The following is a 115,343-nucleotide window of genomic DNA, read 5'->3' as shown; positions in this document are numbered from 1 at the left end:
GGTATTCAAGCCGTTGAGGAACATCGGCACAAGTTTCTCCACAAATGCCTGCGGGTCGCGGTTCCAGGCCCGCTGAGCAACATCGACTCTGGTCATTTGCAGATCCGGGGCCAGCAGGGTCATGGGCAAGCGTTCCATCAGGTATTGCGGGCGTTCCCACATCGGCATGGTGTTGGCAATATCCACGAGGCGGGTGACGCGGCGGAGTTCTGCCCCCAGCATGATATCCATTCCCGATTCAAATGCTGCTTGTTCGATCGCCACATACTTGCGCTTTGCCTGTTCCACCTTCTGGCGGTGTTCCGGGCTTTTGGCAGCTATTTGGGCGAGCCAGCGGTTGCCCCAGCGGACGTGACCAGCTTCTTCGGGAAAAATCTTTTCGATAGTTTCGCGGATTTTGACGTTTTCTGCGGTTTGGGGAGCCTGTTTGAGCGCGTGGATGTGCGCTGAGAAGTATTCGCAGCCCCGCTTTTCCGTGACATTGATTGCGACTAAGCCTGCAATTATACTGTCATCGAGGTTGCTTTTCGGGTTGTATTGCTCTTTGTCCAGCAGGCGGTCAAATTCGTCAATGTAGGAGATTCCCGGCGGCGTTCCCACATTTTGGCCCAAGTCTACCAGCAAGTCGGTGAGCCACATAGCGTGTCGCGCTTCGTCGGAAATGTGGCGGGAGAGGTCGCGCACGAGTTCGGCCGGTTCGCCGTCGAGCCGTTCGATCACGTCCGTGAGGTCTTTGCAACTGCGCTGTTCGCTGTAGCGGTAGCGGTTGAGGGTGATCAGGTGCAGTTCGCGATCGTGCACTACTCGAGCTAAAATCTCGCGCGCTCCCATTGCGTTGCGCAGCTTGCGGGGATAGGCAACAGTCATGCTTTTATGTTGTTTTATAAAGATACTTATACAAGTGTAACGCAGTTTTTTTGACAACCAATTACCTCGCAAGGCTGAAAGTTGTTGTGTTGCAGGCAGATTGAATTTTATACATACAATTTTTTTACTCGCAGATCGATCGACTAAAATAGTTTTGATTTGTCATTTACGCAAGCGTTCCGCGAGGCTCCCAAAGCAATCTCACGCACTCAAAACTTTTCAGGTTCCGTCGAGTCTGAAGCCTCAAGGCTAGCAGGCTCTTGTTTAAATTTGTGCATCTCCTCCACTTCCAGTCTAGCCAGCGTTGTCGCCGCATCCGCTAACTGTAAAGCCAGATTCATCCGACCAACTGGGTTTTTCTCTTTCCAAAGGTCTTTTGCCAAGAAATGTACTCGATAGCGAAACATTTTAATTGACTGTGATGGAATAACTTTAGCTGTCATGATTATAGTCTCTCTTCAACTGTAGCTAGGATGCGAAGCAGTACCCGTTCGGGTTCTAGATAGACAAATGTCAGTATGATTACTTGATCTTCATTGGTGATTGTGACATCCCAGGTGGCCGATCGCGGTTCAACCCGTTCATGCCTAACTATTACAGTATATTGCCCTGCTGCCAAGTCATCAAATCCCGCATCTGCCTCCATCAAAGCCACTGTCTCCTCGGCCAGTACCCGTCCGTCTCGATTTAGTAAAGTAATGAAGGCAATGCCATCAACTGAAGTCATTGCCATGTTATTTTGATTGCGTACCATCACAAAAATATCAGACATTATCTGCTAGTTGCTAATTGCTGCAAATTGCTAATTTACCACAACAGCAACACCGCGCCAGCAAGGCGGATAGACGGTCATCCGATTTGAGCATTTGAGATGTGAGATTATGGACTTGATGGAAATAATCACAAGACTCAATTATATGCACACTCTCACTGAAGATGAATTTCTTTTAGAAGCAGAGCCTTTTCTTCGGAAAGTTTTTGTTCACGACAATCCGTTTAAGGAACCTTTTTCATCACAGGTGATAGGACGTACAATTATCTATCCTTGTGACGGTGAAAATGACCTTCTCCTGATTGACGCACTGATTAATGCAGCAGTAAAATTAGGTGATACAGGCTGCTATATCTCACTAATATCGACAGGATATCCAGAGAATGGACCCGCTCACTGTTATATCCCATTATCAGAGTTTCTTGAGGGGTACTCTGGAACAGAAGAAGATAGGCTAATTGGACCGAGGTTGGGTATAAATCCTTATACTTCAGACAGCGTTATCTATTCAGCCCAAGGTAAGTGGGGGCTGATGAAATCACATGAAGGTTTTGGATTGCTGGGTGGATCGCTAGAGTTTATCGAAGAGATTCGAGGATATGTCCCGGATTTAGACAAGCAGGTGTATGGTTTGTTTAAGCGTTTGCGAGACCTTCTGTTGGATTGTGGTGTGAATCCCCCAGATATCACTCGAAATAAATGGTTGCCAACGTTGTTAACCCATCTGTATGGTTCTCAAGTCGCTGAAAAATTTTTGTTGGAGGAGACAGAGCTACCCTAGAGCGCAGGTCTATCAAAGATTAGCTCAGAAGCTAGTGTGAGTTAACCAAATTGAAGAAGTACAGCACGGTTATGGACGCTCACAGATCAATACACGAAGGATGCCACCGGACTTGATATAAAATTTTGAGTTCGCATAAATTATTAAAAAAGGTCGCCTGCAAGGGCAACCTTTTTTTCGATTAGACATCAACGACAAACAATCAGAATTCTCAATTGTTCAGGTTGGATTATTAACTATCTAACAGTCGTAGTACAAAGCAAACTCGTAGGGGTGAGGACGCAGCCGCATCGGGTTGACTTCATTGTCGAGTTTGTAGGAAATCCATGTTTGGATGAAGTCTTCGGTAAATACCCCGGTTTCAGTTAAGAAACTGTGGTCTTTTTCTAAAGCTTCTAAAGCGCCTTCCAAGGAACCGGGAGTTGAAGGAATTTTGCTCAATTCTTCAGGGGAAAGGTCGTAGATATCCACGTCCAAAGGTTCGCCCGGATCGATTTGATTCTTAATGCCGTCTATGCCGGCGCACAGCATGGCTGCAAATGCTAAATAGGGGTTGGAAGTGGCATCGGGACAGCGGAATTCTAACCGCTTGGCTTTGGGGTTGGTTCCCGACAACGGAATCCGCACTGATGCCGATCGATTCCCTTGAGAGTAAGCTAAGTTTACAGGCGCTTCAAAGCCGGGAACTAAACGCTTGTAGGAATTGGTCGTGGGATTGGTGAGTGCCAAAAGTGCCGGTGCGTGCTTGAGAATGCCGCCGATGTAATGCAGTCCCATTTGACTGAAACCTGCATATTGATCGCCTGCAAATAGAGGTTGGCCGTCTTTCCAAATCGACTGGTGAACGTGCATCCCGGAACCGTTGTCGTTAAACAGCGGTTTGGGCATGAAGGTGATGGTTTTGCCGTATTTTTTGCCGACGTTTTTGATGACGTATTTGTAAGTCATCAGATAGTCAGCGGCTTGTACTAAAGTTGCAAAGCGGAAACCGAGTTCGCATTGACCGCCGGTGGCGACTTCGTGGTGGTGCTTTTCGATGGGTACGCCGCATTTTGCCATTGTCAGCAGCATTTCCGTTCTCATGTCTTGAGAGGTATCGGTTGGTGCTACTGGGAAATAACCTTCTTTGTAACGCGGTTTGTAGCCGAGGTTGCCGCCTGCTTCTTCTTTGCCGGAATTCCAGCGACCTTCGATCGAATCTACGTAATAGTAGCCGGAATTTTGGGTTTGGTCGAAGCGAACGTCGTCAAAAATGAAGAATTCTGCTTCCGGGCCAAAGAATGCTGTATCGCCGAGACCGGTGGAAAGCAGGTAGTCTATGGCTTTTTGGGCAATGGTGCGGGGACAGCGACTGTAAGGTTCCCCGGTGCGTGGTTCTTTGATGCTGCAGATGAAGCTGATGGTTGGTTCTGCCATGAACGGGTCAATCCAAGCGGTTGTCGGATCGATGACCATCGTCATGTCAGATTCGTTGATGGCTTTCCAGCCCCGAATGCTGGAACCGTCGAAGGGTACGCCGTCTGTGAATGCGGTTTCGTCGATTTGGTCGTGGTACAGGGAAAGGTGCTGCCAGATCCCCGGCATATCGATGAACTTTAGGTCAACGATCTGGATTTTATTTTCTTTTATGTAATTTAAGGCTTCTTGGGGCGTCTGGAACATGACTTACTCCTGATATTGGTTGTGTCTTGGCGATCGGCCGATTTCATACTGTTTGGGCGATCGTAGGCCTTCAGTACCCACTATTTTGTATCTAGGGCTACAGAATTTAGAAATAGGGGCCCAGTGCAGTCGGGCAGTTCGAGATTCTTGCCCTGTCGATTTTTCGGCTGAAGATACAAGGCAAACGGCTGAATTTTGCGGTCGTTTGCCGGGGATAGACTACCCTTCGTGAAAATCCTATCTCAAATCTTAATCAAACGCCGATTTGTAGTAGTCTACAATAGGCGGTCTGTCTCAGATAGCAAAGTATTGATAAAGATTTTTGGGAGAGAAACTTATGCGCGATGCAGTGACGAGCCTGATTGAAAATTATGATGTTGCTGGTAGGTATTTAGACCGAGATGGTATCGATCGGTTGAAATCTTATTTTGCAACAGGCACGGCACGGGTACAGGCTGCGGCGGCGATTAACAGCAATGCTGCGACAATTGTCAAGCAAGCTGGTATTCAGCTATTTGCCGAACAGCCGGAATTGATCCGTCCGGGCGGAAATGCCTACACGACTCGCCGCTACGCGGCTTGTCTGCGGGATATGGACTACTACTTGCGCTATGCTACTTACGCCCTGGTGGCCGGAAGTACCGACGTACTCGACGAGCGCGTGCTGCAAGGTTTGCGCGAAACTTACAATTCTCTCAGCGTTCCCATTGGCCCGACGGTGATGGGAATTGGCATTATGAAGGAGATGGTTAAGGCTCAGGTGGCATCTGCTGGCTTGTCTGTAGGGTCTTTTTTGGAGCAGCCTTTTGATTACTTGATTCGCGAATTGAGCGAACAAGATATTTAAGTCAATTTGCTACTTCTTTTAACAGCAAATTGCACTTGTGGCTTGCAGTTAGTAGCAGTTGGATCGATCGCTTTTTTTGGCCTCACAGCCTCCAAGCGATCTTTTTTTATGGGTTAGACAATTTGAGATTAAAAATTTGAGATTAAAGATTTGAGATTAAAAATTTGAGATTAAAGATTTGAATAATTGGGAATGACTTATGAATTAAGGGTTTGGAGCTTCCCTATAATTGCATTCTTTCTTGAAACTGGTGTTAAAAATCCCCAACACATCCCCACACGAGGCATTTGTCCAGGGGATTTTTGGTTTGACCGAGATCGACTTGTTCGGCGGTTCTTGCTTCTACTTCGCCGTTGGGGTAAAGAATGTGAATGATATCACCGCTGATGAAGGCCAGGGGATTTTCTTGACAATTGCCCGCATTTCTGATAGGAAAGTTAATTGTTTTCATGCTCGATCGCCCTGATGGTATTTGTAGCGCTTTTAGCTACATATAAATCATCCGCTAGTAGCACAAATTTTTGTGTGATTTTATGAAGGTATATCTGTGATCCAACTACACAATCAGAGCGATCTCAGTCACATAATGTGAGGTGGGGGCGATCGCCCCTCAATGAGCGCAAAACCAAAATGGTCGCCAAAAATCAGCAGTCGGGCTTGTGCGTAAGTGCTAATCTGGTACTGTTCTTAACCCTATCCGTACAGATTAAAAACCTTGGCTAAACAGCGACTAGACACTTTATTGGTCAGCCTAGATTTGTGCAGTTCCAGACAGCAAGCTCAGGCATTGATTCGGACGGGAAAAGTCTCCATCAACCAACAGGTAGTTGACAAACCGGGCACTGAGGTTGATATTGCAGCAAAAATTCAGATCAAAGAGCGATCGCGCTATGTTTCTAGAGGCGGCGACAAATTAGCCAAAGCTTTAGAAGTTTTTGCTATTCCAGTTGCAGGCAGAATTTGTCTCGACGGCGGCATTTCCACAGGCGGTTTTACCGACTGTCTCCTGCAAGCCGGCGCCGCCCTAGTCTACGGCGTAGATGTTGGCTACGGTCAAGCAGATTGGGGCTTGCGCAACGATCCGAGGGTAATTTTGAAAGAACGCACCAATTTGCGGTACATGACTGCTACTGAGCTTTACGGCGACTCTGAGCGAGCAGATTTGGCGGTAGTAGATGTGTCGTTTATTTCCCTGGATAAGATTTTACCGGCGCTGTGGGAATTGTTGGCACCACCGCGAGAAGCTGTGTTGCTGGTAAAGCCGCAGTTTGAGGTAGGGCGCGAGAGAGTCGGGAAAAAAGGCGTAGTGAGAGACTCAGCAACTCAAGCCGATGCGATTTTTCAAGTGTGGAAGGCAGCCACAGCTTTAGGATGGCAGGAACGCGGCTTAACGTGGTCGCCTTTACTTGGCCCGGCCGGTAATATCGAGTATCTTTTATGGTTGGGGATCGATCGCGAACAGGAATCAGAGCCGAGGGCGATCGAAGAGAGTGTTGTGAAGGAACGGATCGCACAAGTTACCAAAGCGGCCGCGCGCGAACTTGTCGATCGATTGTAGATTTTAGATTGATTTCAAGATGTCAAGCTAATCAATTTTAAAAATCAAATTTGGAACTCCAGATTGCTCTAAAATTTGAAATTTTTTGGTCAATCCGACTCCTGAACTTTCAGTTAGTGAATAATTCCATGCAGTCATTAAAACAAGTCGGTTCTATTTTACTCTACGTTCTAGGTGCCATCGGGTATGTGGCGATTGTAGCTACTATTGTAGGCGTTTCAATGCTGATCAAGTGGGTCGCCCTGCTACTAGCAGACAAATTATTATATACAATTCTGATAATCGGTGATTTGTTGAGGGGCATCGAAATTATTGAACTGTTAAATATATTGATATTTGCATTTATCGGTATGGGAGTGGGTGTGGCGACAAATCTTCTACACCCTAAATACGGTCGCAAAATTAGTGCAGCTTTGTTGATAGTTATAGTTCCCTTAGTGTTCATGATTACGCCAGCCATCAGATATAATTCTTGGCTGGAAAAAGTAGGAGAATCGGATAAATTATCGCCTCCAGAAACTGCAACATTAACTAACTCATTTTTGAATAGAAAAGTAGGATTGTCAGGTTTTATCGGTTATTACGTATATACTGGTCAGTTTCCGGTTATTCCGACGAAACAATCGGAGATGAAAGACCTTGACAGCTTTGAAAAAAAAGTTAATTCCAGATTTGTACAGTTCACAGGTATTGCTCCGACTATTGTTTCTTGGTCAATGCGGGTTTGTTTTTGGCTGATTAGAATATTTTACTTTTCTATAGCGGTAATTGCGACGATCGCACATTTTAGGGAAGGTGTGAGAATCGCGAGACGGTAATACGATTTTCGATTTTCGATTAAAGAATTGGGAATCATATCAAATCTGGTAGCATCGGAATTAATATTACCCACAATCAGGACACGGCATTGCCGTGTCCCTACAATTAATCGCGGTAGGGAAACGGCACTGCCGTGTCCTCCGTTTATATTATTCCGGTGCCACCGGAATTGATATCAGTTGACCAATTTTTATCAAGACTTGAAGAACCGTATAAAGTTCGTTCATTAGAGGAACAGGTGAAAATATTCTTGATAAGTCATATTTAGGCGGATTCTGAAAGTCTAGTTTGACGAATACAATTTCACTGCCATTTGTCATCGCAGCAAAACTCGGTCTATCCTTGCGGGGATTGGCGGTCATGTATGCTAGTGTTTGGGGAAGTGCAGACATTACTGAAATGGTGGTGCGCTTCGACTCTAAGAGTGTCACCCAAAACTGGTTTTGCATCACTAAAACATCAATCCGTCCCTTGAGAGTTTCTACTTCATCATCTTCGTCATCTAAAACAATTTGTACAGATTTTTCCGCCATCATTTTAAAAGGTGGATCGTAAAAACCCGCTCGTTCCAATAGAGGCGAACCCATGATTAGTGTAACGGTTCCTTCTGTAAGGCTTCCATCATTTAAATGATAAAGATATCGCCGCCGGATTAAATTGAGAGCGGCTTTATCGACTTCTGTAATTTCGGGTAAATCTGCATACCATTCTGGGAAAAATCCCTCGGATTCAGTTCGCGTAATATTGAATCGAGATTCAACATCTGCTAAAGTTTGGATGATTTCAGTAATGGCTGTTGTTTGTGTCATATTTTAAACTCTTGCTGCAAGCGATCGATAATTGTATTACGCTCGATGGTGGCGAGAATTTCTTGAATTACCGTATCTTGTCCCAGGGGGCCCCAGGTGCAGCCTTTTTCTAAATAAACTTGGGCAGCGCGACCGACAGCGTAGGTTCCGTAAGCTGCTAAACTAGCTTGAGTGACAGCTACTCCGGCAAAAGTAGAAAAGCCGATGTGCGGGGCCGCAGCCGCCGCACTTTTGCCAAATCCCAACAGAAAACTGCTACCCAATTCTCCCAAAAGTACGCCGCCAGCACTGGAGAAAATAGTCTGCCAAAGTTTCCCGGCTTCGTAACCAGTCATAGGTAAACCGTAAAGTCTGGATAAAGAGCGAATTAAGGCTAAATCTGCGACACTTGCTCCCATTACATCCAAGAATGCCACTGGGTTTAAACCGACTGCCAAAGCTTTATATTTTGCAAATTGCCAGATTAAATCTTCGGCTTCTGTTTGTCGCAATTTGAGAACGTGACGGGCTATGTTTGCTTCGGCATCTCTAGCTTCAACTAAAGCATTGAGAGCGAGGAGCGATCGACCTTCTCTGTTAAGAATTGTGAGAATTTTATGTTTGAGTTCGTCTATCTGCGCGGGCGGCGACTCCCATTCGTTAGTGACTCTTCCATCAGACCATTCCACCCGCACTTGCACCGGTGCCGGTTCGGCGGCTACCATGACTATTTCTAAAGATTTGGCAGTTTTAGCGGGTGGTTTGGCAGTAGATTTCTCGGAGGAGTTGTTTGGGCGATCGGACAAATTTTCGCTATCTGTTTCCTCTGTTACCGCAGCGGCTGCTAACTCTTCAGAATTTCCCAGCGCTTGCAAACTTTGGTAAATAGCTTTTCTGTCTAATTCGGGATAAAGGTCAATTTTATTAAAAACTAAAATCAGCGGTTTTTGAGCTGTTTGCAATTCGCACAGTGCTTGATATTCAGTGCGGGTGATATCCCCTGCAACGACAAACAGAATTAAGTCAGCTTGGCGAGTTACTTGTTTCGCCATTTCGCCGCGCACTTCGCCGCCAACTTCATCAAGTCCGGGAGTATCGATTAATTCAACTTGCACCCCTCCTTTCCCCTCATTGGCAAGGGGGGGCTGGGGGGATTCGTCGCTGTCAAGGAAGGATAAAGGCACACTCCACCGCACGGAACGCGGCCACTGAGTCACGCCGTTGAGAGGGCCTGTTTGCAGAATTTTGTGACCTAAAAGCGCGTTTAATACGGCTGACTTGCCGCGGCTGACTAGGCCGAAAGTAGCAATGCGGATTATGTTGTGGTCTAGTTTTTCTGAGGTGGAAGTTAAGATATCTAACTGATATTGCAGCGCCGCTTCTAATTCTGTATTATTCGAGTTTCTTTTCCCTTGGCGGAGGTGGGAATAGCGCGCCAGGGCTTCGCGCAAACTGGCGCGGGCAAGGGATAAGCGATTTTCTTGAAGGGAATTGTCAGCCATTGGCGATCGGCTTTTTTAAGCAGGTATAATTGATCGTCGAATTATAAATCCTATTTCTTATTTTAATACAATTTTTTATAAATTTATAATTTTTTATTGGGGAATTAGGTAGGGACACGGCACTGCCGTGTCCCTAGGGATATCCTGGGCAACCGACCGGATTTAATATCAGATATCCTGGGCGATTGAGCGGATTTAATATCAGATGCTGGACTAATTTTAATTGACCGCTGAATTAACTGTTTCTTAATGGGCTGCGGCTAGGACACGGCACTGCCGTGTCCCTACGGATATCATGGGCGATCGAGCGAATTTAACAACATCAGATGCTGGGCTACTTCTAATTGACCGCCGACTTAACGGTTTCGGGCCCAGATACCTGAGATGAAAGGCGACTCGCCACTTGGTTGACGAAAGATTGCAAGAAGGAAACTTGCTGATTTTGCGTAAATACTGCTTGCAAAGTTTTAGTCAACTGGTCAATATTTAAAATGCCTGTGGCAGCAGTTTCCAATTCTCGACTTTGGAAATATTCAATTAAACTCAGTCCAGCTATTCTGGTAAAATATGCTGCACTAATTCCCTGCACCGCGCCTCCTGCTACATAGGTGACAGCATTGCTTTTCAGCAGTCCAGTAATAGTTTGAGTAGACAGTTCTACTAATCCCAATTTGAACATTTGATTAGCCAACGTTGCTGCTACTGTCTTAGCTTGCTCTAAGGAAAACTTTTGCTGGTAAATGGCGCCGAGGTCGATTACGAGTTGGGTGCTGATGGCGGTTGTTGCTAGCAAGTCTAAAGCTGGAACCGGGTTAGTAAAAACGGCGGCGGCGGCGATGTACTGATATTGTTCGATAATGGGAAGTGCCCGATCGCGCCTGACTGCATTTAAGAAGGTTTTCGCCTCTAATTTGATACTTGCAGCTTCGCGCACTGCACTAGCCCAGACCAACTGTTGCCGTTCTTCAGTTAAGATTTTAGTCAATCTTTCCGTCAGTGGCTCAAGTTGAGAGACTTGATTTTCGATGCGTTCTTGAAATGTGCCGTCCGCTTGGTGTCGGCGCACTTTAATAGAATTGGGAGAAGCTGCGATCGCAATTATATCTTCTGTCCCCAATATGCCTTCCATTCTTTGCTGCAAAGAGTGCAAAACCTGCGACTGCTGTTCTGGCAAATATTGGTCTTGTTTGTTCCAGACTAACAGCACGCGCTGACCGGCAGAAGCTAGCTGAGATAATGTTTTAAATTCGGAATCCGTGATGTCGCCCGCTGTCACAAACAGCACTAAATCACCGTTAATTTTGGCATCGGCAGTTGTATTAGCAAACAGCGGTGCTGTTTCTTGTAAACTAAGCTTTTGCGGGTGTTGAGAGGCCCAATTAGAATTTAAAACTTGAATTAAGGCAGTTTTGCCGACAGCTTTGCCGCCAGTTACGGTAATCCGTAAATCTTGTCTGTCTAATTCGGCTCTGAGCCGATCGAGCTTTGCTGTTAGATTAGCTGGATTTGCGGAGTTTTGAGCTTCTGAGGCTAGCAAATTAATTGCTGCTTCCGAAGCCGCGATCGCTTTTTCGGCTGCTTCCCTGTTCGCTAGGGGTTGCGGGAGTGCGAGTTCGAGTTTGGGGGATTGTTGTTTCCACCACCAATACCCCGCACCGGCAGCCGCCAAGCCGATGAGTGCCGTTTCGCCCATTTCTGAACCCGAATGCTGTAGAGTTTCCAACAGCCACAGCGCTGCTGAAAGTCCTATTCCCCCAATTAAAATCGGTCGCCGCAAGTTAAGTGTCATTTTTCCCTTCCTGTGGGTATTTTCGCCAAGCTTAACCTTACCGGGCTTGGCCTCCCTTCCCTATATTCCATCGTACCTCTGCGGCATCCAAACTGGCAGGCGGGCGATGCGACTTTTGGGCGGATTACACCCTAAACCTTTTTCACAAGTGCAAAATGTTTGTAGTAAGGACTTTAGTCTTTGCTGTTGAGTTGAGAAAGAAAGGACTTTAGCCCTGACTACAAATTGTTAATCTTTGAGAAATCAGACGGGTAATTGTCTAGTCTCCCAGACAAATTCCCAAACCGCGAGCCGTTTTAACCAGAGTACCATCGAATTCTACAGGTCTGTATTTGGCGATCGCATCTTCCAGAGGAACGCTCACAACTTCCCGCTTTTGCCAAGATACCATGCAGTCGTATTTCTCTTCGGCAATTAAATCAACTGCTGCGACGCCAAAAGCAGAAGCAATTAATCTTTCTAGCGATGAAGGAGTTCCTCCGCGTTGAATATGTCCCAAAACAGTGACGCGAGTTTCTGCACCGCTGCACTCAGAGATTGTATCAGCTAAATACTGACCAATTCCGCCTAATCGACTTTGACCTAAGCGATTTGTGTGCATTACTAATTCGCCTTCTTCAGTGCGAACTGCCTCCGCTACTATAATTAAACAGTAGTTTTTTCCCCGGTCTTGGCGTTCTTGGATTTGAGCGCAGATTTGGGAAATTGTGTAAGGGATTTCGGGTATCAGAATTATATCAGCTCCCCCAGAAATTCCGGCACTGATCGCAATATGTCCGGCGTCGCGTCCCATGACTTCAACAATCATAACGCGACTGTGACTGGCCGCAGTAAAATGCAAGCGATCGAGTGCTTCAGTAGCAATATTGACAGCAGTATCAAAACCGATGGAACGCTCGGTAATTCCGACATCATTATCAATAGTTTTAGGAATAGCAACTAAATTCAAATTGCCGTGTTGAGCAATCTTCCTGAGAATGGCGAGACTACCGTCGCCACCAATACCAATTAAGGCATCCAGACCTAGTTGATGATAGCCTTCGATAATGTCGTCAGAACGATCGCGTAGACTCCCATCAGGCATCGGGAAAGCAAAAGGGTTGCCCTTATTTGTCGTGCCTAGCATCGTACCGCCAATGGTGAGCCACGAGTCTACTTTCTCAATATCCAAGGGAATTGCTTGAGGGGGACGACTCATCAATCCGTTGGTGGCTTGACGAATCCCCATCACTTTCCAATTGTAAGTTCCCGTTGCGCGGTGGACAACGGCTCGAATAACTGCGTTTAAACCTGCACAGTCACCTCCGCTGGTGAGGATACCGATACATTTTTGTTCTCCCATAATTAATGTCCGACTTTTGCTACTCAGAACATGAGTTGATATTTTTAGAGTCCGATCGTCCAATTCTTATTTTCGACGTAAATAGGTAGGCGAAAATAAACTTTACCCTGTTACAGAATGTAAAGCTATCATAACTTTTGTGATGGCTTTCATAAGATATCGCTCCTTAGGGGAGCGTTTCACTCGCTTTTGACTACTTATTTATTTTCAAGCTTAATCGACCTAATTTAGTGCCTCATCTCTGACGCACCATACAAGTTCGATCGGCAACTAAGTAGCACAGCCAATCACCGTCTCCAACAAAACATCAATTTTACTTGGGATTGAGGCGTTTAGAAACTTGGTTAATTATACCGCTGAGAATAGCACCGCCCATCAGAATTCCGAGGGCGGGATTAAATACGGGCTGCCAGAGACTGTACCACAAATCAAAACCGAGATTCACCCCGGTCGATCGACCCGCTACTGCGATCGTAAACCAGCCAAAAATGGCAAACACGAAAAATACATCAGCTACTAAAAGCAAGTTGAGAAAGTTAAGAAATTTATCTTTCATTGTCGAGGGTTCCTTTTGAGTGTATATGTGTCAAGTTTTGGCAAGCGGTTGGTAATGGAGCAGATTGATAGCTGCAACTGGCGATCGAATAAAGATAAAATATCATTCAATTGTTTTCGCGCACAGGCTGTCAAAATATGGTTCGCTATACACTTCCTCAAAGCCCCGAAATTATTTTAACTGTCAAAGGGAAAGATTCAGCCAAAGCCCGCGAAGAAGCGATGGATCGGCTGATGGATCTCATGGATGAGGGCAAGCTGCCTACACAACTCGTGGAGGGATTTGGCCCCAAGCAGTTTGTTGAAGTTAAGGATATCGAAGATGCTGCGTCTGACGGCGAGGACGCGATTACTGAAGCTGTGCAGATTTTGAGCAATTTGGCAAGTCTCAAATTGAAAGTCATGGAATCCCGCGAAGAAGCACTCAAAATCCGGGCGGCGATCGACATTTTGTTTACAGATGAGGCTGTGACTGCCGAGGAAATTGGTCGCTTGAAAGACGGTTTCAAGGTTCTCAAAAACTTCGCTCAAGCTAACGTCCGCTATCGAGAAGCTAGAAGTAAAGCCGAAGAAGCACGGGCAATTCTCGACGAAGCTTTGCAATCTGTTGAACCGGAAAACAAGGCGCAGAAGTCGGCAAAACAGTAGCAGGTTGGGTTAGCTAACATCTAGCAACAATCCCAGAAGCTTTTGGGCCTGTTCCATTAAAAATCAATTGTCTTGTGGAACAGGCCCAAAAGCCTGTTACTAAAAAAATGTAGAGAATAGTGGAATATTTGAGATTATTGAGGAACCAACCCACCATGCCACACATTGGACATTTATTATATACTTTCAAAAAATTACGAGAAAAATTGTGAACCAACAAGCAGGAACTCTCAGAAACTCGATGTCAGGCAGCTTGCTGCTGGCTAAAAACTTAGGTTTTGAACCAAAAACTGTGATTGATGTCGGTGCGGCATTGGGAACTTTTAACCTTTACGAAACTTTCCCGAATTCGCGACATTTGCTAATTGAGCCGATCGCTGAAAATGAACCTTATCTCGCCAAAATTTGCCGCAAGCTCAAAAGTGCAGAATACATTATTGCTGCTGCAACCAAAGAATCGGGAGTTTTTACCCTCAACGTCAGTCCCGATATGTTGCACTCTTCGATTTCTGAAAATCGCGTTACTGACAGCAGCAATCCTTATTTGAGAAACATACCAGCAATTACCCTGGATGGAATATGCCGGGAAAGAAACTTGTCAGGCCCGTATTTAATTAAAGTTGATGTAGACGGACAGGAATTAGATGTTTTAGCGGGAGCAACTGAAATTTTGCAGCAGACTGAATATGTAATTGTAGAAGTTACTTTGTTCGGTCAGATGTATGATGTAATGAGTTTTATGAAGTCCCAAGGATTCGCAGCTTACGATATTGTTGATTTGTCATATCGCCCGGGTGATACAGCTTTGTGGCAAGTGGACATGGCTTTTGTTAAAGAATCAGGTCAATTTAGAAGAAATAGCAGTTTCGCGACTGGACAGCAGGATATCGAAGCACTTAACTCGCATCTCAAAGCTTATCGAGAAAGTTTCATCAGACACATTGACACTCATTACAGCGACCCAGTAGAGCCGGAACCAGAGGTCAGTCAAGCTGTTGTGGGCGAAGATTATGTCATCATTTAACTCAAGTTGCTTCCATCTGATACTAAATCAGGGTCGCACTTCGCACGCTTATTTAATTAATCCTCAACATCTCAAAAACTAACTGGTTTTCTAAATGCTGCTATTGCCGTCTATAAGCTTGCAATCTGCTGTAAATTGGCTTTCATTGGATATCAGAAAGTGGGAATGCCGTAATGCGGGCCTCACCATGATAGAAACATCAATGCAGCTAAAAACATTAGAGATCGAGGTTTACGAATTTGAGACGTAGGGCATACCTCCGTAGCTTCTGGAAATAGAGTAAGACCAAGTAAAGCCACTGCTTTTACTTGGCATCAAGCTGTGAAGGAAAAATTCCCCATCAAGCTACGCTGTGACGGGGGAGTCTCAACTACCACAATTAATCCCAAGGCGCTTTTGTTGTGAATCGTTGAGTTGCTGGCGGCCTAAGCTGTCAACCATCAACCAATAGAGGCTCTCAATTCTAGTTCTTTAGCCCAAGGTATTGCTGCCAAAATATAGTAGATGTCATTTCCTTTGAAGCACTTTTCCATTGTGTACTTACGGATGACCATTCATTAATACCTTCAGCAGCAACTTTAAACCACCTAGTCAAAAGGTTAGTACCAGCTAATTTATCTACCTCATTTTGGTTATTATAGCTTTTACTAAGCTTTACAATGCTCATGTGAAAGGTTTCTGGATCAGAGTTTTTGATAAAATCTGGGCCTTTTAGATAGTCTTCAAAAGCTTTTACAACCATCTCTACATGATTATAATCAAATTTTGCTAAAGCCTGAAGTATTACTTTTGTCAAATGCTCAACTGCATCCATATATTCTGGAGAATAATGGATGGAATAAGCTATTAGATCATTGCGGATATAATAATAATTTTCCCAATTTACATTCTTGGCCGCCGCTGGTTGATGCCACACCGCCATTGATGGAAAAGCTACAATGTTATTGCCCAACTCTTTTATTCTTAAACCAAACTCTACATCATCTATTTTGATAAATAAAGGCAGCGGTAATTTAGTTTGTTCAACCAGTTCCTTAGAAAAAGAGAAAAACCAAAAGCCGCCATAGTCTACATCTTCTTCCTTGAGCAACCTGTTGAGAGAATTAGAATCTCGTAAATCGATATTATAATTTAAAGCAATTAATGCCCCAGGCCCAAATCCTCTATTTTTAGAATAGGCGTTGTAGGATGCTCCTGCTTCATACAACATATGCTTTTTTTGTAAATTTAGCAGTCCACCCGCTACAGCAAAATCAGAATTGGCGTATTCATACAAAGGAAATAATTTATAAATACATTCACTTTCTAACTCTATATCATCATCCATAAGCAAAAAATGAGAATATTTTTTTTCCTCTAAAGCTTCCACCAACCCTCTGGTAAAGCCCCCGCTTCCACCAGCATTTATATTAGGAACTAGCCTCAGTTTTGGCTTTCCGAAATCAGCTTCATCTAAAGTTCTACCATTATCAACAACGAATACTTTAAAGTCCTTGGTTTCTAGTAATTCATCTTGAAAAATTGCAGTTAATGTATTTTGTATGAAGTCCTCTTTTTTAAAGGTGCAAATGACAATCCCCAATGATACTTCTCTAGTTTTACTTTCATCAGTTGCTATCCATGCCCCTTTAAATTCGCCCTGTTCACTAGAACAAGTTATTTCAAAATATATTCTGCCCGCTTTTTTGCCTTGAAGGAGATTTATTGGTGAGATTTTTACAGGATCAGAGAATTGACATTTCTCAAAGCTCTCTTCAGAAATTATTTCTTTGTTTTTTTGTCCATCAAATTCTCGGTAAACAGAAACTTTAAAATCGCCTTCAAGTTTCAGCACATAGTAGATAGAGCTAAGAGTTGTATATTGAGTATAAAATCTCTCGTAAAACGAATTAAAGTAAGAATTTGAGGAGACAACACCACCCTGAGATAAAACAACTTTTTTGTCATCTTCCTGGTAGTTTATAGATGCAGATTCATTACACCGTATATATACATCCGAACTCTCGGCTGATTTTGGGAGCTTAATTCCAGCTAATATGTTCATGTAATATCTACCTCTTCTTGTAGTAAAATTAGTTATTTTATTTGACTGATATTAAGCAGTCTTAGCTTAAGAATAATTTGTATATAGCTTCTAGCACGTCCTCCTTGAGGCATAACTCCTATCAAGTTTTTTTAAGTTGTGGATAAAGCGCTTGATATCGCATCCAAGCCTCTTCTAGGGTGGGATTAACAGATTGCGGAGTTGCAGCAAGCGTTGGTGTGGCTGCCAGTTTGATGGTGTCATTAGCATCTGCGTATATGCCAATTCCGATACCTGCCAGTAGAGCAGCACCACGCCCGGAAGCGGCAGCAACTGTAGTTGCATAGAGGGGTATTCTCAATACATCGGTCAGTAATTGTTTCCAAGGCATTTCTGCCGTTCCACCGCCTGCTAAACGCAGTTCTGTCGCTTTAAAACCTGTTGCCTCAAGTGCCTCAAAACCTTGTCGCAAGGCAAAAGCAACTCCCTCTAAAGCTGCCCGCATCAAGTGCGCCTGTGTGTGATGAAGTCCCAGCCCCACCCATGCCCCGCGTACATAGGGGTCAAGGTGTGGAGTTCGCTCACCTGTGAGGTATGGCAAAAATGTCAACCCTTCACATCCTGGGGGAACAGAAAACGCTTTAGTATAGACTTCCTGCCAGCTCAAGCCGAGGATACCTCGCACCCATTCAAGCGCTAACCCAGCATTTTGCATTGCTGCAAGGGCGTACCACTGGTTAGGTACGGCGGCTCGATAGAGATGTGTACGACCATGAGGATCGATAATTGGTTGCGATCGAGGTGTAATGATTTGAGCGCCTGTGCCGATGGTTAGTTGAACCAAACCAGGCTCTAGTAGTCCGTTACCAAGTGCCGCCGCTGCGGTATCCGCAGCACCAGCGATAACGGGTAAGCCAACTCTTAAGCCAAGATGCTCTGAAGCAATAGTTGTTAGGTAGCCTGCGATCGCACTAGAGGGGATAATTTTTGGTAACCAATCACCACGTAGATTCAGCGCTGAGATTGCTTCCCCAGCCCAGTTATCCGACACAACATCGTAAAGCAAAGTACCGCTAGCATCAGATGGTTCGGTTGCGACTTCTCCAGTCATCCGTAACCGCAGCCAATCTTTTGGCTGGAGTGCCCAACGCGCTTCGCTGTAGACAGTAGCCTCGTGTTCTCGTAGCCACAACAAAGTGGGGCCCGCCATTCCAGCCGTAACCGGGTTGCCCAAGCGCTCTAGAATAGCGGCATCGAGCGAATGATAAGTGTTAAGCGTGGCACTAGAGCGAGTATCTGCCCAGAGGATAGCAGGACGCAGTGGCTGACCAGACTCATCTGCTAGGACAACACCGTGCATTTGCCCTGAAAGTGCGATCGCCTGTACCTCTTGAGCATGATTTCCTACAGCCTTCCTCACAGCCGAGGCAACAGCTAACCACCAATCTTCTGGTTGCGACTCAGCCCATCCGGGGTGGGGTGCACGAACAGGATAAGAGCTTGACGCTTCACCTATTGCAGTTCCGTCTGTCGCTAGGAGCAATGCCTTAGCAGAGCCTGTTCCTAAATCTATGCCAAGCAACATTAGGTTATCCTCAAATACTTAAAAGTTAAGAATTCAAAATTAGATTTGTTGCCAAATATAACCGTCGCCATAGAGATTAGGACACTCTCTGAAGAACGGCTTTCATCGCATCGCGCAAAGTATGGGAGTGGCGTAGCTGTTTGCGAATTCGACTTTTCAACTAAGCCGAGCATTGAATGCGGTTGAACTCAGGCGAATAGGGGGGCAGATAGACAATTTGGGCACCATCCGCTTCAAGCAACTGAGCAGTAGTTATTCCTGTGTGGATTACAGGATGCGTTGTCTGTGCTTCGCCAGAAAATCAAGCATGACCTTCGCTACAGTATCCGCCGACTCTACTACAAAGGCGTGACCGCCTTGCTCGATGATAGCTAGTTCAGCATTGGGAATACCTTGAGCTAGTTGCTCCGAAAATCTGACCGGAGTAAGAAGGTCTTGTTTGCCAACCATAACGAGTGTAGGGCAATGAATGTTTGCAAGCCGATCGCTGGTATCACTGCCAAGAATAGCTCGGCTTTGGTGATATAGTCCATGAGGTGTCGGCGCAAATGGTTGATTCTCAATCCAGGTGATGAGTTGTTCCATTACCCCTGGAATCGAGTAAAACGCATCGGTAAACAGCCAAGGCAAGATAACCCTCTGATAAAGCGTTCCCTCTAATTTCTGTGTCAAGTCGCCAAACAAATTGATGAGTGAATTAAATTTTTCATCTCCCTTTGCCAAAGATGAGAGAAGTATCAAACTTTGGATTTTTTCTGGATATGCCAAAGCCAGTTCTTGAGCAATCTGTCCACCCATTGAATGACCTGCCACATGGACTTGAGAAATCCTCAAGTAATCCAACAGCGCGGCTGCATCAGCCGCCATTTGTTTGATGCTGTAAGGACTGTCTGGCGCTTCACTTTGCCCAACTCCTCGGTTGTCAAAGCGAAGCACCTGATACTGCTTAACTAGCGATCGCATCATTGCAGCCCAAATTGAACTGTCACTGTCAAACCCCGCTATCAGCAGTAATGACTCGTTTTCGCTGGAACCTTGAATGTTGTAGTACAAATCAATTCCGTTGACCTGAATTACTGACACAGGCTTTTCTGCATACTATCGACTTCAATTGCTTGAATCGCTTTCTGGCGGAAGTGATAACTGTAAGGTTTTGCCATGACAGGTTGCGGAGAGACTACTACTGTATAGTCTATGTCCTAATGAAACTGCCAACAGCTATAAAGCTAAAAATCGCAGCTTAAGTTGATAATGCCATTACTGTGCCTGCGAAGATCGGACAAGCGTTCCTTTAGCACCAAACTCATGCAAACTGCGCAACTTGTCAGCAACAGTCTCGACGAAACGTGGCGACTGTACTAAATCTCCAAAAATCTCAACCAGGCTGAGCAAGGGTCTGGGATCTGTTTTACCTGAACGGGCTTGTTCAGTGAGGCTATCAGCTAAGGGGTCATCAATGGGGATAGGACGGTTCTGGTCGTCATAACCATTGAGGTATTGACACCAAGCAGCGATCGTCAAACTTAGGTAATCGATCGCACCTCCAAGTTGTAATTTATCGCGGATCGATCCCAAAACAAACTTAGGAATTTTGGCCGATCCATTCAGGCACAGGCGCGGAAGCTGATCGCGAATTTTGGGATTGGAAAACCGTTCAATTAGAGTCTTTTTATAATCGTCTAAATCAATCCCAGGAACGGGTTGAAGCGTTGGTGTCACCTCATCCATCAGGTTAGCGACTGCTTGCTGAAACAAGGGATCGGCCATGACTTCATAAACGTAGGTATAACCTGCCAGAGAGCCGAGATAGCCAATCAACATATGACTGGCATTGAGCAGCCGAATTTTCATCATCTCGTAAGGATGAACATCGTTAGTCATCTGTACGCCAACGGATTCCCAATCGGGTCTGCCTGCACAAAATGTATCTTCAATTACCCACTGAATAAAAGGCTCCGCGACGCATGGAAACGCATCATCAATACCAAACTGTTGGGCCACCATTTCGATATCTGCTGGGGTTGTCAGCGGAGTAATGCGATCGACCATGCAGTTGGGAAACGCAACCTGTTCAGCAATCCAACGTCCTAACTCTGGATCGCGCATTTCGGCAAATGTCGTTAGCATTTTCCGCACCATGTTGCCGTTGCCCTGGATATTGTCGCAGGACAAGACTGTAAAGGGTGCCAACCCCTGTTTACGCCGCTTTTCGAGTGCGGCTGTCAAAAAACCGTATGTCCCAAGTGGTTGGTGGGGATGTTGCAAATCGTGCTGCATCGTCGGGTGGTTTACATCGAAATTGCCACTTCCTTCAATGTAGTAGTAGCCGCTTTCAGTGACCGTTAGAGTAACAATTCGGCATTTGGGATCTGCTAATGCTTCAATAACTGCTTGACGATTGTCTGGTGCAAACAGGTATCGAGTGATTGAACCGATGATTCGAGCGCGATCGCCATCTTGCGATCGCTCAACTAAGGTATACAAACAATCTTGGGATTGAAGCGCATCCCGCATCCGCCTGTCATAGTCAAAGTCGAGCAATCCAACACCACAGATTCCCCAATCACTACCAGGATGCTGATGGAAATAATCGTCGAGATAAAGCGCTTGGTGCGATCGATGAAATCCACCAACCCCAATATGCACAATTCCATTAGTAATTTGATGGCGATCGTAATTGGGTACGCGCACGTTTCCAGGTAAACGAAACAGAGATGCTTCATTGAGCTTCATTGTTGAGCCGGTGCTGGTATTGCTGTTCATTTATTTACTAACGGCTAGGTGGTGACGATGAGTTTTTGAAACGGCTTCACCCTGTAAGTCAAACAGATGACAAAGATCGCCGCTAATGTGGACAGGAACAAGATCGCGCAACTGACTGGAATTATCTCCGTCTGTTTGCACGATTAGGGTGTCTCCACCTGCAATCTTGACATAGAGATAGGTTTGTCCGCCCAGTCGTTCTACAACTAACACTTCGCCGTTCACTGTTGCGCTATTGCGATCGAGTCGCAGGTGTTCGGGGCGAATTCCCAATGTTGCACTGTCTCCAACCGACAGCTTTCCAGGCTTCACTGGAACAGTCACACTTGCATCACCAGGAAGTTTGACAGTCATACCAGAATCATTGACGGCTGTCACCGTAACCGAGACAAAGTTCATCTTAGGTGAACCAATAAATCCGGCGACGAATAGATTGCGGGGATGGTGGTAGAGATCCAACGGCGAACCCACTTGTTCTACAATGCCACCCTGCAACACCACAATCTTGGTGGCAAGCGTCATTGCCTCAACCTGATCGTGTGTCACGTAAATCATGGTGGCTTGCAGGCTGTCATGCAAGCTGGCAAGTTCGATCCGCATCTGCACGCGCAAGGAGGCATCCAGGTTTGACAGTGGTTCATCAAACAAAAACACTTTGGGATTGCGAACCAGGGCACGACCAATTGCTACTCGTTGGCGCTGTCCTCCGGATAACTCTTTGGGCTTGCGGTTTAACAGCGGTTCCAGTTGGAGGACCTGAGCCACTTCACGCGCTCTTTCATAACGCTGGGCTTTTGGAACACCTGCAAGGCGGAGGCTAAACGCCATATTCTCCGCTACGGTCATGTGAGGATACAAGGCGTAGGTTTGAAATACCATTGCCAACCCGCGTTTATCTGGAGGCACATCATTCACTACCTCTCCATCAATCATCAACTTGCCGGAGGTAATTTCCTCTAGTCCGGCAATCATGCGTAACAAGGTTGATTTTCCACAACCGGATGGACCAACGAATACAACAAATTCGCGATCGCCAACATCAAGATCGACGCCTTTGATGATCTCTGTATCGGCATATGTTTTGTGAATATCTCTTAAAGCAACTGTGGACATGAAAAACTCCTATTAAATCATTAAAAATCAAATGATTATTTCACTGCACCAAATGTGAGACCGCGTACTAATTGCCGTTGGCTCAACCAACCGAAGATTAAAATGGGTGCGATCGCCAGAGTTGATGCTGCCGAAAGTTTTGCCCAAAACAATCCTTGAGGACTGGAAAAAGAGGCAATAAATGCGGTTAAAGGAGCGGCATTAGCCGTTGTTAGGTTGAGGCTCCAAAAGGCTTCATTCCAGGACAAAATGATCGAAAGCAATGCGGTGGAAGCAATTCCGGGTAATGCCAGTGGCATCAACACATGAATAAGTTCTTGCTGTGTGTTTGCCCCATCCATGCGATCGGCTTCTAGGATATCTTTGGGTACCTCTTTGAAAAAGCTGTAAATCATCCAGACAACAATCGGCAAATTGATCAGGGTGTAAATAATAATCAAACCGATGCGGGTATCCAGCAAACCTGCGTTGCGACACAAGATGTAGATCGGCACCAGCACGCCAACGGGTGGCAGCATTCTAGTAGACAGCATCCACAGCAAGGTACTCTTAGTACGTTTGGTTGGGAAGAAAGACATGGCATAAGCCGCAGGTACGGCAAGCAGCAGCGCGAGTAGGGTCGATCCGAGCGAAACCGCTACACTGTTGAGCGCATAGTTGAAATAGTTTGCCCGATCTTGGATCGCTACATAATTTTCTAATGTCGGCTGGAAAAATAACTGAGGGGGAGTTGCAACGGCCGCCACCTCTGTTTTGAAACTGGTGAGAAACATCCAGAAAATTGGGAAAAACAAGCTGCAAGCGACAAACCAGCCGAGCAAGGTAAATAGCAAACGGCGAGAAGTTTTTTGTGCCATTGTTAGGTATCCAAATTACGAGCAACACTACGCATCAGAAAAATTGCCGCGATGTTGGCAAGAATTACCGCAATTAATCCACCCGCTGAGGCACCGCCGACATCAAATTCCAGCAATGCTCTCAGGAAGATGTAATAGGCAAGGTTAGTGGTTGCCACTCCGGGTCCGCCACCTGTGGTAACAAAGATTTCTGCAAAGATAGTCAAAAAGAAAATCGTCTCGATCATGGCGACTACGGCAATAGCGCGGCTCAGATGCGGTAGCATGACGAAACGGAATAAGGCTAGAGCATTTGCTCCATCCATTCGGGCTGCTTCTAGCTGGTCACGATCTAACGACTGAATTGCTGTCAGCAAAATCAGCAGGGCAAAAGGAAGCCATTCCCAGGAAACAATGATAATGATGGCAAGCATTGGAAAATCTGCAAACCAATCGATCGCCCCCAAACCCAAACCTCTTGTGAATTGAGCAAACAGCCCATTCACTGGATGCATCAGCATATTTTTCCAGATTAGGGCGCTGACTGTGGGCATGACAAAAAACGGAGAAATCGCCAGTACCCGCGCAATCCCCTGACCGTAAAAGTCTTGGTCAAACAGAATTGCCAGAAGTGTGCCTAGACCGATCGTGATCGCCAGAACAGACACGACCAGAATTATTGTGATGCCGATCGAAGTCCATAAAGCTGGATCGCTCAAGATGAACGTGAAGTTTTCAATCCCGATGAATTTGCGTGCATCTGGATTCAGCAGGTTATACCGCTGAAAGGAAAACCATACCGTCATCACTAGGGGCACAATCATCCACAGCAGCAAGGCAATGACGGAAGGCGCAACCAGGGGTAATGTTGATGCCTGTCGCTTGCTTCGTTGCTGGGCGGGTGGCGTTTCGCGGTGATGTTTTACAGCTACTGAAGAAGACATAGCTTAATAGATTTTTTGATTTGTGATTTTAGATTGTGAAAGTTTTATGGGCGAGCATTTGCGTTTTTTCTTGCCTTCCCCGTCAAATTTAGATCCCCCTAAATCCCCCTTAAAAAGGGGGACTTTGACGCTCATTCTCCCCCCTTTTTAAGGGGGGCTGGGGGGGATCGAAAGGTTTGAAAATACGTCCGAGCCCCTCTTTTTACTCGATATATCCGGTGTGTTTCATAAACCGTTCAGTTGAATTCTGCGATTGTTGCAACGCCCGATCGACTGAAAGGCGATTAGTCAGCGCTGCTGCCATCGTTTGTCCAACCGAAGAACCAATAGCCTGAAATTCTGGAATATCGACATATTGAATGCCCTTGTAAGGGGTTGGGTTTGCGGCTGGACGGGTAATATCGGCAGATTCGATCGACCTGAGTACGATCGAAGCAAACGGTGCGGCTTTTTTATAGTTGGGATTGTTATAGGTGGAAGTCCGCGTACCTGGTGGTACAGCAACCCAGCCATTTTGATCGGCCACTAATTGGATGTATTCTTTTGAGGTTGCCCAGGCAACGAACCTTTGAGCCGCTTCGGGTGATTTTGAGGTTTTTGGAACCGCTAATGCCCAAGCCCAGATCCAATTCGAGCCGTTTGGATATTTTTCAATTGGTGCACGGGCAAAGCTAACTTTGTCATAAACTTGAGATTCTTTTGGATTGGATAACAGTCCTGCTGCAACGGTCGCATCTACCCACATCCCGCACTTACCCGTCGAGAATAGCGCTAGATTCTCATTGAAGCCATTGGAACTGGCACCCGGCGGGCCATATTTGTTGAGCAAATCGACATAGAAGGCGATCGCTTCTTTCCAGGCTGGAGTATTTATAGTGGGTTGCCACTTCATGTCAAACCACTGACCGCCAAACGTGTTGACCAATGTGGACAAAAATCCCATGTTTTCGCCCCAACCGGGTTTTCCACGCAGACAAACACCGTAGACTCCATTGGCTGGATCGTGAACCTTACTCGCCCATTCTGTGAGTTGGGAATAGGTTGGCTGTTCGGGAACCGTAATCCCTGCTTTTTGAAACAAGTCTTTTCGGTAATACAGCATGGAACTTTCGCCATAGAACGGCACAGCATAAAGTTTGCCGTTGTTGGAAAGCCCTTCTCTGATGGGTTTTATCAGGTCATTTACGTCGTAGCTGGCGGGTAGATCTAATGGTTTTAACCAATCTCGTCTCGCCCAAATCGGCGTTTCATAAGACCCGATTGTCAGGACATCAAATTGTCCGCCCTGGCTAGCAACGTCTGTGGTGGTGCGTTGGCGCAACACGTTTTCTTCTAGGACAACCCACCTCAGTTGAATGTCTGGGTTGGCTTGTTCAAACTTGCTTGAAAGCCCTTGCATGACGACCATATCGCCATTATTGACAGTAGCGATCGTCAGTCTTGTTTTCCCTGCTGCTTGCGAACCTGTCGCACAGGCATACAGCAGTTGCACAAGCACGACTCCAACGAGGAATGCAACCAGCAATTTAGCGAAGCGGGGGATACGCATCGCATAACTCCTTTGATATTAAAAAAATCCGATGATTAAATTGTTGAGTTTATGCCTAATATTGAGCGATTGCTCAATAATTGAATTATACTAAGTAACCTTAAATACTGAACACTTCAAGAGTATTTGCAACATATATTCACAAGGGGTTAAAGATATGACAGGTAGAGCAAGCTATGACTTTGCTGGTAAAACGATTCTGATTACGGGCGGTGCTGGTGATATTGGTCGGGCTACTGCACAGCGTTTTGCCGCAGATGGTGCAGGTGTAGTAATCCTAGACTTAAACGAAGCGAAGATGGCAGAGGTTGCTCGCGAATTGGAAGCCTATAAAATTCCAGTTGCTACCTTTCGCTGCAATGTCACCGATTCTGATGACGTTGCTCAAGCTTTTTCTGGTGCTGTAGAGCAATTTGGGCGGATCGATTATGTTTTCAACAATGCGGGTTATCAAGGAGTGTTTGCCAAAACCGACGAGTATCCTGAGGAGGATTTTCAAAAGGTCATTGACATCAATGTTGTCGGAGTTTTTCACGTCCTCAAGGCGGCGGCACAACACCTACGCAAATCTGGTGGAGGAGCGATCGTCAATATGGCAAGCCATGCAGGAGTAGTTGGTCCTCCAAATATGCTCGCCTACTCAGCCTCGAAGTTTGCCGTGATTGGGATAACTCAGACAGCAGCAAAAGACTTGGCTGCCTACCACATTCGGGTGAATGCGCTCTCGCCTGCGCTGATTGGTCCCGGCGTGATGTGGACGCGGCAGACACAATTGCAGGCGGGTGTACGCTCACAGTATTTTGATGCCGATCCTAAAGTAGTAGAGCAGCAAATGATTAATTCAGTACCGATGCGGCGTTTGGGGAGTCTTGAAGAAGTTGCCAACGGTGTAGCATTTCTCATGAGCGAGGAGGCAAGCTACATTACGGGGTTTAACTTAGATCTGACTGGCGGACTATAGGGAAAATGGTAAGTTGTTGTGCATCTAAGTTACATATTGAACTAATCGATTTAAGGGAAAAGGAACATGGTGAAAGGTAAAAGAGAAAACCTTTTACCCTTCGCCTTTAACCTTTTTTCTATGAGTGCATATTGCTTTCTTAAATGTGTGCCAGCTTATTACTAAGTTAGGAATGTTGTCAGCCAGGATTGGTGCTGCAATGTTTTGCTGCCTTGGAGTTTTTTAAGACCACTTTCCTTAACGTATTATGTAATAATGTATAGAAAGCGAGTTGAGCAAAAAATCCCTCTTTGAGCAGATACTCAATTATAGAGATCTACTCCTTAGGGGGATGCAACCTTCCTATAAGTGGAATATGAAAGAAGCCTTCTTAGAGCGGCGCGATGCCAGCAAAGCTGGCTTGCCCCTTCGGACTCGCAAGTTAGACCAGGCAGCTCACGCTGCTTGGCTGTACTACATTGCTGGGAACACACAGGAAGAGATTGCGGCAAAGCTGAACCTGTCCCGGCAGGCTGCACAGCGTTTGGTCGCACTAGCGGTGAGTGAAAAACTGATCAAATTTCGGCTCGATTATCCCCTGCGTGAGTGTATTGCTCTAGCTGAATCACTCAGAGACAAATTTGAACTATCGCTTTGTGAAGTGGTTCCCAGCGATGCAGGGAGTGGCGATACCTTGAACGGACTTGGTGTATGTGCTGCCAATTACTTAGAGACGTATCTTGTTGCTAAAACTCCAACAATCCTGGCATTTTCCACGGGTCGTACTTTGCGATCGATGGTGGAACAAATCCCATCCATGCAGCAACCTCAGCATAAGATTGTCTCAATTGTGGGGAATATGTCTCACTATGGGCGTGCGGGTCGTTATGAAGTGGTGATGCACTTGTCCGATCGCATTGGTTCGCAGGCGTATCCAGTTCCTACTCCCGTTGTAGCCACGAGTATTGAAGAACGAGAACTCTTGCAGACTCAGCGATCGTTTATCACCGTAAAAACCCTTGCAGAGCAAGCAAAAGCAACGTTTGTCGGGATTAGCCCAATTGACTGGAATGCACCGTTACATCAAGACGGCTTTATCAACGACGATGAAGTGACCCAATTAATGGAACTGGGGGCAGTAGGGGAGATTGCAGGTTGGGCATACGATCGTCAAGGAGTCTTGATTCAATGTGTAACTAACAGCCGAGTTGCCGGTGTACCGCTCGAACAACCTGCTCAACGGCTGATTATTGGTGTTGCAGGAGGTGTGAAAAAAGTGGAGTCAATTTTGGCGGCTCTGCGTGGGAAGTTAATTACGGGACTGATCACCGACGAAGTTGTCGCCCAAGCTATTCTTGAGAATATCTAACTTTTCAGGGGTTGCCGAGTTGTTGGTGGTTGAGTTTTTTTTGCGGTTGACGATTCTAAGGCTATTTCATCGATGGTTTCCCCGTTTAGTTAAGCCGTTTGTGTTTGATTTGGTGTTAGATACGGACTTGTCTTATTCGCAGGTGTTGAGTCTGAGCCCAGGGTGGATTCAGAAGGTGAAGCGTTCGATGGCTGAGAATTCTTGATATTCAGCAACGCGATTTTTCACCATCCTAATTAAGGGCATCAAGCGATCGCCTGATGCCCGGTGTCTTTAGACTGGGGTTGCTGATAATAGGCCGATAAGATCGTGCATCCGATCGATAACTTGCAGGGCACCAGCCGACACAAGAGCATCTGCACGGCTTTTTCGTTCATCCTCGCTGATATGAGTTCCCCCTACATAACCGATAATCTGCCCAATCCCAGCGGCAACGGCAGCCCTTACCCCACTGAGAGAATCTTCAACTACCACGCAATCGGAAACTTCGGCGTCCAGACACTTCACTGCATATAGGTAGATGTCAGGAAGCGGCTTGGGCCGGGGAACGGGGAGAGAGTCGTGAGCGCTAAATATATGCTCGCTGGGGAAATAGTCGGTCAGGGCTGCAGAAGTAAGGCAAGCACTCAGCCGCTGTAAGCTGCTGTTACTTACAAGTGCATATTCAAATCCTTCGTCGCGCAGGTAAGACAGCACTTCTGGCGTTCCTTCTGTCGCTTTTGCCTCTATAGTCAGCCGTTGAATCGCTCTCTTTTCTTCTTCAGCCACTAGCCTGTCAATATCGCGCTCATTAAGACTGGTTAATGAGTCTGGGTAGAGCTTTTTGAGTATTTCCCTGTAGGGTTTCCCGGCGAAGCTTTTAACAAAGTCCTCAAGCTCATAGTATTGAGCGCCAGGGAACTCACGAGCCACTTCATTTGTCAGCCTCCATGCACTCTCAAGTGCTATGGTTTCACTATCAACGACAGTTCCGTCATGATCGAAAAGCACCACCTTAGGATGCTGATAAAGCGGTTTCATTTAAAATGCCTCCCTCACTGTAATTTTTAAGCGTAGTCAATAGTCCGTGGGTCTGGATATCTCGCAAAGCTTGTTGGCATTCATTATCTACGACCTCTGTGTGTTCGCAATTCTCTAATCCCAGAATCCCGCTAATTACTGCGCCTTCTTGAATCGCTGTAATTGCGCTTTGGGTATCCTTGGCATGATAGGGTTGACCAGACTCGCACGCCTCTTCTCGGACTGCAAGCAGCCACGCCGCAACGGGAAGTATAATCCGCTTCATGCTGACATTTAGGCTATAAGCATCCTGAAGTATCGGAAATATATACTTGCCTATTTTCCTACAGGTTTCTGAAGAGATTCTCTCAGTAGTATCGGGAAGATCTTCGTTACTCAGCCTTAGTAACACCTGCTCCATATATTGTTCGCACATCTGGCGAGGCACTGGTGTTGCTGCCGCTATATCGTCCATGAGAAGCCGAGTAAACAACTGGAATTCCGGTAGGGCTATCGCCTCGTGCATATACTCTATACCTGCTCTTACAGCTAAACAGGCTATGAAGGAGTGTACTGCATTCAAGAATCTCGACTTCATATACAGGAAGGGAGTGATGTCGCTAGTCATAATCACCCCCGTATCCTCCCACTTGGGGCGATCGCCTGTGAATTTGTCCTCCACGACAAACTGCCAAAAGGGTTCGGTTACAATGGGTGCGCGATCGCGAACCTGCAACAGTCGGCTGGGGTAGCTATAGTCGGATTCCTGTTCTTGAGGCACAATCCTGTCTACCACTGAATTAGGGAACACCGCGCTATCCCTGATGTATTCTGCAAGCTGAGGATCGATCAGGTCAGCGTAAGCTAGCACTGCTTTTCGCAGGATATCCCCGTTTCTTGGGAGGTTGTCGCAAGAAAGAGTGGTGAACGGGGTCATTGAGCGATCGCGTCGTCGGCGTAGCGCCTCTACTATAAAGCCAATTGCAGTTGTGGGAGTGGAAGGATTTCGCAGATCGTGCGCGATGTCTTCATTGGCTGTGTCGAGGTTAAAATTCTTGTCTAGATGGTAGCCTCCTTGAGTAATTGTCAGAGTCACCAGATGCACAGAAGGAGACGCCATCTTTTCAAGCACATACTCGCACTTCTCTCTACCATTAACGATTTCCCTGATAGAACCTATAACTTCCGCTTCCTCACGATTTTGAGCGCAACTAGAGTGTTTGGTCAAAGTGTAAAGGAATCTCTGCGGTTTCAACCTAGTAATGGTCTGTTGACTCTTGAGGCTAACCCCACAAATCCCCCATCTCTGCTCTTGGGAATTTTTCTGTGCAAGATAGTTATGTATTATGCAGGCTAGGTGACCCCTAAAAAAACGACCAGGCCCGAAATGGACGATACCAGTCTTAAGCGCCCTCCTGTCGTAAGGAGACTGTTCTCTCCACAAACCGGTTACAGTACCGAAGCGAGAACTTGAAGAAACACTGGGCGGTCTGAGTAAGTTAACCATGAGATTTCTTAAATAAGTTTGATAAGGTAAAATGAAAATTGGTCAGTCTGGGTATACCCAATGACCTACAAGCAACACAAATGTCTCAAACTGCGAAAATTTCGGGTATCTTTTGTGCCATCTACAAAGAAGCGTATTACCACATGGTAATTAGGGTGTGACAGATAGAGCAGAGAAAGAAAAATCAGGTAAACCTAATTAATAATCAAAGCTCAATTGGTCATTAACCTGAAGTAAGGCACAAGAGTACGCGACCTACTGCAACTTTGTTCAACTTTGGCAAGTGCGTAAGCCGAATGTATGTGCTATAAGGCGCAAATAGAGTGCTTTTAATTCTGGCTTTAGATTCCCCAATAACTCTGTAGACTTTGATGTTATTTCCCTCGGTTGCTGCTATCCTCCGCCTTCAGGAGAATCTACAAACAATTCTTTAGAGGTACTTAAAACAACAGGGTAATTAGGGTCTGACAGCTAGAACAGAGACAGAAGAAATCAGGTAAACTTAATTAAGTATCTAAAGATCGAGTAGTCATTAACCTGAAGTAAGGCACAAGACTACGCCACATACTGCCACTTTGTTTAGCTTGGACAAGTGGGTAAGTCGAATGTCTTTCCTATAAGGCGCAGATAGACTGCTTTTAAATTATGCCTTTAGATTACCTAATAGCTCTGTATACTTTGTATGTTATTTACCTTGGTCGCTGCTATCATCTGTCTTCAGGAGAATCTACCAATAATTCTTTAGACGGAGTTATAACCACAATCAAGTGTATACTTCGCTACAAGCAGTTAATTTAGAGTTAGGCGTTTGTGTAGCAAGCGTCCAAAAAACAACGCTTTCCTTGAAAATTCCTGTCTGTAGCGGATGGCTGATACAGCATTGCAAGTCCGTTTCAGTCTGTCCATAAATTTTAAAAATTTCCTCACTCACAACAGGGATCTGCACTGCTGTTGAGCCAATCCTCCACAGACACCTGACAATCTGGAAATGCCAAAGGTGCGATTAAATCCGACTCGACCAACACAACCGCGCTAGCATAACACTCTGCCCCTGGCTCCGGAAACACATACAATCCACGGGCATTGATATCTAGAATCCAATACTCCCTGATTCCTGACTGAGCATAAGCAGGGGCTTTCAATTCCCTGTTAGTTAAGTTAGATTGCTCCGTAGATGTTGCCCGAGCGCAAGAGTTATCTTGTTTGGACGAACGGCGGGCTGACTTGAATATTTACCGCGCACAATTGAGGCGCATCAAGAGTGAAATTGCTCTACTTTCTTGAGGTAAAAGCTGACGGCAACAGCTTCTATAAAATTGGAATTACGACTCGACTAATTGAGGAACGGATAGCCGAAGTGCAGCGAGATGTGAGAGTCCATTAGTCAGAGGTTGCCATCAACTTGCTGGGATTGTAGGAACACCGAGGAAATGTGGAACTGTACTTCAAACACCGCTACAAAGCGTTTAACTATTGCGAGGCGCTCTCGCCAGGAACGCAAAGGTAGTGTTTGGTGGCCAGCGGTAGTAGGTGCTATTAACTTCGACGGTTTGATAGTGCTGGATATAGCGATCGATCTCTTTGCGAGGCGGTAGCTGGTGGGGATAAAGCACACCTTCCCAATGGTCGTAACTCCAACCTGAAATGCCGATGTGAACAATCAAATCCGGGTTCGTTATCGCTTCCATGATTCGGATCTGGAAATCGCTACTACACAAACTTTCGTCCCTGCAGAGAGGGACTAAGAATTTAATATTTGAAAACTGGATGCGATTGAATTAGTTGGCTCGATCGCTGCTACCTCGATCTGTAGCTTTTTCTGCTGCTTCCCGTGCCGGCGTAACTGCTTCGCCCACGTTATTTTTTACCGATTTTATAAATTTTTTGGTACTGGGGGCAATGGGTTGGTCGAGATTCAACTTTTCTCGGATATTGTCAAGTACACCACTGGCATCCTTCTCTGTATCGCTTGTTGGCTGGCGATCGGGACGGGCAACTTCGTAAGACGTAGCTTCAGGGGTTAAAGGTGTAGCGATCGCTTGCATATTGTTGCCCGACAATTGCAATTCGGAGCTAAAAATCAGCGCTATTCCTACAGCAAAGATTATTCCTACTCGCAGGCAAGTTGTAACTAAGCGCGATGTAAACTTTTTCATTGAAAAACTCTGTTTTTTTTGTGACGACTGTAATACAGAATAATTGCTGTTGTTGGTTTGCAAATCTATCTAAAGATAGGACTTTGGGCTAATTTATGGTGTTAGCATCCTTGCGAAATCAACCTCAACAAAACACTTTTTCGCGCTGCGGCGCCAACAGGCAACCGAGCGCAACTACGAACTCAAGAAAGGTACATTTACTACTTCCCCTGACACCGATCCGACTTGCACTTTCAGTCCTTCGCCGCCCGCTTTTGTGCGGATGTAAGCAAGACCAAAAAAGCCGGATTCAGTTTCGGCAATGCTGGTGAGTTTGCCGACTTTTTCCTCTCCGATTGTGACTGCTGTACCGGGTTCAACCGCACCGCTCAACTGCAAACCCCAAAGTTGCTGTTTGACTCCTTTGTAGGTGTTCAACCGGGCAATTGTTTCTTGACCGATGTAGCAGCCTTTGTCATAGGTAATCGTGTGTAAAAGACGGGCTTCTAGGGGGTTGTAATCCTCTGTGAGTTCAAAATCAGGGGCGGGGCGGCCTTGTTCGATTCGCAGTTGTTCCCAAACTCGATCGCCCATCGGTACGGCCCCAGCTTTGACTAATTCCTTCCACAAGTTGGCTGCATCGCTTGCTGGCGCAATTAACGTGTATCCGGGAGTTGCTAAACCGCTACCCACCGCAACTCGAACCCCCCCTTCATCCCCCCCTTGGTAAGGGGGGGAAAGAGGGGGGGTTTTTATCAATTTGTGAGTAGCGTAAGGTTGATTTTCTAGTTCGGTAACTCCGATTTTTTCTAATATTTGAGTGCTTTCCGGGCCGAGGAAACTGAAAGCAACAGTCGTATCGGTTAAATCTGTTAATTCTACGCGATCCATTGGGAAAATATAGCGATCGAGCAATTCCAGCAGTTGGCGGCGGCGGTTGGGCGAAACTAACAGCAGTACAGCATCTTCTGTCGCGTAAGCGGTGGCGAGGTCGATCGTCCGGGCGGTGGAAGTCACGAAAACGGTGTCGCAACCTTGACCGGGTTTGAGTATATTAAAGTTATTGGTACTTTGATTGTGCAAAAACCGCAGGCGATCGCTGTCTGAGATTTGAATGCGTCCCCAGTGAGTGCGATCGTACAAAGCCGCACCTTTTTTAGTTGCTGCGATCGCTTCTGCGTCGTTACCAAAACTCACTGGCACAATTTCTTTGGTTGTTAACTCTGCAAAAGTAGCACCAGCCGCTGCTTGAATGTCGTGCAATTCTTGAATCAGCATAAAATTTTGTTAACTGTTGACTGTTGACTGTTGACTGATGACTGATGACTGTTAACTACTGCTTTCCTGTCAACTGACAACTGACTATTTGCCCAAATTGGCGAATATTTCTTGTATTAATTGACTGGCTTTGGCATCAAGACGATTCCAATCTACATCCCCAGTGTCATCCTCAATCAAGCTAGTGTCAATTACGACTTCCTGGCTTTGCTGTTGAGTGTGGGCGGGCTGGTAGTTGACAAAGCAGACTCGATAGCAAAGTTCCCAAATATCGACGGATCTTTGCTCGCCTTGCTTCTCTAAAATTAGTTGATAGCCCGGAATCGGAATCTGCACTTCTTGATAAGTACCCGTCCAAACTGACTCTTCTAATTGTTTGCGGATGTTGTCGAGCACTCGGATCATCGCTGGCTGCATGAGAAGTTCAGCTTGCTGCCACGCGATCGGGCTAGTTATTTTAGGTTTCATATACACGGTTCTAAAAAAGAAAATCAATAAATTCATTTTCTAGCATTGCGTGCCAACTTTTGAGACATCCGCCACAGAATGTTAAATTTAGTCGTCACCAAATTCAACAGTCAACCGTCAACAGAAACAGTTAAAGCCGTTCTCGGCTTGACGGCTAAAAACGGCTGAAACTGTTGATATTGAGTTATCCGATGGGCGATGTAGGATTTGAACCTACGGCATCCTGCGTGTAAAGCAGGCGCTCTACCACTGAGCTAATCGCCCAATTGCACTCACAGGGATTTATCATATCACAGTAACTCAGAAAGATCAAGTAAAAAAAATCCTAAACTTTAAATGCCCTCTGGCCGCACCCACGATCGAATAACCCTGTGGAGTTTGCCCGCTGTGGCCGCCCTCACGTTTGGCCAGACTCAGAGCAGCAACCTGACTTTGCTTGTTTCCGGCAGTTTCTTATTCGGCGGGCTGATGTTTGGGCCCGACTTGGATATCTACTCCTGCCAGTATCAGCGCTGGGGATGGTTCAAACTGATTTGGCTCCCATACCAAAAAAACCTGCGCCACCGCTCTTTGCTGTCCCACGGCCCTCTAATTGGCACTGCTTTGCGAATCTTTTACCTGACTACCTGGATCGCGGTTTTTGGGATACTGGGATTGGTAATTGCCGAAAAAATTGGCCCCCCTGGGTGGACTTGGGAGGATGTGGTTTTAGGTTGTTGGCGATCGCTCTGTCAACACCCCCTCGAATTTTTAGCTGTGTACGTCGGCTTAGAATTCGGCGCCATGAGCCACTATCTCAGCGATTGGGGCGGCTCTGCTTACAAAAGATTCAAAAAGCAAGAATTGAAAGAGTTACGACCGCCAAGCTCCATTAAGAAGCGCAAACGCAAACCTCGCAGCCGCACATCTAGCAAATCTAAAAGGTAAATTCCGATGTCTAATTTCCACAGTCGATCGCTCACAGCACTCAAAGAACTTATAGAAGTTGTGGCTAAATTGCGATCGCCAGACGGCGGATGTCCTTGGGATTTAGCCCAAACTCCCCAAACTCTAATTCCTCACATCATCGAAGAAGCTTATGAAACCGCCGACGCGATTCGCAAAGGAGATAAAGATGCGATCGTCGAAGAATTGGGCGACTTACTGTTACAGGTAATTCTGCAAGCTCAAATTGCCAGCGAATCCAATCAGTTTACCTTCGCCGAAATCGCTGCGGGCATTACAGAAAAACTAATTCGGCGACATCCCCACGTCTTTGGCGATGTCGAACTCAACAGCGTCGATGAAGTCAACGAAAACTGGGAAAAAATCAAAGCAGCAGAAAAAGGCACAACTTCGGAAAAGCCGACAACTTTAGCCTCGAAAATGAGCCGTTATGCCAGCACTTTGCCGCCGATCGCCGCCGGGATGAAAATCTCTCAAAAAGCTGCGGAAGTGAGTTTTGATTGGGACAATGTAGAGGGCGTTTGGGATAAATTTCACGAAGAAATTGCAGAATTTGAACACGCTCTCAAACACGAGGATAAGGCAGCGCAACAGTCAGAATTGGGAGATATTATGTTTGTGTTGATTCAATTAGCTCGCTGGTACGATTTAGATCCGTCGGCTGCTTTGCAAGGAACAAACGATCGCTTCGTGCAGCGGTTTGCGAAGGTAGAGGCTGCGTGCGATCGACCTTTGTCAGATTATGCCCCAGAAGATTTAGAATCTCTGTGGCAGCAAGCTAAAGCTTTAATTGCTAAACAAAAGGGCGATCGGTAATAACTCACTCCCGATCGCTATTGTTAAGAACAGGCAAGATGCCTGTTCTACAACAACTCAATATTTTGCTTGTGGGGTGGGCTTCTAGCCCGCACTATTGTTAAGAACAGGCAAGATGCCTGTTCCACAACAACTCAATATTTTGCTTGTGGAGTGGGCTTCTAGCCCGCCCTGAAAAGCTGATTAACAATACTGCCAGATGTCAGCAATCAACTACTCGTAAAGCTTCGCATCGTTGTATGGGGGATGTTCGCACGCGATATATAAAGCATTTGTCGGTTCCAGGGCTTCTCCTGTCACCGGATCGATCGGCTTGAGGACAAAGCATAACAGAGAGAGCGATCGCCAATCCAAATTATCCAGCTTCCCACGTTCGTAACGGTTGACTGTTGCGGCACTGATACCCACATCTTTGGGTACGGGTTGATTTGTAGCTGTGAACAGCGCCTCTTCATATCCCTTGGTTTTGAACTCTGTTTCGCTGACAGACCAGCCTGTTGTCTGTCTTGCTGCTTTTAAAATCTTCCCCAAACGCATCCGCCCCGTTTCAGTGAAGCGAACGGGACGCAATTCCTGCTCTTTGTCTACCACAGCCTTGTTAGAGAGTCCTGACATTTTTCCCACCTACGTTAACTCTCAAACTAGCACAGCATCAATGATTGAGGGTTGCACGAGCAACATCTGAGCTTAACAAGTTTAAATTCAATCTCTTTGCACTTGTGCAATAAGAATCTGATATAGTAATATGTAATTGACTCTAAACAGAACTTGCCTCTCAAGCCCTGAGTATACAGCTATGACTGCACTGTTTCGCCGCATCCAACCATCTAAAAAGCTCCGCATCACTATCAGGTCGATCGCCCAACTGCTCAAAATCAGCCAAAATCAAATTAAGCGAGTCGAATCCTGGGCTTTCGTGGTGTTTGTGCATCGGCGGGACAGAGGCGGACAATTTCTCAGCTACCGGAAGCTGGAAGAATGGCAAAATGCGATCGCGCATCATATCCAAACCTGCCCCACCCTTAGAGAACTCTCGCAGCTCAAAACATCCATTCACTACGACAGCCGGAAATTCCAAAAACAATGTCTCCCAAAAACCCTTGACTTTTTAAATCAAATGTGTATTGAAAGACAAGACGAACTCAAAATCTGGGAAAGCTTAAACAGCATTGCTTCCTAGCAGAAATTAGGCAGATTTCCTTGCCCAAAACAGAAGCGAAACATTTGCGAGCAATTGCGAGATAAAATCACCCCAAAAATCACCCGCGAATGCTCCGCCACATTCGTGAAAGCAATCACGAAAGCAATTAAGACATTGCCTGAGCGATATAATCAAAATAAGGAGCTGCTTCCTTAGCATCATCCTGATTGAGCAAAGCCAAAGAAGCTTCCTTCAAACAGCGGATAGCTTCGACCATGCCAGGAACAGGAACGCCGAGAGAATTATACATTTCCCGAACGCCAATCAAACCGATGCTCTCGATCGGCTCCTTGTCACCCGCCAAGATACCGTAGGTAATCAGGCGCAAGTACCAGCCGTAGTCGCGCAGACACAAAGCCCGTTCGCGCTGGCCGTAAGCATTGCCCCCAGGAGAGATAAAATCAGGTCGTTTTTTCCAGAGTTTTTTACTAGCTTCTTCAACAATTTTCTTCTCACTGTCAGACAGCGCAGTAGCAATACGCACCCGCTGTTGTCCGGTTTTAAAGAAATCATTGATACTTTGGAGTTCGCCGGTACTGGGATAACGAAGTTCGTCGTCGGCTTGGAGAATTAATTGGCTAACTACGCTCATTGTTATTCAAATTTGAGGATAACATTAATAAACATTCCCATCAGTTGGCGACGGGATTCTTGGTTCGCAGACTTGCCTTGCTCCTAACATTTATCAATCCTAGAAGTAGAGGGTAAATCTCCCCAAGCGTTATGCTTGATGTTCAAGCCAGTTTCCTTGTGTTCCAGGGTACTGCGGGAAAAACTCAAAAATTGCGAGTGAGAGTTTGGATGTCGGCAGACTCTTTGACTGTTTAACGAGTTTTTGCTACATCGCCCCAACAGCCTATCGCACCGACGGGATCGAGGCAACTCGCGACAAGCTCGACTCCCCGGTTGAAGCTTGGCTTTAGCAGCAAGACGTTCAGCAGCAGGAAGACAGCCTGCAATTGAGCTTGAGTGCGATGGCTTGCGCCCCGCTTCTTCGCTACGACTTATCTCAGGAAAGAGAGAGCGATATTGCATTACCATATTAAATCCTACCACGACTACTTGTGACCAAATCTAAATTCCCCACCCCAAACTCGACGAAATTGGCAAACCCTTGCCAGCAAGGTCAACTGATTGAGATAGAGATTACTGACTTGACAGACACCGGCGACGGAGTTGGTCGTTTTGGTGAGTTAGTAGTGTTTGTGCCCGATACCGTGACGGGCGATCGAGTCCTTGTCCGCCTCGTGCAAGTCAAATCCACCTATGCTACAGGCAAGCTGGACACACTTCTCGAAACCTCCGAACACCGCATCCGAGCTAACTGCATTGTCGCTGACAAGTGCGGCGGCTGTCAGTGGCAGCACGTAGACTATCAATATCAGCTTGCAGCCAAGCAAAATCAAATCATTCAAGCCTTAGAACGGATTGGCGGATTTAGCAATCCGCAAGTTGATGAAATTTTAACGGGAAAAATCGAGGGATTTCCCCAATTTTTGGGATACCGCAACAAAGCGACTTATCCCGTGGCAATATCTGCAACAGGTCAAGTCCAAGCAGGTTACTATCAAAAAAGCACTCACAAATTAGTCAATCTCAATCAGTGTCCGGTGCAAGACCCGCGCCTCAATCCTTTGTTAAAAGAAGTCAAAGAAGACATCCACTGGCGGGATTGGCCAGTCTACGACGAAAAGAAACATACAGGAGAATTGCGTCACTTGTCCTTGCGAATCGGACGGCGCACTGGCGAGATGCTGCTAACTTTAATAGTTCGCACTGGAGAGTTGCCGGGACTCGAAGAGCAAGCATCAGAGTGGCTGAAACAATATCCTCAACTGGTAGGTGTTTGTTTGAATATAAACCCCGCTCAAACTAATGTGATTTTTGGTGCGGAAACTCGCTGCCTTGCGGGTCGTTCTTATCTGCGAGAAAGATTTGCTGGGATGAATTTTCAGCTAAGAGCCGATACTTTTTTCCAGGTTAATACAGAGGCGGCTGAAGCGTTGTTAGAGGTGATGGTAGGGGAATTGAATTTGCAGGGCAACGAGGTTTTGGTTGACGCTTACTGCGGAATTGGTACTTTTACTTTACCCCTGGCAAAACAAGTAAAAATAGCCATAGGTTTAGAAGTGCAAGCGGCGGCGATCGAACAAGCCAGATTAAATGGTGAGTTAAATGACGTGAGAAATGTCGAGTTTCAGGTGGGAACTGTAGAGAGTTTGCTGCCATCCTTGGGATTGACACCGGATATTGTGCTGCTAGATCCGCCGAGGAAAGGGTGCGATCGCGCGGTTTTGGAAGCTATCAAGGAAATCAAACCAAATCGCATTGTTTATGTTAGCTGCAAGCCTGCTACTTTGGCTCGCGACCTGAAGATTTTGTGCGAAAATGGGGATTATAAGTTAGCGCGAGTGCAGCCGGCGGATTTCTTTCCTCAGACTTCTCATGTTGAGTGTGCGGCTTTTTTGGTCAGGTAAATTAAAGGGCGATCGGGCTTATTTGATTAAGTGTCAGATAGCATTTATTGCAGGTTAAATCTTTTGATGAGGTTCCTGATGCTTTTTACCTGATTAACCCGACAGAGAATGAACATTAGGTATTTGTGGTTTGGGTTAGTGGCGATCGCCCTTCAGTTAGATTGGTTTGTTGAGGGGCGATCGCACACTATTGCTCCCCTTCATTCAATTCGCTCAAAACTTGTGCCACTGCTGATGCTTGCTCTGGATACAGCCGCGCTAAATATTCACACATTTGATAGGCAGTATCTAAGTAGTATGCACAGGGAATTAACAAGTGTTTAAAATTTACTCGATCACCTGTTTCAGCGAACAATAAGGCAAGGTCACGTAAGTGCGTGTTACGGTCGCTAAGCATCGCCGCTAATGTTCTTAGAGCCTCCTCACCTTTTCCTGCAATTGCTTGTATTTGAGCAATTATCTTGAGGGCTTCCAAGCGTTTTTGTTCATCCTCAATTTTTTCTTTAGCTGCAAGGGCGATATCAAGAGTTGTAACTTGTTCTCCTTTTTTGAACTGCTCCCAGGCGATTTTCCCAAGTGCGTTTAGTTGCTGGGCTCCTTCTCTAATCTCGTTGATAATTTTAATAGCAGTGGGAAATTCCCCTATTTCTGCATATCCTATGGCTATTATAGAGAAATCTTTATCACGTTCCCGTTGTTCTTTTGTTTTTGCAGCTTCAAGAAGATCGGCAAACGTGGCTAAGGCTGCTTCGGTTTCTCCTATAGTTGATCGTGCCACTGCTATAATAGTCAAAAGCTGAACCTTGTTTGAAAAAATTAGATAAATAGGATCGGCATTTTTATAATATTCATCAGCATCATTGAGGGCTATCTTGTATTTCTCTCTTTGCTGTGGCTTTGCCTCTATCTGCAACTGTACTATACTTCTGAGTGCATCAACATGGAAGTATGGCATACGGATTGTTTCCAAAGTTCTAAGAGCAACGTCAAACTCTCCTAACCTTGCCTGTGCTTCTGCTACGAATCCAAAAGTTTTCGAGCGTTGGTATTCTTGGTTGTCACTAATCTGTTGTGCAATTTCATAAGCGCGATCGCAGATAATTTTTGCTTCTTGTATTTTTTCTGCTTCAATGAGTATTGGTACTAATATTCCTGCTAGTATATTTGCTGTTTCCATCGGATTATTCATACTTTGTGCGATTTCGCAGGCAATACTAGCGGTAGTCACTCCTACTTCTTTTTGAGCATTTTTTACCTGTACTTCTGCTACTCTTGCTAGGGCTAATAACCTGATAAAGGAGATTGAAGCTTCAAGGGGTTTTTCAATTTTAAGGACATTAGCAAAAGTAGCTCGTGCTGCTTCAGTTTGTCCAACTTGTGCCTGTACCTCTGCTATTACTCCTAGAGTTTTCACTTGCATTGATGGAATATCTATTTCTGTAGCTATCTCGAAGGCAGTAGTGAAGTCTTCTGCTTTTGCGTATGCCTCTGCTATTGCTGATAAAACTTCCTCCTTCCACTCTTTACCGCCAACCTTGTCCTTGATTTTCAGTAGGGCGGGAAAATTTTTCACTTTGCCTTGTATCCTTACTATTCCCACCAAAGCCTCCATTTGTTCTGGGTTACTCTCAATCTGTTCAGCAATTTCAAGTGCATCATCAGTAAATGGGCTTGCCTCAGCTTTGGCTATTGCAATTTCCCTCAAAGCCTGTTCCTTAAATAATGGCTCCTCAATCCTGCTTGTAGTTACAAAAGCACCAGGAAAATTTCTTGCCTTGGCTTGCGATGTTGCAATTTCCAACCAAGCCTCCGATTGATAATGCTTAATCTCAATTTCTTCAACAGTCTCTAGTGCGGTAGTAAATTCTCTTACTTGGGCTTGCTCTATTGCTATTCTCATTAAAACGTATGCTTGTCTGTCTAAAAAGTCAATTTTTTTAGCATTTTCGCGGGCATCCTCAAACTCTCTTACTTCAGCTTGTGCTATTACAATTTTTTGTAAAACATCAGTTTGCTTCTCTTCGTCTGTAATACCATTTGCTATGTCTAAATGTCTTGTGAAAATGGGTTTAATCTTGTCTTTATTTCCTATTTTGAACCACACTTTAGTTATATTTATACTTATAAAAAGTTGGTCAACTTCTGGTTTAGATTCAATTTTTTGTAGAGTGGCGATCGCTTCTTCAACCATTCCTACCTCGGCCTGAACATTTGCTAGAGCAACAAACGCATTTACTTGATGCAATGGGTTGTCTATCTTATTATCTGCTGTTTCAAGAGCTTCAGTCAAAGTGGCTTGTGCTGATGCCCTGTCGCCCACTTCTATTTGGGCTTTTGCTATATTCCCTATCAATACCCACTTTTCCCACGATGAGTTTGAAACAAGTGTTTTTACAATGTCAATAGCGTTGGTAAAGGTAGCATAATATTCTATATCTCCTTTCTGTACCTGCGCTTTTGCTATATTTAACAGCGTCCGCACTTGCCATAATATTTGTGCGCTAACGCCCTGCAAAGTTTTTAAGGCGGCAGCAAAGTTACCACGCTCGCTGAGATTCACACATAAAATACAGCGGTAGCGATCATCTAAAAGTTTTTGCTCTAAAGAAGTACAGATCTTCTCACTCACTTCAAAAACATAGGCGAGTAGGTAAGTAGCATACTCGCTTTGCCACTCTATATCTGGATGAGTTGATAAACGAGGTAATTCCTGCTGCTGCAATTGCTTCAGTGTTTCCTCTGCTTCCTCAAATCTGCCTGTATCTTTCAACTCCCACGCCAGCAATAAATACCACAATATACGCCGCTCAATTTCATATAAATCTGTCAGTCTCCAAGCTCGTTCTAAAGAGCCTTTCCGCAAAGCATCTAGGGGTGAATCTTGCGCGGTTGTCTGCAACAGTTGCCGTGCGTGTAACAGCATAAATTCTGCCATTTCTCCTGCTTTGTCTTCCTCGGCGGCGGCTAACAAGGCAGTCTGCACCGTCTTCAAAGGCAAGTCAGGCTCATCGGGAAACTGTTTAATAGAGTGCGAGTAAAAGTCTTCGTTACGTGTGATCGCATACAACGCCTCCCACTGCTTCGCCTCGCTTAAATGTTCTGCATAATGCCGCAAAGCATAAGGAATGGAGCGTTCCTGCCACCTAGCACAGTATTCAATTAGCTTGTCCCGCGCTTGCTGTGCCTGACGCCCCAGCAAACTTTGAAACTCCTGCGCTAGTAATGGGTGAGCGAAGCTGTAGAAACCTTTTTGAACACTGAACCAGCGAGTGGCCTGCCAAGGTAAAGCTGCCAAGCCCCATTCATCTAGATTGGTTAACTCTTGAATATCATCTTCTGATAGCACACCCAATGCTACTGACAGCAAGGCGAACAATTCCTTGACTTCTGGGTGTTGCCTTATCTGTGCTACATTTGCCAGTTGTTGAAACTGCTGCTTTACATAGATAGAAAAGCCCTTGGGAGTTCGCGCTAAAATGGAGTGCAGATCAATTCCTTGTTTTACTGCATGACTCAACTCATCAATTAGATAACTCAGGTAAAGTGGAAAGCCTTGAGTAATTTCATCTAATTGGGTAACGAAATTTGTATCTTCGGCAAATACTGCTAACTCACCGTCACCAGTTTCTCGTAACCAGTCTGCGATCGCTTCTCTTGGCAAATATTCAAGGTGCAACTTTTGCGATTTTTCTGTCCAGTTTTCTAGATATTTTGGCTCTTCGTCGGATTCTGCTCTCGCTGAAACAATAACAAATACATTCTGAGGCAGAGGAGTGAGAAAGGGTAGCGAGAAGGGCATTTCGGCTGCGTCGATTTCATCTAAGGCATCTATAACAATGACTAAGGGCTTATCTTGCCTGGCGCCACGCTCTTTTAATATGTTGTATAGCCTTTTCCTTAACTCATCTAGTTCGTTTGGCAGTTGCTCATGGTAGAGTTCGTAATAGCTATAAATTTGTCGTAATAAATTCCAATAAGCACTCTTAACATAGCGGGTTTTATCATATTGTTGGCTGAAGAAATGATAGGCAATAAAACATCTGTTACCTTGCCGTTCCCGGATCCAGTTAGCCAAAAGTGATGTTTTACCCAAACCAGCACCAGCCCTCACGAGCATTACACCACTGGAGTTATCAGCTAAAAAATTGTCCAGTTTTTGGAAATTTTCTGAACCTCCTACAAACAACTCAGTGGATTCGTTGATAATTTGATCAACTTTATCAACTACTTCCCAGTCAGGTTCTTTTCTTTCTTCACCAAAGTTTGCCTCTAAAATTTTTTCAACTTCACGGGCTTTCTCAATTTGGAATTTAGCAACCTCTCCAAGGATATCCCGATAATCCCAAATATCGTTTTTGACATCAAAACTCAACTTACCCTGAATTATTTTGTTAATTTCTGTATCCGAGTAGTCTTTTTGTCTGTCTGTGATTATATAAATAATTATCCGATCGTATTTTTCGTAAAGTTTGTGTTCAACAAACTCGGTTAATGTATGTTTAACTTTTTCAATACCACGCGTGGATGTAATTTGAAAAGCCACTCTTGCAGTTTCATCACCTAAATCAACGCTGGGGTAATTACTACCTTCTGTAAAATCCAAATCCTTCAGATTTTGATAGCCATAAACTTCAGCAAGGAGAGGAATTAATATAGTTTGAGCAAGTTTATTAATGTCTGTTTTTTGCATTGCTGTTGCACTCCTAACCTGCTCAACAAACCGTGACATCAAAACTCTAATTCTTTGTTGCGATCGCTCAAGATTCATACTCTATATTCAGAAACTGATTTACTTCTGGTTATTATTGTACCTTACAGGGAATCGCCCTGATTTTCCTGCTTTGCGATCGCCCCTCTCCCCTCCTCAATCTTAAAGTGCGATCGCCCTTATTTTCCCTGCATTGCGATCGTGCCTCGGACATCTCAAATCCAAAAGTGCGATCGGCATCCCTAAGTTAAGATATAAACTGAGAAATCACCCTGATAGTAATACGACAGGAATGTGCGATCGGAAATTCTCAAAATCTTTATCAGTAGTGAAAATGGTGTAGCCTCGACGATGAGCAACGGCACATAACAGAAAATCAGTATTTGAACCCTGAACGCCATTACTGCGACAGGTATTGAAAAACTCTGCGGCTAACTCATAATCTTCAGTTGTTAGCTCTAAATCAGGAAAAGCACGAAGATACTCTCGCAATCGAGCAAACTGTTCCTTGTAGCGTACCCCAGAAAGCACCTCCTGACGAATCGCCCCCAGTAAAACAACTCGTCCATCTGCAATCAAATCACGCAGTACATTAACAATAGCGATCGCATCATTTGTTGTGTTGCGCCGCAAGGCCAACGACCAAACGGAACTATCAACAAGAACATTCATAAAGTTTGTCGCTGTTGCTTGTAGTTATAATCTTCATCGTAATCAATAGTACCAAACAATTCCATTACTTTTAGTTGTTTGCGACGTTGAATGTACTCGCGTAAAGCTGCTTCGATTAATGTAGTAGGTGTTGGATGGTTACTCAAGTCAAGGGCTTCTTGAAGGAGAGTTTTGTCAATTTCGAGCGTAGTTACCATATATTTTCCTCGTGCAAGTAGGGTATCACGCAATTGCCACCGAACAATGCTGTAATTTTAGTGTAGCACTGAAACTCTATCAATGGGCGATCGCTTTCTGCATTTAGTTCGCGGGAGAATGAAAAGCCTGTTTAGCTTGCGTAAGTCACGCAAGTCGGCATTTATGAGGACTGCTCAAAGCTCGCGATTTGGAAGCTTCGATTGCAGCGGGCATCACCTGTCATTTATTTAAAATACTGATTTCCAACGATGACATCGATTTGAAGCCTGTAACGCAATACCTCAAAGCAGTTTGATAATGCTTTGGGTGTAGCGCAATTGTCCCTTTTTCAAAGTGCGATCGTCCTTATTTTCCGAAAGTGCGATCTCCTTAAAATCATGTCAAAGATATTCAATCCTTCCGATCATTTCTTCAGGCGCATACACTTCATAAATTAAAATCAAACTACGGATAATCTCGCCCACAGAACGAGAATTAGGAGGACAATAGACAATACCCGGATAATCTGTGGTATCGCTTGCCATAATTAAAAAATCGTCATCGTGAGTTACTATCACGCGCTGCTGTTCGCGAATAAATGCCAGGTGTGACTCATCGCTTTTAGTACGCAATCCTGCATCAACTGTTGTTGTAACATCTATCCCGTAACGACGCAAACCACGCGCAATGTTAGAGTCAATATGTTCGTCTAAATGAAAACGAATTGGCTCACTCACCTCTAATTGCCCTCAATTTTTCTTGTAACGGAGATGGTGAACTATTTCGCTTTAATTCTTCCACAATAGCTCGACTTTCAGCAGTGCGACGATCGATTTCTTCTCGACGATCGTAATAATAGGTCATTGCAGCATGAACTGAGGCAAGTGGTAAGTCATACTTGCCGGCAATTTCTTCTATAGAAATTCCCATTCTCAGATACATTTCGGCGATGTGTGCTACAGCAATTCGATGGCCCGCAATGCGTGGCTTACCACCAAGTACCCCAGGCGTAATTTCGATATGTTCTGTGATGACTGATTCCTTAGACATCTTAGTTAAACCCTCTTAATCAGTAATGTTTAAGCTCTTTAATCTTAGCACAAACAGATGCAGCGCGATCGCGCTCTGGAAACATTAATTGCCGCCGACATCCCGCGTCATCTATTTAAAATACTGATTTACCGCACGTTTAAGAATTTGACCTACAACTCCGTAGCTGTCACCAACTAATCCATCGATTTCATGTTCAAATTCTGGTCTTCTCTACATTCTATTCAATCGCATAGCCTTGATTTCTCCCCCAATCTATCCAAGCTGATACATAAAAGTTGTCAACTATATCAGGGGGAATTATAGCATTTTTGTTGAGAATATTTTGAGCAGTATTAGGTGAAAGACTTTCTGGGTGTGCGAGTAAGTTTTTGATGCCTATTAAAAGTAATTATTCTATCGATACATTCAAGTCGTTAGCGAGTTTTTGTAACTTCAGGAGGCGCTCATCTGAAAGGGCGATCGCGATCGTATTCATTTGACTTACGCTCCTAGCCTGATGCCTTAATTATAGCCAATAAATCACTGAGCTTTCGTCACAGTTAAACAAAATTATAGGATGCGTTAGATATTAATTCTTTCAATTTCAATAGGTTTTAAGGATCAGACGCACCCTACGAACAGTATTTCGATCGCCCTCAGTGCCAACTAGATGCAAGCTAGATCCAGTCCGGCCTGAATCGGGGGGAGTCCTAAAGTATAGAATAGAGGTTGCCGAACCGGCACACCGCCCGATCGCTCGTCCCCAGCAATTTGTTACCCTAAAATTAGAATCTTCGCTCCCTCAACTCCCTCCCATGAACAACGCTTCTCCACTGATTCAAACCGTCACACCCGAACGCTGGGCCGGCTTTAGTATGGACTTTATAGGGGCGGGTTACACGGGTGTGTTGGTCAAAAACGGCCGCGCCGTGCGTACCCTAAAATCCGGGCGACATTTCAGCTTTGCCCTTCCCCTGCTGGAACAGTCTCAAATTGTCCTCGTAGACACCAAACTCCGCAATTTGGAGGTGCAGTCGCACGGAGATTTTTTGTCTAAGGATCGGTTTTTAATTGATGCCACTCTGACCGTTATTTATCAAGTTATAGATCCGAAACGGGTAGCTTTGGAATTGTCCGATCCTATAGGTGCTTTAGCAAGTGCAGTTAAGGATTGTATGGGATTAGCGATCGGGCAAATACCCCTACAACAGCTTATCAGTCAAGGACGGCTGTTGCTGCGCCAAAATTTGCTCGATCGCGTCCAAGATTTTTATACTCTAGGTTTTAACTTAGAAGACGTGCGAATTGGCGATGTCAGCTTTCCCGAGACTAACGGAGTTATTCGCCAAGTTGAGGGAATGAGTGCCCGACAGGAAGCAGAAAATGCCGCCGCCCTGCAAATGAGAATTGCCGAAGCCGGTCGTCCGATTGTTCCTCAATCTCCCGTACAGCAGTTAAACTTAATTTCAGGTAATTCTCCTGCGAGTCTTCCAGCTTCAGACACAGCAGCAGGGTTCGATCGAGATTTACAACAACTAACACAACAACTTGCTCAAAACAGTCTCCCTGCTGGGAGAAATCCTCCCCAACTTGCACCGACGGTACTCGCAAGCAGCGATCGCAAAACAACCGCATATTTAATCTACAAACTTTCTGGAGAAGCGATCGCCCTAACAGCCAATCCCTTTACAATTGGACGCGAACCAACCAACACTTTAGTATTGCAAGATCCGCAAAGTTCGCGCTACCACGCTCAAATCCGCCGCGCCACTGACGAACTTGGCAAACAGCGATATCAGCTTGTCGATAGCGGCAGTTCCAACGGCACTTTTGTGGGTGGGCAGAGGCTGGCTGCTAACGAGCCTTTTTGGCTGCCCAATGGCTGCGAAATTGCGATCGGCGACCAAAAATGGATCTTTCAAAATTCGTGAGTGAGAGAGATGAAGATTTGTTTAAACAGCAGATTAATACAGATAAATCCCATCGGCGTTCATCAGTGTTTATCTGCTGACATCTGCGGTTGAAAAATCCCAATCTAAGTAACTTGCTTTAATCACGATATACAATTAATAGATGCCGAATCTACCATCAACAATATGAATGTTTTTTTTACCGCACATAAACGCAGATAAATACAGATTAATTCCATCGGCTTTCATCTGTCAGGTTTCTGTAGGGGCGTTGTCAAGAGTCCTCGCCCTTCCGACACAGCTTGACAGCTTCTCCCTCCCCGATTCCCTATACTCCCAGGTAGAAGTCTCTTGCCAACCTTAGGGGGGATATCTCCACAAGCATTTCGAGCGACAATTTGTCAAGATTGAAAATATAAGTAGAGGACAACCCCATGAGCTTTTCTATACAATCTGTTTACAACTGGTATCGCGATACCCTCCGCAACCCCAAGTACCGCTGGTGGATTATTCTGGGAACGCTGGCATATCTGGTAAGCCCGATCGACATCGCCCCAGACTTTCTTCCCGTCGTCGGACAAATTGACGATGTGGCGATCGCAGTCTTGCTGATTTCCGAAGTGTCCCAAATGGCGATCGACTACTTTAAATCCCGCCAAACAGAGACAGCTTCAGCATCCGAAGCCACCGGTGCCAATTATTCTGAAGCCAAAGGCAGCACCGTTGACGTAGATGCAGTTTCTGTAAAATAATTGCCAAAAATAATCGATCGCTACAACCCCGACTTCTTCAAGAAACCGGGGTTTTTGTTTTTTAAATGGCAACTGCTCAGATCGTGCTCTAAAGCTGGTAATTTTAACTATGGTCAATCTGTGTTAACAACAAATTTTTATAGATGAAGTTTAGTGAAATAGTACAAAAACTTAATTTAGCCACCAGTAGCAGCCTCACAGCGTCGGTTGCTACCGATCCGGAAATTACTGGCGCGGCCCCAGTCGATGAAGCTCGATCGGGCACAATCAGTTACATAGAAGGTGCTAAATTTGCCTCTCATACAGCCTCGACAAATGCTTCTGCTTTAATTTTGCCCTTAGATGAAAGCCTCCAAGCTCAATGTGACGATCGCAACATCGCTTGGATTGCCGCAGCAGATCCGCGACTGCTGTTTGCTGAAACGATCGCCCTTTTCTATCAACCGTTTCGCCCAGCATCCGAAATTCATCCCTCAGCCGTCGTTCACCCCTCAGCAGAAATTGGTGAAAATGTCTATATCGGCCCCCACGTCGTTATTCAAGCAAAAGTCAAAATTGGCAGCAACGTTTGCATTCATCCAAATGTCGTAATTTACCCAGATGCGGAAATAGGCCCCGGCACAGTTTTACACGCTAATTGTGTCATTCACGAACGTACTCGCATCGGGGCAAATTGCGTGATTCACAGCGGTGCGGCGATCGGCAGCGAAGGTTTTGGGTTCGTGCCGACAGCCACAGGGTGGGTGAAAATGGAGCAGTCTGGCTGCACTGTATTGGAAGAGGGCGTTGAGGTTGGCTGCAACAGCACGATCGACAGGCCCGCTGTCGGAGAAACCCGCATCGGCCAGAATACAAAAATCGACAATTTAGTACACGTAGGTCACGGCTGTCAAGTAGGAAAAAATTGCGCCTTTGCCGCTCACGTTGGCATGGCCGGCGGGGTAAAAATTGGCAACAATGTAATTTTGGCAGGTCAAGTGGGAATTGCCAATCAAGCCAAAATCGGAGATGGGGCGATCGCCACTGCCAAAGCCGGAATTCACAGCGACGTGCCTGCAGGTGCGATCGTGACGGGCATTCCAGCAATTCCCCACAAACTATTTCTAAAAGCCACAGCAATCTACAACCGCTTGCCCGAAATGTACCAGTCTCTGAGGCAAATTCAGCGCAAGCTCGATCGGTAAGTCAGTTGGTAGTTGGTAGTTGGCAGTTGTCATCAGAAACCTCGGAGAAACCAGTGCGTTTACGTCGCCGATCAAGCTGTGATGAATGCTCGTCAGTTTTCCCTCAGTTGTAGCACTCCCTACCACTAAAGAAAAAGCTGATATATGATATGTACTGGAACTATGCGTCTAGCTCTAGATGGAAAAACAGGAATTTCTCGACCTGCTTAAGCAGGGTGTAGATAGCTGGAACTTTTGGCGACAGAAAAATCTTGATGTAGAGGTAGATATTAGCTATATTAGGTTCCGTCGAGACTTCAGCGGGATTGACTTTAGTGGGGTTAACCTCAGCGGCTCGGACTTCAGCGAGGTAGATATAAGCAGGGCTAACTTCAATGGTGCTAACCTCAGCGGAGCTAATCTTAGCGAGGCTCAACTCATTGAAGCTGACCTTACCGATGCTAACCTCAGCAAGGCTAACCTCAGCGAAGCTGACCTTACCGATGCTAACCTCAGCAAGGCTAACCTCGTAGGAGCTAACCTTAAAGAGGCTCATCTAGCTAATGCTAACTTCCGTGATGCCGATCTGAGTGGAGCTAACCTCAGTGAAGCTTACCTTCTTGGGACTGACCTTGGTGAAGCTAACCTCAGTAAGGCTAACCTTAAGTCTGCTGAGGTCATTGAGGCTAATCTTAGTGGGGCTAACCTCAGTGGAGCTTACCTTAATGGAGCTAACCTCAGCGGAACTGACTTCAGCAGGGCTAACCTCCGTAAGGCACACCTCGAATACAATGGATATGATTTCCAGGGAATTAATACTAATCTAATTGAGAGTAACCTCAGTGGGGCTAACCTCAGTGGGGCTAACCTCAGTGGGGCTAATCTTAACGGGACTGAATTCTATGGAGCTAATCTTACCAAGGCTAATCTTTCACACACTCAAGCAGTAAATGCTCAATTCGCTTTTGCCAAGTTTACTGGAGTCTGTATTGAAGGTTGGCAATGTAATAAGGCGAATTTCAATGGAGTAATTTGTGAGTTTGTTTATTTGGATTCTAACAGGCGAAAACCCTATCCCGTAGCAAGAAGATTTACTCCAGGAGAATTTACAAAAGTTTTCCAAAAAAATTTTAAAACAATTGATATAGTTATCTGCGATGCTATTGATTATGAAGCTTTTGTCTACTCATTTAAAGCTCTGCAAGCCAAACATGAAGATGTTCAGTTAGACATCCAGAGCATAGACGAGAAAGGGGAAGATATTTATGTAATTAAGGTTGGTATGTCTCCGGATGTAGATCGGAAGGAAACTCATGCGGAATTCATGCAAATCCATGAATTGATAAGCGAATCTCTGGAAGAAAAATATAGAACAGAGATTTCTGTTAAAGAAACTCAAATCGTACAGTATCAGCAGGAAACTCAAACTTTAAGAGAAAATATTAATAATCTACATAACATACTTCAACAGCAAACAGAGGTACAAAAACTCATGGCAGAAACTCCTAAATACGATCTTCGAGGTTCAAAGTTCGGTGGTGGCTTCGCTGGAGATGGAGGAACACAGATAGGTGGAATTCTAAATGACTACTCATCTAAGCAAAGTCTGGATGAAGCAGCAGCAGAAATTTCACAGCTTTTGAAGCAACTAGAAGAAACTAATCCTACTACAACTGAGACAGAAAAAATGATAATTGCAGCCAAGGCTGCTGATGAAATAAAGAATAATCCCACCTTGAAAGCACGAGTGATTGGCGCCTTCAAATCAGGAGGTACTGAAGCATTTAAAGAGGCGGTAGATAACCCGCTAGTTAATGTTTTGGTAGCAATTATTGAGGGATGGATGCAAGCAGATTAGAAGCTTGGCCCATCACAGTCCTCCACAATCAAAAGCTCGCGGCTTTCCGATCGTTAAAGAGGTAATATCTCGTCAGATAAAAGCTAGGACTCAATTAGTCATTGCAATAGAGTTGATGCGTCCAGGACTATAGCTATTAAAATGTGGAATCACCTAAACAACCTGCGACTGCTGTCGCCGTCAATACCAGCAATTGTCAAAATAATCTTGTTTTTCTCAACTTGGATTGTTGTGTGGCTTCCCGCAGCGATTGTGCTGGCGATCGCCCTCAAATGGCATCCGCCCCAACCCCTGGGAAACAAAAAACTACCTTTACTAGCTTCCCTATACGTGATTGTCCCCTTCATTTTATGGGCGACAAGTTGGATAGAAAACACATCTTTTACTAACTGGGGTTGGGAATTGCAACCCGCAGTTTTGATGTCATTACTGCGGGGATTAGGATTAGGAATAATCAGCTTAGTAATTTTATTCGGTCTGCAATTAACAGCAGGGTGGATCGAGCTAAAAAAAAGCGAAACTTCCACCACCGAAACAGTCGAAAAACAAATTAATTTTTGGACTTTAATTTTTAACCCTGCTAGTCTGCTGACTCTGTTATTAGCAGTGTGGATTAGCGCCACAGAAGAGTTAATCTTTCGCGGCTGCTTGCAAACAATCCTCCAGCAAGATTACTCAGTGCTAATCGCAGCAGCGATCGCCAGTTTCATTTTTGCGATCGCCCATCTAATTTGGGCCGCCAAAGAAACTCTACCGCAACTGCCCGGATTGTGGCTGATGGGGATGGTTTTAACATTAGCCCGCATCGCCGACAATGGCAGTTTAGGATTGGCGATCGGCATTCACGCAGCTTGGATTTGGGGTATAACTACCGTAGATACGGAAGGCGCAATTAAACCTACTTCTAGGGTACCAGAATGGATTACAGGAATTGCCGCCAAGCCTCTAGCAGGTGCAGCCGGAATTCTGTTATTGCTAGCAACAGCAGCCGTACTGTTCTTAATTAAAAATTAAAACCTAATACCCCAAACCCCTTTAAAATTACCTCTACTCTTCCTCTCTTCCTCTGCGCCCTCTGCCGTAAAAAAAGATTAGATTCAATCAAGCGAGAACTAAAACCACAAAAAACACAGATAACACAGGCATTAATCTACGTTAATCGTCGGTTAAAATTCAGACATTAATTCAAATGTCGATCGATCGTCACAATCGAAACCGGATTCAGCGCGTCAAAACGAGTTGAATTTCCCCCAGCCAGAGAACGCGACAATTGCACTTGCACGATTCGGTAACTCCAGTGCGGTTCTCGGCGCACCCGATCGCCCATCCAGCTCAACACAGTAGCAATATCCTCAAAAGCATCCAAAGCCAGCACGATCGAGCCTCCAGGAAGCAGCCGCAGGGCGCAAACGCCCAAAATTTTAGTCAACCCTCCGCCACTACCGCCAATAAAAATCCGGTGCGGAGGACGCAAGCGGTGCAAGATTTCCGGGGCAGTTCCATAAATCGAAAACACATTTTGGAGGCCAAAACGGCCGTAGTTGAACTCGATCGCAGAAGTACCAGAAACCGTTTGTTCGATCGCATAAACCTCAGACTGCGGGAATAAACGAGCAATTTCGATCGACACAGAACCGTTACCAGCACCCACATCCCAGACAACTTGTCCCGGTTGCAAAGCCAATTGTGCCAAAACCAACACCCGCACTTCACGTTCCACCGTCAAACCAGGCTTGTCGCCACAACCGATAAAAGCTGCATCCGGTATTCCCAACAAAGGCAACTTTTCCAAATCCAAAGGTTCCGTCCCCGCCGGGGACTCCCGCAGCATCACAACGACGCTCAGCGGTGCAAAAGACTCTCCCAGCAAAGCTGACAGAGAACGCAGGCCCACCCGCTCGTCAGCAGAACCCAAATTTTCGCAAACCCAAAACTCGTAGCGTGTAGGCAAATCTAGAGCTTTTACCCAAATTGCCAGGGCTGCGGGAGTATGAGTTTCGTCGGCGAGCACTGCAATTTTCTCGACACCGAGCTTGAGTTTGGCAGTCAGTTCCTCAAAATAACGTCCTTGAGAACCCACAAAATGAGCGTCTTGCCAAGGGATTTGCAAGCGATTAAAAGCCAACTGCACAGAACTGACGTGGGGGTGAAAAGTCAATTTTTCTGCTGGCAATTGGGCAATTAACAACTTTCCCCAGCCGTAGAACAGCGGGTCGCCGGCCACTAAAATTACAATGAGTTGAGACGAGGGGGTAGAGGGGGGCGAAAAAGTCCCTGGATCTGGCTCTAAATTCGCATCAGTCGCCAACCAGCGCTTAATTTCTAGAATTGCTGCCGTCAAATCTTCCAACACCCAGATCTCGCAGGAATGGTGCGGGAAATAGCTCAAATGGCGATCGCTCCCTATTAGCAGAGCGGCCATTTCTACAACCTGCCGCGCCGATTCGCTCAGCCCAGCAGCTCCATCTAAACCTATACCAACAACGTGTACTGTCACTTTTTAAGCAAAAAGTAAAAAACCAGAATTACTGATTTTTCCTGGTTTTTCATAAATTTTTTCCTTGACTTTACTGTCAAACAAAAATAATTAAAGCATTTAATAGGCAATATCCTGACTATTGTCACAGGAGAGAGGGGGCGAGAGAGTGGGAGATGGGGAGAGTGGGAGATGGGAAAAAATCTTCCTTTTTCCCTCTTTCCTCTTCCCTCTTCCTTCTTCCCTCTTCCTTCGTTAAAACTCAAAAACAGGCCAGTCCGGTTGCCGGACGTAGGTGGCCATGTCCTCAAACTTCCGCAGTTCCACTCGGTGTACGGACTGTTCTTGCGGCGTGTCCAGCCATTGCTCGTTTAACTCAGACAGCAAAGTGCACAAGCGAGCGCGGTCTAGGTTCGGCCCGGTGTCCCCAAAATAAGCCAGAGTAATGTGTGCCGTAAAATGATATTGCTGTTCGATTCCTAAAGCAATTAAATCGGGATTTTGATAGATCGATCGGCGCAACTCAAGAATTTGCTTGTAAGAGTTTTCGTCCGTCGGTGCCAAACAAACACCCACAGCTCTAGTCATCACCATCAACCCCAGCACTATCCAGCGAATGGGAGGGCCGCCCGCCAAGGGTTTGCAGGCGGCAAAACGATCGGCCATGCGCGAGCGCAGTTGCTCCTCAAATTCTGGATTTTGATCGGAGGCATCTCGAAAAGCGCTGCTCCAAATCAAATCGGCTACGGTTAAATGGAAGCTATCAGGAGGCAGTGCCACGAGCGCACCCTCCGCTATTTCCTGCAATAGCCGTTGTTGGATCGAGTGCAAATTACTATAAAGTGCAGCATTTTCTGCATCTTCCCCAGCAGGTGGCGTAATCACCGAATAACCCGGAAAAGGTACAGGATATCTGTGACCGGCTTCGTCGGGCTGAAATTTTGGAGATTCCTGAATGTGTTCCACCTGGGACTTGTAGGAGTCCAGCAGCGTCATTCGCGCCACCCGATTTACGTAAGCTTGATAAGTATCATCCAATCTTGATTTCCTCGCGGTGACAAACTCCCACACCAAATTTTATATTATGGTGCGGGCATCCAACAGTCCAATTCAGGATATGTTGGACTTGCGGAACGTGAAACTCTGATTTTTTGGGCTACTGAGCGTTTTTCATGCAAATTTACCTGTTTTGGGGGGAAGACGACTTTGCGATCGCGCAAGCTGTGACAAGTTTGCGCCAAACTGTCCTCGACCCCAACTGGGCTAGTTTTAACTATGACAAAATTATTGCCGATCGAGCCGACGCTGTGGTCGAAGGGCTCGATCGAGCCTTAACGCCCCCCTTCGGTACCGGCAGCCGTTTTGTCTGGCTGGCAAATACGACTGTAACTCAGCAGTGCTCTCCAGAACTGTTAGCGCAATTTGAACGGACGCTGCCGGTGATTCCCCCTACCACCGTGTTGCTGCTGACATCCGTCAAAAAACCCGACAGCCGGCTCAAATCTACCAAGTTACTTGTCCAGTCCGCCCAAGTGCGGGAATTTTCGCCGATTCCGCCTTGGAATGACAAAGAATTAGCCCAGCGGGTGCGCCAAGTCGCCGGCGAAATGAACGTCAAATTGACCGCCACGGCGATCGAACTTTTGGCGCAATCCATTGGCAGCGATACCCGCCAGCTATACAGCGAACTGGAAAAATTGCTGCTGTTTGCGGGCAACCGCAGCCAACCTCTGAACCCGGAGGAAGTTGCCGCACTGGTGCACTGTCACGCCCAGAATACCTTCCAGCTAGCCGATGCGATTCGCGAGGGCAATACCTCCGCCGCTTTGGATTTATTGGCAGGCTTAACTGGCCGCAGCGAGCCTGGTTTGAGGATTGTGGCTGGCTTGACTGGTAAGTTTCGGATTTGGCTGTGGGTAAAGGCGATGATCCAAGCTGGCGATCGCGATGATAAAATTGCTCAAGCTCTAGACCTAGGCAATCCGAAACGAGTATACTATTTTCGCCAAGAAGTCAAGAACGCCAGCTTAGAAAAACTGCAAAAAAGTTTGCCCTTGCTGCTAGACTTAGAAGCTTCTTTAAAACGGGGCCGGGAAGAAATCTCAACCCTGCAAACCAAAGTTATAGAACTTTCTAGCTTGTTTCGCTGATGTCCGACAGGGCACAGGATCGGCCCCTTACTGTAAATTTTTACAAAAATTTCGATAGCGGCTATGTGCTTGATACCGGCTCGCGGGCCCAAAGGTCAATAGATACTAGAAATACTCTCAGAATGCCAAAGTAGAAGTTAATGTGGTAAATAAATATTGTCCGCCGAATGCCGATCGGTTAATATTATTTGCCGGCTCTCCACCCCCCCCCAAAAAAGAGCGCTACCCATGACACAACAGAACCCGCGGGAACTGCTCAAGCAAGGCGATCCAAAAGCGATCGCATCTAGCATCAACCGTACACTCAAACCCAAAGGCATCAACGCCGATGTGACGCGGGACAACGGCTGCCTCCACATAATTCTGGAGGCAGACAAAGTACCGGATCAAATGGTATTGGTCGATTTCATCCGCACCGGCATGACGAAGCTGGGACTCGAATCAATTCACACTGTCAAGGTTTACGGGCGTCGAACAGGTGACGGATCGCCTGCGTGGGAAGATGAAATCGATCTGATGCCTGCGGAGCCAATGCCTTACGCCTTGGATAGTAGAATGCCTGACGACTCTGTAGGTTTAGATGATGTCGAGCCCGAAGGCGAAGACTATTATCAAGAAGGAGAATTCGATCGAGATGACGATGAGGAAGACGAAGACGTAGACGAAGATCAAGCCCCGCCTCCGAAAAAACAATTCCCCAAATGGGTAATACCTGTGGGTATCTTAGTACCTCTGGCGGTGATCGCAGGGCTTTTCTTTACTAAAACTTTCCCCTTCGGCGACTCGAACCCAGAACCGAACCCCCCCGAAGCTGCTTCCCCTTCCCCGAAACCCGCATCTCCCGCTTCTAAAGCCACCGCACCCTCTCCAGCCGCATCTGGGCGCGCCCCACAGGCAGCCACTCAGACCCCCGCAACCGCTCCCAATGCTGCTGCGCCCGCAAGCCCAGCTCCGACATCTCCACCACCCAAAGCTGCACCAGCATCTCCGGCACCCAAGGCAGCCTCTCCGGCGCCACAAGCCGCCGCGCCTACGCCTGACTCTTGGAGGCAAGCCGTTAACACAGCTCAGAAGGCAGCAATTTCGGCCCAGACGGCTCAGTCTCAAAATGAGTGGATCGCAGTAGCAAGCGAGTGGCAACAAGCGGTTAAGCTCATGAGAGCCGTGCCCTCAAACAGCCCGAACTATCAAAAGGCTCAGCAAAAAGCGGCAGAGTATCAGGCTAATCTGATTGTTGCCAACCGCAGGGCGGCAGCAGCGCCTTAAGAGTTTTGAGTTTTGAGTTTTGAGTTGAATACTGGATGTGCTAAAAGTCAAAAGTCAAAAGCCAAAAGTAAAAAATCTTGTTTTTACTGAAAGCTTTCTTACCTTTTGACTTTTTTCAATTTTAGTGACATATTCCTACACCAACACAAGCTGTCACCATTGGTTTAGGGTTCTAAGGAAGTGCTCAAGAGTGCATAGGACATTAGCTGTTACATCAATTCTTTCTTGGTAGTTTACTTTGATACAATCATCCTTAAACTCTAAGATCGTTGCAGCATATTTTGGGGGAACTGGTATAACTCAAAAAACACAGCAACAACCCGGTTTATCAAAGCAACCGGGTTACTAAACACAGAGCTTGGGTTAAATCTGTTCTTCCCCTTGATTAAAATGCTGAATTCCTTGATTTTCTTCGACGCGATCAAGAGCATCTTTGGGAATGTTGAGGATGCCTGTGAATGGATCTTGACTTGATTTCAAAGCTTGTTCCTTGTTTTTGCGATCGGCAATTTCGCGCTGCAACTTGTCAATTGTCCGTTGAAAACGAGCGGCTTGTCTGAGCATTTCTTGTTCCGAAAAATCCAGCAATTGAATCAAATTAGCAACTTGATATTCCAGTAATTGGTTTTCGGTAACATTGTTAATTGTAACAATGTTATTAGCATTATTTGAAGATTCAAAAATATTTTTTTCGTCAAAAACAGACAATGCTGTTTTGACACTAAGTGCCAAATTTTTAAACATTTCAGCCGTGCTTTGGGGAATTTTAACTTTCAGGAACATCACTACCGCAAACAAACTTCCTGACGGCAGAAGTCCCCCAAATCCTAAGACAGACTTGACTTGGTAGGGGATAATTAAAGAATTTTGCTCAGGAATAAAGGGGCTGTCTTTTGCCTCTGATACGTGAAAAATATTTAATACTGCGGGCTCTAATTGCAGCAACCTTTCTCGCTCAATTCCGACGAATGTAGGAATGTCTAAACCAAACTGCCGGATTATTTCCGAAATCGCCGGCATTTGAGCCACTAATTTTGTGCTAACTAACGGAATAGCTGTATTTTCTGCTGCTGTGTGCCGAGAATTCCACTGCGGTTCTGTCCCTGCTGCTGCTAGCAGAGTCCAACATTTCATGTCAGCAACTGGGGAATTGCCGTTCATTAAGCGGCGCGCGGATTGTTGCAATGAGTCTTCTAATTCCCCGTAGGGATGAGTTTTGAACAAACGCACTAAGGCACAGGTATTTTCTCCAGTTTGCGAATCGCAAAAATGTTGGTAAATATAGTTAACAATCTTCTGGCTGCTGGCTTCCATACTAGCAGTATTTCTACCTAACTGGCGCAGGACTAAGCTGCATTTCGCCATGTCTTGGGCGGTAAATAGGGTAATATCGTACATTAAAAAACGCTCTCCCAGACCTCAAACACTCTTTTTCATTTATCGTTAAGTCCGCTACTGCATCCGGAATCCTACTGAGAGTTTTGAGCAAAGTGTTAGTGAACATATGGAGAAAATTTGTCCGCAAAATGCAGCGGTTTTGTGGAAAGATACAGAAATTAAGATTAAGGCAAAAAAAATCTCTTCCTTAGGGTGGGCCACAAGGACAGAAAAGCCGAGGTATAGTTTTTGAAAGGATTTTTTACCATAACTCGCCCATAGGAATTAAAGAAACGGGGTTTTTCACCGGATATGCCTCGGGTTTTACTGGGCATTTTCGTAGATAAAAGTCGGTTTCTGGGTAAGGCATATTCACAGAAATCCTAGAAACTCAAGCTGCAATTTTTGTGGCGGGCGATCGCACGCCGATCGATCAAAAATTGGTACAATTTCCTCAGTCTTGGACGCAGAAACCGGGTTTGGTTAGAGAGAAAAAACCCGGTTTCTTGGGTATTGGTAAGTAGATGCTTTGTTCAAAACTTTTAACCATTCCAAACAACTCTATTGAGCTGGTTGAGTTTTTGCTTCCAAAGTATCTTTAGCAGACAATCCCTGATCTTGAACCCCAAAATACCACAAACTAGCAGCAGCTTCGGCGCGAGTCACGGATTTCTTCGGCTGAAACAGAGTAGTAAAACCAAAAACGCGGCGAATATTCGCTAAGTCTCCATTGTTAAAATCAGCTAAAACTGCCCGCGACGCTTGGGAATCAATCTTAGAAGCATCTTGAAAACCCCACTTTTCTTTCACTCCCTCAATGTTAGCTGTCGGCAAAACTTGACGAGTATCTAAAGGAACTTTCCAGAGAATCATTGTTTCCCGAGTTAAAGGTGCATCCGGGCGAAATTTCACATCTTTAGTTTCTCCGGAAAGCGAACTCGGAATTACACCGGCTTCTGCTAAACCTTGGATTGCTGAAAAATCGGGGTCAGTTTTGGGTACGTCAGAAAATGCTGGTTCGCTAGAGTCTACTGCTAATCTAATTTGTTTGGCTTGACGGGTAGCATAAATCTGATTGTTAGCTGCTACTAACCAGCGGGCGTAGTCACGGCGAGTGACAATTTTGTTGGGTTTGGGCAAAGTGCTGGCAGTTTCTAAATTAGCACTTTCTGTTGAGCGCACTTTCAGCACTTCTAACTGAGTTAAATCTGCCACATACTGCCGCAACTGTTGAGGAATTTGGTCGTCTTGTTGGCTAACTTTTGCTGCTTTTGGCGAAGGGGATGGCGTTGGAGTAGTTCCCTCTGAATTAGATGGAGTTGGTGAAGGTGTTGGAGATGCACTAGACTCGGAATTATTAGGTTGAGGACTGGCAGCAATTTCTGAAGCCTCTTTGCTGTAGTCGATCGCAAATTCTGTAGAACCCCCTACTTTCTCAGTAGGAGAAAGCGACACTGTTACCCGTAAATTATCTCGGGTTGCTACCAAAGAACCTTGTCCCTCGGCGGTGGGGCGGCTGACTATTTCCCAGTTGCGGCGCTCAAACTCAGTAGAGTAAAAGTTCTGAACGGAATTAACCGGATCTGTACTTTCCCAGCGCAGCCGGACATTTTTTTGCGACGGATCGGTTTGCCCACCAACTTCGATTAACTCAGCATTAGGATAGAGTGGAATCTCTGTAGGGAAATCGGGAGGAAGTTTGGCGGTAGAGTTTGTCTCAACTGCTGTCGCTGGTGGCGGGGAAGAGAAAACCACTGGATTTTGTTGTAATTTGGGATCGGCGGCTAGAGATTCTTCGAGTGCCTTGCTGTTGGGGCTGTTTGCACAAGCTGTGACAGCAGCCAGCAGACACACGGCCAGCCAAGTATTTACAGCAGCGAGTATATTGGTTTTATTGGTTTTACTGGTTTTAGCTGGCGATCGCCCTTGAGAGTTGCCTCGCCGTTGAGTAAATATAATATTCAGCATAAATCCCCCCTTTGCGGATATATTTCTAGGCTAGCGCAGATCTGGCAAATATAATTTTTCCCCAAATGAAATTGGTATATTTACTTCTAGTTACTGCTACATTATTTTTCTCCCCTGTCAAGTTTGCCCGTCCCGCAAAAGCTCAACCAGCCCCGCTGCAAGCAGAAATTCAGACGCCAGAGTGGCAGCCATTTTGCTCGGCGATGGGTCAGTTTGCGATCGATATGCCGGGAACTCCCAAAATTAATTCCGAAACTTTTTCAACTCAAGTTACGGCTCATACATACCGATCGATCTTAAAAAACAAAGAAACTTATTTACTTCAATACTTTGACCTAGATTTCCGGCAAAGCAACAATAATATTAAAATTACTTTAAATAATGCCGTTGATTTCTTTGTCGTGGGGGCGAATGCTAAATTGTTGCAAGTGCGAGATATTTCTCTAGGAGGCTATCCGGGAAAAGAGTTTGAGTTTCAGCCGCTTTCCCCCACTGAACCTGTAGGTGTAGGTCAAGTTTTTTTGGTGGAAACGCGCGTTTACGGGCTGGTAGCCACTACCTCAGAACCAGAAAATGCTCAAAAATTTCTCGACTCTTTTCGTTTGTTTTGAAGCAGGAAGTTCGGCAACGAGCAGTGTACGGGATTTAACGGATTCAACGGATGGATATTGAAGGATGAAGTCAGAGGTTCGAGGTTCTAGGGAAAAATTAGTTGGCAGTGGCGATCGAATTTATTAATAAAGCTTACCCTTTTAAACTGGGTGTATAGGAAAATATTGGCTTTGGCAACGAAAAATGGAGCCATCTACCGGGTTTCTGAGGAATAATGCGGTCAAAAGTAATTAAGTTAAATTTGACATAATACCTTATTTTGTTTTTTGTACTCTATCTAACGACATAGATAAATTTTACACCCGTGGAGCGATGTACATACTTCCTCAAGTTTATATATTTAATATAATGATTTTCAAATCGCAGCAAGCACAAACAAAGATGCTGTCTTGCTCGATCTGGCTCCCATCAGGCTCAACGAAGTCAGGGAAGTCAGGCTCATCGAAAGCTTACCCGGAGGGTATTAACATATTATGAACAAACTAACACCAATTCTCCTCAGCGGCATCCTATTATTTGGAGCTGCTGCTTGCAGCGAGGGGGCTAAAACTAGCGCTGATGCTCCTAATTCTCCCACAGAAAATACCACCAGCCCGCCCCCAGCCGAGACAGTTCAAAAAACTCAGTCCGACGCCACTAGCGATATTCGCAAAAACCAAGCAAATTCTGATATCAGGGCCAGAGAACAGCGCAACAACGTGACTGGCGGCGATGCAACAAGAGCCGATGGCGACCTCCAAAGTGAAGTTCGCTCAAAGTTAGAAGTAAACATCACGAAAGGTACACTAACTGTTGATGCAAAAGACGGGGTTGTCACTGTAGGTGGCACAGTTCCCAATCAAACTGATTTAGCTAAAATTGAGCCGCTAGCTAAAGAGATTAAGGGTGTCAAAACGGTGAATGTTACGGCTGTTGTCGCCCCCGCTGCATCCGCATCGCCTAGCAGCAGCCAATAAGTTAGAAGGAAAAAAAAACAGGGAAAGAAGGCAGAAAGAGGATGAAGAGGGAACAGGGAATAGAGAACAGGGAAAGTTGGTGCATTTTAAGATTGCTTCCGCAGCGGAGCGCAGCGCTTACGTGATTCTCTAGGGGTAGCGGGCTTTTAATTTAAAAAGTTGAAATTTAAAAAGTTACGCACTCAAAGCTCGCGCACTGCCTGCAATTTTCTATTCCCAATTTCAGCTTTCCAATTCCTGAGAATTAGTTAGAAACCAGCCAGAAGATAGAGAGCAAGGTTATTCCCAGCGACCGATGAAAAATGTTGGGAAAGCAGGACTAAATGTGATTGATGACAGCAAGCAGAGCATAAATTCTGTAGTTGTGAAAAAGTAGTATATTTTGCAGGAGAAAGAAAATGGCTTTAGGTCAACATAAGCGAGCTGTAGGCTCATTTTCTAATTACCGAGATACGGAACTAGCCCTGACGGAACTGCAAAGTAGCGGGTTTCCGATGAATAAAGTTTCGGTAGTTGGAAACAATCTTGATGGTAACGAAATTGCGGGCGCTAGCGCTGGTAAGGGTACTGACGACAAAGTGGGCGGCGGCGCAAAAGCAGGCGCGACAGCGGGAGTCGTGACGGGCGGTTTGATTGGGTTACTCGGAAGCATTGGAGCGCTAGCGATTCCGGGAGTTGGCCCGGTGATGGCTGGGGGCGCGCTCGCAACTCTGCTGGCTGATACTGTAGTCGGAGGCGCTATTGGGGCTGCTGCGGGCGGTTTGGTCGGCGGTTTGGTCGGTTTGGGAGTTCCCGAATCAAAAGCTAAAGCTTATAACGATCGCGTCTCGCGCGGAGAATATTTGGTATTCGTAGAAGGCACAGATTCGGATATTGCCACAGCCGAAGGAATTCTGAGCGTGCGGGGCATTCAGGATTGGGGCATTTACGATGTGCCGGCAGACACCGGTCACAGAGCTTCGGCCCGCCACAGGCGCGCGGTGGGCGTATTTTCAACCCGTCGCGAGACAGAACAAGCGCTGGGAGAACTTAGAGCTGCGGGTTTTGACATGGACCGGGTTTCGGTCATCGCTAAGGATTCTGACTCTAAAGGGGACATCGCAGGCATTGACGTGCAGGAAAGCGCGGACAACAAGGCGGATGAAGGGGCGACTAAGGGCGCACTCACAGGCGGCACTTTGGGCGGTTTGACAGGCTTGTTGGTAGGTCTGGGCCTAGTGGCAATTCCGGGAATCGGGCCGATTATGCTCGCAGGAGCCTCAGCTACGGCGATCGCCACTACACTCGCCGGTACGGCTTTGGGTGCGGCGGCAGGCAGCTTGATCGGAGCTTTAGTCGGTTTGGGAATTCCCGAAGAAGAAGCTAAAGTATACAACGATCGGGTAGCCAGGGGAGATTACTTGGTACTGCTTGACGGCAGCGAAGCAGAAGTCGCTAAAGCTGAAACCATTCTGAGCCGCGGAGGCATTCAGCAGTGGAACACCTACGACTATCCCAGCGTCGATAGTGCTCGGGCTGATTACGGCGCTGTTGGTACTCCGGGCGTTGATACTACGCCTAATATTTACGATCCCAATCAGGGCGTTAACCGCCACCCTCTGATTTAATACTTCAGACTTTGTTTGGGTATTGTTTCTACGAACTGCACGTTAGTCGCACTCGCCCACTCGGATTGTCGAAAGTGATGCAACCAACACGGGCGAGCTAGGGGTTTTGCACTTCGTCAGTAAAATTCTCTCAAAAGTCGGCTTTTTCTCTGAAAGTCGGCTTTTGTTTTGGGAAAAAAAAAGCGACCTGTCACAATTTGAATTTTGATTAATGAGCCAGGCCGCAAGCTGGGCTTTGTGCGGGCCGAGCGATCGGCTTCCTTAACTTTTACACCTTAAATTCGGAGTGTTTTTTTAGTCTGTAACACTCACTACTGCTCGATTGCAAACCCCGCAGTATTATCAAATTTGATGACATAAATTACAGCAGATATTGCCCGGTTAGTCCAAGAGCGACTATCTTTAATTATGGGGCGGCTAATTTCCGCAACTTATACAGGTCAAGTAGCCAGTCCCGCGCGCCCAGAAAAGCCTGCGGTGGTCGGCAACTATTAGAATAATAATATTGTCGTCGCCTTCCCGCGAGACTTAGGCTGGTCATTGGTTGGCTGTAGCAGCCCAATTGCCGTTGGCAAGACCTGCTACAGGGATACAGTTTTTCTGGGAATCCCTCAGCGAAGCATTTGAGAAGCCCAGGAACAGCTTCTATGTCCGGGAGCGCGTCTGGTGTCGGGTGTTCTGTTAATTAGAACCGCAAGCGCTCATGGATCGAGTAAACATTAACAGCAAGCACAGCAGCACGGGATCGCAATGGCTCGCGGCGCATTTTTTCTCGAAATCTCAGGCTCAGCGCAGCGTGTTGCTTCCTTCGCCCATGAGCCGCTCAGAACTCAGAGGGAAACAGCCTTCCTGTTGGTTTTCACTGGCATCGAGCACAGTGGGGGGAGGTGAAACTAGCTGAGCTGACCGGGCTCTGCTTTCATAGGCGATCGAAGATAGAAGGCACTTATTTAGAAGGCTTTCGGGGTTGAAGCTCCGATATCTGGTTTCTTGATTGCACTAATAAATTCGATCGCCTCTAGCAGCAATTTTTCGGGTCAGAATGCCGCGCGGATGCCGCCAGCAATACCCCAAATATTCGATCGACTTTGACAAGCTCGATCGACAAATTATCGGTATTTTGGTAAATGGTTAGCAGTTAATAGTTAGTGATTAGCAGTTAGTATAAATACAACTAACAATTAACAACTAACACCAACCGCCAACTAATTACTAGCGAAATAAAACTTACAGGACTTACACGCGGCGATCGACTCGGTTTCTTCATCGCTTCTGCGCTGGCAAACCTCAGATTTTACCAGAACCCGGTTTCTTTTCGTAAGTTATAACTAGGTTAGCAAGGTGATGCTAGGAATCAAGCAGTTGTGACAATTGTTACGCTCGGCAGTATTGGTTTAAAAAACTGACTGGCAAAGACGATAGTACAAATTTTCAGACAACATAGAACATCGAGAAATTAAGGAAACTCACTCAATTTTTTTATGAATTTCACTGAGATTTTAAGTGCCGATGAACTTTTAACTAGACATAGAAACGGGGAACGAGATTTTCGAGGGGCTAACCTCATTCAAGCTCATTTGAGTGAAGCTAATCTCAGTCGAACAAATTTAAGCAGCGTTAATTTGAAAGGTGCCAACTTAATTAGAAGCAAACTGATTGGAGCTAATTTAAACGGCGCCGACTTGAGCGGGGCTAATTTGTCTAAGGCGAAATTAATAGAAGCTAACCTCGGGAGTTCTAGTTTAACTGGAACTGTGGCGATCGGAGCCGATTTTAGCGGAGCAAATCTCAGCGGAGCAATATTGTCTCAGGCTGACTTGAGCAAAGCTGTGATGACGGGAGCGAGTTTAGTAGGAGCTTGTTTGCTAAGCGGCTCGAAACTAACTGAGGCTAATTTGAGCGGGGCGACGCTGAGCCGAGCAATTATGAGCGGGGTTGATTTAAGCAGAGCAAATCTGACTAGAGCGATTCTCAGCGAGGTAGATTTGAACGGGGCGAACATGAGCGGAGCAACTCTAATTCGGGCTTATCTCAATCGCGGAAATCTCAGCGGTGTCAATTTGGTTGGAGCTTCTTTGAGCGAAGCAAGTCTGCGGGAGGCTTCTATTTGCGCTGCTAATTTGAGCGGTGCTGACTTGAGCGGTGCTGACTTGCAATCCGCTAATTTAAATGGCTCAAATTTGAGCGGTGCCCACTTGCAGGGAGCTAATTTGAGTAAAGCTAATTTAAATGGTTTGATTCTGCACAATGCTGATTTGAGAGCTGCGAATTTGAACAAAGCTTCTTTGCGGGGAGCTAATTTGAGCGGTGCGAATTTGTCAGGTGCTAGCTTGCTGGAAGCGGATTTGCGGGGGGCGAATTTGAGTCACGCCAATTTGTCGGGAGCCGGTTTGCTGCTGAGTTCTCTGACAGGGGCGAATTTGACAGGAACTAATTTGTCGGAGGCTAATTTGATTGGGGCGAGCTTGAATGTTGATAATTTGAATGAAGCAGCTTTGGGCGGGGCGATTTTGCCGAATGGAGCTACTCACAGCCGGGATTGATGAGTTGATTAAGAGAAAATAGTTTTGAGTTTTAAGTTAAAGAATCTTTAATTCAAAACTCAAAACTTTTAACAATAAAGAATTCAAGATTCAAGAGTCATAATTGAATTGTGGGGGACGGGTTTTAATAGATTGTAGGCGATCGACAATCTATTACAATTCGCAGTCAGCGATTCAGTTTCCTTAGCAATGTCACGATTGCTTCGACTAACTCATTGGGTTCGACAGGTTTTGCAACATGACGTTGAAACCCAGCAGCAAGAGCTTGTTCCTGATTAAAGTCTCCAGCATAGGCAGTCAGGGCGATCGCCGGAATTTGCCCGCCCTGCTCTGGTGGTAGAGCTCTCACTTGGCGCACTAGCATATAGCCATCCATATCTGGCATTCCGATGTCGCACAGGAGGATATCGAAGGGTATGGTTGAGAGCAGTTGCAACGCCTCGCTCGCAGACCCAAGGGCAGTCACTTTGGCTCCCGCTTGTTCCGCTACAAACGCCACAAACTCCCGTGAATCGCGTTCATCATCCACAACCAACACTCGCAGATTTGCCAGGTCAAGATCGTCCGATCGAGCTTCAGCCCGGCCGGCAACTTCTTCAACCAGATTCGCGGTATGCAAGAGGGGAAGTTCAACGGTGAAGGTGGCTCCCTGTCCTTCACCCCTACTCTCAACCCAAATTTTGCCGCCGTGCAGTTCCACAATTTGACGCGCGATCGCCAGCCCCAATCCCAAACCCCCAAATTTACGAGTTATGGCTCCATCCTCTTGCCGAAAATGCTCAAACACATAAGGCAGAAACTCAGGATTGATGCCTTTTCCAGTATCGGTAACAAGAATCTGGGCATAACTTCCAGTTTGGGTTAACCTAACGCTAATTTGCCCGCCTTGAGGGGTGAATTTCACGGCATTGGATAAAAGATTCCAGACTACTTGCTGCAAACGCCCGGAATCGCCCATTACCATTCCGATGCCGGGTGAAAAGGTTGTTTGAATTTGCAGTGACTTGGCTTCGGCTGCTAGTCGAACGGTTTCCAAGGCGGCCGAGATCACCATATTCAAATCAACGGACATCGCGTTCAACCTCAGTTTGCCGCTCAGAATGCGGGAGATGTCGAGCAGGTCATCAATAAGTTGTGACTGGAGTAAGGCGTTGCGTTCGATCGAGGCAAGGGCGCTAGCCGTTTTTGCAGCGCCCAGTTTCCCCTGCTGTAACAGCTTCGACCAGCCGAGAATCGGATTGAGCGGCGATCGCAACTCGTGAGACAGCACCGCCAAAAACTCGTCTTTGATGCGGTTGGCAGTTTCGGCGGCTTCCCGTGCGGTTTGTTCTCGTTGTAGGATTTGTTCTCGTTCGGCTTCGATGCGCTGGCGATCGGTTACGTTTCTGAAGTAGACAGTGATTCCGTCTACGGCAGGATAGGCTTGGGCTTCGTACCAGCGGTTGTGGTCAGGATAGAACGAGATAAACGAAGAAGCAACCCGCTCGCTGGCGGTTTGGCGATAGGCTCGCTCGAATTCCATGCCGACGGTGCCTGGATATTCTTCCCAGATCACCTTTCCGAGCAGATCGCCTGGAGTGCGATCGAGTATGAGTTCTGCCTGCGGATTCACGTAGGTAAACCGCCAATCTCGGTCGAGCGCGAAGAATCCGTCGGTAATACTCTCCAAGATATTCCGGCTCTGCTCCTCGCTTGCCTGCAAAGCTTTCTCGGCTTGTTTGCGCTCGGCTTCGATACGCTTGCGATCGCTGATATCTTTAAACACGAGCGCAACTTTTCGCGCTTCTGGCGGCCCGGTGCGGCAAGCATAAACATCAAACCAACGGTTCATCGCTTCAGAGCCATTCTCAAAACGAACGGATTCACCTGTCACGGCGACTTGACCGTAAATCTTAATCCAGTGGTCTTCAAGATTTGGCACTAACTGACGCACCGTTTTACCAACTGCTTGTCGAAGTCCTGTTTGTTGCTCGAAGACCGGATTGATTTCTAAGAAGCGGTAGTCGATCGGCGTGTCATTGGCATCAAACAGCACTTCAATGATGCAAAAGCCTTCATCGATCGACTCAAACAGCGTTCGATAGCGTTCCTCCGATTGGCGCAGGGCTGCTTCCGCTTGAATTTGATTGGTGACATTCCTGAAATAAACGGTGATTCCCTGTGTGGCAGGGTAGGTGCGGACTTCGTACCAACGATCGTGGTCGGGATAAAACGCCGTCAGTGACCCAGCCACGCGATCGCGCATTGCGGTCCTATAGATCGGCTCCAACTCGTTGCCAATCAGTCCTGGGTATTCTTCCCATAAATTCTTGCCAATCAAATCACCCGGAATGCGATCGAGCAATGTTTCGGCAAATTGATTGAGGTAGGTGAACCGCCAGTTCTCATCCAGGGCAAAAAATGCTTCAGCAATACTCTCTAGAATATTCAGGCTCTGCTCCTCGGTTTCACGCAAGGCTGCTTCCGCCCGTTGGCGCTCGTTTTCGACGCGCACGCGATCGGTGATGTCAACGGCAGCGCCGTAAATCACTTGTTCTTCTGGGTAAGGCTGGGCATTCCAGATAAACCAGCGGTAGGAGCCGTCTTTGTGCCGGTAACGGTTTTCAAACGTAAAGGTTTCGTTACCCGAGAACAGACTGTCGGTTTCTGCCATGGAGGTGCCGAGGTCGTCCGGGTGGACAAACTCAGTCCAGGGGCGGGATGTCATTTTGTCCGATGTCCAGCCGAGGATTCGTTCAAAGGTCGGGCTGACCCACTGGAAATAGCCGTTTATGCCCGCAATCACTTGCAAATCCGAACCCACGGCAAGAAACCGTTCCCGTTCCTGCTCAATTTTTTTGCGCTCGTTGATATCCCGAAAGAAAAGAGACAGCCCCGTCGGTGAAGGATAAACGCGAACATCAACCCACAAATCAAACGGAGCATAATATTCCTCAAAGTCCACCGCGATTTGCTGGCTGAGCGATCGGCGATACTGGAATTCAAACTGATTGCCGATCGTGCCTGGGAATGCTTCCCACATCGTTTTGCCCAGCATTGCTTCTAAGGGAGTTCGCGACACTCGTTGTGCGGCTTCGTTGGCATAGGTAATGCGAAAGTCGAGATCCATTGCCATAAACGCATCGGTTACGCGCCCCAGAATGGTTCGCTCTCGCACAGTGGCTTCCTGTCGCAGCCGTGCCAGCTTCAAACTTGCTTCTACCCTTGCCAGCAGTTCACGCGCCGAGAACGGTTTAATCAGATAGTCGTCGGCTCCGGCTGCGAGTCCTTCAATACGCGCTTCTTCGCCGGCGCGGGCTGATAAGAGAATGATGGGAATGTCTTGGGTTGCGGGATTAGAACGCAGCGATCGCAACAACTCAAACCCATCCATCCCCGGCATCATCACATCTGTCAATACCAAATCGGGTGGATTCTTCTCAATGGCAGTCAATGCGGCAACGCCATCGGCGACGGTTTGAACAATATAAGAACCGCTCAGGAGTCGCCGAATATAATCGCGCATATCAGCGTTATCATCTGCCAGCAGAATTTTAGATTTTAGATTTTGGATTTTAGATTGAGCGGGTTGATTGACGAGTTCATAAGTGGATGGAGCCATGCTCCATTCTTCTAATCTCAAATCGCCTTCTGGCAACCAGCGTTGAGCTTCTTCGATATATGGCATCGCGCCTAACGCCGTTGATGCTAACGTGCAACTGACACCAATTTGCTCCGGCGGCAGATGAGCTGTTCCGGCGGGAATCGTCACCGTAAAGCAACTTCCCTGCCCAAAAGTGCTGCTGACATCGATCGCTCCCCCATGTAGTTTGACGAGTTCTTGTACTAGCGACAGCCCAATGCCGGAGCCTTCAAAACTCCGGCATTGCGAGTTTTTGATTCGATTAAATCGCTCAAATAAATGCGGTAGTTCTTGGGAGGGAATACCGATTCCTGTATCTGCAACTGATAATTCAACGCGAGAGTCTATCCACCGCAATCGAACAGTGATTGTTCCCGCTAACGTAAACTTAAAGGCATTTGATAATAAATTGAGAACGATTTTTTCCCACATTTCGCGATCGACATAAATCGCTTCGGGCAAGGTTGGACAGTCAACAATCAGCGACATTCGGGCCCGTTCAATCAGCGATCGAAAGGTACTGGCAAGTTCCGCCGTATAGGTTGCCAAATTTACAGGTTCATAAGATGCTTGGACTCGACCTGCTTCGATGCGTGAGAAATCGAGCAAGCTATTAACGAGTTTGAGCAGCCGCATTCCGTTACGCTGCACCAACTGTAATTGTTCGCGTTCTTGAGGTGGAATTGTTCCATCCAGGTTTGCGATCGTGTCTTCTAAGGGAGCCAGCATTAAGGTGAGCGGCGTGCGGAATTCGTGAGACACATTGCTAAAAAACGCGGTTTTAGCACGGTCTAACTCAGCTAATGCTTCGGCACGTTTACGCTCTTGTTCGTAAGCTTGGGCGTTGGCGATCGCTGTTGTCACCTGCCCTGCCATCAAGTCAAAAAAACCTTTGTAATCATCATCAAACGTTCTAAGCGGACTCACTCCAGCAATCAGGAACCCGAAGGTTTCTCCCGATCGAGCTAGTGGTAGAACTACCGCTTGATGAGGAGATTGGGACCACGCGCCGCCCGGTAAAAGTCCAAATTGCGCCTCCAAATTTTCAATGATTCTGCTTTCGCCCGTCTCGATGACTTGCTTCAATTGCCACTGGCACTTTTGGGCGGATGTAAGCTCGATCGCCTCACCAGAAGCAAGGGTTCCGGCTGCTAACCTTGTTGTACCCGCGAGTCGTGCGATCTCGCTTTCGCCATCGAGTAGATAAAACAGTGCAAACGGGATGTCATAGGCGTTATTGGTCAATACGGTGGCGGAAATCTCGCAAGCTGCTTCTTGCGTCTTGGCAGTGACTGTTTCTGCTGCTAATTCGCGCAGCGTTGCCAAGCGGCGATCGCTCAAAACGCGCTGAGTGTCCTCGCTACAGGCGCAGAAAACGCCCCCCACTGGGCCGTCATCATTCGCCACCGGACTGTAGGAAAAGGTAAAGTAGGTTTCCTCTGTATACCCGTTCCGCTCCATGACCAGAAGCAATTCTTGATTCCACGTAGATTGTCCCTGGTTCAAAACCGCTTCTGCTTGCGGCCCTAGCGTGTCCCAGATTTCAGCCCATACCAGTGAGGCAGGCTGACCTAGTGCTTGCGGGTGTCGCTTGCCGAGGATAGGAATGTAAGCATCGTTATAAAACTTGGTCATCTGCTGTCCCCACCAGACGAACATGGGGTAGCGAGAGCCTAAGATGATCCGAATCGCGGTTTTCAAGCTTTGCGACCAGGTTTCAACGGCACCAAGTGCGGAAAGCGACCAATCGTGCGATCGCATCAGCATCGCCATCTCGCTATTTCCTGCAAAAATCTGTTCAACGAGTTGAGACTGCTGGATCATGCGCTTGTCTTTCCATTGGGCCCACACAAACGGGCAACGATACTATCTCGGCTGACCGGGCGGGTTTAGCTAGATGACGCCAGAAACCCAGCGGGGATGGCCTGTTGCTGGTCAACTTTTACAGCATAGGCTGCCAGAGCGAGCGCTGGAATCTGCCCGCCGGGCGATCGTCTACGAGCTGGCGAATTTTACGCATGAGAGCATAGCCGTCCATCTTTGGCCTTTCGATATCATATCAATTCGGCCACAGCCAGAACGATCGAGCTTTGGTTTTTTCGCCGCCAACGAAAACAAGAGATCGCTATTAATCAAAGAAGCTTGTTTGAGAAGGACAATGCAGCGCTAAAATAACATTTCTTCCATTAGTGACCTCTGCCTGTGAGACAGCTCTGCCCCACCATACCGCCAGCGGTTGATGATGGGTACTTCTACTAATCTTCATCTTTCTTTGTGAAACATACTTGCAAAATTTTGGACATGGTGCTAATGTAAAAAGGTTTGAGACATTATGAGTTAGAGGTAAAACCCCGCAGAATGAAACAATTGGGAACCCATCTGGTCGCTGATGCTTGGCAGTCTCCTGGAGACCTGCTCAACGATCCTGAACGTATCCGCCGCGCCATACTCGATGCGATCGAAGCCGGAGGAGCTACTCTCATCGATTTGTGCGTACACCAGTTTAGTCCTCACGGAGTGACAGCTACTGCTACTTTGGCAGAGTCTCATATAGCAATCCATACTTGGCCTGAACACGGTTATTTTGCTGCAGACTTATTTTTCTGCGGGGCCGGCGACCCTCACCGAGCCATGAAGGTGCTACAGACAGCTTTGGAAGCTAAACAGGTAAAACTCACTGAGTTCACGCGCGGTTTCGAGCCAGGAGTGGGCATCGTAGGTTCTGCTTGTGAAGAGCAGTATGCGCCTCGTTCAGTAGAAACGAGTGCCGCCAGAGGATGATGGCCAATTAGCGTAACTTTGAACATTTTATGCTAGGTTTTGTTTAAAATCCCACGGATCGAACCGTGGGATTCTTGTTGGAATTTACTTTTTCATTAATAAAGGGCGGACAACTAAATAACCTGCGCCGAAAGCTGCAATGACAATCAGAAAAATTGCGATGGCCAACCACAATCCGCTTAAGTCTGAGGCTTTTTTGGATTGAGAGCGCACGCGGTAAGGAGTTTCCGGCACTTCTGCAAATAATTTTTCTGGAAGTGGCTGCGGCATTGAGGCGGCTGTTGGCTGCGCTTCCGGTAGGGGAAAAGGGAAGGCTACTGTCTGAGGTGGTTGAGGTATGGCAGAGTTAGTCTGCGAGGTGGCAGGTGCTAGGGGTGCAGGTTCAACGCTGAAATTGAATTTGACAGGGGGCATTTGAGGCATCCCTGTCTGCGTGAGGCTCTGAGCCGAGTTGACTACTTGCTGTAGCTGTTGGGATACTTGAACTACTGTTTCTACTTCTCGCCGCAGTTGTTGATTTTGTTGGACTAATTGCTGGTTGTGGGTTTTGAGGGAGTCGAGCATCGCTTGGGCGGCTTGCAGCTCTGCCGTGACTTCTCGATAAAGGGAAATTGGTACGGATGGAGAGTAACTATTTGAGTTTTCAGGGGAAGTATTGTCAGATAAGGTAGTATTTTGCATAATTGTAGATGGCGAGGGTGAACTTGTTTTAGTTTAGCCTGAGAGTATTTATAATTAGATCGATCGCAACACAATTCGTCAAGATATTTGTTACAGATATCGATCGTAAATTTAATTAAATGTTACAAGTTATTAGTCAATCGCTATGAACAACTACGCAGCCGAACAAAGTATGTCCCAAAAGTCAAGCACCGAGGAAATTAAATACGGCGAACGCCAGATTTTGGAAGGGGAGTTAATTACTTTCCCAAATCCGCGAGTCGGGCGGCGCTACTCGATCAACATTACTTTGCCGGAGTTTACTTGCAAATGTCCGTTTTCTGGGTATCCAGATTTTGCGACAATTCACGTTACTTACGTGCCCGACGAGCGGGTGGTAGAGTTAAAGGCGCTGAAACTCTACGTTAACAGTTATCGCGATCGCTACATTTCTCACGAAGAATCGATCAATCAAATTTTAGACGATTTTGTGGCCGCTTGCGCGCCGCTGGAAGCGACGATTAAGGGAGATTTTTCGCCGCGCGGGAACGTGCACACCGTGATTGAGGTGTCGCATCACAAGTAGGTGCAGTCCCTGTGAGTGTCCGCCCGCTTGAACTGCTTTAGCGGGTAGGGATCTCATCGGAGAAAGATTCTAATGACATAAATTGTTTGACATTTAATATTTCAATCAACACCAGTTCTCCGCTGCTAGAATAGTGCAGAATCATGTTCCCTTCATCTTCGGCATAAGCGATCGGGCAATCGGAAATTTCGATCAGCATCGCATCTACATCAGGGCTATATCTAATCTTTTTCATATCTTGACCTCTTACCAGGATAAGCAGTAATTACTAAAATTTTATCATCATATTCTTGGTAAACTACTCTTAGGACAAGTCCATTCAATCTCTGTTGACAAATAAACTTTCCTTCACCACTTGCTTCTAACTTACTAGGGGTTCTGATAGTTTCAGAAATCAAATCTGTTGATATTGTAACCCCGCGACTTTCTAGAATCTCTATTTTTAGTAAGGCGTGTTGACTGAACTCAATCCTTTTTATCACATTTATTTCTTGTTTAATTATCCGTTTTTCACCTGGTGTAAGGTGCGCCTAGCGCACCCTACGGTTAGTTTTGATTCGCTAGAGAAGTCCGCGCTATTTCGCTCTTTTCTTCCTCTTGTTTCGATTCGGCCAACTTGTCCAAAATCTCCACAACTTCTCTTTCAAAAGTCACCTGAGCGCGATTAGTGCGCCCGCCGACGTATAGTTTGCCGTTTTTTTCCAAAGCCCAAATCTGCGAGTGAGACATATAGCTCATTAGCACGCTGAGCATCAGCAACCCGAAGCCGGTATAAACGATCGGAATGCCCGGATCGGCTTTAATTTGCAATCCCGTACTGCCTACAACTTCGTCAATTGTCAGCATGACTCCGTTAACTTCTACCGCTGTGCCGGCGCGAACTGTAGTTAACAATTTGCCATCCGTACCGTACACTAACATTGTGCCTTGCAAGTCTTTTGCTAGCAGAGAAACTCCTGCGCTCAAATCGGGTTTTGTCGGAATCCAAGCTCCCCAGATGCGGCCTTTACCTTGAGTATCTAACTGAGCCATTGGTAATTGTAAAACCGGGCTTTTGTTGAGGCGAACTCGCACGGCGGCTATTGCCCAATCTGCTTGATAAAATGTTACTCCCCGGTATCTGAGCGGCTCGTTAACGTGAATGGTTTTGCGATCGACCTCTTGGCCTGTTTTGTCCAAAACTGACAGGTCAGAGTAAAATTGGTCGATCGCACCGCTGGGACTGTAATCTATCCAGAACCGATTAACTCGCATCGACCAATCCTTCGGTATTTGCGGCCCCGCCCAAGGCCCCGCATCCAGGATATTCTGCACCTGAAATGTTTCGCCGCTGGGAACCATTTCTTGACCGAGAAATCCCGTCATTGCGCCCCACATCGACCCAGCTAAAATAATTAGCATACTGGCGTGAACAATAATCGGGCCGACTTTGCCAATTATTCCCTTGCGAGCATAAACTTTTTCGCCTTCTCGAAATATGCGGTAGTTTTTTTGCTGCAAAAGTGGTTCTAACGAACTTAAAGCAACTGTTTCTAATTCCGCACTGAGAGCTAATTTTTCAAACTGCTTTGGTTCTTCATAAAATTTCCAGCGGCGGGCGGCTTTTAATGCGGGAAATTGTCGGGTAAATGTACAAGCTGTTAAGCTGCTGCCGAACAAAATTAGGATTGACAAAAACCACCAAGTGCGGTATACGTGGTCTAGTCCTGCAATTAGCACAACTTTCCAAGTTAGGAAGCCGAACAAAGCGGGATGTTCTGGATAGTTAGATTGGTAAAACGGTACTGATTGGCCTTGTTCGATGACAGTGCCGGAAATGCTGAAAAATGCGATCGTCAGCAGCAAGATAATTGCCAACCGCAAATCTGCTAGCACCGGCAAGATTTCTCGCTTGAAAAACCTTTGAGGGGCAGTCGCCCAGTTTGAGAGTTTTGATAGAAATACTTCTTTTGATGTCATTGGTAATTATGGAGGAAGAAGGAAGAAGGAAGAGGGAAGAGGGAAGAAGGAAGAGGGAAGAAGGAAGAGGGAAGAAGGAAGAAAGAGGTGGGAAAAACAAAAAATGAAGAAACTATTATTATTTTATCTAGCAATTATCAATCAATTTTGAATTATTTCTCTTTTATTTCTTTCTTCCTTCGTGTTCTTAGCGTCTTCGCGGTTCGTTAAAAAAAACTTAATTCACGCATTCTGTAGTGAGTGCTATATCTCTAAATAAGGACTTCAGTCCTTACTACGAAACTTACGCCGGAAGTATCCGGGAAAGCAGGGAGAAAACGCCAAATCCTACTAGCAAAACGCCGCTAACAGGCGTAATCCAACTCGACCACCGACGCAATTCTAACAACTTTTTAATACTCGCAGTAAAAGTACCTGCTATTATTAGCGGAGCTACGTACCCAGCAGCGTAAAACAGCAGCAACACACCACCTAAAACTGTATCTCCCGTTTTGGAAACCCAAGCTAAGAGTGTAGCTAAAACCGGAGTGCTGCAGGGAGACGCTACTAAACCAAAAGTTAAGCCCAATAAGTACGATCGCACGCCCGCAGGCAAATCTTTCGGCACCCACCCCACAGCGTCGAAAGACGGCATTTGCAAGGGTAAAGCTTCGAGTAAATTCAGTCCCATTAGAATAGCGATAATGCTGACAAGAATCGGCAAACCCAAGCCAATTTTGCCGTAAACTTGTCCGGCAAATGATGCTACAATACCTAAACCCGCAAGGGTTGTCGCCAATCCCAGGGAAAACCACGCAGACTGGGCTGCAGCTTGCAGGCGGCTTTTTGCTTCGTATCCGCCGATGTAGCCGATCGTAATCGGCAACATTGAAAGCATACAGGGCGTTAAGCTCGTTAGCAACCCTGCCATAAAGATGACTCCGACGCTGACTAAACTGAGGTGTGTCAGTTGAGTATTTACTAAATTATTAGCAAATTGTGCGAGTTCGTAAAGTTGGGTTTGCAGGATTTCCATCAGTCGATTTTAGATTTTAGATTTTAGATTTTAGATTGACTCCACAGTCGATTTTAGATTTTAGATTTTAGATTGACTACACAGAGGCATCTGGGAGTTTAAACTAAATATCTAATTTTTTTATCTCCACAGTCAATTTTAGATTTTAGATTGACTCTACAGAGAAATCTGGGAGCTTAAACTAAATATCTAATTTTTTAGAGCTTCACGACTTAAGTCGGGGGCTTGTATCCCTCGGCAGGCTCGGTGCTGTTCAGGCTCTATTTCAAATTGTAACAGATGCGCGCAGGTTCGGTTTAAGATTTAAAATTTTAGCGAGATTGACTTGTTGGAAGTAGAAAAGTCGATCGCACCCCGATTTAAATTGATATATTGACACTATCTTCAACAATCTGTTTTCAACGGGCGTAGCCTATTGCATCTGAGAATTCATTGATTGGGAAACAGGCTGTAAACTCTATTATTGAGAATAATTCATATAGACTTTAATTTAACTTTACTTTAAATTAAAGCCAATTTCTTCATTAATAGAGCCGTCTGGCATTATTGCCCCTGCCAGCACCGCACCTCTGAGATTTGCGCCAGTTAAAATAGCGCCTTCTAAATTAGCATTGCTCAAGTTTGTGACTTGTTTGGAACCTCGAAAAAAGAAACTGTGCAAGTCAGCACCTGTCAAATTACTGTCAGCCAAATTAGCATATTGCAAGTCAGCACCGTGCAGCGTCGCCTCGGTTAAATTAGCTTCCGTAAGATTGCTTCCCCAAAGTCGAGAATCTAACAAATTAGCCTCTTTTAAATTGGCGCGAGTCAGATTTGCCAAAGTCAGATTTGCGTCCCACAATTTCGTGCCGTTGAAATTAGCTTCAGTCAAATTTGAGCGGCTGAGATTCGTGCCTAAAATATCAGCATTGGCTAAATTAGCGCCGCTGAGATCTGCGCCAGAAAGGTCAGCATTTTTTAAATTGACACCGGACAAATTGGCGCCGGACAAATTAGCGCCACTCAAATTGGCTTCTTGGAGATTAGCTCCCCGCAAATCGACAGCGCTTAAATCGCACTGCTTCCACAGAAAGCTAACGCACCAATTATCTTTTAATAGCTGACTCAAATCGTCCGCCTTCGCGGCCATTACAGGAGGAGTTAAGTAGAGAGTGAACAGGACGATCGCCAACACGGTAGCGAAGATTTTTTTCAACTTCAGGACTCTTTTCATTGACACTAATTTGCGCAATAGATTCTTGATGTATACTCAAAGCATAGCAAACAATCGGCAACTTTTCTCACCAATCTTACTCAAAAATATTAATTAAATGTTAATCGGGCGTTGGCGCAGCCACAAAATTAACTCCGGTAGTCTTATACGGGCTTTGAGCTAAAAACCCGGTTGCTTCACAGATGCCTCGCTGCCAAACTAAGATTTTTCGCTAAAACCGGGTTTTAGATGGCCGCAAGTTCGATCGGCATTTGCCAGTGCAATATCTCTACAAAGTAATACTTGTGGCGGGCAGTTGCGATCGATGCCGCAGGGGCCTACGTCAAAACCATCTCGGTAGGAATTTCTCAATATCGCAAGGAAGAAACCGCCCATGTAGCCTGAAAACCTGATATTTAGCCGATTATAGACGCAATTTTTCTTATTTGCGATCGCCATCACTAACTAAGCCCAACTTTCATCACACAAGCGAATGCCCCAGCATCACCAAATCTCATCAAACTTATCACGTTTCTGAGAGCACGCATATCACTGTCACTAGCTGAAATATCGAGCAAAATGAAAGCATACAGTTGAACACCCATCCTGCCATGCCTACTATCCCCATTCTCCCCAGCCAATTAGTCGTTACAACTATTTTAAATTCGATTGAATCTTTGGGATTAGCTAATATTGCAGGTCAAGTATTTTCGGGCGAGCAAGCTGACTCCCGACAAGAAGTAAATTTAAAAGTTACTGCCAGAAAGTTTTATACTCAGGGTTTAAAAAATCTCAAACAACAAGACTTGCACGGTGCAATTAAAAATTTTACTGTCACAATTAACATTAATCCGCAATTCGCTTCCGCTTACAGCTATCGCGGTCTGGTTCGCTATAAATTAGGCTACAAGCAATCTGCGATCGAAGATTTAACTACAGCCATCGAACTCAATCCTTACCGAGCCAATTATTACACCAATCGCGGATTTATGCTGACTCGTTTAAAAGATTATACTGAGGCGATCGCGGATTACAACTCAGCACTGCTGCTCAACCCCAATTTAACCCAAGCTTACTTTAACCGAGGTGCTATCCGCCTACAAATGGAAAATTCCCTGGCAGCACTAGCTGACTTTGAGTCAGCAATTCGCCTCGATCGCGATTTTGCTAAAGCTTACTTCAACCGAGGAGTGACTAGATATAAATTGAGAGAGGTTCAGGGAGCATTTGAGGATTTTCAGAAGGCGGCAGGGCTTTTTAAGCAGCAGGGCAGAATGGATTCTTATCGAGATGCGGTTTCTAAAATTAGAAAGCTATGGTATTAGTTAAATTTGGGAATTGGGAACTTGTACGATCGCGTAGTTGAAGTATTGGCAATTGGGAATGGGCTATTAATAATCAGGTAAGGTGCACCGAAGAGCACCCTACACCTATAATTATGGCGTCAGTCTTGTTAAAGCTAGCCAATTCTCAAGGCGGCGTCACCGACTGGCAAGTCATCGGGACGGGAAATAGTAGAAAAGTTAATTGCAAAGGCGGCGTTTTGAACTGCTGCAGGGGCGGCATTTTGAACGACAGCCAAAGTAACTCCTCCAAATTGAATGAGTGTGTTGCTGCCAGATGGGGTGAATGAGGTGTTGGATAAATTGCTGGTTAAGCCAATGCGATCGCCCTCTCCCGGCCTAAAATCAAGAATTATATCGCTCGCCGTATCTAAAGCCAGATTTTCGCCTGTGGTCAGAACAAAAGTATCTGCACCTGCGCCGCCGGTGAGAGTATCGCTGTCAATATCGCCAAGTAAAATATCGTTACCATCGCCGCCGATTAAAACATCGTTTCCTCTGCCACCTCGCAAAAAGTCGTCACCAGCATCACCATTGAGATTATCATCGCCGAGATTTCCGTTGATAATATCGTTGTCAACACCGCCGCTAATTAAGTCGTTACCTTTGCCACCTCTGAGAAAGTCGTCGCCTTCTTCGCCCGTGAGGGTATCGTTGCCTTGGCTGCCGTTAATTCCATCACCCGTGGGTTCACCGAGGATGCGATCGTTTGCGCTACCTCCCACTACACCGCCGGGATTTTGCTCATAGTCTTGGGAAGTGACTTGATAGTTGTTCGGGGTGTTGGTCAATCTGAGGGGTCGCAAAGGCAGATTTGCCAAATTGGTAATGTTAATGGAATCGTTTAGGAACTCAACATCGGTAATGATGCTAGAAACCCGACTGGGGACGATTCCTTGAACGACTTTTGCAGTCGAAATGCGATCGCCCTGCTGCACCGCATCCACCGTTTCAAAACCTTGAATAACGTTGCCAAAAACAGCATAATTGCCATTTAAAAATGGCAAATCATCCAAAGCAAAATAAAACTGCGAAGAAGCCGAATTCAAAGCATTAGAACGAGCCATTGCCACAGCACCGCGAGTATGCTGCAACTGTGGCGTCTGGGTTACAACTTGGTTGTAAACAGGTTGCGCGGCCCCTTGCGGCTTAATTTCCAAAGGAATAAAACGCGCCTGATTGGTATCCGGGTCAATAAAACTACCCGTTCCCAATTGACTCGCTGGAATTGAAGTATCTCTGCTGCGCGGATCGCCTCCTTGCACCACAAAAGGATCTGGCTGACGCACAACTCGGTGAAACATCACCCCGTCGTAAATACCGCGTTCAACTAAGTCAACAAAATTTCCTCCAGTAAGCGGGGCATTAGTGCCGTCTACTTCGATCGTAACGGGTTGACCGTTAATTACCTGGACTACTATAACTTTGCCTGTTAACGGGAGTGCAGCGCTCATGGGTAAATTGCTATTTGAGTGAGTGATCTTTGGGTTTTAGAAGCAATCCGCGAATTGCCCCTACCCATTTAATCAGAAAACTGTAAACTTGTCTTAAGTACAGTTCTACTTCTAACATTTATGATGTCCCGTCGCAAGTTTTTTAGCACTTTATTGGCAATTTGTCTAGTTTTTCTAAGTTTCAATTTTGCCGCACCTGCATTTGCCCTAGGTGGAAAGCTTCCGGCGGTGAATGAAGCCGCACCGGATTTTAGTTTGCCGACAAACAGCGGCGACGGACAAGTCTCCCTCTCCGATTTTCGCGGTAAGTGGCTGGTAGTGTATTTTTATCCTAAAGACTTTACCTCGGGATGTACGATCGAAGCGCGGAGATTTCAGCAAGATTTGCCGAAATACTTGGCAAAGAATACTCAAATTATCGGTATTAGCGCGGATGATGTCGATTCCCATGCGGAATTTTGCGATTCCGAAGGTTTGAAGTTTCCGCTGTTAGCTGATACGGATGGTAAAGTGAGTAAAGCTTACGGTTCTTGGATGAGTTTTATCTCGGCGCGACACAGTTTTATTATTGACCCTGAAGGCGTTTTGCGGGAAACTTTTGTGAAGATTAATCCGGCGATTCATTCTAAAGAAGTGTTAGCCCGTTTGGGGGAATTGCAGGCTAACGGGTAATACCATTTTAGATTTTAGATTTTAGATTTTAGATTTTAGATTTGAATAATTGGGAATTACTGATGAACCTTGCCTTGGTAGTGAAGACTACATTCCTCTGTATTTTCAGAGTATTTTAGTTTTCACTGCAAACGTTATCAGGTTGATTTGAACTTACATCTTGCACCATTCTCAATAATCCTTTTTTGGGTGGATTATCCTGGCCAACCCCTACTCCCCACAAGAAAATCTACTCTTTGTGGAACAGGTCTCAGAGCCCGTTGTTCACAATGCTGCAACATCTCAGTTTTACGGGAAATGATAGCTGGTAACGTGACAAGCGATATAAGAGTAAATCTAAAATCTAAAATCTAAAATCTAAAATCGCCTGTCCCGCCATCCTCAATGAGAATTAAACTGGCTATTGATTGCAACAGGATCGGCAGCAGATTCCGGCTCGTAAATTTTACTATTTCTGTTAGCAAGGCGGCGTTCCGGGTCAATTCCCTCGAAGGTTGGTGGCAACCAAACTCGGACTACCAACAACACTCCCAAAACTATCAAAAAAGCCCCTGTTGATAATATTTGAACCCAGGGAGTTTCCAGCACTCCCCGCACGATGACTTCTCGCAAAACAGATACTATACAAACTTCCACAGCCACCCCTATCGAAACGCGCTGCTCTTGCAAGTAAATAATTAGCAGCCGAAATAATTCTACCAAAACTAATAAAAATAGAATGTCGGCAGTCACTTGCTTAAAATTCAAAGGAGGAAGCAGCGAGAAAAACATTTCTCGCAGTTCGAGTACCATGAAACAGAACAAACCGATACACAAAGAAATTACAATTAAATCTTGAACTGTTTCGAGAGCACTGACTATTAGTTTCAGATTCAACCATTGCGGGGGGTAATTGATCTGGTTATTTGAACGGTTTTGCATAGACGACTCCTGCAATCTGTTTGACTTGTTTACAGCTTAAGTTAAAGTTAGCTTATCTTTGAAAAAAAATAGGTTTAATTTATTTATAACTATTATAAAAATTCCCTCTGTTGACAATTTCCCATAAACTTTTCCCATAAACTTTTATTTACCGCGCAGGCGGGTTGACATTTTGCCAAAGTTTGTGATAATCGACATCTGCAATTAGTAGATTTGACTGGTGAAAAGCAGAAGTCAATCGATTTTAGATTTTAGATTTTAGATTTTAGATTGAAGAATGGGATAATTGAAGAAAGCGACCTCACGGATGAATCCGGGGGCTTGTACCCTGGCTGATGAAGGTCAAAATCCTAAAATGCTGCAACTGCTATAAAATATGAAAATTGTAAAGAATTATTGACCACAGGTTGATAAACTCAAGTTAGCGACTCTCGGCTTTAATCAAACAAAAGCCGGAAAGTCAACCGAAAAACCAAAAGTAATCCAGAGAGGATTGAACACAATGACATTTGAACTCGCACCATTACCCTTCGCCGCTGACGCCCTAGAGTCAGATCATATGTCTGCCGAGACGTTTTCGTTCCATCACGACAAGCACCACGCTGCTTACGTGACCAACCTCAACAAACTGATTGAAGGGACGGAAATGGCGAGCAAATCCCTTGAAGAAATTGTCAAGGAATCTGCTAAAGACCCATCCAAAGCCGGCATTTTCAACAATGCAGGTCAAGTTTGGAACCACAATTTCTTTTGGAATTCCCTTGCACCAGGTGGCGGCGGCACTCCGACAGGAGCTTTAGCTGACAAAATCAACGCCGACTTCGGCAGCTTCGACAAATTCAAAGAAGAATTTAAGAATGCTGCGACAACTCAGTTCGGTAGCGGCTGGGCTTGGCTGGTTTTAGATAACGGTACTTTGAAAGTTACCAAAACTGCCAACGCCGACACCCCGGTAGCACACGGTCAAACTCCGTTGCTGACTTTGGATGTGTGGGAACACGCTTATTATTTGGATTTCCAAAACCGCCGTCCCGACTACATTACTAATTTCTTGGATAATTTGGCTAACTGGGATTTCGCAGCAGCAAATTTGGCTGCGGCTTAGTAGCATCTGAGTTTGAGGACTTTAGTCCTCACTACAAACTTCAGAGGTTCGTAGTGAGGACTAAAGTCTTTCTTGAGATGAGTATTAACTTGAGTTTGACGGGCGCAGCAGTGAAAATAAACGCCGAAGCCGATCGAACTACTTCGTAGTAGTTAAAAAATTCTGAAATTGTGTTATAATGTATTCGGTAACTGTTTTACAAATTTTGTAGTTTTAGTGGCTGTTCGCGCGATGACCTCTTCACCAACCATAGCACCCGTTCGATCGAGTCAAGTTACCCGCAAACCTTATCCCAACTATCGGGTAATAGTCCTCAACGACGATTTCAATACATTTCAGCACGTTGTGGAATGTTTGACGAAATACATTCCAGGGATGACGAGCGATCGAGCTTGGAAACTCGCCAACCAAATCCACCACGAAGGCCAGGCCACTGTCTGGGTCGGCCCGCAAGAGCAAGCAGAACTTTATCATATGCAATTGAGCCGTGCTGGACTGACAATGGCTCCGCTAGAGTCTACATAAAAATTTGTAGGGTTGAAGGCTTGTTTAAGTTTCGTTAACTCAATTTGAAACCTGCCAAAAGGGTTAAATAACTCGGTTCTCCTGAGCTAGATTATATGTAAACCTGCATAATCTTTTACTCAATTAGGAGAATTTTATGGATCATCCTTTTGATTTAGATGCTGCTCAACTCGAAGCAATTAATTTTGGTTTTGAAGAGACCCTAAGTGATGCACTGATCGACACCATCGCAGGTGGAATAGGTGGAATCATTTTCACGACTCTAGCTATGGGTGAAGAAGGTGGGAGTCATCCGATACAGTGTATCTCAGCTCCCTGTCCGGGAAATGAAGGAGGAGGAGGAGTAGGATTTACTCCCCCGCCTATTTTCGACCCTCCGATGACCACTATGGCTCTGGGTGAAGAGGGTGGAAGCCCTCCGATGACCACTATGGCTCTGGGTGAAGAGGGTGGAGGTCCTCCGATGACCACTATGGCTATCGGTGAAGAGGGTGGAGGTCCTATTCCTTCGTAATCTCATTCGTGGCGACAATTGTAGAAGAGATTCTGCCTAATTCCTGAACTCTTGAAATTGTTTCTGTAATGAGACTTTCAAAGATTCAGCCTCATTCGACAGTTTTTTTTAATACATAAAAAGTTGCAACACTCTCAAAACAAGTGATGCGACTTTTCATTTATTTACTTGCTTTTTAGCAGATTTTTAATTTTCAATTTTCCCATGAACATTTTAATTCTGGGTAATGATTCAGATGCTCATGCTGCTCATATAAAAGATGCTCTCACCCAAGCCGGTGCAGAAGTAGATTATGTAGATACCTATCTGTTTCCAAGACAGTTACGTCTGTCTTGGCAACCTGATACCCTGGTAGGGTGCTTGACGCTACCCGGAGGTCGCCAGTTGAATTTTCAAGATATTCACAGTGTATTTTGGCGCAATTTCTCCGGTGTTTACGTTCCACAGTTAAAAGATGCACATCAACAGCAAGTTGCATTGAAGGATTCCATGAGTACAGTGCGATCGCTCGTGCAAGCTTGTCCGGCTCGCTGGATTAATTCTTGGCAGGCATACCAATTTCATAAAGAAAAACCCCTACAACTGAGCAAGGCAAAGCAAATAGGAGTGACAATTCCTGCAACTTTAATCAGTAACAATCCAGAGCAAGTTAGGGAATTTGTCGAAAATTATGAAAAAGCAATTTTTAAGCCTGTTTATGGTGGCGCTCATACCAAGTTAGTCACAGAGACGCATTTAGAACCTAATCGCCTGGACTTGGCTTTGAGTATTTCTCCTGTCACAATACAAGAGTATATTCCTGGGACAAACATTCGCAGTTATGTGATTGGTGAATCAGTCTATTCTGCCGAAATTCGCAGTCAAGCTTTGGATTTTCGAGAAGATTTAGAGGCAGAGCTAATTCCGATAGATTTGCCAGAATCAGTTAAAAAACAATGTTTGGCAATATTAAAGGCATTTATGCTAGAGTGGACTGCTATTGATTGGCGTGTCAAGCCAACGGGTGAGTATGTATTTTTAGAGGCAAATCCTAGTCCGATGTTTATACACTTTGAGCGTCAGACTGGTTTTCCGATTACACAAAAATTAGTCAATCTCTTAATGTATTAACTGGGACTTAAGAGGCGATCGTAATTTTCCCAATCATCCCCGCCTCTGTATGTCCGGCTACCGTACACCGCAGGTTGTAACTTCCCGATTTCATGGGAACAAACACCCATTCTGCCATAGCGCCCGGTTTAAGTTCCTGTTCGTGAATACTTCCTTTAATTTCCACATTACTAGCTTCAACTTTTTGAGTCCAACTCGCCTCAGCAAAGTTTTTAGCAGTAAAATAATGTTTCTGCAAACTGGGATTTTTCAGCACTAATTTATAGCGCTTGCCCGATTCAAACTCTAGCAGATTGGGGAAAAACTTAAGTTCCCCCACTTCGTTACCTAAACTAACAGTAATTTCGGTGACAGGTTGGCGAGACAAATCACCTGCAGCACTAGCAATTGCCGCTGGCACCAAGATTGTTCCCAAACATAAAATTAGTCCCAAAATCACCTTGAGAGCTGGTTGTAACCGCTGGCTGCGGTAAAATTTACCTAATTGCAAACCGAGTAAATGGATCGTGGCTGTTCTGACTACTGTTAACGGACTAATGACTCATGACTACTGACTTAATTCGATCGCCAAACTTCATCCCAAGGCCCGCCCCCAACTTCCAAACCCGATAAAGAACTTTGAGCCTCTAAGATAATTTTAGAACGCTGCTTACCATTTTTTTCAACATTTCCCCCCAACAATTCTCGAAGTTGCAAGCGCAATTCCCCGTGCGTCGTATCCCGGCAGCAAAAAGCCATGCCTTTTTCGGTAGGAGTTCGCACATAAGTACCAGAAGTCTTTGTAGTGCCAATTAACTCAACTTCAAACTGGCTGTTTCTAGCCTGCATTTTCCAGCTTCCCCAAGGTTCAATCTTCCAACTAACTTGCGAATTCCAAGGCACAAATTCGTAAAATTTGCCTCGGTAATGCAGACAAATCATTGCCACCGATTCCATCCACCACAGCACGCCCCGCTTGCCGCCGCCAGCAGTTAAAGCTAAATCCTTTTCGCCTTGAAAACAATTGCAATTAATCCAAAACCACTTTTGCGGAAAAGCACCGCCCCAGTTTTTTTCGCTGTAAGCGGGAGCATCTTTAAATTCGTAGCGTTGGCCGTTCCAATCGATCCAGCCCGTGGCTAAACCGTGAGCCATTAAAATTTGCCATCCCGGTTCAAATACGGGCAGAAAAGATAGCATTCCCGCCGTAGATTTCTGGAGATCATCGGAGTTTCCCCAGCCGTAAACAGGTTGAATTTCGTACTGCCAAAAACAGCGAGTGCTGCTTCCCGGATCGTGCAGATAACCTTGATTCAAAGTAGCAGTAGCTTGATAGCCTTCTTCGACGCTGCTGTCGAATACTTGCGGCTCTAAATAGTCGGGTTTAATTTGTAAATCTGTTTTGCCCCAATGTCCGAAACCCAAGCTTTCTCGGTGCGCCCAAAACTTATTTACATCGGGGAAGGTGCGGCACAAATAGCTATCTTTTGGGCCGAGAATTTGAGCTGCACCGCCACTGTAAGGTTGACCGCCTCTGGGGTCTTCTATTGAATACATGAATGCAAAAGATTGTCCGTGAATCGGTAATGTTATTCGATAGTACCAGCCTTCAAAAAAGCGCCGGGAACTGCCGTCCCAGTGGTAGCCGCTGTGGGGAGTTTCAATAGTTTTGAGTTGTGAGAGTGAATTTGACATAAAATTACCAATAGGAGCAAGAAGAGTCATTAGTCAGCAGTCATTAGTTATTAGTTATTAGCTAGCAGTCATTAGTAGCGTGCTGGTGTGCACACCTTCTCCAATTCGCAATTCCCTTTTTCCCAATTACCTTTTTTCCAATGACTAATGACTGCTGACTACTGACTAATCCCATTACCAATATGATAGGTTATTAATTATGTCTTTAGCACTTTGGCGATCGCCCTTAGCTCGCGCGCTCCACCGCAACCGCAGTCTTGCTTTTGCTCGCTACTTGCAACTAGCAACTGTTCGCGCTACCGGGCGTCCGGCCAACCGCACTGTGGTGTTTCGAGGCTTTTTAGGAGAGACTAATCAGTTGAAATTTATTACAGATATTCGCAGTGAAAAGGCTGAGGAAATTAACCTCTATCCTTGGGGGGAAATTTGCTGGTATTTCCCCAAAACTCGCGAACAATTTCGGATTGCTGGAAAGCTAGTTTTAGTAGGGGCAGATTATCCAGAGGCAGAGTTGTGCTCATCGCGCCGCACAGCTTGGCAGGAGCTTTCTGAGGCTGCTCGAGATCAGTTTGCTTGGCCGCATCCGGGGGAAGACAAAGCGGAGGCTGGTGCTTTTGATTCTGCTTCCCCAGATGCGATCGAGCCGCTGCCTAATTTTTGCTTGCTGTTGTTGGAACCGGAAACGGTGGATTTGTTGGAGTTGCGGGGGGAACCGCAGAACCGATCGCTTTATCGGCGCGACGGGGAGGGAAATTGGTCTGTGCGATCGGTTAATCCTTGAAGTCAGTTGACTGTTGACTGTTGACTGTTGACTGCTGTCAGTAGGAAAGTTTTAAGTTGAAAAATTCCCAATGAAAAACTCAACACTCAAAACTATTTTTAGATGCCGGTGCCGTCGAAAAATTCTTGAATTGCTTTATCTTTTAACTTGCAGCTAGGGGTTGTAACTAGCTCTGTTTTTTCGGCTAAGGCTACATTGCTGGATTGGTTTAAAGCTTCTGATACTGAGTGGAAATTGTGGGAATGGGGAACAGAAGTTAAGGAGACAGATGCTTGAGGAAGCAAACTTTTTACTTGCTGTTCGAGGGACTCGATGCGATCGAGCAAAGAGCGAATTACCACAGCTTCCGAATCCGGCAAACTGCCGTGTTCTAGTGGATTGACGCGAACTCCCGATCGATAGACGATGCGGCCGGGAATCCCTACCACCGTACAGTCAGATGGTACGTCCCGGAGCACGACGGAACCGGCGCCGATGCGAACGTTGTTGCCAATTAGCAGATTGCCGAGTACCTTGGCGCCGGCACCGACAACTACATTTTCGCCGACGGTAGGGTGACGTTTGCCGCTTTCCTTGCCTGTGCCCCCAAGCGTTACACCTTGGTAAATTAGGGCAAAATCGCCGATAATCGCTGTTTCGCCGATCACAACCCCCATACCGTGGTCGATGAATACGCTTTTGCCGATCGTTGCCCCTGGGTGAATTTCAATTCCGGTCAAAAAGCGAGCTATGTGGGAAATAAAGCGGGGGATGAAGGGAAGTCCCAGCACGTAAAGCCAATGTGCGAGGCGGTGCAGCACTAGGGCCTGAAGACCGGGGTAACAAAATAAAACTTCCAACCAGTTGCGAGCGGCAGGGTCGCGATCAAAAATTATACTGAAGTCAGCTCTAAGAGTCTTTAGCACTTTCGGATTTACCAATTTTGGTTAAACACGCCACTTTCAATTTTACATTTTACTGGATGGCGTAAGTGAGAGACCGATCGGGAGATTGGGGAGTGGGAGATTGGCAGATTGGCAGATTGGGGGAGATTGGGGGAGTGGGAGATTGGCAGATTGGCAGATTGGGGGAGAATTCGATCGTATTTGATTGTCTCCATCCCACAGCGCCGCGGCGTTCTATTCCTGTACTGAGATTGTATAGTTAGACTTGACTCCGGCTTCGAGAGTACCGACCCAAATCCTGTAAGAGCCTGCTTGCCACTCAGAATCAACAATGCCAGCATCTTTATTCTGGCCTGCATCGTCTCCGCAGCGCACCGCATTACCGGGGCCTTGTACGAGTAAGGTTGTGTCCTTGCCTCCGCTGTTGACTTGGATTGCGAGTTTTGAAAAGTTTTGCTGCAAGACGATGATGTGGTCGGGAGTTGGGGTGGCAAAACCCAAACATTTGTTTTTGTGCCGATCGGCGTTGGCAATGGCAGATAGAGAGTACGATCCGCCTGTGGAACCTCTCAAAACTGCTGTTGGGGCTCCAAAACCTCGCGATAAAGTTAAAGTGCCGAAATTGGCTGTTTCTGCTAAAACTGGTAGGGCGGCGATCGCGGCGATCGCCGCCAAGACTGCACTGTTTTTGAAATTGGCTCGCTGATTAAACAACATGGCAATATTCCTCGCTCACAACTTAAAATCACAACTCAGAATTTACCCATCGCAGCCCCTACAACCATAACTCTGGAGGAAAAATAACTTTTTTTAAATTTATTCAAAACCTCCTGGCTTCTCTTGTTTATGTCTATCAGAACAATCCGTGTGCGCTCGCGCTCCGAGTGCCACTCCAATTTCTGCCACAGGCGATCGACTCATATCCGAAATTGTACGGTGTCAAGATGATTATTTTGATACTCCTAGCCTTGGTGTTGGCGATCTGTTCCCTATTGACACAGGTTTTGGTATTGTTACCTATGGGTCTATCTGGCTGGCTCCACTTCCCTAATTGGCTGAGCCTGACCTTGATTTTGCTGGCTATTTCTTGGTGCTTGGGGGATTAGTCAGCATTTAGCATTCATGAGTTATTAGTTATTAGTCAAAAACTAATTATCAATGATTCCGCTTCCCCCAACGATCGAGGCCCGAGCCTCCCCGGCCTGATGATGTATACTTCACAATTGACAATCAGGAATCTAAAATCTAGGACTTGACATCTACCTATAGAATGATGCAACGACAATTTTATTCGATCTCAGGATTTCATTCTTCTGACAAAACCCTGGGGGAAACTCCTAAAAAACAGGAGCGTCCGATACACCGGGCGATCGTGTTAATGCTGGTGGCAACCGGTTTGCTTGGCCTGCACGCTAGTCGGCTGGTGGAATTGCAACTGGTACAAGGGAAGCAAAACCGCGAACGAGCCGAAAACAATCGCGTTCGCCTAGTGCCAATGCCGGCGAATCGCGGACACATTGTCGATCGCAACGGCAAGCTGCTAGCGGCGAACAATTTAGCTCGATCGGTATATTTGTGGCCGAAAGAACAAACGCCGGAAGAGTGGAAAGCGACAGCAGAAAAGTTGAGTCCGCTGGTTAAAATTCCGGCAAAAGAAATTTTACAAAAATTAAAACAGGTCGATCCTCTATCCTACAGACCGGTGCGGATCAAGCAAGCGATGCCGCCAGAGGTGTTTGTGCCGCTAGCAGAACAGGTGGGACAAATGCGGGGAGTGGAAGTGCGGCCAGAAGCGAACCGCTACTATCCCGAAGGCAGTTTGGCGGCTCACGTTCTCGGATATATTGGCGAAGCTACCGCAGCAGACTTGGAAGATCACCCGGAATATCCGATGGGGATGATTGTGGGTCAGATGGGCATAGAAGCGAGTTCTAACAAGCAGATTGCGGGAGTTTGGGGCGATCGGCTGATCGAGGTAAATGCTCAAAATCAAGAATTGCGGCTGATGGGAGAGACACCGCCCAAACCGGGCGAGGCGGTGCAGCTAACCATAGACTTGTCCATGCAAAAAGCAGCCGAAAAAGCCTTGGGGAACCGCCGGGGGGCAGTAGTTGCCCTGGACGTGAAAACCGGCGCGGTATTAGTTATGGCCAGCCACCCGACTTTTGACCCCAATCTGTTTACGCGAAAAATCACTAAGGATGACTGGGCAACTCTTCAAGACCAGGAAAATTCATTTTTGAATCGTGCCATGCAAGGCTATCCCCCCGGCAGCACTTTTAAAATTGTGACTTCCGTCGCGGGCATGGAGTCGGGCAAGTTTTCGCCGGACTCAATTTTGAGCACTTCGGCTTACATTACTGTGGGGGGAATTGATTTTAACGAACACAGCGGCGGTTACGGCTACATAGGCTTTCGGGAGGCCTTGGCTTTCAGCAGCAATACGTTTTTTTATCAAGTGGGGATGAGTACGGGGCCGGAGCAAATTTCTAAGTGGGGACACCGCTTGGGAATTGGTAAGGATACCGATTTGAAGCTTTTGGGGCTGAGTGGCGGGGATCACGGTCAAATCCCGACGCCGGAGGAGAAGGAGAAAATTTATAAAGAACCTTGGTATGCCGGTGATACAGTAACGATGTCGATCGGTCAGGGGTTGGTGTTGGTGACTCCTTTGGAGGCGGCGGTGATGGTGAGTTCGATCGCTAACGGCGGCTATCGGGTGAAGCCTCATCTTTTGACTTCTATGACCGGCAAAGCGGAGACTAAACGGGTATATACGGGGATGAAACCTTCAACAATTCAGGTGGTTAAGGAGGGACTGATCGCGGTGGTGGCCGAGGGTACTGGACAGGGGATGAATGACGGTACGATTCCGATGACGGCGGGCAAAACAGGGACTTCGGAGGTTATTGGACAGGAGGATCACTCTTTGTATGTGGCCTTCGGGCCTGCTGACAAGCCGGAAATTGCGATCGCCGTGGTTGTGGAAAATGGCGGTTATGGTTCTGTTGCCGCGGCCCCGATCGCGAAAGAGGTGTTTCAAGCTTATTTTGGGCAACCGAAAAAGGTCAAGAAGCCAGTAGTTATTAGTCCTTAGTTATTGGGAATGGGGAATTGGGAATTGGGAATTGGGAGTAGTTTCTTGTTCTTCCTTCCTTCTTCCTTCTTCCTTCTTCCTTCTTCTTTCTTCCTTCTTCTTTCTTCCTTTTTTCTTCCTGACATCCGTTACATCCGTTACAGAATCCGTTGCCGAACTTCCTTCTTCTTTCTTCCTTCTTCCTTTTTTCTTCCTGACATCCGTTACATCCGTTACAGAATCCGTTGCCGAACTTCCTTCTGACTAATGACTAATTCAGCCGCATAAATATTGTAGCTTTGCGAATTCCTGTTATTTCTCCCGTACTGGTGACAGTGAGCGATCGCAAGTGGTCGAACAACGGTCTTGCCGAAAGTTCAATTAACCTCAACAGCGGGATTTGTTTTTCCCAAATTGCCCTGCTGGATGGCCAGTCTAAATAAAAATAGCCGTCGTTAGATGGCGGTAGCGGTTCAATGCTGGTTTGAAAATCTTGATTGACAACTAAAGAGCCTGTTTCGGCTGCTTCTAGTGCTGCGTCCATTGCTTCTACTGAAGTGGTAAAAATTTCGTATTTGCCGACGGTGGCTCGAACTCCTTTTGCCTCGGTTTCGATCGCACTTTTTCTATTATTTTTTTTACCCGAATTCTGGCTCGTTGTCAACTGCGTCCAAGCGGTAATTTTCTGGTTTCTGAGAGTGAAGCTGCCGATGCTGTATTCTTTGCTGCGGGCAATTTCATCGAGTTTGTCGATCGCCTTTTGGGTATCAGCAGAGTTTTCGGCGGCAAAAATCCAATCGGCACTATTTGACGAATTCGGAAGCACTGCTAAAGCGTATTCTCCTTGTACCCAGTCAAATATATCCTGCGGCAGGTTGACGCCCCAAACTTGCTGAATATCTGCCAGGGTGCGATCGACTAAATTTGAGACTTCAGCGTTAGCTGACACCGCCGATGACAAATCAGCCCAAAAATTCCTTAAATCGGTGCTGGCGACCGCGAGAGGACTGGCTGAGGGAATGTACTGCAAGGCTTGCACAGGTTCGGAGAGTGTTGGAGAAGCTGTGTTTTCTCGCGATGTCACTAAAGCAGTTTGAGCCAGCAATCCCCGTCGGTTAACTCCGACAGCAACTGCGAGAGAATTAAGAGAAACTTGGGAATTTTGCTCGGCTGCTGACTGCGGGAGATTGACAAATGCTAAAGCGATTCTGCCTTGAGTTAGCTGCTGCAAAGCTTTTTGATATTCTGGGGTATTATTGAGATTTAGGTTGGCTGATTCAACGTTATTAATTGCATCTCGAATCACAATCGGGCTATTGGAAAATAAAACAAAACTTTCGTTATTCCCAGAATTTAAATTACCGCCGATGGCTGCTGTTGCGAAGCTGGATGGCAACTTTGAAGTCGGCAGAGAAAACGGGTTAAAAGGCGAAAATGAAGCAGATTTTTTCTGGGCTCTTGGTGCTTGTTTATAATTAATTCTCACGCCTTTATATATTTCCGACTGCACTGTTTTATCGGCACGAGATTGTTGGCGCCAGTAGGAGTCGAGAAATTGTTGGCTGCGATCGACCTTTTGGGAGGAAACCGCCAGCAAAAACCCGGTTTGTTGGCCGTTGCTGCTGTCGCCATCTAAATCTGGCGTTGTGACGGCGAGGGTAATTTCGTCACCTATCCAAGGTTGGATATCTCTACTGTAATCGAGGCCTGTACTGGCGAGGAAACTTTTTTTGATTTGCTCAAATTCCGCGTGCGATCGACTTCTTTCTTCGGGACTGGCAAAAACTTGCCGCAATGCTTCGAGGCGATCGGGATTTACCAGCATTGATGCTAACAAAGGTGCTTGTTTCGAGACAAACACAGCCGCAGCCGGAGTAGTTGTCGGCCCGCCGGCGAGCAAATTCAGGGGAGTGTGAGTTGTCAGCCAGTAAAAACCGCCGGCACTCAAGCCTAAGAGTGCCAAGACGCCCGCAATGAGGAAAGAAAAGAACGATCGCAACTTCATCGGCAAATGACAAATTACCACAGTCTCTGATTATACACCCAGAACCCCGACTTGTTTCAAAAGCCGAGGTGCTCGCCACATTGTTAGTTTTTAATTCGATCGATCTGGCAATCTAGCTATCAGCTTTTCCAGGGATAATTGAGGCAATTCTGACAACAGTAATGATAAGTTTTCTGGGGATAAACCGAGCAAATAGGGGATGAGAGTAACCGGGCGTTCTTCTAATTGTCCTGATTTACTGAAACGGTTGTTCAAAACACTTTCTGCTAGCAAAGTTTGGACTTGTTGGCGATCCGTTTGGGCGATCGGCAGCATAGACAATTGCACCAACAACATCGTAAACTCGGCAGTAGGTAGAGCCGATACCGATCGGAGAAAGGTGAGAGTTAGCGGGTCTAACTCCCCAAATCTGACCTGCAAGAAACTCTCTAAAATCAACCGCTGTCCTTCTTCTCTTCCTTCTTCTCTTCCTCGTTCAATGCCTCGTTCAAGACCTCGTTCAAGACCTTGTTCAAGACCTTGTAGTCGTGCTTCTTGTAAATGTTGTTGAAAAAGGGGTACGATCGCCATAACTAACTCCTGATCTTCATCATCCATTGTGGGATTAGTTGGTGTATTCGCTTGCAAATTTGCTTGCAAGGTGTAAAGTAATTGTAGCGCATTAGCTCGGAGTGAAGCATCAAGAGGGAATGCAGTTAATTCCGCGATCGCCCCTTGCTGCACCCGACCCCTACCCAACATCCGCAACCACATAGTCTCTGGAGTCCTCGGTAGCTGGTGAATAGCGATTAAGCCAACTCTCCAAACCTCCGATAAAAAATAAACTCCCCTCCCCCAGCCCTCAGAGTCTTCAGGAGTCCGAAAACCAAAACTGCTTAATAAAGCCTCCGAAGCAGTAGGAGTGAGAATCCATAACATCGGTAATTGTCTTTCCTCAAAACGTTGATCTTGTCGATTAGCCCGCCGCCCCTGTTCTGCCCTACTATTTAATAACTTAACGACACAGCTAAAAATTCCCTCAGCAGTCACAGGATTGCGAAACGGTTCAATTATCGCCGCCGTTGCAGCCATTTTACCTAACAAACCCAAACTTTGGACATATTCGCCCTCAAAAGAAGTTGGTTGAAACCAAACATCAATTTCTCTAACTTCAGCAGTGACATTTTTGCTCGTTTCTACTTCTCCAAGAGGCGACAATAACTCTTGCAGGTATTCTTTTGCAAACTGATCGTGGGGAAACTTAGTCATCCGATTTTAGATGGGATATTTTAGATTTTAGATTTTAGATTTTAGATTTTAGATTTTAGATTTTAGAAGCAGGTTGTCTACCACGGCACTCCTCGCGCATCGGAAAAATCGGCATCTATAACCGCCCCCGGATCGAATACAGCATCAGTTAAATCAGCTTTTCTAAACGACGTTACCGACAATTTTTCTATTTCTTCAACAGCGATAAAAAAGCCGATCGCAGTTAACCCAAGAATTACCCCAGAAACCAAAAATAAGACAATTCCCCTGATAGTATCTCCGCCAAAAAATGTCACAATACCGCTAGCGCCGATCGCAGCAGCAGCCCCAGCCACAGCCCCCGCCACAATTCCAGCCTCGCCCCGAGTCGCAGCAATCGCCGTAGCAGCCGTTCCGGCCACCGCCACAGCCCCCGCATCCGCCCCGGCTATCAGTCCAGTCAAAGCCCCAGCCGTCGTCACTGTCACCGCAGTTACCCCAGCCCTAGCAATCAAATTTCTCACCCGCCTGCGGCTTTGTCCGGTTCTGACACCCTGAAAATTTGCCCCCCTCAAAATCGCCCCGGTGAAATTGCAGCCTCGAATGTCGCAACCGCTGAAATTCGCCCCAGATAAGTCAAGCCCTTTAAAAGAACGGTTCCGCAAGTTTTGGTTAGCAAAATTGAGATTTCGAGGTAAAGTCATTCGATTTTAGATTTTAGATTTTAGATTTTAGATTCACAACCCAAAGACCTAGGATTATAGATTTTAGATTATAGATTTTAGATTAACCAAGCACAGGGCATTTAGAATAAAGCCTGTGGTTTATAACGAGTTTCCATGTCTCCCATCTCCGAATCCCCATTTTCCCCCGAACAAATTGCTGGTGAAAGACTCACACCTGAAGAATATGAAGAAATCGTTCAGCGTCTCGGTCGCCATCCTAATAAAGCTGAATTGGGAATGTTCGGCGTTATGTGGAGCGAACACTGCTGTTACAAAAATTCGCGACCGCTATTAAAACAGTTTCCCACAGAGGGCGATCGAATTCTCGTCGGGCCCGGAGAAAATGCCGGCGTCGTAGACTTGGGAGAAGGCTTGCAACTCGCCTTCAAAATTGAATCGCACAACCACCCGTCAGCAGTCGAACCCTTCCAAGGTGCAGCAACCGGTGTCGGCGGGATTCTCCGCGATATCTTCACAATGGGTGCACGCCCGATCGCACTTTTAAATTCCCTGCGTTTCGGCAACTTAGACGACGCTAAAACTCAGAGATTGTTCAAAGGCGTAGTATCGGGAATTTCCCATTATGGAAATTGCATCGGCGTGCCCACAGTTGGCGGCGAAGTTTACTTCGATCCTGCCTATTCCGGCAACCCATTAGTTAACGTCATGGCCTTGGGTTTAATGGAAACTCAAGAAATCGTAAAATCCGGGGCATCCGGCATCGGAAATCCCGTGCTTTATGTCGGTTCAACTACTGGCAGAGATGGCATGGGAGGAGCAAGTTTTGCCAGTGCAGAATTGACAGACAAATCTATGGACGATCGCCCCGCAGTCCAAGTAGGAGATCCATTTTTAGAAAAATCCTTAATTGAAGCTTGTTTAGAAGCATTCAAAACCGGTGCAGTCGTCGCCGCCCAAGACATGGGTGCAGCCGGAATCACCTGTTCGACATCAGAAATGGCAGCCAAAGGCGGCGTCGGTATTGAATTCGATTTAGACAAAGTTCCCGTTCGAGAAAGCGGCATGATTCCCTACGAATACCTGCTTTCAGAATCCCAAGAACGGATGTTGTTTGTGGCCCAAAAAGGACGCGAACAGGAATTAATCGATATTTTCCACCGCTGGGGATTGCACGCCGTAGTAGCGGGTACAGTGATTGAAGAGCCGATCGTGCGAATTCTATTCAAAGGCGAAATCGCTGCCGAAATTACCGCAACTGCTTTGGCAGATAACACGCCAATTTATCACCGAGAACTGTTGACAGAGCCGCCCGAATATGCTAAAAAAGCATGGGAATGGACGGCGGATTCGCTGCCACAATCCACAGTTGCAGGTATCGAAATTAACGGTAATTTCCAAACTTGGAATCAGATTTTGCTGACGCTTTTAGATACTCCCACCATCGCTTCTAAACGCTGGGTTTATCGCCAATACGACCATCAAGTGCAAAACAATACTGTAGTTTTGCCGGGAGGCGCTGATGCTGCCGTTGTCAGATTGCGTCCGCTAGAACCTTGCCAATCTTCCCTTGCTGAAGGGCTAGAAGTACACCCCCTTGCTAAGGGGGATCTACAGAGAGAAAATGCTATTTCTCTAGCTTCGGAAAGCAAACAGGAAGAAGAGGTAATTCCTCTATTTAAAAAGGCACAAGGTAGGGAAACTCCAAAAGTTTCTCCCCCCCTTAGCAAGAAGGAAGCGCCCCTGGGGACTATTCCTGGAGTTGCTGCAACGGTTGATTGCAATTCTCGTTATGTTTATCTCGATCCTTATGAAGGTGCAAAAGCAGTCGTAGCGGAAGCAGCGAGAAACTTAAGCTGTGTGGGTGCTGAACCTCTGGCAGTTACTGATAATTTGAATTTTGGCAGTCCTGAAAAGCCGATCGGATATTGGCAGTTAGCGTCAGCTTGTCGCGGAATTGCTGATGCTTGTCGGGAGTTGGGAACGCCTGTTACTGGCGGCAATGTTTCTCTTTACAATGAAACGGTTGATGCTGAGGGAAATCCTCAACCCATTTATCCGACTCCGGTAATCGGAATGGTGGGGTTAATTCCCGATTTGAAGAAGATTTGCGGCCAAGGTTGGCTCAAGAAAGGTGATTTAATTTATCTGTTGGGAATTGGTGATGCAAAGGAAGCAGAAAAGTCTCAAGATTCTGAACTTACCTTTTTTCATTTTTCCAATTCTGAACTCAAAACAGAAAAGCCAAAACTTCCTGCTTTTGCTACTCTCGGAGGTTCGGAATATTTAGCGGCAATTCACGGGATTGTAGCGGGGAAACCGCCAAGGATAGATTTTGAGTTAGAAAGAAAAGTGCAATCGGTTTGCCGCGATGGAATTCGACAAGGTTGGGTAGGTTCTGCCCATGATTGTGCTGAGGGTGGAATTGCGATCGCCCTCGCGGAATGCTGTATTTCTGGTAAACTGGGTGCGGAAATTCATCTCAGTTTCAATTCGGCAAAGGTCGGCCGCTGGGATGAAATTTTGTTTGGTGAAATGGGCAACTGCATTGTAGTTTCAGTCGCACCGAAAAATCAAGGAGTTTGGGAAGCTTACCTGCAAGAACATTTGACTAAAATGTGGCATAAAATCGGTTTAGTTGGGTGTGCTGAATCACCTTTGCGGGTGCTGAGTGCTGACAATCAAGCGTTAATTAAGGTTGGGATGGGTGAGATGGGCGATCGATTCTATAATGCGATCGAGCGTCGGATTGCATCTGTTTGACAACCTGAAGTTTCGATACCCCTAAATCCCCCTTAAAAAGGGGACTTTTAATACTCTTGTCCCCCCCTTCTTAAGGGGGGCTAGGGGGGATCTCCGGGTTTAAAACACGCCCAATAACCCCAACTTCTTACAAAATTCACGATTCTTAGAAAAACCTATAACAGAAGTCCGGGTTCTTAGACACTATACAATATAAACAGTATCATTCATAAAATAAATGATTTGCTGTATCAATCCCGACTGCGCCAATCCTCAAAACCCCGACGGGCAAACATATTGTATCAGTTGTGGCGTTAAACTCGTCCCCATCCTGCGAAATCGTTTCCGCATGATAGGATTCCTCGGTAAAGGCGGTTTCGGCAGAACCTATTTAGCAGAAGATATCGACAAACTCAATCAACGCTGTGTCGTTAAACAATTAGCACCAAATGTCCAGGGAACTTGGGCGATTAACAAAGCAGTAGAATTATTTAAGCAAGAAGCCAGACAACTGCAACAGCTAGGACAACATCCCCAAATTCCATCCCTTGATGCCTATTTTGAAGAAAACAACTATTTGTATCTGGTACAACAGTTTGTCGATGGCGATAATTTATTTAAGCTTTTGCAAAATCAGGGAATTTGGCAAGAAAAGCAAGTTAAGCAACTATTACTCGAACTCCTACCTGTTCTCAAGTTTATTCACGAACAAAAAATTATTCACCGAGATATCAAGCCTGAGAATATTATGCGCCGTCGCAGCGATGGTTTATTTATGCTTATTGATTTCGGAGTTTCCAAAGAGTTGTCGGGAACAGTGATATCGAGACTGGGAACAAAAATTGGTTCGGATGGTTATGCACCCATTGAACAAATGAAAGGGGGTGAAGCTTATCCAGCCAGTGATTTGTTTAGCTTGGGGGCGACGGCTTTTCATCTGCTGACGGGGGTAGATCCTTATGGTTTGTTGCTAGAAAAAGGTTATAGTTGGACTGAAAATTGGCAGCAATATTTGAAAAAGTTGATCGACAAGGGATTAGAATTGATTTTATCTAAGTTGTTGGCAAAAGATATCCAGCATCGCTATCAATCAGCAGATGAAGTTTTAAAAGATTTTCAACGTCAGTCAACGACAACTTCCCCACCACCGCCGCCGCCACCGCCGCCACCTGTTCCCCCAACAATCATTTCAACTAATACAACGAGGCGAGGTTTTTTAGAATTAGCGGTTTTTACTGGAGGAGGGTTTGTATTAGCCTTGTGGACTCAAAATTTGTTGAACAACAAATCTTCTTCATCACAAACGTTTGACTTTGAAACGGTGACAGTCAACTCAACGGGACAAATTGCCAGTCGCAGTCAAGGACAAGCACGGGTTTTTACAGAAAATATTGGGAATGGTATTACTCTAGATATGGTCGCAATTCCTGGAGGTAGTTTCGTGATGGGCTCTCCCAATACGGAAGCAGGGCGATATCACAGTGCAGGGCCACAGCGGAGTGTGAATATCTCTCCTTTTTTTATGGGTAAATATGAAGTCACTCAAGCACAATACCAAGCAGTGATGGGAAATAACCCTGCTTATTTTAAAGGTGCGAAACGTCCTGTAGAACAAGTTGCCTGGAATCAGGCTGTGGAATTTTGCCGGAAACTTTCTCAAAAAACAGGCAAGACTTATCGCTTACCTTCGGAAGCCGAATGGGAATATGCTTGTCGTGCGGGAACTACAACACCTTTCTATTTTGGCGATACGATTACGCCGGATTTAGTTAATTTTGATGGCACTTCTTCCTACGGTGCAGCAGCGAAGGGACTTTATCGCCAACAAACAACGGATGTGGGGAGTTTTCCACCTAATGCCTTTGGATTGTACGATATGCACGGAAACGTCTGGGAATGGTGCGCTGATCCTTGGCATGATAACTATCAAGGTGCGCCGTCAGATGGCAGAGTGTGGGACGAAAAGAGTAATGATAATCGTTATCAAAATTATGATTTATTAGTCAATATTAAGAATGATAACCGAACTCGGCTGCTGCGCGGCGGTTCTTGGAACTGCGTTCCGAGGATTTGCCACTCGGCTATTCGCGACGTCCTCTATCCGCCGGACTTTGACAGCTACGACTTCGGTTTTCGAGTTGTGTGTGTGGCTGCGTGGGCTCCTTAGTGGTAGGGTGCGTCGCATTGAACAATCTGCAAATCAAATCGACAATCTCGCAGCGACGCACCGCGAGAGTCAATCAGGTGCGTCGCCATCTCAAAGTTGCAAATAACATCAAAAATCTCACAGCGACGCACCCTACAAATTAGCCCGGTTAATAGTCAGGTGCGTCGCCATCTCAAAGTTGCAAATAACATCAAAATTTTCACAGCGACGCACCCTACAAAAACGGAAATCTCCCAAACCTGGTTTATAATAATTGAAATATGCCAAAGTCGCACATCAGGAAGGACAAAAAATATGACCCTCAATCTTCCTCTTCCCGATTCAATTCAAAATTTTATTAACGAACAAGTGGCAATCAAAGGCTACAGCAATGCAGCCGAATACATCTTGCACCTAATTCGCCAAGAACAAGCAAGAACCGCGCGGGTTGAATTTCTAATTTTATGAATACATTTATAATTCTCTCAGAATAGTCCGAACTGGCAGAAATAGAGAACGCTGAGTCTTTCTAAAAGGCACAAAACCCTGTTTTAACCAAAACGCTTTTGCCTCCTCGTTTCTAGTATCAACCCTAATCGCCTGAAATCCAATAATTTCTTGTTCAAATAGCAAGCAAATTCGACGATAGGCATCTGCCAAAAGTATGCGGCTTATTCCTTGCCCTTGCCACACCCGATCGAGCAAACTGTCCTATCAAGATAGCCGGAATCGGGAAAGGAAGCGGTTGCTTGTATTCATCTGGCAATTCTTTAACAGGAATTGTCGAGGCACTAAGAGTATAGAATCCACAAACCTTTGCCTCTCCCGGTTCCACAATCATCAAAAAAGTTCTAGAAAAACCAGCTTCATCAGCCGTTTCAACTAGATTTTTTAGATAATTATTAATTTCCTCCTCTCCACAGTCAAACTCCTCTCTTTGTAGAGTAGGAAAAGTTTTCAGGCTGCAAAATCTCCATCCCACGGTTCACTCCTGTCATACTTATCCTTAAATTCAGCAACAGTCAACTTAAGTTCCTCTGATGCTGGTGGTGGGTTATCCCATAATTTTTTTGAACTTGCCCTTTGTTTCTGGATTGTAGCCTTTGAAAGTTGAGATTCTCCCCGGACACCCAAACCTTCTGGCAACAACTGGTACTCGCGCTGTAGAATTAAAAAGATTAGCACGATCTGCAAAATAATTACGACTGTTAACAGCAAAGTTTCCATATTTTCTGCCACTAATTTTAGTTGAAAAGACTTTATATGACCGCACAGATTCCCCTGATGATATCGTATGTCAATTTCAGGGAAAAGTCAATCGCTCGCGGTAAAAGTTACCGCCGCCGATACGACCAGTTTGGCAATCATATTCAGTTTATCCCAGGTTCAAACACGCACAGTACCGGAGAAAAGATAATTCTATGACTGCTACAGCCGATCGCCCTTTAAAACATTTTTGCATATAAGACTTGAAAAGTGCCGACCTCGCAGGCATTTCTCTAAGTAAGATGCAAATCTCATAGCAACGCACCCTACAAAATACGACATTACTTAATACTCGATCGCGCCCAAAATGACATTACATGGCAGCACAGCTCCCCATGATCGTATAGTAGGTCAATTTTATGAAAAAGTCAAGCTCGATCGCGCTTAAATTCTAATATTTGAAAAAGCCAGTGAAGCAATTTTGTAATTCATTTCCCATTGCACGATCGCCGATCTCTTAGTCCCCCTCTGCTGAGACGAAAGTGTGTATAGAAGCGATTTCAATCGCCCGATCGCGCCCAATCCATCGCCCCATTGCCCGATCGCCCGATCGCGCCCAATCCATCGCCCCATCGCCCACCACTCATCAAGGTTAATATAGGATCGGGGGGCGATCGATACTACAATGCCATTAAACGCCACATCGCTTCTGTCTGAAATGTTACACGAGTTGGAAATAATGACAGATCCGTGGCAAGATTAAGGGAATGTAATGTTAAGTTATGCGACGCTTTCGCAAACAAGATTTCCCGCTGAAACTGTCCCCCTAACCCACCTTCCCCATTAGGAACCCACCCATCTATGATTCCCAACCATTCCTTCGCGGCTGACGAGCATTCTAGTAAACCCGACAAGCCAGAGGAAGCTTGCGGCGTTTTTGGTATCTACGCACCGGGTGAAGATGTAGCCAAGTTGACGTACTTCGGTTTGTATGCCTTGCAGCACCGGGGTCAGGAATCCGCAGGGATTGCCACCTTTGACGGTGAAAAAGTCTACCTGCACAAAGATATGGGACTGGTTTCCCAAGTCTTCAACGAATCGAGTTTAGGTCACTTGCCCGGTAACTTAGCCGTAGGCCACACTCGCTACTCTACTACCGGTTCGTCCCGCGTGGTCAACGCTCAGCCTGTGGTTGTCGAAACTCGTTTGGGAAGTCTGGCATTGGCACATAACGGGAATCTTGTCAATACAAAACAATTGCGGGAAGAATTGCTGTCTCGGAAGTGCGAGTTTGTCAGCACGACGGATTCAGAGGCGATCGCAGTGGCGATCGGTTCCGAGGTAGACAAGGGCAAAGACTGGCTGGAAGCAGCGATCAGTGCCTTTGGTATGTGCCAAGGAGCCTTTAGTTTGACGATCGCCACCCCCAAAGGCGTGATGGGAGTCCGCGACCCCCACGGCGTCCGCCCGCTGGTAATTGGCATCCTCCCCACAACTCCGGTACGGTACGTTTTAGCATCGGAAACTTGCGGCTTGGATATTATCGGTGCTGAATTTTTGCGGGACGTAGAACCGGGAGAATTAGTTTGGATTACAGAGGAAGGTATGGCTTCCTTCCACTGGAGCCAGCAGCAGAAGCGCAAACTTTGCATCTTTGAAATGATCTATTTTGCTCGACCCGACAGCCAGATGGAAGGTGAAAGTTTATACAGCTACCGGCTGCGGATCGGGCGTTTGTTGGCAGCAGAATCTCCGGCTGAGGCTGATATAGTTATCGGCGTTCCCGATTCTGGAATTCCGGCGGCGATCGGCTTTTCTCAAGCTTCCGGCATTCCTTACGCCGAAGGATTGATTAAAAACCGCTACGTCGGGCGCACTTTTATTCAACCGACTCAGACAATGCGGGAGTCAGGAATCCGCATGAAACTCAACCCTCTCAAAGATGTGTTGGAAGGGAAGCGAGTAATTATTATCGACGATTCGATCGTGCGCGGCACTACCAGCCGCAAAATCGTCAAAGCCTTGCGGGATGCTGGCGCGACCGCAGTTCATATGAGAATTTCCTCGCCGCCGGTGACTCATCCGTGTTTCTACGGGATCGACACCGACAATCAAGATCAGTTGATAGCTGCTACTAAGTCAGTCGCAGAAATCGGCGCCCAAATTGGGGTAGATTCTTTGGCTTTCTTGAGTTGGGATGGAATGCTGAAGGCGACTAACGAAGACCCGATGAGTTTTTGTTCGGCGTGTTTCACTGGTGATTATCCGATCGACGTTCCAGAAATGGTAAAACGGTCTAAGCTCATATTAGAAAAAGCTGGAACCTAGAAAATCAAAAAGCGAGAAAGCGATCGCCCGTCACTTTCCGCGATTTATGGATTTTCAAAATTTTCTGGTAAGTCATTGCCAGAATGTGTGTAGAAATGTTACATTAACTTAGCTGTAGCAATAATTGCAGAATTTGTGAAGTGTAGTAAACAGTCGGTTGGGTAGAACTTGTGTGAAACCCAACACTCGGATTTTAGATTGGAGATTGCAGATTTGAGATTTGAGATTTGTCCTTCAATCTAAAATCGCCAATCTGAAATCGATGGGTCTTTCCCTACACTCTCGTTCACAATTTCTGCTCGAAGCGCTGTATGCTACCTGCAGACTGGAGGTAGTTCCTCCAGATGTCCACTCTCAGATTGAAGTCGCATTTCGCACCAACAACGGGCACATGAGATTTTTTCAGATAACAGGGTCGATCGCACTAATTTTTCCCACACAAGTATTCCGCAAGCCAACTTGCTTGAGAATCGCGGACGGGCTATTCATGCGAACTAAAGAACTTTAGAAACCCTTGCAGAGTAAAAATATGGCTCCTTGCAGTTTGAATGTTACCTCACCTGCATAGGGATACAACCCCCCGACTCATGTCGGGGAGAGCCAAAAAATTTAGATCTTAGTTTAAGCCCCCAGATTCATCTGTGGAGTGAATCTAAAATCTAAAATCTAAAATCTAAAATCGATTGACTGTTAAAAGAAGGCGGAATGCGGTTTCTCAAGTCAGCTTAAATCGGAAACTTCGTGCAATCAAACACTGTTCTCAATCCCCCGAGCAATCAAGGCTCATCCTCTCGTACAACAGAGTTACCTTTTACTCTTGCTGATATCAAGGCAGCCATTCCAGCCCACTGTTTTGAACCCTCGGCATGGAAATCTCTGGCTTACTTCTTTTTAGATATTGGAATTATCGCAGGTTTGTATGCGATCGCCTACACCGTCGATTCCTGGCTCTTTTACCCAATCTTTTGGTTGATGCAGGGAACCATGTTTTGGGCATTGTTTGTAGTGGGCCACGACTGCGGACACGGTTCATTTTCTAAGAGCAAATGGCTCAACAACCTGATCGGACACCTCTCCCACGCTCCAATTCTCGTGCCCTTCCACGGTTGGCGGATCAGTCACAGAACCCACCACGCGAATACAGGCAGCTTAGATAATGATGAAAGCTGGTATCCCGTGTCGGAGAGCCATTACGAACAAATGCGCTGGTACGAAAAGCTGGGACGCTTCTATTTGATGTTATTTGCCTACCCAATTTATCTGTTTCGCGGATCGGGCGATCGGGCAGGTTCTCACTTCATGCCCGGTAGCTCGCTTTTCCGTCCCTCCGAAAAATGGGATGTGTTGACGAGTTCCGCATCCTTGGTACTGATGGTAGGCTTTTTAGGCGCGCTAACCTATCAGTTTGGTTGGCTGTTTTTACTCAAGTTCTACTTGGTTCCCTATGTAGTCTTCGTGATGTGGCTGGATTTGGTAACATTCCTGCACCACACAGAAGCCGATATTCCTTGGTATCGCGGTAAAGATTGGTCTTTCTTGAAAGGTGCGTTATCTACGATCGATCGCGACTACGGAATCATCAATTCCATCCATCACGACATCGGGACTCACGTAGCCCACCACATTTTCTCGACCATGCCGCACTATCACTTGAAAGAAGCAACGGAAGCCATCAAGCCAGTGTTGGGCGATTATTATCGCAAGTCAACCGATCCAATTTGGAAGAGCTTTATTCGCTCTTACTGGGATTGTCATTTTGTCTCGGATACAGGTTCTGGAATTTGCTACGAATCGCCTAACACTCGGCGATCGGCTGAAGTTAAGTAGCTTAAATAAACAATAGAATATGCAAAAACCCGGCTTCTTAAAGAAACCAGGTTTTTCTTTTTTGCGCGTGTTTCATCAGATGTTTCACATCTGGAGGGGTGACAAACCGCCCCAAACCCCAATACGGTTCAGTTAGTGCTAAAAAAACCTATCATGCGTAGGTTGGGTTGAGGAACGAACCCTCCGTTTCACTCCGCCCAACATTTTCGCTACAATTTTCCTTAACCCAAGCGTATTGCTTTATAGACCTCTTTGTCACCCCCCCCAGCTAGCTGCCTCAAGGTTTTCAGCCTTCATTGTCCCGAAAAAATATATCAGCCACTGCTTTTTACGCCAAACATCCGGGATAGCCGACAGTTTTTTAATTTAAGGCTGCGATTTTTCCAAAGCTTGTATTACTGCTTCAGCCCTCGCAGTCCAACCAATAATACCGCTTTGGGCGCGAATCATATCGATCGCACTCTGTTTAAACTGTGGAAAGTAGCTGGCTGTAGCATCCTCAACGAGTAAACTTTCAAACCCCCGATCGTTAGCCTCGCGCATAGTTGTTTGAACGCAAACCTCAGTCGTGACTCCAGTAAAAATTAGGTGAGTAATCGCTTTTTTACTCAGTATTAATTCCAAATTAGTGTGATAAAAAGCGCCCTTGCCTGGTTTATTAATTACTATTTCATCAGGCATAGGTGTCAATTCAGAGATAATTGAATTGCCAGGTTCACCCAAAATTAAAATTCGTCCCATTGGACCTCGATCGCCAATTTTAAGTTGACTTTGACCCCGCTTTTGCTTAGATAGAGGACAATCAGAAAGGTCAGGTTGATGGCCTTCAATAGTGTGAACAATAGGGAGATGGCGATCGCGAAATGTCTCTAACAACAGCTTTACCGTTGGCACGATCGCCTGTAGTTGGCTGACATCATTGCCTAAAGCTTCACCAAATCCCCCAAGCTCCAAAAAATCTCGCTGCATATCGATGATAACCAAAGCCACACCGCCAGAGACTGGCAGTTCATAATCATAAGGTTGAGCAGATATTAAGACCATAGCGATATAGGTTTTTCCCAAATTACTAGGACTATGCAGCCAGCTTGGCTGACAACACTGTGGTTACTGTTAGGGGGGTTAATGACAAAGGTTCCGGCTTGGTGTTCGCCATTCTGGTCAGTTTGCGATCCAGTTAGTACATAAATATGTTCAAAACCAGTATGCGTGTGCCTTGGGACACTCGCTCCCGGCTCATACCGCAGTAGAGCAGCAGCCGATCCACTTTCGTTGTCACCATAAAGTCGGTAGATTTCCACTCCATCACGAAATGGTTGCCAAGCCAACTCATTCTGCCACGCCGCGATATTAGGTAAATCCTTAAGGAGCAAAGCTTGCTTCAGTAATTCAGTCATAGATATTCCAAAATTGATTAGTGTCCTGCCATACTCTTACCGATCTGAACAAAATCTGCATCTGCGATCGCACTTTCATAAGTAAAATTCCCGCCACTGATTACCAAAACCCGATCGGACAATTTCAGCAGTTCATCTAAATCTTCGCTCACCAGCAACACAGCTACTCCTCGGTTGCGAGCCTCAATAATCTGACCGTGAATGTACTCCACAGCAGCAAAATCAAGACCAAAGCAAGGATTCGCGGCAATTAGTAACTTAATATGTTCGGCGGAGAGTTCCCGCGCTAACACTGTGCGCTGTACATTTCCCCCCGACAGATTGCCTATAGGGGTATCTGGCGAAGGCGTTTTTATTTTGAAAGTATTAATTAAGCTCTTAGCAGCCTGCCTAATTTCTTTCAGGATGAGTAAGATACTTGCTTTAGCTTGAGGAGGGCGGTCAAACGTCCGCAGGGCTAAATTTTCTGCCACACTCATGTGTGGCACACAAGCATTATGAAGGGGTTCTTCTGGTAGTGCGAAGACCTGATGTTTAAACATCTCGGCTCGTGTTGCTGTATAAACTTCGCCATTGACCAGCACATCTCCACCTGTAGCAGAACGCTGACCTGCCAACACCTCCACCAATTCCCGCTGACCGTTGCCAGAGATACCTGCAATCCCAACAATTTCGCCGCTGTGAACTGTGAGGTTTACTCCAGTCAATACCTCCAGACCGTTGTCTTTATTGGCATGAAGGTCTTTAACTTCAAGGACAGGAATAGTCGTTGGGGGGGCTGTCTTTTCAACTTGTTTTGGCTCACGCCTTTCACCCATCATCATTTCAGACATATCCGAGACAGTCAGATCCTTTACCAAACCCTGACCTGCAAACTTCCCTTTACGCAGCACCGTGATGCTATCGCAAAACGCCATTACTTCCCGGAATTTGTGGCTAATAATTAACACGCTTAATTTTCCGGCAGTAACTTCTGCGCGCAGTAAACCTAAAACCTCATCGGCTTCCTGCGGAGTAAGCACCGAAGTAGGTTCGTCCAGAATCAAGATCCGACTCTGAAGATATATCTGTTTAAGAATTTCTAGCTTTTGTTTTTCCCCGGCAGCTAATTGAAAGATTGGGGTATCTAGAGGAACTCGGAAAGGAGCAGTTTTCATAAAAGCCTTTAACAGCTCGTACTCGGCTTTCCAATTAATCAAATTGGGGCTATCAAAGCGGGACAAAACCAGATTTTCGGCTACAGTCATCGCAGGCACAGAGGTGAAGTGCTGGTAAACCATGCCAATGCCGTACTTATGAGCATCGCGAGGACTTGCGATCGCGGTTTCCTGCTTGTCAATCAAAACTAGGCCTGAAGTAGGATTATAGAAACCCATGACACATTTAACAAGGGTACTTTTGCCTGCTCCGTTCTCGCCCAGCAAAGCATGAAACGTCCCTGGTTTTAGCGTCATCGAGAAGTTATCAAGTGCAGTCATCGTGCCAAACCGCTTAGTCATGTTAACCACCTCTAGTTCTGGTGGTTGAAGAAAGTTTTGAGTTGTGAAGTTTGAGTTGTGAGTGTCTAGATAATTTTGAGTATTTAGTGCTGAGTTTTTGGCTAGAGAGTCCCTCACTTCTGTCATGTTTTTATCTCCTGTAATTTTTTCAGTTTATCGGCTATTTATGAGCTTTGATTCTTTAGTTAGATTGCGTCATTCATTTCAAGGCTGGAACTATTTACTTTATTGTTTCCTCACACTTCAACACTTAAAGCTTTGATAAATGCTTCTGAATCAGCGACGGTTCCAAACACTCCTCCCTGCATCTGGATCATCTTGAGCGCCGCCAGATGGTTGCCATAATCTGTTGCGCCTGTACAGTCAGATAAGAGCAAACATTCATAACCGCGATCGTTTGCATCTCGCATTGTGGTATGGACGCAGACATCGGTTGTAATGCCAGCCAAAACAATATTTTGAATGCCTTTGCGTTTCAGTAGCAGATCTAAATCCGTGGCATAGAATGAGCCTTTTCCCGGCTTGTCAATCACCGCTTCTCCCGGCAAAGGCGCAAGTTCTGGAATGATTTCCCATCCTGCTTCGCCTCGAACTAGAATTCTGCCGCAGGGCCCGGGATCGCCGATGCCGGCGTTAATTTGGCGCGATCGCCACTGCTTGTTTTCTGGTAAATCTGCTAAGTCGGGGCGGTGTCCTTCGCGGGTGTGCATGATATGGAAGTGCTTCGCCCGTGCCACTTCTAAGACTTGCTTGATTGGCTCAATAGGAGCGCGAGTCAGTGACAAGTCGTAGCCCATCTTATCAACATATCCACCAATGCCGCAGAAATCAATTTGCATATCAATTATCAGCAGCACCGTATTTTCTGGCCGCAAATCGCCATTGTAAGGATAAGGATATGGTTCAGCTTCTACAAAACGTCCCATGTTTATCTTCCTTGCGATAAATTCCTGTTTTACGTGTTAGTTCCTAAAGATCCAGGCGCGCCGGTCAAAGTTCGTTTCGGCGAACAAGTAATAATCATGATCGCCAGCGTCAGAATGTAGGGCGAAGCATTGAATAAGTAGTAATAGGAATCCACCCCTACTGATTGCAAAGCGGGGCCGATCGCCTGCGCTCCCCCAAATAGCAACGAGGCGTATAAGCACTGAACTGGATTCCAACGGGCGAAAATTACCAGCGCTACCGCCATGAGTCCTTGACCGCTAGAGATGCGTTCTGTCCAGCTACCGGGATAGTAAAGGGATAAATAAGCACCACCAATTCCAGCTAAGAAACTGCCCGCGATAATGCAGAGCATACGAACTTTATTAATGGAGATTCCCATTGCTTTGGCAGCATCTGGACTATCCCCAACTGCACGAATAAATAACCCCCAGCGAGTTGATTTAAAGAACCACTGCATTAGAGGGGCGATCGCTACACCTAACAAAAATAGGGGACAAATTTGTAGCGCTGATTGCACCGGAGGCAGATGACTCCAAGCACCCAGAGGGAAACTAGGCAACTGGGGGGCACTTGGTTGAATAAAAGGTTTGCCAAAAAAGAAAGCAATTCCGCTACCAAAAATAATCATGGCGATGCCTACGGCAATGTCGTTTACTTTTGGTTGTATGCACAGCCAAGCGTGGATAAAACCTAGTACCATGCCAGCTAGACCAGCGGCTAAAACACCTAACCAAGGCGATCCAGTCTGATAAGAAATAGCATAGGCACTCATCGCACCCGTTAACAGTGTCCCCTCTAACCCCAAATTAATCTTGCCGCTTTTTTCAGTTAAGCATTCGCCCAAACTGACGAACAGAAACGGAGCGCTACCCCGCAAAGTTCCTGCTAAGATACCCAAAGGTACTCCCCACCAACCTAATACTTCTGCTGCCATTGTGAATTCCTCCGATTTGAGATTTTGGCTTAACGTATTGCTCAGACAGCGGCTGCTGATGGCTGCTCGCTAGAAGGTGGCTGCTGAGGGCTATCGGTTGACCGTTCTTTGAAAAATGGCAAACGTCCGTAGAGCGATTCGCTAAACAGAACTACCAAAAAGACCAACCCTTGGAACACTAAAACCGTTGCATCTGGCAGTCCATGTGCCCGTTGCAAGATGCCGCCACTAGCAAGAATGCCGCCAAGCAGAATTGCCACAATAGTCGCAGCAAGAGGGTTGTGTCGAGCAATAAATGCGACTAAGATACCGCTGTAGCCATAGTTAGCATTAAGTGATTCGTTAGCTCGACCATGCACGGCTGCGACTTCCACCATGCCGGCCAAACCCGCACAAGAGCCAGCTAAGAAACAGATTGCCATTGTCAACTTGCCCACAGGAAGTCCGGCAATTCGAGCAGCGCGGATGTTACCTCCTGCTGTTCTAGCTGCAAAGCCGAAGGTAGTGCGCTGGATTAGGAAGTAGGCGATCGCACAAGCAACCAACCCATAAATTAGACCGTAGTGAACGCGGGTTCCTGGAATATTTCCTAACATATTCACATCAGGAATTGGGTAACTAGAAATTTTATTGACACTGCTGGGGTCACGCATCACGCCGCCGACTAAATGATTCAGCAGGGCGATCGCAATATAGTTCAACAACAAGCTGCTAATTGTCTCATTTACTGCCCGGTAATAGCGCAAAGCTCCCACTGCACCAATCCACACACCTCCACAGACAATTCCTGCCAGCGCCATTGCAATTTGGACTAACGTCGGCGGTGCAGAAGATAAAGCCAGTCCAGTGGCTACAGCCCCCAGACCCCCAACTACTAAAGCGCCTTCGTTGCCGATAATCACCAGCCCCAAACGGGCAGGCAAAGCCGTGCACAGGGAACTCAACATCAACGGTGCAGCCCTAATCAGGGTGTTTTGGAATGAATGCCAACTGCCAAACGCTGCTTTGTAGATTGAGGCATAAACAGCAAAGGGATTAGATCCAGCCGCAGCACAAAAAATTCCAAACAATACCAATGAGAAGAGGATGGCGGCGATCGGGATACAAACCGCTTCCAAAGTTGTACGCCAGTTTTGACGGTTAATCATCATCAGAATAAAAGATGAATTACTAAGAAAATGATGAGTGTTGAATTAAAAACTTGCTTGTATAGCGGTTGCCGACGGGCGTGAAATACTTTCTTAGCGAAAGGAAGGGGTATGTAGGGACAAACCTGCTCGCCCCTACTCAGCTAATCAGCATTTAAGTTGTCCGCTAGACAATTTTGAATGCACATCAGCTAATTAACTCGTAACTTTGCCAATGACGCCTGATGCCAGCCAATTCATTTTTTCTAGTTCTGCGTCTTGCTGCTTGTAATCCTTACCTTCAGCAATCACAACTTTCCCGGTGTTATCTTTTATTTCCCCCTTATAAATGACCATGCTGCCATCAAGAAACTTACTCTTAGCAGCATCAGCATCCTTTTTCGCTTCGGCCATAACGGCGCTACCGTAGGGCGACAGCTTCAAAAAACCATCCTTCAAACCACCGCGTACTAAATGGGGAATGCCTCCGTTCATTAGCGTCTTGCCAGCATTAAGCATTTCAGCATACTTAGAATAGACATTCGTCCAGTCCCACTCGGCACCTGTTAAATATCCTTTGGGCGCAAGTTGAGCTTGACTCGCATGGTAGCCAGTACAGAAAATGCCTCGTTTCTCAGCCGTTTCCATCACTACTTTGGGGCTATCTACGTGACAGGTAATTACATCAACACCCTGGTCAGCCATACTATTAGCAGCATCAGCTTCTTTAACAGGCAAAGACCAATCTCCTGTAAAAATCACCTGAGTTGTAACTTCTGGCTTAATACTGCGTGCTCCTAAGGTAAAGCTATTGATATTGCGTAATACTTGCGGTATGGGTTTAGCAGCAATAAATCCTAATTTTCCGGTTTTAGAGGCGTGGGCGGCAACAATTCCTGCTACGTACTCACCCTCATCAATGTAGCCAAAATAGCTGCCAACGTTATTTGGATGCTTGCCTTCCTGATAAAGTCCACCGCAGTGAAAGAATTGTACCTCCGGGTAATCCTTTGCCAGTTTCAGAATATGCGGGTCAAAGTACCCGAAGGACGTAGGGAACAGAACCGTTGCCCCATCCTGTTCAATCATGTTCCTCATGGTTTCTTGTACCGATGTAGTTTCAGGAACATTTGCTTCCTCTACGGTTTTTACCCAGGCTAATTTTGAAACCCCAGCGTTCCCTTCTGCTTGGGCTTGATTGTAGCCGTAGTCATCTTTGGGACCAACATAAATAAATCCCATCACAATTGGCTTATCTTTTCCAGCCGAGTTTGCTTGAACCTCTTTAGCAGGACTACATCCAGTCCAAAGGCGCGATGTGACTGCAAACGCTGTAGTAGATAAAATCCCACGAATTACTTGACGCCGAGGTATAAACAATGACTTTTTGGTACTCATTCTCTATGTTCTCACTAAAACTCTTTAAGAGGAATTCATAGCTAAGCTTTAACGCTTATACTTGCTGGGAATTGCTAGATATTCACGCTAAATTTGTCAGCTTTTAGTCTATCTATTCAACAATGAGATCAAATGCGTTAATAACTATTTACATTCAAATCACATCTTGAATTTAATGTAGAAGATTCATTGTGAACCAAAACTAATTCTAATAAAAAATTAGTTTTTGCTGGAAATGTTGTTTTAGGAAAGTCGAATTTCCCAAAAATTAATGATGTTTATCATATCCCAATTACTTTTAGTGGTAAGTTTTTTTATAAAAACTTAATAATATTAGCCAAATTGTCGCCCAAAAAGTTCGCTAGAAACAAAATTCAACAATAATGTTCACCACAAACAAAAAATAATTTTTGAGTTCGGGCACGCAACTAGCTTTTTAGTTTTGGACGCAACGTAAAAATAAGTCGAGGCTGAATCAAAAACAATAGAAATCGATCTTATAAAATCAGAAAAACTGTTCTTGATTTCTAATAACAGTCAATAAAAGGTATTTTACAGCGTATTCCAGCTTTATGAAGTACACCGCGCTCTCACGGGGTTTCTTTACAGTTCTCGCATCCTTACTGATTCTGTTCCATAAACCCGGTTTCTCGCGATCTACATCTACATGGAATATGCTGTATTTCTATGGGAGATCTTTTGGGGTGGCCTTCTAGGTAGCCCCAAAGGTAAAAACTAAATGCAGTAAAGCTTAGTGAGGACTTCAGTCCGAGCAAGTTTTATGAGGACTTCAGTCCAATGGCACTGAAAAAGGCTTAATCACGCCCGCAGTTTAGCTTTCAAGACAGAGCGAGGTTCCTGCATTCGAGGATA

106 protein-coding genes and 1 tRNA gene (1 of these 107 running past the window's edge) are annotated in these 115,343 nt (G+C 45.9%); 42 read left to right on the top strand and 65 right to left on the bottom strand.

Annotation, left to right across the window (positions count from 1 at the left end; translation table 11 throughout):
• The 3 genes from QUA54_RS08365 to QUA54_RS08355 form a co-directional block, all read right to left on the bottom strand.
• Window positions 1-867 carry the 5' portion of a ferritin-like domain-containing protein gene (locus tag QUA54_RS08365; RefSeq protein ID WP_333414137.1) on the bottom strand. It extends 39 nt beyond the left edge of the window, so the window shows 867 of its 906 coding nt (coding positions 1-867); its start codon is at window positions 865-867; its stop codon lies beyond the left edge, outside the window.
• 209 nt (window positions 868-1,076) lie between these two features.
• A complete protein-coding gene (locus QUA54_RS08360) occupies window positions 1,077-1,310 on the bottom strand; it encodes a hypothetical protein (RefSeq protein WP_333414136.1) in 234 nt (77 codons plus the stop codon).
• A 2-nt stretch (window positions 1,311-1,312) separates the two neighbouring features.
• Window positions 1,313-1,639, bottom strand: a complete 327-nt coding sequence (locus QUA54_RS08355; protein ID WP_333414135.1) for a hypothetical protein — start codon at window positions 1,637-1,639, stop codon at window positions 1,313-1,315.
• 109 nt (window positions 1,640-1,748) lie between these two features.
• On the opposite strand from QUA54_RS08355, the gene QUA54_RS08350 reads away from it, so the two are divergent.
• The gene (locus QUA54_RS08350; RefSeq protein ID WP_333414134.1) at window positions 1,749-2,420 is read left to right on the top strand and encodes a hypothetical protein; all 672 of its coding nucleotides are present in this window, start codon (window positions 1,749-1,751) and stop codon (window positions 2,418-2,420) included.
• Between the two features lie 240 nt (window positions 2,421-2,660).
• Here QUA54_RS08350 and glnA read toward each other — a convergent pair whose 3' ends face one another.
• Window positions 2,661-4,082, bottom strand: coding sequence for a type I glutamate--ammonia ligase (gene glnA, locus QUA54_RS08345; protein ID WP_333414133.1), 1,422 nt, complete (start codon window positions 4,080-4,082; stop codon window positions 2,661-2,663).
• Window positions 4,083-4,419: 337 nt separating this feature from the next.
• Here glnA and apcB point away from each other — a divergent pair, with 337 nt between their 5' ends.
• Window positions 4,420-4,929 (top strand): allophycocyanin subunit beta, encoded by a 510-nt coding sequence (apcB, locus tag QUA54_RS08340; protein ID WP_333201386.1) that lies wholly within the window; start codon window positions 4,420-4,422, stop codon window positions 4,927-4,929.
• A gap of 253 nt (window positions 4,930-5,182) precedes the next feature.
• Here apcB and QUA54_RS08335 read toward each other — a convergent pair whose 3' ends face one another.
• On the bottom strand, window positions 5,183-5,380 hold the full coding sequence (locus tag QUA54_RS08335; protein WP_333414132.1) for a hypothetical protein: 198 nt from the start codon (window positions 5,378-5,380) through the stop codon (window positions 5,183-5,185).
• 264 nt (window positions 5,381-5,644) lie between these two features.
• On the opposite strand from QUA54_RS08335, the gene QUA54_RS08330 reads away from it, so the two are divergent.
• Both QUA54_RS08330 and QUA54_RS08325 read left to right on the top strand, forming a co-directional pair.
• Window positions 5,645-6,487, top strand: a complete 843-nt coding sequence (locus QUA54_RS08330; protein WP_333201384.1) for a TlyA family RNA methyltransferase — start codon at window positions 5,645-5,647, stop codon at window positions 6,485-6,487.
• 128 nt (window positions 6,488-6,615) lie between these two features.
• Window positions 6,616-7,305, top strand: a complete 690-nt coding sequence (locus tag QUA54_RS08325) for a hypothetical protein (protein ID WP_333414131.1) — start codon at window positions 6,616-6,618, stop codon at window positions 7,303-7,305.
• A 150-nt stretch (window positions 7,306-7,455) separates the two neighbouring features.
• Here the strand turns inward: QUA54_RS08325 and QUA54_RS08320 are convergent, their stop codons facing one another.
• The 5 genes from QUA54_RS08320 to QUA54_RS08300 form a co-directional block, all read right to left on the bottom strand.
• Window positions 7,456-8,115, bottom strand: a complete 660-nt coding sequence (locus QUA54_RS08320; protein WP_333201380.1) for a type I restriction endonuclease subunit R — start codon at window positions 8,113-8,115, stop codon at window positions 7,456-7,458.
• Window positions 8,112-9,596 carry a DUF697 domain-containing protein gene (locus QUA54_RS08315; RefSeq protein ID WP_333414130.1) on the bottom strand — a complete coding sequence of 495 codons (1,485 nt, stop codon included), beginning with the start codon at window positions 9,594-9,596 and terminating at the stop codon, window positions 8,112-8,114. Before QUA54_RS08315 ends, QUA54_RS08320 begins: the two co-directional genes overlap by 4 nt.
• A 340-nt stretch (window positions 9,597-9,936) precedes the next feature.
• Complete coding sequence (locus tag QUA54_RS08310; protein WP_333414129.1) at window positions 9,937-11,385, bottom strand: slr1306 family protein; 1,449 nt, start codon at window positions 11,383-11,385, stop codon at window positions 9,937-9,939.
• A gap of 259 nt (window positions 11,386-11,644) precedes the next feature.
• The gene (locus tag QUA54_RS08305) at window positions 11,645-12,727 is read right to left on the bottom strand and encodes an ATP-dependent 6-phosphofructokinase (protein WP_333190961.1); all 1,083 of its coding nucleotides are present in this window, start codon (window positions 12,725-12,727) and stop codon (window positions 11,645-11,647) included.
• 313 nt (window positions 12,728-13,040) lie between these two features.
• Window positions 13,041-13,283, bottom strand: coding sequence for a hypothetical protein (locus tag QUA54_RS08300; protein ID WP_333414128.1), 243 nt, complete (start codon window positions 13,281-13,283; stop codon window positions 13,041-13,043).
• 137 nt (window positions 13,284-13,420) lie between these two features.
• On the opposite strand from QUA54_RS08300, the gene QUA54_RS08295 reads away from it, so the two are divergent.
• Entirely contained in the window at window positions 13,421-13,930 is a 510-nt protein-coding gene (locus tag QUA54_RS08295; RefSeq protein WP_172187248.1) for a hypothetical protein, read from the top strand.
• 208 nt (window positions 13,931-14,138) lie between these two features.
• Window positions 14,139-14,954: an FkbM family methyltransferase gene (locus QUA54_RS08290; RefSeq protein WP_333414127.1), complete on the top strand. Its 816-nt coding sequence runs from the start codon at window positions 14,139-14,141 to the stop codon at window positions 14,952-14,954.
• Window positions 14,955-15,417: 463 nt separating this feature from the next.
• Here QUA54_RS08290 and QUA54_RS08285 read toward each other — a convergent pair whose 3' ends face one another.
• From QUA54_RS08285 to QUA54_RS08250, 8 genes are all read right to left on the bottom strand, one after another.
• The gene (locus tag QUA54_RS08285) at window positions 15,418-16,998 is read right to left on the bottom strand and encodes a glycosyltransferase (RefSeq protein WP_333414126.1); all 1,581 of its coding nucleotides are present in this window, start codon (window positions 16,996-16,998) and stop codon (window positions 15,418-15,420) included.
• Between the two features lie 121 nt (window positions 16,999-17,119).
• Complete coding sequence (xylB, locus tag QUA54_RS08280) at window positions 17,120-18,562, bottom strand: xylulokinase (RefSeq protein WP_333414125.1); 1,443 nt, start codon at window positions 18,560-18,562, stop codon at window positions 17,120-17,122.
• A gap of 267 nt (window positions 18,563-18,829) precedes the next feature.
• A complete protein-coding gene (locus QUA54_RS08275; RefSeq protein WP_333201368.1) occupies window positions 18,830-19,645 on the bottom strand; it encodes an alpha/beta hydrolase in 816 nt (271 codons plus the stop codon).
• Between the two features lie 174 nt (window positions 19,646-19,819).
• A complete protein-coding gene (locus tag QUA54_RS08270) occupies window positions 19,820-21,325 on the bottom strand; it encodes a mannitol dehydrogenase family protein (protein ID WP_333414124.1) in 1,506 nt (501 codons plus the stop codon).
• Window positions 21,326-22,438, bottom strand: coding sequence for a sn-glycerol-3-phosphate ABC transporter ATP-binding protein UgpC (locus QUA54_RS08265; protein WP_333414123.1), 1,113 nt, complete (start codon window positions 22,436-22,438; stop codon window positions 21,326-21,328). It abuts the gene before it with no gap.
• 35 nt (window positions 22,439-22,473) lie between these two features.
• Window positions 22,474-23,295, bottom strand: a complete 822-nt coding sequence (locus tag QUA54_RS08260) for a carbohydrate ABC transporter permease (RefSeq protein ID WP_333190968.1) — start codon at window positions 23,293-23,295, stop codon at window positions 22,474-22,476.
• A gap of 2 nt (window positions 23,296-23,297) precedes the next feature.
• Window positions 23,298-24,218, bottom strand: coding sequence for a sugar ABC transporter permease (locus QUA54_RS08255; protein ID WP_333414122.1), 921 nt, complete (start codon window positions 24,216-24,218; stop codon window positions 23,298-23,300).
• Window positions 24,219-24,420: 202 nt separating this feature from the next.
• Window positions 24,421-25,767, bottom strand: coding sequence for a sugar ABC transporter substrate-binding protein (locus tag QUA54_RS08250; protein ID WP_333414121.1), 1,347 nt, complete (start codon window positions 25,765-25,767; stop codon window positions 24,421-24,423).
• A 157-nt stretch (window positions 25,768-25,924) separates the two neighbouring features.
• Between QUA54_RS08250 and QUA54_RS08245 the strand changes: the two genes are divergently transcribed.
• Window positions 25,925-26,728 (top strand): SDR family NAD(P)-dependent oxidoreductase, encoded by an 804-nt coding sequence (locus QUA54_RS08245; protein WP_333414120.1) that lies wholly within the window; start codon window positions 25,925-25,927, stop codon window positions 26,726-26,728.
• Window positions 26,729-27,083: 355 nt separating this feature from the next.
• Entirely contained in the window at window positions 27,084-28,076 is a 993-nt protein-coding gene (locus QUA54_RS08240) for a sugar-binding transcriptional regulator (protein ID WP_333414119.1), read from the top strand.
• Window positions 28,077-28,349: 273 nt separating this feature from the next.
• Here QUA54_RS08240 and QUA54_RS08235 read toward each other — a convergent pair whose 3' ends face one another.
• The 3 genes from QUA54_RS08235 to QUA54_RS34420 all read right to left on the bottom strand — a co-directional run bounded on the left by QUA54_RS08235 (window position 28,350) and on the right by QUA54_RS34420 (window position 31,724).
• Window positions 28,350-29,096, bottom strand: coding sequence for an HAD family phosphatase (locus QUA54_RS08235; RefSeq protein WP_333414118.1), 747 nt, complete (start codon window positions 29,094-29,096; stop codon window positions 28,350-28,352).
• Complete coding sequence (locus tag QUA54_RS08230) at window positions 29,071-30,582, bottom strand: mannitol dehydrogenase family protein (protein ID WP_333414117.1); 1,512 nt, start codon at window positions 30,580-30,582, stop codon at window positions 29,071-29,073. The genes QUA54_RS08235 and QUA54_RS08230 overlap by 26 nt, the downstream gene beginning before the upstream one ends.
• A gap of 923 nt (window positions 30,583-31,505) precedes the next feature.
• Entirely contained in the window at window positions 31,506-31,724 is a 219-nt protein-coding gene (locus QUA54_RS34420) for a Uma2 family endonuclease (protein WP_445301536.1), read from the bottom strand.
• Window positions 31,725-31,843: 119 nt separating this feature from the next.
• Here QUA54_RS34420 and QUA54_RS08225 point away from each other — a divergent pair, with 119 nt between their 5' ends.
• Window positions 31,844-31,966 (top strand): GIY-YIG nuclease family protein, encoded by a 123-nt coding sequence (locus tag QUA54_RS08225; RefSeq protein WP_333414116.1) that lies wholly within the window; start codon window positions 31,844-31,846, stop codon window positions 31,964-31,966.
• A gap of 82 nt (window positions 31,967-32,048) precedes the next feature.
• On the opposite strand, the gene QUA54_RS08220 is transcribed toward QUA54_RS08225, so the two are convergent.
• The 5 genes from QUA54_RS08220 to QUA54_RS08200 all read right to left on the bottom strand — a co-directional run bounded on the left by QUA54_RS08220 (window position 32,049) and on the right by QUA54_RS08200 (window position 34,727).
• Window positions 32,049-32,270, bottom strand: coding sequence for a DUF72 domain-containing protein (locus tag QUA54_RS08220; protein WP_333414115.1), 222 nt, complete (start codon window positions 32,268-32,270; stop codon window positions 32,049-32,051).
• 90 nt (window positions 32,271-32,360) lie between these two features.
• Entirely contained in the window at window positions 32,361-32,738 is a 378-nt protein-coding gene (locus QUA54_RS08215) for a hypothetical protein (protein ID WP_333201348.1), read from the bottom strand.
• Window positions 32,739-32,912: 174 nt separating this feature from the next.
• On the bottom strand, window positions 32,913-33,992 hold the full coding sequence (ygfZ, locus tag QUA54_RS08210; RefSeq protein WP_333414161.1) for a CAF17-like 4Fe-4S cluster assembly/insertion protein YgfZ: 1,080 nt from the start codon (window positions 33,990-33,992) through the stop codon (window positions 32,913-32,915).
• Window positions 33,993-34,079: 87 nt separating this feature from the next.
• The gene (locus tag QUA54_RS08205) at window positions 34,080-34,463 is read right to left on the bottom strand and encodes a hypothetical protein (protein ID WP_333190978.1); all 384 of its coding nucleotides are present in this window, start codon (window positions 34,461-34,463) and stop codon (window positions 34,080-34,082) included.
• A gap of 192 nt (window positions 34,464-34,655) precedes the next feature.
• Window positions 34,656-34,727: transfer RNA gene (locus QUA54_RS08200), tRNA-Val, on the bottom strand.
• Window positions 34,728-34,799: 72 nt separating this feature from the next.
• Between QUA54_RS08200 and QUA54_RS08195 the strand changes: the two genes are divergently transcribed.
• Together QUA54_RS08195 and mazG are read left to right on the top strand one after the other, a co-directional pair.
• Window positions 34,800-35,390, top strand: coding sequence for a metal-binding protein (locus QUA54_RS08195; RefSeq protein ID WP_333201344.1), 591 nt, complete (start codon window positions 34,800-34,802; stop codon window positions 35,388-35,390).
• Between the two features lie 6 nt (window positions 35,391-35,396).
• On the top strand, window positions 35,397-36,224 hold the full coding sequence (gene mazG, locus QUA54_RS08190; RefSeq protein ID WP_333414114.1) for a nucleoside triphosphate pyrophosphohydrolase: 828 nt from the start codon (window positions 35,397-35,399) through the stop codon (window positions 36,222-36,224).
• Window positions 36,225-36,437: 213 nt separating this feature from the next.
• On the opposite strand, the gene QUA54_RS08185 is transcribed toward mazG, so the two are convergent.
• On the bottom strand, window positions 36,438-36,839 hold the full coding sequence (locus tag QUA54_RS08185) for a helix-turn-helix domain-containing protein (protein WP_172192721.1): 402 nt from the start codon (window positions 36,837-36,839) through the stop codon (window positions 36,438-36,440).
• A gap of 181 nt (window positions 36,840-37,020) precedes the next feature.
• Between QUA54_RS08185 and QUA54_RS08180 the strand changes: the two genes are divergently transcribed.
• The gene (locus QUA54_RS08180; protein ID WP_333414113.1) at window positions 37,021-37,404 is read left to right on the top strand and encodes a hypothetical protein; all 384 of its coding nucleotides are present in this window, start codon (window positions 37,021-37,023) and stop codon (window positions 37,402-37,404) included.
• Between the two features lie 127 nt (window positions 37,405-37,531).
• On the opposite strand, the gene QUA54_RS08175 is transcribed toward QUA54_RS08180, so the two are convergent.
• Window positions 37,532-38,017, bottom strand: a complete 486-nt coding sequence (locus QUA54_RS08175) for an allophycocyanin subunit alpha-B (protein ID WP_172185605.1) — start codon at window positions 38,015-38,017, stop codon at window positions 37,532-37,534.
• Between the two features lie 472 nt (window positions 38,018-38,489).
• On the opposite strand from QUA54_RS08175, the gene rlmD reads away from it, so the two are divergent.
• Entirely contained in the window at window positions 38,490-39,902 is a 1,413-nt protein-coding gene (gene rlmD, locus QUA54_RS08170; protein WP_333414112.1) for a 23S rRNA (uracil(1939)-C(5))-methyltransferase RlmD, read from the top strand.
• 187 nt (window positions 39,903-40,089) lie between these two features.
• Here the strand turns inward: rlmD and QUA54_RS08165 are convergent, their stop codons facing one another.
• The 5 genes from QUA54_RS08165 to QUA54_RS08145 form a co-directional block, all read right to left on the bottom strand.
• The gene (locus tag QUA54_RS08165; RefSeq protein ID WP_333414111.1) at window positions 40,090-44,670 is read right to left on the bottom strand and encodes an SMEK domain-containing protein; all 4,581 of its coding nucleotides are present in this window, start codon (window positions 44,668-44,670) and stop codon (window positions 40,090-40,092) included.
• Window positions 44,671-44,877: 207 nt separating this feature from the next.
• Window positions 44,878-45,282, bottom strand: a complete 405-nt coding sequence (vapC, locus tag QUA54_RS08160) for a type II toxin-antitoxin system VapC family toxin (protein ID WP_333414110.1) — start codon at window positions 45,280-45,282, stop codon at window positions 44,878-44,880.
• The gene (locus tag QUA54_RS08155) at window positions 45,279-45,479 is read right to left on the bottom strand and encodes a type II toxin-antitoxin system VapB family antitoxin (protein WP_333033791.1); all 201 of its coding nucleotides are present in this window, start codon (window positions 45,477-45,479) and stop codon (window positions 45,279-45,281) included. The genes vapC and QUA54_RS08155 overlap by 4 nt, the downstream gene beginning before the upstream one ends.
• 381 nt (window positions 45,480-45,860) lie before the next feature.
• Window positions 45,861-46,196, bottom strand: a complete 336-nt coding sequence (locus QUA54_RS08150) for a DUF5615 family PIN-like protein (protein WP_333414109.1) — start codon at window positions 46,194-46,196, stop codon at window positions 45,861-45,863.
• A complete protein-coding gene (locus QUA54_RS08145; protein ID WP_333414108.1) occupies window positions 46,189-46,509 on the bottom strand; it encodes a DUF433 domain-containing protein in 321 nt (106 codons plus the stop codon). Before QUA54_RS08145 ends, QUA54_RS08150 begins: the two co-directional genes overlap by 8 nt.
• 57 nt (window positions 46,510-46,566) lie before the next feature.
• Here QUA54_RS08145 and QUA54_RS08140 point away from each other — a divergent pair, with 57 nt between their 5' ends.
• The 6 genes from QUA54_RS08140 to QUA54_RS08115 all read left to right on the top strand — a co-directional run bounded on the left by QUA54_RS08140 (window position 46,567) and on the right by QUA54_RS08115 (window position 53,188).
• On the top strand, window positions 46,567-46,689 hold the full coding sequence (locus QUA54_RS08140) for a hypothetical protein (protein WP_333414107.1): 123 nt from the start codon (window positions 46,567-46,569) through the stop codon (window positions 46,687-46,689).
• A 617-nt stretch (window positions 46,690-47,306) separates the two neighbouring features.
• Entirely contained in the window at window positions 47,307-48,422 is a 1,116-nt protein-coding gene (locus tag QUA54_RS08135; protein ID WP_333414106.1) for an SPFH domain-containing protein, read from the top strand.
• Between the two features lie 413 nt (window positions 48,423-48,835).
• Complete coding sequence (locus QUA54_RS08130; protein WP_333414105.1) at window positions 48,836-49,153, top strand: YkvA family protein; 318 nt, start codon at window positions 48,836-48,838, stop codon at window positions 49,151-49,153.
• A 143-nt stretch (window positions 49,154-49,296) separates the two neighbouring features.
• Complete coding sequence (gene lpxD, locus QUA54_RS08125; RefSeq protein WP_333414104.1) at window positions 49,297-50,337, top strand: UDP-3-O-(3-hydroxymyristoyl)glucosamine N-acyltransferase; 1,041 nt, start codon at window positions 49,297-49,299, stop codon at window positions 50,335-50,337.
• A 178-nt stretch (window positions 50,338-50,515) separates the two neighbouring features.
• Complete coding sequence (locus tag QUA54_RS08120; RefSeq protein ID WP_333414103.1) at window positions 50,516-52,174, top strand: pentapeptide repeat-containing protein; 1,659 nt, start codon at window positions 50,516-50,518, stop codon at window positions 52,172-52,174.
• A 141-nt stretch (window positions 52,175-52,315) separates the two neighbouring features.
• The gene (locus tag QUA54_RS08115) at window positions 52,316-53,188 is read left to right on the top strand and encodes a CPBP family intramembrane glutamic endopeptidase (protein ID WP_333414102.1); all 873 of its coding nucleotides are present in this window, start codon (window positions 52,316-52,318) and stop codon (window positions 53,186-53,188) included.
• A 166-nt stretch (window positions 53,189-53,354) separates the two neighbouring features.
• Here QUA54_RS08115 and cbiE read toward each other — a convergent pair whose 3' ends face one another.
• Together cbiE and QUA54_RS08105 are read right to left on the bottom strand one after the other, a co-directional pair.
• Window positions 53,355-54,671, bottom strand: coding sequence for a precorrin-6y C5,15-methyltransferase (decarboxylating) subunit CbiE (gene cbiE / locus QUA54_RS08110; protein WP_333414101.1), 1,317 nt, complete (start codon window positions 54,669-54,671; stop codon window positions 53,355-53,357).
• A 234-nt stretch (window positions 54,672-54,905) separates the two neighbouring features.
• Window positions 54,906-55,646, bottom strand: coding sequence for a DUF1868 domain-containing protein (locus tag QUA54_RS08105; protein ID WP_333190730.1), 741 nt, complete (start codon window positions 55,644-55,646; stop codon window positions 54,906-54,908).
• A gap of 176 nt (window positions 55,647-55,822) precedes the next feature.
• Here QUA54_RS08105 and holA point away from each other — a divergent pair, with 176 nt between their 5' ends.
• Window positions 55,823-56,800: a DNA polymerase III subunit delta gene (holA, locus tag QUA54_RS08100; protein ID WP_333414100.1), complete on the top strand. Its 978-nt coding sequence runs from the start codon at window positions 55,823-55,825 to the stop codon at window positions 56,798-56,800.
• A gap of 228 nt (window positions 56,801-57,028) precedes the next feature.
• Window positions 57,029-58,066: a hypothetical protein gene (locus QUA54_RS08095; RefSeq protein ID WP_333414099.1), complete on the top strand. Its 1,038-nt coding sequence runs from the start codon at window positions 57,029-57,031 to the stop codon at window positions 58,064-58,066.
• 363 nt (window positions 58,067-58,429) lie between these two features.
• Here the strand turns inward: QUA54_RS08095 and QUA54_RS08090 are convergent, their stop codons facing one another.
• Complete coding sequence (locus QUA54_RS08090; protein ID WP_333414098.1) at window positions 58,430-59,464, bottom strand: histidine kinase; 1,035 nt, start codon at window positions 59,462-59,464, stop codon at window positions 58,430-58,432.
• 540 nt (window positions 59,465-60,004) lie between these two features.
• The gene (locus tag QUA54_RS08085) at window positions 60,005-61,411 is read right to left on the bottom strand and encodes an S-layer homology domain-containing protein (RefSeq protein ID WP_333414097.1); all 1,407 of its coding nucleotides are present in this window, start codon (window positions 61,409-61,411) and stop codon (window positions 60,005-60,007) included.
• Between the two features lie 65 nt (window positions 61,412-61,476).
• Between QUA54_RS08085 and QUA54_RS08080 the strand changes: the two genes are divergently transcribed.
• From QUA54_RS08080 to QUA54_RS08065, 4 genes are all read left to right on the top strand, one after another.
• Window positions 61,477-62,022: a hypothetical protein gene (locus tag QUA54_RS08080; RefSeq protein WP_333414096.1), complete on the top strand. Its 546-nt coding sequence runs from the start codon at window positions 61,477-61,479 to the stop codon at window positions 62,020-62,022.
• A 474-nt stretch (window positions 62,023-62,496) separates the two neighbouring features.
• On the top strand, window positions 62,497-62,979 hold the full coding sequence (locus QUA54_RS08075) for a BON domain-containing protein (RefSeq protein ID WP_333414095.1): 483 nt from the start codon (window positions 62,497-62,499) through the stop codon (window positions 62,977-62,979).
• Window positions 62,980-63,377: 398 nt separating this feature from the next.
• Window positions 63,378-64,586 carry a general stress protein gene (locus QUA54_RS08070; RefSeq protein WP_333198891.1) on the top strand — a complete coding sequence of 403 codons (1,209 nt, stop codon included), beginning with the start codon at window positions 63,378-63,380 and terminating at the stop codon, window positions 64,584-64,586.
• Window positions 64,587-66,067: 1,481 nt separating this feature from the next.
• Entirely contained in the window at window positions 66,068-67,129 is a 1,062-nt protein-coding gene (locus QUA54_RS08065; RefSeq protein WP_172185631.1) for a pentapeptide repeat-containing protein, read from the top strand.
• Window positions 67,130-67,295: 166 nt separating this feature from the next.
• On the opposite strand, the gene QUA54_RS08060 is transcribed toward QUA54_RS08065, so the two are convergent.
• A complete protein-coding gene (locus QUA54_RS08060) occupies window positions 67,296-72,575 on the bottom strand; it encodes an ATP-binding protein (RefSeq protein WP_333414094.1) in 5,280 nt (1,759 codons plus the stop codon).
• A gap of 73 nt (window positions 72,576-72,648) precedes the next feature.
• On the opposite strand from QUA54_RS08060, the gene QUA54_RS08055 reads away from it, so the two are divergent.
• Together QUA54_RS08055 and speD are read left to right on the top strand one after the other, a co-directional pair.
• On the top strand, window positions 72,649-72,921 hold the full coding sequence (locus tag QUA54_RS08055; RefSeq protein ID WP_333414093.1) for a hypothetical protein: 273 nt from the start codon (window positions 72,649-72,651) through the stop codon (window positions 72,919-72,921).
• A gap of 188 nt (window positions 72,922-73,109) precedes the next feature.
• On the top strand, window positions 73,110-73,532 hold the full coding sequence (speD, locus tag QUA54_RS08050) for an adenosylmethionine decarboxylase (RefSeq protein WP_006633984.1): 423 nt from the start codon (window positions 73,110-73,112) through the stop codon (window positions 73,530-73,532).
• Window positions 73,533-73,616: 84 nt separating this feature from the next.
• Here the strand turns inward: speD and QUA54_RS08045 are convergent, their stop codons facing one another.
• A complete protein-coding gene (locus QUA54_RS08045) occupies window positions 73,617-74,213 on the bottom strand; it encodes a hypothetical protein (protein ID WP_172185637.1) in 597 nt (198 codons plus the stop codon).
• 145 nt (window positions 74,214-74,358) lie between these two features.
• Here QUA54_RS08045 and queF point away from each other — a divergent pair, with 145 nt between their 5' ends.
• Window positions 74,359-74,778 carry a preQ(1) synthase gene (queF, locus tag QUA54_RS08040; protein WP_333414092.1) on the top strand — a complete coding sequence of 140 codons (420 nt, stop codon included), beginning with the start codon at window positions 74,359-74,361 and terminating at the stop codon, window positions 74,776-74,778.
• A 37-nt stretch (window positions 74,779-74,815) separates the two neighbouring features.
• Here queF and QUA54_RS08035 read toward each other — a convergent pair whose 3' ends face one another.
• The 6 genes from QUA54_RS08035 to QUA54_RS08010 all read right to left on the bottom strand — a co-directional run bounded on the left by QUA54_RS08035 (window position 74,816) and on the right by QUA54_RS08010 (window position 79,340).
• On the bottom strand, window positions 74,816-75,013 hold the full coding sequence (locus QUA54_RS08035; RefSeq protein ID WP_333414091.1) for a DUF2283 domain-containing protein: 198 nt from the start codon (window positions 75,011-75,013) through the stop codon (window positions 74,816-74,818).
• Window positions 75,000-75,260, bottom strand: coding sequence for a DUF4258 domain-containing protein (locus tag QUA54_RS08030; protein ID WP_333198903.1), 261 nt, complete (start codon window positions 75,258-75,260; stop codon window positions 75,000-75,002). The genes QUA54_RS08035 and QUA54_RS08030 overlap by 14 nt, the downstream gene beginning before the upstream one ends.
• A 64-nt stretch (window positions 75,261-75,324) precedes the next feature.
• Window positions 75,325-76,737 (bottom strand): cytochrome c biogenesis protein, encoded by a 1,413-nt coding sequence (locus QUA54_RS08025; RefSeq protein ID WP_333198906.1) that lies wholly within the window; start codon window positions 76,735-76,737, stop codon window positions 75,325-75,327.
• A gap of 283 nt (window positions 76,738-77,020) precedes the next feature.
• On the bottom strand, window positions 77,021-77,755 hold the full coding sequence (locus tag QUA54_RS08020; RefSeq protein WP_216670185.1) for a cytochrome c biogenesis protein CcdA: 735 nt from the start codon (window positions 77,753-77,755) through the stop codon (window positions 77,021-77,023).
• Window positions 77,756-78,248: 493 nt separating this feature from the next.
• Window positions 78,249-78,965, bottom strand: a complete 717-nt coding sequence (locus tag QUA54_RS08015; protein WP_333414090.1) for a pentapeptide repeat-containing protein — start codon at window positions 78,963-78,965, stop codon at window positions 78,249-78,251.
• A gap of 198 nt (window positions 78,966-79,163) precedes the next feature.
• A complete protein-coding gene (locus QUA54_RS08010) occupies window positions 79,164-79,340 on the bottom strand; it encodes a hypothetical protein (protein ID WP_333414089.1) in 177 nt (58 codons plus the stop codon).
• Between the two features lie 215 nt (window positions 79,341-79,555).
• On the opposite strand from QUA54_RS08010, the gene QUA54_RS08005 reads away from it, so the two are divergent.
• Window positions 79,556-80,269, top strand: coding sequence for a tetratricopeptide repeat protein (locus QUA54_RS08005; protein ID WP_333414088.1), 714 nt, complete (start codon window positions 79,556-79,558; stop codon window positions 80,267-80,269).
• A 134-nt stretch (window positions 80,270-80,403) separates the two neighbouring features.
• On the opposite strand, the gene QUA54_RS08000 is transcribed toward QUA54_RS08005, so the two are convergent.
• Window positions 80,404-81,741 carry a peptidylprolyl isomerase gene (locus QUA54_RS08000; RefSeq protein WP_333414087.1) on the bottom strand — a complete coding sequence of 446 codons (1,338 nt, stop codon included), beginning with the start codon at window positions 81,739-81,741 and terminating at the stop codon, window positions 80,404-80,406.
• A 120-nt stretch (window positions 81,742-81,861) separates the two neighbouring features.
• On the opposite strand from QUA54_RS08000, the gene QUA54_RS07995 reads away from it, so the two are divergent.
• Window positions 81,862-82,413, top strand: a complete 552-nt coding sequence (locus tag QUA54_RS07995) for a peroxiredoxin (RefSeq protein WP_333190706.1) — start codon at window positions 81,862-81,864, stop codon at window positions 82,411-82,413.
• A gap of 381 nt (window positions 82,414-82,794) precedes the next feature.
• On the opposite strand, the gene QUA54_RS07990 is transcribed toward QUA54_RS07995, so the two are convergent.
• A complete protein-coding gene (locus QUA54_RS07990; RefSeq protein ID WP_333414086.1) occupies window positions 82,795-83,334 on the bottom strand; it encodes a phosphate-starvation-inducible PsiE family protein in 540 nt (179 codons plus the stop codon).
• A gap of 502 nt (window positions 83,335-83,836) precedes the next feature.
• Between QUA54_RS07990 and QUA54_RS07985 the strand changes: the two genes are divergently transcribed.
• From QUA54_RS07985 to QUA54_RS07970, 4 genes are all read left to right on the top strand, one after another.
• Complete coding sequence (locus QUA54_RS07985; protein ID WP_333414085.1) at window positions 83,837-84,439, top strand: superoxide dismutase; 603 nt, start codon at window positions 83,837-83,839, stop codon at window positions 84,437-84,439.
• A gap of 231 nt (window positions 84,440-84,670) precedes the next feature.
• The gene (gene clpS, locus QUA54_RS07980; protein ID WP_172185659.1) at window positions 84,671-84,964 is read left to right on the top strand and encodes an ATP-dependent Clp protease adapter ClpS; all 294 of its coding nucleotides are present in this window, start codon (window positions 84,671-84,673) and stop codon (window positions 84,962-84,964) included.
• Window positions 84,965-85,100: 136 nt separating this feature from the next.
• The gene (locus QUA54_RS07975) at window positions 85,101-85,478 is read left to right on the top strand and encodes a hypothetical protein (protein ID WP_333414084.1); all 378 of its coding nucleotides are present in this window, start codon (window positions 85,101-85,103) and stop codon (window positions 85,476-85,478) included.
• A 204-nt stretch (window positions 85,479-85,682) separates the two neighbouring features.
• Window positions 85,683-86,588, top strand: a complete 906-nt coding sequence (locus QUA54_RS07970) for an MvdC/MvdD family ATP grasp protein (RefSeq protein WP_333414083.1) — start codon at window positions 85,683-85,685, stop codon at window positions 86,586-86,588.
• A 7-nt stretch (window positions 86,589-86,595) separates the two neighbouring features.
• Here the strand turns inward: QUA54_RS07970 and QUA54_RS07965 are convergent, their stop codons facing one another.
• Complete coding sequence (locus QUA54_RS07965; protein ID WP_333414082.1) at window positions 86,596-87,078, bottom strand: plastocyanin/azurin family copper-binding protein; 483 nt, start codon at window positions 87,076-87,078, stop codon at window positions 86,596-86,598.
• A 65-nt stretch (window positions 87,079-87,143) separates the two neighbouring features.
• On the bottom strand, window positions 87,144-88,262 hold the full coding sequence (locus QUA54_RS07960) for a tocopherol cyclase family protein (RefSeq protein WP_333414081.1): 1,119 nt from the start codon (window positions 88,260-88,262) through the stop codon (window positions 87,144-87,146).
• A 199-nt stretch (window positions 88,263-88,461) separates the two neighbouring features.
• Between QUA54_RS07960 and QUA54_RS07955 the strand changes: the two genes are divergently transcribed.
• Window positions 88,462-89,043, top strand: a complete 582-nt coding sequence (locus QUA54_RS07955; RefSeq protein ID WP_333414080.1) for an Npun_F5749 family FMN-dependent PPOX-type flavoprotein — start codon at window positions 88,462-88,464, stop codon at window positions 89,041-89,043.
• A gap of 98 nt (window positions 89,044-89,141) precedes the next feature.
• Here the strand turns inward: QUA54_RS07955 and cysE are convergent, their stop codons facing one another.
• Both cysE and QUA54_RS07945 read right to left on the bottom strand, forming a co-directional pair.
• On the bottom strand, window positions 89,142-89,948 hold the full coding sequence (gene cysE / locus QUA54_RS07950) for a serine O-acetyltransferase (RefSeq protein WP_333190695.1): 807 nt from the start codon (window positions 89,946-89,948) through the stop codon (window positions 89,142-89,144).
• A gap of 213 nt (window positions 89,949-90,161) precedes the next feature.
• Window positions 90,162-90,644 carry a hypothetical protein gene (locus QUA54_RS07945; RefSeq protein ID WP_333414079.1) on the bottom strand — a complete coding sequence of 161 codons (483 nt, stop codon included), beginning with the start codon at window positions 90,642-90,644 and terminating at the stop codon, window positions 90,162-90,164.
• Between the two features lie 167 nt (window positions 90,645-90,811).
• On the opposite strand from QUA54_RS07945, the gene QUA54_RS07940 reads away from it, so the two are divergent.
• Together QUA54_RS07940 and mrdA are read left to right on the top strand one after the other, a co-directional pair.
• Window positions 90,812-91,033 carry a hypothetical protein gene (locus tag QUA54_RS07940; RefSeq protein WP_333028921.1) on the top strand — a complete coding sequence of 74 codons (222 nt, stop codon included), beginning with the start codon at window positions 90,812-90,814 and terminating at the stop codon, window positions 91,031-91,033.
• A gap of 164 nt (window positions 91,034-91,197) precedes the next feature.
• Entirely contained in the window at window positions 91,198-93,024 is a 1,827-nt protein-coding gene (gene mrdA / locus QUA54_RS07935; RefSeq protein ID WP_333414078.1) for a penicillin-binding protein 2, read from the top strand.
• Here mrdA and QUA54_RS07930 read toward each other — a convergent pair.
• From QUA54_RS07930 to QUA54_RS07915, 4 genes are all read right to left on the bottom strand, one after another.
• Window positions 93,021-93,149, bottom strand: a complete 129-nt coding sequence (locus tag QUA54_RS07930) for a hypothetical protein (RefSeq protein WP_333414077.1) — start codon at window positions 93,147-93,149, stop codon at window positions 93,021-93,023. The two genes, mrdA and QUA54_RS07930, sit on opposite strands and share 4 nt — an antisense overlap.
• Window positions 93,150-93,274: 125 nt before the next feature.
• Complete coding sequence (locus QUA54_RS07925) at window positions 93,275-95,029, bottom strand: DUF3352 domain-containing protein (RefSeq protein WP_333414076.1); 1,755 nt, start codon at window positions 95,027-95,029, stop codon at window positions 93,275-93,277.
• Window positions 95,030-95,098: 69 nt separating this feature from the next.
• Window positions 95,099-96,256 (bottom strand): flagellar assembly protein H, encoded by a 1,158-nt coding sequence (locus QUA54_RS07920; protein WP_333414075.1) that lies wholly within the window; start codon window positions 96,254-96,256, stop codon window positions 95,099-95,101.
• 77 nt (window positions 96,257-96,333) lie between these two features.
• Window positions 96,334-96,939: a pentapeptide repeat-containing protein gene (locus QUA54_RS07915; protein WP_333414074.1), complete on the bottom strand. Its 606-nt coding sequence runs from the start codon at window positions 96,937-96,939 to the stop codon at window positions 96,334-96,336.
• Window positions 96,940-97,074: 135 nt separating this feature from the next.
• Here QUA54_RS07915 and purL point away from each other — a divergent pair, with 135 nt between their 5' ends.
• The 3 genes from purL (at window position 97,075) to QUA54_RS07900 (ending at window position 102,274) form a co-directional block, all read left to right on the top strand.
• On the top strand, window positions 97,075-99,681 hold the full coding sequence (gene purL, locus QUA54_RS07910; RefSeq protein ID WP_333414073.1) for a phosphoribosylformylglycinamidine synthase subunit PurL: 2,607 nt from the start codon (window positions 97,075-97,077) through the stop codon (window positions 99,679-99,681).
• A 217-nt stretch (window positions 99,682-99,898) separates the two neighbouring features.
• Window positions 99,899-101,827 (top strand): bifunctional serine/threonine-protein kinase/formylglycine-generating enzyme family protein, encoded by a 1,929-nt coding sequence (locus tag QUA54_RS07905; protein ID WP_333414072.1) that lies wholly within the window; start codon window positions 99,899-99,901, stop codon window positions 101,825-101,827.
• Between the two features lie 294 nt (window positions 101,828-102,121).
• A complete protein-coding gene (locus tag QUA54_RS07900) occupies window positions 102,122-102,274 on the top strand; it encodes a hypothetical protein (RefSeq protein WP_333414071.1) in 153 nt (50 codons plus the stop codon).
• Window positions 102,275-102,428: 154 nt separating this feature from the next.
• On the opposite strand, the gene QUA54_RS07895 is transcribed toward QUA54_RS07900, so the two are convergent.
• From QUA54_RS07895 to QUA54_RS07885, 3 genes are all read right to left on the bottom strand, one after another.
• The gene (locus QUA54_RS07895) at window positions 102,429-102,788 is read right to left on the bottom strand and encodes a hypothetical protein (protein ID WP_333414070.1); all 360 of its coding nucleotides are present in this window, start codon (window positions 102,786-102,788) and stop codon (window positions 102,429-102,431) included.
• Window positions 102,764-103,045 carry a hypothetical protein gene (locus QUA54_RS07890; RefSeq protein ID WP_333414069.1) on the bottom strand — a complete coding sequence of 94 codons (282 nt, stop codon included), beginning with the start codon at window positions 103,043-103,045 and terminating at the stop codon, window positions 102,764-102,766. The genes QUA54_RS07895 and QUA54_RS07890 overlap by 25 nt, the downstream gene beginning before the upstream one ends.
• 411 nt (window positions 103,046-103,456) lie before the next feature.
• On the bottom strand, window positions 103,457-103,714 hold the full coding sequence (locus QUA54_RS07885; protein ID WP_333414068.1) for a hypothetical protein: 258 nt from the start codon (window positions 103,712-103,714) through the stop codon (window positions 103,457-103,459).
• Between the two features lie 159 nt (window positions 103,715-103,873).
• Between QUA54_RS07885 and purF the strand changes: the two genes are divergently transcribed.
• Both purF and QUA54_RS07875 read left to right on the top strand, forming a co-directional pair.
• Window positions 103,874-105,340: an amidophosphoribosyltransferase gene (gene purF, locus QUA54_RS07880; RefSeq protein ID WP_333200174.1), complete on the top strand. Its 1,467-nt coding sequence runs from the start codon at window positions 103,874-103,876 to the stop codon at window positions 105,338-105,340.
• A 741-nt stretch (window positions 105,341-106,081) separates the two neighbouring features.
• Window positions 106,082-107,167, top strand: coding sequence for a DUF3474 domain-containing protein (locus QUA54_RS07875; RefSeq protein WP_333414067.1), 1,086 nt, complete (start codon window positions 106,082-106,084; stop codon window positions 107,165-107,167).
• Between the two features lie 366 nt (window positions 107,168-107,533).
• Here the strand turns inward: QUA54_RS07875 and QUA54_RS07870 are convergent, their stop codons facing one another.
• From QUA54_RS07870 to QUA54_RS07840, 7 genes are all read right to left on the bottom strand, one after another.
• Window positions 107,534-108,211, bottom strand: a complete 678-nt coding sequence (locus QUA54_RS07870; RefSeq protein ID WP_333414066.1) for a cysteine hydrolase — start codon at window positions 108,209-108,211, stop codon at window positions 107,534-107,536.
• The gene (locus QUA54_RS07865) at window positions 108,202-108,564 is read right to left on the bottom strand and encodes a cupin domain-containing protein (protein WP_333414065.1); all 363 of its coding nucleotides are present in this window, start codon (window positions 108,562-108,564) and stop codon (window positions 108,202-108,204) included. Before QUA54_RS07865 ends, QUA54_RS07870 begins: the two co-directional genes overlap by 10 nt.
• Before the next feature lie 17 nt (window positions 108,565-108,581).
• The gene (locus QUA54_RS07860; RefSeq protein WP_333414064.1) at window positions 108,582-110,189 is read right to left on the bottom strand and encodes an ABC transporter ATP-binding protein; all 1,608 of its coding nucleotides are present in this window, start codon (window positions 110,187-110,189) and stop codon (window positions 108,582-108,584) included.
• Between the two features lie 110 nt (window positions 110,190-110,299).
• Entirely contained in the window at window positions 110,300-110,989 is a 690-nt protein-coding gene (gene biuH, locus QUA54_RS07855) for a biuret amidohydrolase (protein ID WP_333414063.1), read from the bottom strand.
• A gap of 29 nt (window positions 110,990-111,018) precedes the next feature.
• The gene (locus tag QUA54_RS07850) at window positions 111,019-111,945 is read right to left on the bottom strand and encodes an ABC transporter permease (protein ID WP_333414062.1); all 927 of its coding nucleotides are present in this window, start codon (window positions 111,943-111,945) and stop codon (window positions 111,019-111,021) included.
• Window positions 111,946-111,986: 41 nt separating this feature from the next.
• Window positions 111,987-113,096 (bottom strand): ABC transporter permease, encoded by a 1,110-nt coding sequence (locus QUA54_RS07845; RefSeq protein WP_333414061.1) that lies wholly within the window; start codon window positions 113,094-113,096, stop codon window positions 111,987-111,989.
• Window positions 113,097-113,288: 192 nt separating this feature from the next.
• Window positions 113,289-114,470, bottom strand: coding sequence for a BMP family ABC transporter substrate-binding protein (locus QUA54_RS07840; protein ID WP_333414060.1), 1,182 nt, complete (start codon window positions 114,468-114,470; stop codon window positions 113,289-113,291).
• Window positions 114,471-115,343: the final 873 nt, after the last annotated feature.

It is taken from the genome of Microcoleus sp. MOSTC5 (genome assembly GCF_036701825.1).
Taxonomy (GTDB): Bacteria; Cyanobacteriota; Cyanobacteriia; order Cyanobacteriales; family Microcoleaceae; genus Microcoleus; species Microcoleus asticus.
The sequence above is the reverse complement of the archived record's forward strand: the minus strand, read 5'-3'. Positions and strand labels throughout refer to the sequence as shown.

Bases quoted from the DNA above. Each gene is read 5' to 3' on its own strand.
- QUA54_RS08295 (WP_172187248.1), top strand. From the start codon at position 13,421: ATGGTTCGCTATACACTTCCTCAAAGCCCCGAAATTATTTTAACTGTC.
- QUA54_RS08270 (WP_333414124.1), bottom strand. From the start codon at position 21,325: ATGAACAGCAATACCAGCACCGGCTCAACAATGAAGCTCAATGAAGCA.
- QUA54_RS08180 (WP_333414113.1), top strand. From the start codon at position 37,021: ATGACTGCACTGTTTCGCCGCATCCAACCATCTAAAAAGCTCCGCATC.
- QUA54_RS07840 (WP_333414060.1), bottom strand. From the start codon at position 114,470: ATGAGTACCAAAAAGTCATTGTTTATACCTCGGCGTCAAGTAATTCGT.
- QUA54_RS07920 (WP_333414075.1), bottom strand. From the start codon at position 96,256: ATGACTAAGTTTCCCCACGATCAGTTTGCAAAAGAATACCTGCAAGAG.
- QUA54_RS08095 (WP_333414099.1), top strand. From the start codon at position 57,029: ATGACACAACAGAACCCGCGGGAACTGCTCAAGCAAGGCGATCCAAAA.
- QUA54_RS07990 (WP_333414086.1), bottom strand. From the start codon at position 83,334: ATGCAAAACCGTTCAAATAACCAGATCAATTACCCCCCGCAATGGTTG.
- apcB (WP_333201386.1), top strand. From the start codon at position 4,420: ATGCGCGATGCAGTGACGAGCCTGATTGAAAATTATGATGTTGCTGGT.
- QUA54_RS08010 (WP_333414089.1), bottom strand. From the start codon at position 79,340: ATGGGCGGTTTCTTCCTTGCGATATTGAGAAATTCCTACCGAGATGGT.
- QUA54_RS07930 (WP_333414077.1), bottom strand. From the start codon at position 93,149: ATGTCAGGAAGAAAAAAGGAAGAAAGAAGAAGGAAGAAAGAAGAAGGA.
- QUA54_RS08335 (WP_333414132.1), bottom strand. From the start codon at position 5,380: ATGAAAACAATTAACTTTCCTATCAGAAATGCGGGCAATTGTCAAGAA.
- QUA54_RS08205 (WP_333190978.1), bottom strand. From the start codon at position 34,463: ATGAAACCTAAAATAACTAGCCCGATCGCGTGGCAGCAAGCTGAACTT.
- QUA54_RS08025 (WP_333198906.1), bottom strand. From the start codon at position 76,737: ATGACATCAAAAGAAGTATTTCTATCAAAACTCTCAAACTGGGCGACT.
- QUA54_RS08035 (WP_333414091.1), bottom strand. From the start codon at position 75,013: ATGAAAAAGATTAGATATAGCCCTGATGTAGATGCGATGCTGATCGAA.
- purF (WP_333200174.1), top strand. From the start codon at position 103,874: ATGATTCCCAACCATTCCTTCGCGGCTGACGAGCATTCTAGTAAACCC.
- QUA54_RS08265 (WP_333414123.1), bottom strand. From the start codon at position 22,438: ATGTCCACAGTTGCTTTAAGAGATATTCACAAAACATATGCCGATACA.
- QUA54_RS07975 (WP_333414084.1), top strand. From the start codon at position 85,101: ATGGATCATCCTTTTGATTTAGATGCTGCTCAACTCGAAGCAATTAAT.
- QUA54_RS08175 (WP_172185605.1), bottom strand. From the start codon at position 38,017: ATGAGCGTAGTTAGCCAATTAATTCTCCAAGCCGACGACGAACTTCGT.
- QUA54_RS08305 (WP_333190961.1), bottom strand. From the start codon at position 12,727: ATGGGAGAACAAAAATGTATCGGTATCCTCACCAGCGGAGGTGACTGT.
- QUA54_RS08080 (WP_333414096.1), top strand. From the start codon at position 61,477: ATGAAATTGGTATATTTACTTCTAGTTACTGCTACATTATTTTTCTCC.
- QUA54_RS08085 (WP_333414097.1), bottom strand. From the start codon at position 61,411: ATGCTGAATATTATATTTACTCAACGGCGAGGCAACTCTCAAGGGCGA.
- QUA54_RS07995 (WP_333190706.1), top strand. From the start codon at position 81,862: ATGATGTCCCGTCGCAAGTTTTTTAGCACTTTATTGGCAATTTGTCTA.
- QUA54_RS07900 (WP_333414071.1), top strand. From the start codon at position 102,122: ATGACCCTCAATCTTCCTCTTCCCGATTCAATTCAAAATTTTATTAAC.
- QUA54_RS07960 (WP_333414081.1), bottom strand. From the start codon at position 88,262: ATGTCAAATTCACTCTCACAACTCAAAACTATTGAAACTCCCCACAGC.
- QUA54_RS07985 (WP_333414085.1), top strand. From the start codon at position 83,837: ATGACATTTGAACTCGCACCATTACCCTTCGCCGCTGACGCCCTAGAG.
- purL (WP_333414073.1), top strand. From the start codon at position 97,075: ATGTCTCCCATCTCCGAATCCCCATTTTCCCCCGAACAAATTGCTGGT.
- QUA54_RS07905 (WP_333414072.1), top strand. From the start codon at position 99,899: ATGATTTGCTGTATCAATCCCGACTGCGCCAATCCTCAAAACCCCGAC.
- QUA54_RS07970 (WP_333414083.1), top strand. From the start codon at position 85,683: ATGAACATTTTAATTCTGGGTAATGATTCAGATGCTCATGCTGCTCAT.
- QUA54_RS08135 (WP_333414106.1), top strand. From the start codon at position 47,307: ATGAACAACGCTTCTCCACTGATTCAAACCGTCACACCCGAACGCTGG.
- QUA54_RS08015 (WP_333414090.1), bottom strand. From the start codon at position 78,965: ATGAAAAGAGTCCTGAAGTTGAAAAAAATCTTCGCTACCGTGTTGGCG.
- mazG (WP_333414114.1), top strand. From the start codon at position 35,397: ATGTCTAATTTCCACAGTCGATCGCTCACAGCACTCAAAGAACTTATA.
- QUA54_RS08320 (WP_333201380.1), bottom strand. From the start codon at position 8,115: ATGACACAAACAACAGCCATTACTGAAATCATCCAAACTTTAGCAGAT.
- QUA54_RS08250 (WP_333414121.1), bottom strand. From the start codon at position 25,767: ATGCGTATCCCCCGCTTCGCTAAATTGCTGGTTGCATTCCTCGTTGGA.
- QUA54_RS08230 (WP_333414117.1), bottom strand. From the start codon at position 30,582: ATGGTTAACTTACTCAGACCGCCCAGTGTTTCTTCAAGTTCTCGCTTC.
- queF (WP_333414092.1), top strand. From the start codon at position 74,359: ATGAACAACTACGCAGCCGAACAAAGTATGTCCCAAAAGTCAAGCACC.
- QUA54_RS08060 (WP_333414094.1), bottom strand. From the start codon at position 72,575: ATGATCCAGCAGTCTCAACTCGTTGAACAGATTTTTGCAGGAAATAGC.
- QUA54_RS08215 (WP_333201348.1), bottom strand. From the start codon at position 32,738: ATGAAAAAGTTTACATCGCGCTTAGTTACAACTTGCCTGCGAGTAGGA.
- QUA54_RS07945 (WP_333414079.1), bottom strand. From the start codon at position 90,644: ATGTTGTTTAATCAGCGAGCCAATTTCAAAAACAGTGCAGTCTTGGCG.
- mrdA (WP_333414078.1), top strand. From the start codon at position 91,198: ATGATGCAACGACAATTTTATTCGATCTCAGGATTTCATTCTTCTGAC.
- QUA54_RS08165 (WP_333414111.1), bottom strand. From the start codon at position 44,670: ATGAATCTTGAGCGATCGCAACAAAGAATTAGAGTTTTGATGTCACGG.
- QUA54_RS08245 (WP_333414120.1), top strand. From the start codon at position 25,925: ATGACAGGTAGAGCAAGCTATGACTTTGCTGGTAAAACGATTCTGATT.
- QUA54_RS08300 (WP_333414128.1), bottom strand. From the start codon at position 13,283: ATGAAAGATAAATTTCTTAACTTTCTCAACTTGCTTTTAGTAGCTGAT.
- QUA54_RS07865 (WP_333414065.1), bottom strand. From the start codon at position 108,564: ATGACTGAATTACTGAAGCAAGCTTTGCTCCTTAAGGATTTACCTAAT.
- QUA54_RS07850 (WP_333414062.1), bottom strand. From the start codon at position 111,945: ATGGCAGCAGAAGTATTAGGTTGGTGGGGAGTACCTTTGGGTATCTTA.
- QUA54_RS07915 (WP_333414074.1), bottom strand. From the start codon at position 96,939: ATGACTTTACCTCGAAATCTCAATTTTGCTAACCAAAACTTGCGGAAC.
- QUA54_RS08000 (WP_333414087.1), bottom strand. From the start codon at position 81,741: ATGAGCGCTGCACTCCCGTTAACAGGCAAAGTTATAGTAGTCCAGGTA.
- QUA54_RS08240 (WP_333414119.1), top strand. From the start codon at position 27,084: ATGAAAGAAGCCTTCTTAGAGCGGCGCGATGCCAGCAAAGCTGGCTTG.
- QUA54_RS07860 (WP_333414064.1), bottom strand. From the start codon at position 110,189: ATGACAGAAGTGAGGGACTCTCTAGCCAAAAACTCAGCACTAAATACT.
- QUA54_RS08055 (WP_333414093.1), top strand. From the start codon at position 72,649: ATGACGCCAGAAACCCAGCGGGGATGGCCTGTTGCTGGTCAACTTTTA.
- QUA54_RS08285 (WP_333414126.1), bottom strand. From the start codon at position 16,998: ATGAACATATTAGCTGGAATTAAGCTCCCAAAATCAGCCGAGAGTTCG.
- QUA54_RS08090 (WP_333414098.1), bottom strand. From the start codon at position 59,464: ATGTACGATATTACCCTATTTACCGCCCAAGACATGGCGAAATGCAGC.
- QUA54_RS08115 (WP_333414102.1), top strand. From the start codon at position 52,316: ATGTGGAATCACCTAAACAACCTGCGACTGCTGTCGCCGTCAATACCA.
- lpxD (WP_333414104.1), top strand. From the start codon at position 49,297: ATGAAGTTTAGTGAAATAGTACAAAAACTTAATTTAGCCACCAGTAGC.
- QUA54_RS08260 (WP_333190968.1), bottom strand. From the start codon at position 23,295: ATGGCACAAAAAACTTCTCGCCGTTTGCTATTTACCTTGCTCGGCTGG.
- holA (WP_333414100.1), top strand. From the start codon at position 55,823: ATGCAAATTTACCTGTTTTGGGGGGAAGACGACTTTGCGATCGCGCAA.
- QUA54_RS07870 (WP_333414066.1), bottom strand. From the start codon at position 108,211: ATGGTCTTAATATCTGCTCAACCTTATGATTATGAACTGCCAGTCTCT.
- QUA54_RS08075 (WP_333414095.1), top strand. From the start codon at position 62,497: ATGAACAAACTAACACCAATTCTCCTCAGCGGCATCCTATTATTTGGA.
- clpS (WP_172185659.1), top strand. From the start codon at position 84,671: ATGACCTCTTCACCAACCATAGCACCCGTTCGATCGAGTCAAGTTACC.
- QUA54_RS08315 (WP_333414130.1), bottom strand. From the start codon at position 9,596: ATGGCTGACAATTCCCTTCAAGAAAATCGCTTATCCCTTGCCCGCGCC.
- vapC (WP_333414110.1), bottom strand. From the start codon at position 45,282: ATGAATGTTCTTGTTGATAGTTCCGTTTGGTCGTTGGCCTTGCGGCGC.
- biuH (WP_333414063.1), bottom strand. From the start codon at position 110,989: ATGGGACGTTTTGTAGAAGCTGAACCATATCCTTATCCTTACAATGGC.
- QUA54_RS08145 (WP_333414108.1), bottom strand. From the start codon at position 46,509: ATGTCTAAGGAATCAGTCATCACAGAACATATCGAAATTACGCCTGGG.
- QUA54_RS08255 (WP_333414122.1), bottom strand. From the start codon at position 24,218: ATGTCTTCTTCAGTAGCTGTAAAACATCACCGCGAAACGCCACCCGCC.
- speD (WP_006633984.1), top strand. From the start codon at position 73,110: ATGAAACAATTGGGAACCCATCTGGTCGCTGATGCTTGGCAGTCTCCT.
- QUA54_RS08355 (WP_333414135.1), bottom strand. From the start codon at position 1,639: ATGTCTGATATTTTTGTGATGGTACGCAATCAAAATAACATGGCAATG.
- QUA54_RS08155 (WP_333033791.1), bottom strand. From the start codon at position 45,479: ATGGTAACTACGCTCGAAATTGACAAAACTCTCCTTCAAGAAGCCCTT.
- QUA54_RS08310 (WP_333414129.1), bottom strand. From the start codon at position 11,385: ATGACACTTAACTTGCGGCGACCGATTTTAATTGGGGGAATAGGACTT.
- QUA54_RS08130 (WP_333414105.1), top strand. From the start codon at position 48,836: ATGAGCTTTTCTATACAATCTGTTTACAACTGGTATCGCGATACCCTC.
- glnA (WP_333414133.1), bottom strand. From the start codon at position 4,082: ATGTTCCAGACGCCCCAAGAAGCCTTAAATTACATAAAAGAAAATAAA.
- QUA54_RS08140 (WP_333414107.1), top strand. From the start codon at position 46,567: ATGCAGCGCGATCGCGCTCTGGAAACATTAATTGCCGCCGACATCCCG.
- QUA54_RS08220 (WP_333414115.1), bottom strand. From the start codon at position 32,270: ATGGAAGCGATAACGAACCCGGATTTGATTGTTCACATCGGCATTTCA.
- QUA54_RS08070 (WP_333198891.1), top strand. From the start codon at position 63,378: ATGGCTTTAGGTCAACATAAGCGAGCTGTAGGCTCATTTTCTAATTAC.
- QUA54_RS08325 (WP_333414131.1), top strand. From the start codon at position 6,616: ATGCAGTCATTAAAACAAGTCGGTTCTATTTTACTCTACGTTCTAGGT.
- QUA54_RS07955 (WP_333414080.1), top strand. From the start codon at position 88,462: ATGTCTTTAGCACTTTGGCGATCGCCCTTAGCTCGCGCGCTCCACCGC.
- QUA54_RS08065 (WP_172185631.1), top strand. From the start codon at position 66,068: ATGAATTTCACTGAGATTTTAAGTGCCGATGAACTTTTAACTAGACAT.
- QUA54_RS08120 (WP_333414103.1), top strand. From the start codon at position 50,516: ATGGAAAAACAGGAATTTCTCGACCTGCTTAAGCAGGGTGTAGATAGC.
- QUA54_RS08005 (WP_333414088.1), top strand. From the start codon at position 79,556: ATGCCTACTATCCCCATTCTCCCCAGCCAATTAGTCGTTACAACTATT.
- QUA54_RS08185 (WP_172192721.1), bottom strand. From the start codon at position 36,839: ATGTCAGGACTCTCTAACAAGGCTGTGGTAGACAAAGAGCAGGAATTG.
- QUA54_RS07845 (WP_333414061.1), bottom strand. From the start codon at position 113,096: ATGATGATTAACCGTCAAAACTGGCGTACAACTTTGGAAGCGGTTTGT.
- QUA54_RS08235 (WP_333414118.1), bottom strand. From the start codon at position 29,096: ATGAAACCGCTTTATCAGCATCCTAAGGTGGTGCTTTTCGATCATGAC.
- QUA54_RS08105 (WP_333190730.1), bottom strand. From the start codon at position 55,646: ATGACGCTGCTGGACTCCTACAAGTCCCAGGTGGAACACATTCAGGAA.
- xylB (WP_333414125.1), bottom strand. From the start codon at position 18,562: ATGTTGCTTGGCATAGATTTAGGAACAGGCTCTGCTAAGGCATTGCTC.
- QUA54_RS08360 (WP_333414136.1), bottom strand. From the start codon at position 1,310: ATGACAGCTAAAGTTATTCCATCACAGTCAATTAAAATGTTTCGCTAT.
- QUA54_RS08195 (WP_333201344.1), top strand. From the start codon at position 34,800: ATGCCCTCTGGCCGCACCCACGATCGAATAACCCTGTGGAGTTTGCCC.
- QUA54_RS08350 (WP_333414134.1), top strand. From the start codon at position 1,749: ATGGACTTGATGGAAATAATCACAAGACTCAATTATATGCACACTCTC.
- QUA54_RS08045 (WP_172185637.1), bottom strand. From the start codon at position 74,213: ATGCAAAATACTACCTTATCTGACAATACTTCCCCTGAAAACTCAAAT.